Annotated in this window: 99 protein-coding genes, 1 tRNA gene and 5 pseudogenes (2 of these 105 cut by a window edge); 66 read left to right on the forward strand and 39 right to left on the reverse strand. The window is 74.6% G+C overall.

Translation table 11 applies throughout. The features are described from left to right. A protein-coding gene (locus tag POD19_RS05155; protein ID WP_236601300.1) for a mechanosensitive ion channel family protein crosses the window boundary here: on the forward strand, positions 1-938 show its 3' portion. It extends 640 nt beyond the left edge of the window; only the last 938 of its 1,578 coding nucleotides appear in the window; the start codon falls outside the window, past its left edge; its stop codon occupies positions 936-938. A 16-nt stretch (positions 939-954) separates the two neighbouring features. Here the strand turns inward: POD19_RS05155 and POD19_RS05160 are convergent, their stop codons facing one another. Beyond that, complete coding sequence (locus tag POD19_RS05160; RefSeq protein ID WP_020628186.1) at positions 955-1,491, reverse strand: universal stress protein; 537 nt, start codon at positions 1,489-1,491, stop codon at positions 955-957. A gap of 73 nt (positions 1,492-1,564) precedes the next feature. After that, positions 1,565-2,380 carry an MBL fold metallo-hydrolase gene (locus POD19_RS05165; protein WP_101967503.1) on the reverse strand — a complete coding sequence of 272 codons (816 nt, stop codon included), beginning with the start codon at positions 2,378-2,380 and terminating at the stop codon, positions 1,565-1,567. Positions 2,381-2,392: 12 nt separating this feature from the next. Here POD19_RS05165 and POD19_RS05170 point away from each other — a divergent pair, with 12 nt between their 5' ends. The 5 genes from POD19_RS05170 (at position 2,393) to POD19_RS05190 (ending at position 8,745) form a co-directional block, all read left to right on the forward strand. Continuing rightward, positions 2,393-3,544 carry a glutathione S-transferase family protein gene (locus tag POD19_RS05170; RefSeq protein WP_101967504.1) on the forward strand — a complete coding sequence of 384 codons (1,152 nt, stop codon included), beginning with the start codon at positions 2,393-2,395 and terminating at the stop codon, positions 3,542-3,544. A 200-nt stretch (positions 3,545-3,744) separates the two neighbouring features. After that, positions 3,745-4,512, forward strand: a complete 768-nt coding sequence (locus POD19_RS05175) for a LamB/YcsF family protein (protein ID WP_036338774.1) — start codon at positions 3,745-3,747, stop codon at positions 4,510-4,512. Then, the gene (locus POD19_RS05180; RefSeq protein WP_101967506.1) at positions 4,509-6,269 is read left to right on the forward strand and encodes a 5-oxoprolinase subunit B/C family protein; all 1,761 of its coding nucleotides are present in this window, start codon (positions 4,509-4,511) and stop codon (positions 6,267-6,269) included. Before POD19_RS05175 ends, POD19_RS05180 begins: the two co-directional genes overlap by 4 nt. Continuing rightward, a complete protein-coding gene (locus tag POD19_RS05185; RefSeq protein ID WP_101967507.1) occupies positions 6,266-8,041 on the forward strand; it encodes an acetyl/propionyl/methylcrotonyl-CoA carboxylase subunit alpha in 1,776 nt (591 codons plus the stop codon). The genes POD19_RS05180 and POD19_RS05185 overlap by 4 nt, the downstream gene beginning before the upstream one ends. A gap of 38 nt (positions 8,042-8,079) precedes the next feature. After that, on the forward strand, positions 8,080-8,745 hold the full coding sequence (locus POD19_RS05190) for a GntR family transcriptional regulator (RefSeq protein ID WP_233490686.1): 666 nt from the start codon (positions 8,080-8,082) through the stop codon (positions 8,743-8,745). 22 nt (positions 8,746-8,767) lie between these two features. Here the strand turns inward: POD19_RS05190 and POD19_RS05195 are convergent, their stop codons facing one another. Beyond that, entirely contained in the window at positions 8,768-9,580 is an 813-nt protein-coding gene (locus POD19_RS05195) for a putative hydro-lyase (protein WP_070709385.1), read from the reverse strand. Continuing rightward, positions 9,573-10,856 carry an NRAMP family divalent metal transporter gene (locus POD19_RS05200; RefSeq protein ID WP_070709387.1) on the reverse strand — a complete coding sequence of 428 codons (1,284 nt, stop codon included), beginning with the start codon at positions 10,854-10,856 and terminating at the stop codon, positions 9,573-9,575. The genes POD19_RS05195 and POD19_RS05200 overlap by 8 nt, the downstream gene beginning before the upstream one ends. Positions 10,857-11,025: 169 nt before the next feature. On the opposite strand from POD19_RS05200, the gene POD19_RS05205 reads away from it, so the two are divergent. The 15 genes from POD19_RS05205 (at position 11,026) to POD19_RS05275 (ending at position 24,868) form a co-directional block, all read left to right on the forward strand. Continuing rightward, the gene (locus tag POD19_RS05205; RefSeq protein ID WP_095353969.1) at positions 11,026-11,781 is read left to right on the forward strand and encodes a VIT1/CCC1 transporter family protein; all 756 of its coding nucleotides are present in this window, start codon (positions 11,026-11,028) and stop codon (positions 11,779-11,781) included. 465 nt (positions 11,782-12,246) lie between these two features. Further along, positions 12,247-12,483 (forward strand): 50S ribosomal protein L28, encoded by a 237-nt coding sequence (gene rpmB, locus POD19_RS05210; RefSeq protein ID WP_002858335.1) that lies wholly within the window; start codon positions 12,247-12,249, stop codon positions 12,481-12,483. A 1-nt stretch (position 12,484) separates the two neighbouring features. Beyond that, a complete protein-coding gene (gene rpmG / locus POD19_RS05215; protein WP_002858336.1) occupies positions 12,485-12,652 on the forward strand; it encodes a 50S ribosomal protein L33 in 168 nt (55 codons plus the stop codon). Position 12,653: 1 nt separating this feature from the next. Then, a complete protein-coding gene (gene rpsN, locus POD19_RS05220; RefSeq protein WP_002858338.1) occupies positions 12,654-12,959 on the forward strand; it encodes a 30S ribosomal protein S14 in 306 nt (101 codons plus the stop codon). Positions 12,960-13,188: 229 nt separating this feature from the next. Then, the gene (locus POD19_RS05225) at positions 13,189-13,470 is read left to right on the forward strand and encodes an HU family DNA-binding protein (protein WP_002858339.1); all 282 of its coding nucleotides are present in this window, start codon (positions 13,189-13,191) and stop codon (positions 13,468-13,470) included. A gap of 157 nt (positions 13,471-13,627) precedes the next feature. Then, positions 13,628-14,323, forward strand: a complete 696-nt coding sequence (locus tag POD19_RS05230; protein WP_036316817.1) for a hypothetical protein — start codon at positions 13,628-13,630, stop codon at positions 14,321-14,323. A gap of 110 nt (positions 14,324-14,433) precedes the next feature. Further along, the gene (locus POD19_RS05235; protein WP_020626118.1) at positions 14,434-15,117 is read left to right on the forward strand and encodes a copper resistance CopC family protein; all 684 of its coding nucleotides are present in this window, start codon (positions 14,434-14,436) and stop codon (positions 15,115-15,117) included. Positions 15,118-15,220: 103 nt separating this feature from the next. After that, positions 15,221-15,832 (forward strand): copper chaperone PCu(A)C, encoded by a 612-nt coding sequence (locus tag POD19_RS05240; protein WP_041104502.1) that lies wholly within the window; start codon positions 15,221-15,223, stop codon positions 15,830-15,832. After that, on the forward strand, positions 15,819-17,255 hold the full coding sequence (locus tag POD19_RS05245) for a Dyp-type peroxidase (protein ID WP_041104504.1): 1,437 nt from the start codon (positions 15,819-15,821) through the stop codon (positions 17,253-17,255). The genes POD19_RS05240 and POD19_RS05245 overlap by 14 nt, the downstream gene beginning before the upstream one ends. Before the next feature lie 73 nt (positions 17,256-17,328). Continuing rightward, on the forward strand, positions 17,329-19,587 hold the full coding sequence (locus POD19_RS05250) for a cytochrome c oxidase assembly protein (protein ID WP_041104506.1): 2,259 nt from the start codon (positions 17,329-17,331) through the stop codon (positions 19,585-19,587). After that, complete coding sequence (locus POD19_RS05255) at positions 19,577-20,431, forward strand: hypothetical protein (protein ID WP_205804840.1); 855 nt, start codon at positions 19,577-19,579, stop codon at positions 20,429-20,431. The genes POD19_RS05250 and POD19_RS05255 overlap by 11 nt, the downstream gene beginning before the upstream one ends. A gap of 95 nt (positions 20,432-20,526) precedes the next feature. Next, entirely contained in the window at positions 20,527-22,626 is a 2,100-nt protein-coding gene (locus tag POD19_RS05260) for an NHL domain-containing thioredoxin family protein (protein ID WP_041104508.1), read from the forward strand. Between the two features lie 40 nt (positions 22,627-22,666). Continuing rightward, positions 22,667-23,146 (forward strand): flavodoxin domain-containing protein, encoded by a 480-nt coding sequence (locus POD19_RS05265; protein ID WP_036316804.1) that lies wholly within the window; start codon positions 22,667-22,669, stop codon positions 23,144-23,146. 124 nt (positions 23,147-23,270) lie between these two features. Next, positions 23,271-23,864, forward strand: coding sequence for a hypothetical protein (locus POD19_RS05270; RefSeq protein ID WP_041104510.1), 594 nt, complete (start codon positions 23,271-23,273; stop codon positions 23,862-23,864). 44 nt (positions 23,865-23,908) lie between these two features. Then, the gene (locus POD19_RS05275) at positions 23,909-24,868 is read left to right on the forward strand and encodes a diaminopimelate dehydrogenase (RefSeq protein WP_020626110.1); all 960 of its coding nucleotides are present in this window, start codon (positions 23,909-23,911) and stop codon (positions 24,866-24,868) included. 55 nt (positions 24,869-24,923) lie between these two features. Here the strand turns inward: POD19_RS05275 and POD19_RS05280 are convergent, their stop codons facing one another. Next, the gene (locus POD19_RS05280) at positions 24,924-25,904 is read right to left on the reverse strand and encodes an AEC family transporter (RefSeq protein ID WP_020626109.1); all 981 of its coding nucleotides are present in this window, start codon (positions 25,902-25,904) and stop codon (positions 24,924-24,926) included. Between the two features lie 260 nt (positions 25,905-26,164). Between POD19_RS05280 and POD19_RS05285 the strand changes: the two genes are divergently transcribed. After that, positions 26,165-26,611, forward strand: coding sequence for a DUF2087 domain-containing protein (locus tag POD19_RS05285; RefSeq protein ID WP_020626108.1), 447 nt, complete (start codon positions 26,165-26,167; stop codon positions 26,609-26,611). Between the two features lie 167 nt (positions 26,612-26,778). Here the strand turns inward: POD19_RS05285 and POD19_RS05290 are convergent. Together POD19_RS05290 and POD19_RS05295 are read right to left on the reverse strand one after the other, a co-directional pair. Further along, positions 26,779-26,852: transfer RNA gene (locus POD19_RS05290), tRNA-Gly, on the reverse strand. Between the two features lie 99 nt (positions 26,853-26,951). Further along, positions 26,952-27,140, reverse strand: a pseudogene (locus POD19_RS05295) (cation:proton antiporter); the annotation flags it as partial. Between the two features lie 121 nt (positions 27,141-27,261). On the opposite strand from POD19_RS05295, the gene POD19_RS05300 reads away from it, so the two are divergent. The 9 genes and pseudogenes from POD19_RS05300 (at position 27,262) to mnhG (ending at position 37,433) form a co-directional block, all read left to right on the forward strand. Beyond that, complete coding sequence (locus tag POD19_RS05300) at positions 27,262-28,791, forward strand: hypothetical protein (RefSeq protein ID WP_101966058.1); 1,530 nt, start codon at positions 27,262-27,264, stop codon at positions 28,789-28,791. A 3-nt stretch (positions 28,792-28,794) separates the two neighbouring features. Further along, positions 28,795-29,376 (forward strand): dCTP deaminase, encoded by a 582-nt coding sequence (gene dcd / locus POD19_RS05305; RefSeq protein WP_101966059.1) that lies wholly within the window; start codon positions 28,795-28,797, stop codon positions 29,374-29,376. Beyond that, positions 29,322-30,695: pseudogene (locus POD19_RS05315) on the forward strand (MFS transporter); the annotation flags it as partial. The gene dcd and the pseudogene POD19_RS05315, both read left to right, overlap by 55 nt. 68 nt (positions 30,696-30,763) lie before the next feature. Continuing rightward, positions 30,764-33,861: pseudogene (locus POD19_RS05325) on the forward strand (Na+/H+ antiporter subunit A). Then, positions 33,858-34,418 carry an NADH-quinone oxidoreductase subunit K gene (locus POD19_RS05330; protein ID WP_002858374.1) on the forward strand — a complete coding sequence of 187 codons (561 nt, stop codon included), beginning with the start codon at positions 33,858-33,860 and terminating at the stop codon, positions 34,416-34,418. The pseudogene POD19_RS05325 and the gene POD19_RS05330 overlap by 4 nt, the downstream one beginning before the upstream one ends. Then, positions 34,415-36,046 carry a Na+/H+ antiporter subunit D gene (locus POD19_RS05335; RefSeq protein WP_340309359.1) on the forward strand — a complete coding sequence of 544 codons (1,632 nt, stop codon included), beginning with the start codon at positions 34,415-34,417 and terminating at the stop codon, positions 36,044-36,046. Before POD19_RS05330 ends, POD19_RS05335 begins: the two co-directional genes overlap by 4 nt. After that, a pseudogene (locus POD19_RS05340) lies at positions 36,033-36,572 on the forward strand (Na+/H+ antiporter subunit E); the annotation flags it as partial. The gene POD19_RS05335 and the pseudogene POD19_RS05340, both read left to right, overlap by 14 nt. Before the next feature lie 118 nt (positions 36,573-36,690). Beyond that, the gene (locus POD19_RS05345) at positions 36,691-37,029 is read left to right on the forward strand and encodes a monovalent cation/H+ antiporter complex subunit F (protein ID WP_002858379.1); all 339 of its coding nucleotides are present in this window, start codon (positions 36,691-36,693) and stop codon (positions 37,027-37,029) included. Continuing rightward, a complete protein-coding gene (gene mnhG, locus POD19_RS05350) occupies positions 37,026-37,433 on the forward strand; it encodes a monovalent cation/H(+) antiporter subunit G (protein ID WP_002858380.1) in 408 nt (135 codons plus the stop codon). Before POD19_RS05345 ends, mnhG begins: the two co-directional genes overlap by 4 nt. 81 nt (positions 37,434-37,514) lie before the next feature. Here mnhG and POD19_RS05355 read toward each other — a convergent pair whose 3' ends face one another. The 6 genes from POD19_RS05355 to POD19_RS05380 form a co-directional block, all read right to left on the reverse strand. After that, positions 37,515-37,793: a DUF4235 domain-containing protein gene (locus POD19_RS05355; RefSeq protein ID WP_002858382.1), complete on the reverse strand. Its 279-nt coding sequence runs from the start codon at positions 37,791-37,793 to the stop codon at positions 37,515-37,517. A gap of 77 nt (positions 37,794-37,870) precedes the next feature. Continuing rightward, positions 37,871-38,872, reverse strand: a complete 1,002-nt coding sequence (locus POD19_RS05360; RefSeq protein ID WP_002858384.1) for an aminotransferase class IV — start codon at positions 38,870-38,872, stop codon at positions 37,871-37,873. 63 nt (positions 38,873-38,935) lie between these two features. Further along, positions 38,936-41,893: an MMPL family transporter gene (locus POD19_RS05365; RefSeq protein WP_340309360.1), complete on the reverse strand. Its 2,958-nt coding sequence runs from the start codon at positions 41,891-41,893 to the stop codon at positions 38,936-38,938. 71 nt (positions 41,894-41,964) lie between these two features. Continuing rightward, positions 41,965-42,213, reverse strand: a complete 249-nt coding sequence (locus tag POD19_RS05370; RefSeq protein ID WP_340309361.1) for a hypothetical protein — start codon at positions 42,211-42,213, stop codon at positions 41,965-41,967. Positions 42,214-42,328: 115 nt separating this feature from the next. After that, on the reverse strand, positions 42,329-42,841 hold the full coding sequence (locus tag POD19_RS05375; protein WP_065572497.1) for a hypothetical protein: 513 nt from the start codon (positions 42,839-42,841) through the stop codon (positions 42,329-42,331). Next, complete coding sequence (locus tag POD19_RS05380) at positions 42,838-43,272, reverse strand: MarR family winged helix-turn-helix transcriptional regulator (RefSeq protein WP_340309362.1); 435 nt, start codon at positions 43,270-43,272, stop codon at positions 42,838-42,840. The genes POD19_RS05375 and POD19_RS05380 overlap by 4 nt, the downstream gene beginning before the upstream one ends. A 105-nt stretch (positions 43,273-43,377) precedes the next feature. Between POD19_RS05380 and POD19_RS05385 the strand changes: the two genes are divergently transcribed. Next, positions 43,378-45,672, forward strand: coding sequence for an MMPL family transporter (locus POD19_RS05385; protein WP_340309363.1), 2,295 nt, complete (start codon positions 43,378-43,380; stop codon positions 45,670-45,672). Between the two features lie 77 nt (positions 45,673-45,749). On the opposite strand, the gene POD19_RS05390 is transcribed toward POD19_RS05385, so the two are convergent. Further along, complete coding sequence (locus POD19_RS05390) at positions 45,750-46,400, reverse strand: Dps family protein (RefSeq protein WP_144818525.1); 651 nt, start codon at positions 46,398-46,400, stop codon at positions 45,750-45,752. Positions 46,401-46,725: 325 nt separating this feature from the next. Between POD19_RS05390 and dnaK the strand changes: the two genes are divergently transcribed. The 5 genes from dnaK (at position 46,726) to POD19_RS05415 (ending at position 52,053) form a co-directional block, all read left to right on the forward strand. Further along, positions 46,726-48,585: a molecular chaperone DnaK gene (gene dnaK / locus POD19_RS05395; RefSeq protein WP_065572494.1), complete on the forward strand. Its 1,860-nt coding sequence runs from the start codon at positions 46,726-46,728 to the stop codon at positions 48,583-48,585. Between the two features lie 162 nt (positions 48,586-48,747). Then, a complete protein-coding gene (locus POD19_RS05400; RefSeq protein WP_044658850.1) occupies positions 48,748-49,398 on the forward strand; it encodes a nucleotide exchange factor GrpE in 651 nt (216 codons plus the stop codon). 68 nt (positions 49,399-49,466) lie between these two features. Further along, complete coding sequence (locus tag POD19_RS05405; RefSeq protein WP_044658851.1) at positions 49,467-50,459, forward strand: DnaJ C-terminal domain-containing protein; 993 nt, start codon at positions 49,467-49,469, stop codon at positions 50,457-50,459. Continuing rightward, positions 50,456-51,007 carry a heat shock protein transcriptional repressor HspR gene (locus tag POD19_RS05410; RefSeq protein ID WP_049159924.1) on the forward strand — a complete coding sequence of 184 codons (552 nt, stop codon included), beginning with the start codon at positions 50,456-50,458 and terminating at the stop codon, positions 51,005-51,007. The genes POD19_RS05405 and POD19_RS05410 overlap by 4 nt, the downstream gene beginning before the upstream one ends. Next, positions 50,986-52,053 carry an alpha/beta hydrolase gene (locus tag POD19_RS05415; RefSeq protein ID WP_235281231.1) on the forward strand — a complete coding sequence of 356 codons (1,068 nt, stop codon included), beginning with the start codon at positions 50,986-50,988 and terminating at the stop codon, positions 52,051-52,053. Before POD19_RS05410 ends, POD19_RS05415 begins: the two co-directional genes overlap by 22 nt. A 22-nt stretch (positions 52,054-52,075) precedes the next feature. On the opposite strand, the pseudogene trmB reads toward POD19_RS05415, so the two are convergent. Next, positions 52,076-53,070: pseudogene (trmB, locus tag POD19_RS05420) on the reverse strand (tRNA (guanosine(46)-N7)-methyltransferase TrmB). A 1,408-nt stretch (positions 53,071-54,478) separates the two neighbouring features. Beyond that, positions 54,479-55,225, reverse strand: a complete 747-nt coding sequence (locus tag POD19_RS05425) for a DedA family protein (protein ID WP_049159928.1) — start codon at positions 55,223-55,225, stop codon at positions 54,479-54,481. A gap of 200 nt (positions 55,226-55,425) precedes the next feature. Here POD19_RS05425 and POD19_RS05430 point away from each other — a divergent pair, with 200 nt between their 5' ends. After that, positions 55,426-56,019, forward strand: coding sequence for a hypothetical protein (locus POD19_RS05430; protein WP_002853955.1), 594 nt, complete (start codon positions 55,426-55,428; stop codon positions 56,017-56,019). 89 nt (positions 56,020-56,108) lie between these two features. Here the strand turns inward: POD19_RS05430 and POD19_RS05435 are convergent, their stop codons facing one another. The 3 genes from POD19_RS05435 to POD19_RS05445 are packed head-to-tail and all read right to left on the reverse strand — an operon-like array spanning position 56,109 to position 58,562. After that, positions 56,109-56,912: an amino acid ABC transporter ATP-binding protein gene (locus POD19_RS05435; RefSeq protein ID WP_002853962.1), complete on the reverse strand. Its 804-nt coding sequence runs from the start codon at positions 56,910-56,912 to the stop codon at positions 56,109-56,111. A 1-nt stretch (position 56,913) separates the two neighbouring features. Beyond that, entirely contained in the window at positions 56,914-57,744 is an 831-nt protein-coding gene (locus POD19_RS05440) for an amino acid ABC transporter permease (RefSeq protein WP_002853968.1), read from the reverse strand. Next, positions 57,741-58,562, reverse strand: coding sequence for an ABC transporter substrate-binding protein (locus POD19_RS05445; RefSeq protein WP_010080238.1), 822 nt, complete (start codon positions 58,560-58,562; stop codon positions 57,741-57,743). Before POD19_RS05445 ends, POD19_RS05440 begins: the two co-directional genes overlap by 4 nt. A gap of 313 nt (positions 58,563-58,875) precedes the next feature. Between POD19_RS05445 and POD19_RS05450 the strand changes: the two genes are divergently transcribed. Next, positions 58,876-59,727, forward strand: a complete 852-nt coding sequence (locus POD19_RS05450) for a hypothetical protein (RefSeq protein WP_340309364.1) — start codon at positions 58,876-58,878, stop codon at positions 59,725-59,727. Positions 59,728-59,731: 4 nt separating this feature from the next. On the opposite strand, the gene POD19_RS05455 is transcribed toward POD19_RS05450, so the two are convergent. Next, on the reverse strand, positions 59,732-60,913 hold the full coding sequence (locus tag POD19_RS05455) for a YihY/virulence factor BrkB family protein (RefSeq protein ID WP_144818519.1): 1,182 nt from the start codon (positions 60,911-60,913) through the stop codon (positions 59,732-59,734). Positions 60,914-61,064: 151 nt separating this feature from the next. Between POD19_RS05455 and clpB the strand changes: the two genes are divergently transcribed. Further along, positions 61,065-63,659: an ATP-dependent chaperone ClpB gene (gene clpB, locus POD19_RS05460; RefSeq protein WP_144818517.1), complete on the forward strand. Its 2,595-nt coding sequence runs from the start codon at positions 61,065-61,067 to the stop codon at positions 63,657-63,659. A gap of 127 nt (positions 63,660-63,786) precedes the next feature. Here clpB and POD19_RS05465 read toward each other — a convergent pair whose 3' ends face one another. Further along, positions 63,787-65,205 carry a M20/M25/M40 family metallo-hydrolase gene (locus POD19_RS05465; RefSeq protein WP_240756370.1) on the reverse strand — a complete coding sequence of 473 codons (1,419 nt, stop codon included), beginning with the start codon at positions 65,203-65,205 and terminating at the stop codon, positions 63,787-63,789. A 294-nt stretch (positions 65,206-65,499) separates the two neighbouring features. On the opposite strand from POD19_RS05465, the gene POD19_RS05470 reads away from it, so the two are divergent. The 3 genes from POD19_RS05470 (at position 65,500) to POD19_RS05480 (ending at position 67,835) form a co-directional block, all read left to right on the forward strand. Further along, on the forward strand, positions 65,500-65,706 hold the full coding sequence (locus POD19_RS05470) for a DUF3073 domain-containing protein (RefSeq protein WP_036314242.1): 207 nt from the start codon (positions 65,500-65,502) through the stop codon (positions 65,704-65,706). Continuing rightward, positions 65,703-66,647 carry a Sir2 family NAD-dependent protein deacetylase gene (locus POD19_RS05475; protein ID WP_036314243.1) on the forward strand — a complete coding sequence of 315 codons (945 nt, stop codon included), beginning with the start codon at positions 65,703-65,705 and terminating at the stop codon, positions 66,645-66,647. Before POD19_RS05470 ends, POD19_RS05475 begins: the two co-directional genes overlap by 4 nt. Before the next feature lie 198 nt (positions 66,648-66,845). Continuing rightward, the gene (locus POD19_RS05480; protein ID WP_136939932.1) at positions 66,846-67,835 is read left to right on the forward strand and encodes a hypothetical protein; all 990 of its coding nucleotides are present in this window, start codon (positions 66,846-66,848) and stop codon (positions 67,833-67,835) included. A 67-nt stretch (positions 67,836-67,902) separates the two neighbouring features. On the opposite strand, the gene purM is transcribed toward POD19_RS05480, so the two are convergent. From purM to POD19_RS05515, 7 genes are all read right to left on the reverse strand, one after another. After that, entirely contained in the window at positions 67,903-69,060 is a 1,158-nt protein-coding gene (purM, locus tag POD19_RS05485; protein WP_136939931.1) for a phosphoribosylformylglycinamidine cyclo-ligase, read from the reverse strand. Continuing rightward, positions 69,057-70,670, reverse strand: coding sequence for an amidophosphoribosyltransferase (purF, locus tag POD19_RS05490; protein ID WP_340309365.1), 1,614 nt, complete (start codon positions 70,668-70,670; stop codon positions 69,057-69,059). Before purF ends, purM begins: the two co-directional genes overlap by 4 nt. Further along, positions 70,667-71,074: a hypothetical protein gene (locus tag POD19_RS05495; RefSeq protein WP_036314251.1), complete on the reverse strand. Its 408-nt coding sequence runs from the start codon at positions 71,072-71,074 to the stop codon at positions 70,667-70,669. Before POD19_RS05495 ends, purF begins: the two co-directional genes overlap by 4 nt. Before the next feature lie 283 nt (positions 71,075-71,357). Beyond that, entirely contained in the window at positions 71,358-71,759 is a 402-nt protein-coding gene (locus tag POD19_RS05500) for a sterol carrier family protein (RefSeq protein ID WP_036314253.1), read from the reverse strand. Then, on the reverse strand, positions 71,756-72,829 hold the full coding sequence (locus POD19_RS05505) for an asparaginase (RefSeq protein WP_036314255.1): 1,074 nt from the start codon (positions 72,827-72,829) through the stop codon (positions 71,756-71,758). Before POD19_RS05505 ends, POD19_RS05500 begins: the two co-directional genes overlap by 4 nt. A gap of 81 nt (positions 72,830-72,910) precedes the next feature. Beyond that, positions 72,911-73,708, reverse strand: a complete 798-nt coding sequence (locus POD19_RS05510) for an ABC transporter ATP-binding protein (protein WP_041103971.1) — start codon at positions 73,706-73,708, stop codon at positions 72,911-72,913. Between the two features lie 80 nt (positions 73,709-73,788). Continuing rightward, entirely contained in the window at positions 73,789-74,940 is a 1,152-nt protein-coding gene (locus POD19_RS05515; RefSeq protein ID WP_049146829.1) for an ABC transporter permease, read from the reverse strand. A gap of 202 nt (positions 74,941-75,142) precedes the next feature. Here POD19_RS05515 and POD19_RS05520 point away from each other — a divergent pair, with 202 nt between their 5' ends. Together POD19_RS05520 and POD19_RS05525 are read left to right on the forward strand one after the other, a co-directional pair. Next, positions 75,143-76,513: a sensor histidine kinase gene (locus POD19_RS05520; protein ID WP_336637441.1), complete on the forward strand. Its 1,371-nt coding sequence runs from the start codon at positions 75,143-75,145 to the stop codon at positions 76,511-76,513. Next, positions 76,510-77,139, forward strand: a complete 630-nt coding sequence (locus POD19_RS05525) for a response regulator (protein WP_060973807.1) — start codon at positions 76,510-76,512, stop codon at positions 77,137-77,139. Before POD19_RS05520 ends, POD19_RS05525 begins: the two co-directional genes overlap by 4 nt. Positions 77,140-77,181: 42 nt before the next feature. Here the strand turns inward: POD19_RS05525 and POD19_RS05530 are convergent, their stop codons facing one another. Then, positions 77,182-77,451 (reverse strand): hypothetical protein, encoded by a 270-nt coding sequence (locus POD19_RS05530; protein WP_020624424.1) that lies wholly within the window; start codon positions 77,449-77,451, stop codon positions 77,182-77,184. Positions 77,452-77,513: 62 nt separating this feature from the next. Here POD19_RS05530 and purD point away from each other — a divergent pair, with 62 nt between their 5' ends. Both purD and POD19_RS05540 read left to right on the forward strand, forming a co-directional pair. Further along, the gene (purD, locus tag POD19_RS05535; RefSeq protein ID WP_049146825.1) at positions 77,514-78,803 is read left to right on the forward strand and encodes a phosphoribosylamine--glycine ligase; all 1,290 of its coding nucleotides are present in this window, start codon (positions 77,514-77,516) and stop codon (positions 78,801-78,803) included. Continuing rightward, a complete protein-coding gene (locus POD19_RS05540) occupies positions 78,800-79,747 on the forward strand; it encodes a phosphoribosylaminoimidazolesuccinocarboxamide synthase (protein WP_044658867.1) in 948 nt (315 codons plus the stop codon). Before purD ends, POD19_RS05540 begins: the two co-directional genes overlap by 4 nt. 65 nt (positions 79,748-79,812) lie before the next feature. On the opposite strand, the gene POD19_RS05545 is transcribed toward POD19_RS05540, so the two are convergent. From POD19_RS05545 to POD19_RS05560, 4 genes are read right to left on the reverse strand one after another with little or no spacing between them, the layout of a single operon-like run. Next, entirely contained in the window at positions 79,813-81,678 is a 1,866-nt protein-coding gene (locus POD19_RS05545) for an ABC transporter ATP-binding protein (protein WP_101966071.1), read from the reverse strand. Then, a complete protein-coding gene (locus POD19_RS05550) occupies positions 81,675-83,513 on the reverse strand; it encodes an ABC transporter ATP-binding protein (protein WP_101966072.1) in 1,839 nt (612 codons plus the stop codon). Before POD19_RS05550 ends, POD19_RS05545 begins: the two co-directional genes overlap by 4 nt. 41 nt (positions 83,514-83,554) lie before the next feature. After that, entirely contained in the window at positions 83,555-84,523 is a 969-nt protein-coding gene (locus POD19_RS05555; RefSeq protein ID WP_036314271.1) for a metallophosphoesterase, read from the reverse strand. Positions 84,524-84,528: 5 nt separating this feature from the next. Further along, complete coding sequence (locus POD19_RS05560) at positions 84,529-86,712, reverse strand: transglycosylase domain-containing protein (RefSeq protein WP_336637442.1); 2,184 nt, start codon at positions 86,710-86,712, stop codon at positions 84,529-84,531. A gap of 68 nt (positions 86,713-86,780) precedes the next feature. On the opposite strand from POD19_RS05560, the gene POD19_RS05565 reads away from it, so the two are divergent. Both POD19_RS05565 and POD19_RS05570 read left to right on the forward strand, forming a co-directional pair. Next, positions 86,781-86,948: a DUF4177 domain-containing protein gene (locus POD19_RS05565; RefSeq protein ID WP_010080276.1), complete on the forward strand. Its 168-nt coding sequence runs from the start codon at positions 86,781-86,783 to the stop codon at positions 86,946-86,948. Continuing rightward, positions 86,945-87,445 carry a RidA family protein gene (locus POD19_RS05570; protein ID WP_020628330.1) on the forward strand — a complete coding sequence of 167 codons (501 nt, stop codon included), beginning with the start codon at positions 86,945-86,947 and terminating at the stop codon, positions 87,443-87,445. The genes POD19_RS05565 and POD19_RS05570 overlap by 4 nt, the downstream gene beginning before the upstream one ends. 925 nt (positions 87,446-88,370) lie before the next feature. On the opposite strand, the gene POD19_RS05575 is transcribed toward POD19_RS05570, so the two are convergent. Then, entirely contained in the window at positions 88,371-89,048 is a 678-nt protein-coding gene (locus tag POD19_RS05575) for a Crp/Fnr family transcriptional regulator (protein ID WP_002854021.1), read from the reverse strand. A 174-nt stretch (positions 89,049-89,222) separates the two neighbouring features. On the opposite strand from POD19_RS05575, the gene POD19_RS05580 reads away from it, so the two are divergent. From POD19_RS05580 to POD19_RS05595, 4 genes are all read left to right on the forward strand, one after another. Beyond that, entirely contained in the window at positions 89,223-90,578 is a 1,356-nt protein-coding gene (locus POD19_RS05580; protein WP_041103985.1) for a MarP family serine protease, read from the forward strand. A gap of 120 nt (positions 90,579-90,698) precedes the next feature. Continuing rightward, entirely contained in the window at positions 90,699-92,342 is a 1,644-nt protein-coding gene (locus POD19_RS05585) for a sodium-dependent transporter (protein WP_041103987.1), read from the forward strand. Positions 92,343-92,345: 3 nt separating this feature from the next. Then, positions 92,346-92,531 (forward strand): methionine/alanine import family NSS transporter small subunit, encoded by a 186-nt coding sequence (locus tag POD19_RS05590; protein ID WP_049144840.1) that lies wholly within the window; start codon positions 92,346-92,348, stop codon positions 92,529-92,531. Further along, positions 92,503-92,985, forward strand: a complete 483-nt coding sequence (locus POD19_RS05595) for a GntR family transcriptional regulator (protein ID WP_049144842.1) — start codon at positions 92,503-92,505, stop codon at positions 92,983-92,985. Before POD19_RS05590 ends, POD19_RS05595 begins: the two co-directional genes overlap by 29 nt. A gap of 75 nt (positions 92,986-93,060) precedes the next feature. Here POD19_RS05595 and acs read toward each other — a convergent pair whose 3' ends face one another. Beyond that, positions 93,061-95,001: an acetate--CoA ligase gene (gene acs / locus POD19_RS05600; protein WP_061867654.1), complete on the reverse strand. Its 1,941-nt coding sequence runs from the start codon at positions 94,999-95,001 to the stop codon at positions 93,061-93,063. A 234-nt stretch (positions 95,002-95,235) separates the two neighbouring features. Here acs and nth point away from each other — a divergent pair, with 234 nt between their 5' ends. Beyond that, complete coding sequence (nth, locus tag POD19_RS05605; RefSeq protein WP_070709151.1) at positions 95,236-96,042, forward strand: endonuclease III; 807 nt, start codon at positions 95,236-95,238, stop codon at positions 96,040-96,042. Positions 96,043-96,063: 21 nt separating this feature from the next. Here the strand turns inward: nth and POD19_RS05610 are convergent, their stop codons facing one another. Then, positions 96,064-97,269, reverse strand: a complete 1,206-nt coding sequence (locus tag POD19_RS05610) for an NAD(P)-binding domain-containing protein (protein ID WP_102708564.1) — start codon at positions 97,267-97,269, stop codon at positions 96,064-96,066. A gap of 36 nt (positions 97,270-97,305) precedes the next feature. Between POD19_RS05610 and POD19_RS05615 the strand changes: the two genes are divergently transcribed. From POD19_RS05615 to POD19_RS05640, 6 genes are all read left to right on the forward strand, one after another. Further along, a complete protein-coding gene (locus POD19_RS05615) occupies positions 97,306-98,115 on the forward strand; it encodes an NUDIX hydrolase (RefSeq protein ID WP_041103998.1) in 810 nt (269 codons plus the stop codon). Between the two features lie 161 nt (positions 98,116-98,276). Next, entirely contained in the window at positions 98,277-99,602 is a 1,326-nt protein-coding gene (locus POD19_RS05620) for a CpaF family protein (RefSeq protein ID WP_002856982.1), read from the forward strand. Then, positions 99,599-100,732: a type II secretion system F family protein gene (locus POD19_RS05625; RefSeq protein ID WP_102708565.1), complete on the forward strand. Its 1,134-nt coding sequence runs from the start codon at positions 99,599-99,601 to the stop codon at positions 100,730-100,732. The genes POD19_RS05620 and POD19_RS05625 overlap by 4 nt, the downstream gene beginning before the upstream one ends. 316 nt (positions 100,733-101,048) lie before the next feature. Beyond that, on the forward strand, positions 101,049-101,144 hold the full coding sequence (locus POD19_RS05630) for a DUF4244 domain-containing protein (protein WP_250161707.1): 96 nt from the start codon (positions 101,049-101,051) through the stop codon (positions 101,142-101,144). Beyond that, the gene (locus tag POD19_RS05635; protein ID WP_044658882.1) at positions 101,137-101,589 is read left to right on the forward strand and encodes a TadE family type IV pilus minor pilin; all 453 of its coding nucleotides are present in this window, start codon (positions 101,137-101,139) and stop codon (positions 101,587-101,589) included. Before POD19_RS05630 ends, POD19_RS05635 begins: the two co-directional genes overlap by 8 nt. Then, a complete protein-coding gene (locus tag POD19_RS05640; RefSeq protein ID WP_044658883.1) occupies positions 101,586-102,029 on the forward strand; it encodes an Rv3654c family TadE-like protein in 444 nt (147 codons plus the stop codon). The genes POD19_RS05635 and POD19_RS05640 overlap by 4 nt, the downstream gene beginning before the upstream one ends. On the opposite strand, the gene POD19_RS05645 is transcribed toward POD19_RS05640, so the two are convergent. Together POD19_RS05645 and POD19_RS05650 are read right to left on the reverse strand one after the other, a co-directional pair. Continuing rightward, the gene (locus POD19_RS05645; protein WP_144820117.1) at positions 101,945-104,545 is read right to left on the reverse strand and encodes a DEAD/DEAH box helicase; all 2,601 of its coding nucleotides are present in this window, start codon (positions 104,543-104,545) and stop codon (positions 101,945-101,947) included. The genes POD19_RS05640 and POD19_RS05645 overlap by 85 nt on opposite strands. Beyond that, the gene (locus tag POD19_RS05650; RefSeq protein WP_101967387.1) at positions 104,542-105,315 is read right to left on the reverse strand and encodes a GNAT family N-acetyltransferase; all 774 of its coding nucleotides are present in this window, start codon (positions 105,313-105,315) and stop codon (positions 104,542-104,544) included. Before POD19_RS05650 ends, POD19_RS05645 begins: the two co-directional genes overlap by 4 nt. A gap of 93 nt (positions 105,316-105,408) precedes the next feature. Between POD19_RS05650 and trhO the strand changes: the two genes are divergently transcribed. The 6 genes from trhO (at position 105,409) to proC (ending at position 113,732) form a co-directional block, all read left to right on the forward strand. Further along, positions 105,409-106,338 carry an oxygen-dependent tRNA uridine(34) hydroxylase TrhO gene (gene trhO / locus POD19_RS05655; protein WP_101967388.1) on the forward strand — a complete coding sequence of 310 codons (930 nt, stop codon included), beginning with the start codon at positions 105,409-105,411 and terminating at the stop codon, positions 106,336-106,338. Between the two features lie 55 nt (positions 106,339-106,393). Next, positions 106,394-108,010, forward strand: coding sequence for a DUF7059 domain-containing protein (locus POD19_RS05660; RefSeq protein ID WP_340309366.1), 1,617 nt, complete (start codon positions 106,394-106,396; stop codon positions 108,008-108,010). A 142-nt stretch (positions 108,011-108,152) separates the two neighbouring features. Next, the gene (gene topA, locus POD19_RS05665) at positions 108,153-110,987 is read left to right on the forward strand and encodes a type I DNA topoisomerase (protein WP_061867164.1); all 2,835 of its coding nucleotides are present in this window, start codon (positions 108,153-108,155) and stop codon (positions 110,985-110,987) included. A gap of 5 nt (positions 110,988-110,992) precedes the next feature. Then, positions 110,993-112,015 carry a Ppx/GppA phosphatase family protein gene (locus POD19_RS05670; RefSeq protein WP_036341216.1) on the forward strand — a complete coding sequence of 341 codons (1,023 nt, stop codon included), beginning with the start codon at positions 110,993-110,995 and terminating at the stop codon, positions 112,013-112,015. Between the two features lie 2 nt (positions 112,016-112,017). Continuing rightward, positions 112,018-112,905 (forward strand): sugar phosphate isomerase/epimerase family protein, encoded by an 888-nt coding sequence (locus POD19_RS05675; RefSeq protein WP_101967391.1) that lies wholly within the window; start codon positions 112,018-112,020, stop codon positions 112,903-112,905. Further along, positions 112,902-113,732 carry a pyrroline-5-carboxylate reductase gene (gene proC, locus POD19_RS05680; protein ID WP_073116732.1) on the forward strand — a complete coding sequence of 277 codons (831 nt, stop codon included), beginning with the start codon at positions 112,902-112,904 and terminating at the stop codon, positions 113,730-113,732. Before POD19_RS05675 ends, proC begins: the two co-directional genes overlap by 4 nt. A 15-nt stretch (positions 113,733-113,747) precedes the next feature. Here proC and POD19_RS05685 read toward each other — a convergent pair whose 3' ends face one another. Beyond that, on the reverse strand, positions 113,748-113,985 hold the 3' end of the coding sequence (locus POD19_RS05685) for a potassium channel family protein (protein WP_178329098.1). Its footprint extends 440 nt past the window's final position; the window shows 238 of its 678 coding nt (coding positions 441-678); its start codon lies off the right edge, out of view; the stop codon is at positions 113,748-113,750.

Below are 113,985 nucleotides of genomic sequence, written 5' to 3' on the forward strand. Positions count from 1 at the left end.
GCCTGGCCGTGCAGTCCACGCTGACCAACGTGTTCGCCGGCTTCCAGCTCGCCTTCACGGACGCGATCCGGGTGGGCGACGTGGTGGACATGGAGGGCGTGTTCGGCACCGTCGAGGAGATCACCCTGTCCAACGTGGTGCTCAAGCTCTGGGACGGCCGCCGCATGGTCTACCCGTCCTCGCACTTCACCACCCAGCCGTTCGAGAACTGGACGCGGGTGGGCGCCGAGGTCTCCGGCGTCGTGGAGCTGGACGTGGACTGGCGCGTGCCCATGGATGCGCTGCGCGCACGACTCACCCAGCTGCTCGAGTCCACGGACCTGTGGGACGGGCGCGAGCACGCGCTGCAGGTGACCGACGCGACCGGCGGCGTCGTGCGCATCCGCGCCGTGGTCTCCGCCCGCAACTCCGGCGACCTCTGGGACCTGCGCTGCCTCGTGCGCGAGGACCTCGTGGCCTTCCTGCGCCACGAGCACCCCGAGGGCATCGTGGTGCAGCGCATGGTGGACCGGCACCCCGCCCACGACGACGCGGCGCCCGCCTCCGAGGGCTCCGACGCGGCGGCCCGCGGTGGCGACCGGACGGGCGAGCCGGGCCCGGACGGCTCCGGGGTGGCGGCCCGCGAGCCGCGCCCGCGCACCGCGCCGCTGCCGCGCGTCGACGGCGCCGATCCGCGCCCGGACACCCTCACCACACCGCTGACCCGCGTGGGCGACCACTCCGGCCTGTACACCGGCTCGATGACGGCGGTGCAGCGCAACCGCGAACTCGCCGGCCCGGGCGAGGAGGCGTTCGCCGAGCGGCGCGCGCAGCAGGCCAAGCAGGCGGCGGAGGCCGCGGCGGCGGACGAGGCCGGGCGGCGCAGCGGCACCGGCTCCCAGGCGGCCGGCCCCCTCGACGACGCCGTCACGCGCCGCCGTCAGGACGACGAGGACTGAGGCCCGGCGGGAGCGCTCAGCGCTCGAGCGTCGGGTCCCCGGGATCGACGGGCGTGAGCCGACGCCGCTCGGCCATCGGCTCGGACGCGGGCAGGCCGTGGGTGCCCGGGTCCGTCTCGGCGACGTGGCTCACGGCCTCGGGCGTGTGGTCCCCGTACTGCCGGTACTCCTTCACGCACAGCACCGGCTGATCGATCTCCTGCAGCAGCTCGTCCGAGACCGATCCCATGACGAACCTGCCGAAGCCGCCGCGGCGGCGCACGCCGATGACCACGATGGACGGGTCCAGCTCCGCGGCCACGTCCTTCATCTCCTCCACCGTGGACCGGCCACGCGCGTACTGACGGAACTCGGCCGTCACGCCGGATGCGTCCAACCGGGCCTGCACGCCGCGCTGCTGCTCCTCCGTGACGAGGGACTTGGTGCGGTGCTCGCCGCCGGGGCCCGCATTGACCACCACCACGTGCTCGCCGGTGGAGCGGGCGATGTCCAGGGCAGTGTCCAGAGCGGCGTCCGCGGCCTTCGAGGGGGCGTAGCCGACGAGGATGGTCATGGGGTGCCTCCGCGGGGTCGAGGGGACGGGTCTGAGGTCAGCGTAGTGCGGACCGGGCCCGCGGCGGAGGGGCTCAGCCCTCGCGCAGGTGGCGCAGGTGCGCGGCCACCGTCTGGACGGCCACGCGGGCCACGGTGCCGGTGAGGCCGGGGTAGATGCGCGGGGCCAGGTCCTCGGGTGTGATCGTCGCCGCCTCGGTCTCGGGCAGCGCGGCCAGGGCGGCGCGGATCTGCTCCAGGCGGCCCTCGCGGTGGTGCCGGTAGTCGCGGGCGACGACGTCCAGCGGCTCCGGCACGGGCCCGTGCGCAGGCAGCACCGTGAGCGGGCCCGCCGCCTCGAGGCGGCGCAGGCTGGCCAGGTAGTCGGTGAGGGTGCCGTCCGGGTGGTCGAGCATGGTGGTGCCCGAGCCGAGGATGGTGTCGCCCGTGATGACCGCGCCGTGCGCGCCCGCGTCCGGGACGGCGAACGAGTAGGAGTCCGAGGTGTGGCCCGGGGTGTGCCACGCCAGCACCGGGGTGCCGGCGACGTCGATCCGTTCGTCCGGCGTCAGGACGGCGGCCCCGCCGCGGCACCAGTCCGGGTCCGCGGCGCGCACGGGGGCGCCCGTGGCCGCGTGGAACGCGTCCACCCCGCCGGTGTGGTCGGCGTGCCGGTGCGTCACCAGGATGAGCGCGATCCGGCGCCCCTCGGCCGCCGCACGGACGCGCTCGAGGTGGGCGGCGACGTCGTCCTCCGGGCCCGGGTCCACCACGACGGCCGCATCCGAGTCCGGTGCGGCGACCACGTACGTGTTGGTGCCCGCGAGGGTCATCGGGGAGGGGTTCTGGGCGGTCACGCAGCGCACCAGCGGGGCGGGCGTGGGGCCGGGTGTGGCGGTGGTCGTCGTCATAGGCTCGAGTGTATGGAGAACCAGCAGACCGGCCAGGCCGCGGACCGCGGCACCATCGACACGCGCGAGGGACTCACGGGCAACTACGTGCAGTCCGGGGCGGAGTTCACGCGGGACACGAACTACATCGCGGACCGGATCGTGGCGGACCCGGAGGCCGTGCGGGCCCTGCCCGTGGCCGAGCCGTCCACGGTCGGCCGCGTGGGCGGCGGGCTCACCGAGGGGGCCGAGGCGTGGCCCGTCGAGGCGGGCCGCTACCGGCTCGTGGCGGCGCGGGCGTGCCCGTGGGCGAACCGGACGATCATCGTGCGGCGCCTGCTCGGCCTGGAGGACGCGATCTCGCTGGGCACCCCGGGGCCGACCCACGACGAGCGCTCCTGGACCTTCGACCTCGACGAGGGCGGGAAGGACCCCGTGCTCGGCACCGAGCGGATCCAGGAGAACTACTTCACGCGGTTCCCCGACTACCCGCGGGGCATCACGGTGCCGGCGATCGTGGACGTGCCGACGGGCGGCGTCGTGACCAACGACTACCCGCAGATCACCCTCGACCTCTCGACGGAGTGGACCGCGTTCCACCGCGACGGCGCCCCGCAGCTGATCCCCGACGCCGGGCCGGAGCGGGACGAGATGTTCGAGGTGATCGAGCGCGTGTTCACCGAGGTGAACAACGGCGTGTACCGGTGTGGCTTCGCGGGCTCGCAGGAGGCGTACGACGCTGCGTACGAGCGGCTGTGGACCGCGATGGACTGGCTCGAGGAGCGCCTGACGACGCGCCGCTTCCTGATGGGGGAGCGGATCACCGAGGCCGACGTGCGGCTGTTCACCACGCTGGTGCGGTTCGACCCCGTGTACCACGGGCACTTCAAGTGCAACCGGAACAGGTTGACCGAGATGCCGGCGCTGTGGGGCTACGCGCGCGACCTGTTCCAGACCCCGGGCTTCGGCGACACGATCGACTTCGCGCAGATCAAGGAGCACTACTACGTGGTGCACGAGGACATCAACCCGACGGGCATCGTGTCCGCGGGCCCGGAGCTGGCGAGCTGGCTGAGCGAGCACGGGCGTGAGGCGTTCGGCGGGGACCCGTGGGGTGGCGGCACCGCGCCCGGGCCCGTGCGCGAGGGCGAGCGCGTGGACCCGGAGCACACGCCGCTGCGGTGAGGCCGCTCGGCCCGGTCCGCAACGCGGGTTGAGTTGTCGCGGGTCCCGGGCTGGGACACCCGCGACAACTCAACCCGCGTTGGCATGCGGTGCGGGTGGGCGCCAGGGAGGCGCGCCGGGGATTGTTGAACAATCATCCCTCATGCCTCAAGATTGTGTGACCGGCACCTCAGCCGGGCCCGATCCGAGAGGACTGCACTGTGTCTCACGCGCCGCAGATCGACCTGAACTCCGACGTCGGCGAGTCCTTCGGCTCGTGGACGATGGGGGACGACGCCGCCATCATGCCCTCCGTCTCCTCTGCCAACGTCGCGTGCGGCTTCCACGCGGGCGATCCCTCGGGGATCGCCCAGACCTGCCGTGACGCGGTCGCCGCCGGCGTCACGATCGGCGCGCACGTCGGCTACCGCGACCTCGCCGGATTCGGCCGCCGCTTCCTGGACTGCACGCCCACCGAGCTGGCCGATGACGTCCTCTACCAGATCGGCGCCCTCGACGCGCTCGCCCGCGCGGCCGGCGGCCAGGTCCGCTACGTGAAGCCGCACGGCGCCCTCTACAACACGATCGTCCGTCACGAGGCGCACGCCCAGGCCGTCGTCGACGGCGTCAAGGCGTTCGGCTCCGACCTCCCGTTGCTGCTCCTGCCCGGCTCCGTCGCCCTGGACAAGGCGGCCGCCGCGGGGTTGCGCGGCGTCGCCGAGGCCTTCGCGGACCGCGGCTACAACCCGGACGGCACGCTCGTCTCCCGCCGCGAGCCCGGCGCGGTCCTCCACGACGAGGACGACGTCGCCGCCCGCATGGTGCGCCTGGCAACCGAGGGCGTCGTCGCGGCGGTGGACGGCACGGACGTGCGCGTCGACGCCGAGAGCATCTGCCTGCACGGCGACACGCCCGGCGCCGTGGCCATGGCCGCGGCCGTGCGCCGCGCGCTCGAGGGCGCGGGCGTGGCCATCAAGGCCTTCGCATGAGCGCCCCACATCACCCCGCCGCCGAGCCGCCGGCCCGCCCGATCCGCTGGGTCGGCACCCAGGGCTTCCTCGTCGAGTGCGCCTCGCTCGAGGACGTCATGGCCGTCCACGCCCACCTCACGGCCCACCCGGAGCGCGGCCAGCGCCAGGTCATGGCCGCCGCCGCGACCGTCCTGGTGACCTTCACCTCGCAGGCCGCCGCCGAGCACGCCGCACCGCGGGTCAGCACTCTCACCCCCGACGCCGGTGAGCTGACGGGGGGCCGCGTCGTCGAGATCCCCGTGGTCTACGACGGTGAGGACCTCGCCGAGGTCGGCCGGCTCACCGGGCTCGGCGTCGACGGCGTCATCCGGGCCCATAGCGAGGCCGACTGGTTCGCCGCGTTCGGCGGCTTCGCGCCGGGGTTCATGTACTGCGCCTCCGAGGCGGCCCCGTTCGAGGCGCCCCGCCGCAGCTCGCCCCGCACGGCCGTCCCCGCGGGCGCCGTCGCCGTCGCCGGGGCCTTCTCTGCCGTCTACCCGCGCACCTCGCCCGGCGGCTGGCAGCTGCTGGGGCACACCACCGCGGCCCTGTGGGACCTCGGCCGCGAGCAGCCCGCCCTGCTGCAGCCCGGCGACCGTGTCCGCTACGTCCCCGTGCGCCCGACGGCGTCCGTCACCTCCGGCACGGACGCGGCGGTCGACGCCACCCCGCCCGCCGACGCCGCGGCCGGCCTCCCGTCCGTGGCCGGCCGCCGCGGCGTCACCGTCGTGGACCCGGGGCTCCTGACCCTGGTCCAGGACCTGGGCCGCCCGGGCCTGGGCGACCTCGGCGTCGTCGTGTCCGGCGCGGCCGATCGGGACGCGGCGCGCCAGGCGAACCGGCTCGTGGGCAACCGCTCACGCGAGGCGGTGCTGGAGACCGCCCTGGGCGGCCTCACCCTCACCGCGCACGGCCACCAGGTGATGGCCCTGGCCGGCGCCGAGGCCGGCGGGACGATCACCGCGGCCGACGGCGCCACGCGCCGGGTGCCCGCCCGCACGCCGTTCGTCGTGCTGGACGGCCAGACGCTGACGGTGGACGAGCCGGTCGGCGGCCTGCGCGTGTACGTGGGCCTCCGGGGCGGGATCGACGTGCCGCCCGTGCTCGGCAGCCGCTCGACCGACACCCTGTCCGGGCTCGGCCCCGCCCCGCTGACGGCGGGGGACCGCCTCGCCCGCCGCGTCGGCCCGGATGCGAGGGGCGCCGCCGGCGCCTCCGCCGCGAGCCCGACCGCCGCCGGCGCCCCCGCCTCGGCGGAGGCCGGCGTCGCGACGGTGGGGGACCCGGAGACCTCGCTGCGCCCCATGCCCGCGCCCGGCCAGGTGGCCGTGCTGCGCGTGGTCCCCGGCCCCCGCGACGACTGGTTCGGCGAGGCGGGCCTGGAGCGCCTGTTCACGCAGGACTGGGACGTGAGCCAGCAGACCGACCGGATCGGGGTGCGCCTCACGGCCCCCGACGACGGCGCGCCGCTCGAGCGCGTGCGGGAGGGCGAGCTGAAGTCCGAGGGCGCCGTGCGCGGCGCGCTGCAGGTGCCGCCCTCGGGTGAGCCCGTCCTGTTCCTCTCCGACCATCCGGTCACCGGCGGCTACCCGGTGATCGGCGTCGTGGCCCGCGCGGACCTCAGCCTGGCGGCCCAGCTGCCGCCGGGCGCCCGCGTCCGCTTCGTCCCCCATCCCCGCCCCGGCGCCGAGACCGTCGTCGACTCCGCATCGCCCTCCGAGGAGACCCCCGCATGACCACCACCCCCGCCGCCCGCCCCGTCACGCGGGTGCTCATCGCCAACCGCGGCGAGATCGCCGTGCGCGTGGCCCGCGCCGCCCGCGACCACGGCATCGCCTCGATCGCCGTCTACTCGGATCCGGACGCCGACGCCCTGCACGTGGCCGTCGCGGACGAGGCCTTCCACCTGCCGGGCGCGTCCTCGGCGGACACCTACCTGAAGATCGACGCGGTCCTCGACGTCGCCCGCCGCGCCGGCGCCGACGCCGTGCACCCGGGCTACGGCTTCCTCTCCGAGAACGCCGACTTCGCGCAGGCCGTGATCGACGCCGGGATGACCTGGATCGGCCCGTCGCCGGACGCCATCCGCGCCCTCGGCGACAAGATCACCGCCCGCTCCCTCGCCCAGCAGGCGGGCGCCCCGCTCGTGCCGGGTTCGGACGGCCCCGTGCCGGACGCCGCCGCCGCGCGCGCGTTCGCCGAGGAGCACGGCCTGCCGATCGCCATCAAGGCGGCCTTCGGCGGCGGCGGCCGCGGCATCCGCGTGGTGCGCGAGCTCGGCGACGTCGAGGACGCGTTCGAGGCGACCGTCCGCGAGGCCGTCGCCGCGTTCGGCCGCGGCGAGTGCTTCGTGGAGCGCTTCCTGGACCGCCCCCGCCACGTGGAGGCCCAGGTCCTCGCCGACGAGCACGGCCACGTGGCCGTGCTCGGCACCCGCGACTGCTCCCTGCAGCGCCGCAACCAGAAGCTCGTGGAGGAGGCCCCGGCGCCGTTCCTCACGGACGAGCAGCGCGAGCGCATCCACACCTCCGCCCGCGAGATCTGCCGCGCCGCCGGGTACACCGGGGCCGGCACGGTCGAGTACCTCGTGGCCCCGGACGGCCTCATCAGCTTCCTGGAGGTGAACACCCGCCTGCAGGTGGAGCATCCGGTCACCGAGGAGGTCTTCGGCGTGGACCTGGTGCGCGAGCAGTTCCGCGTCGCCGCCGGCGAGCCGCTGAGCATCCCCGAGGACCCGACGCCGCGCGGCCACGCCCTCGAGTTCCGCCTCAACGCTGAGGACCCGGCGTACGGCTTCCTGCCCGTGCCCGGCCCGATCGACGCGTTCGAGGCCCCCACCGGCCCCGGGGTCCGCATGGACTCGGGCGTCCGCACCGGCTCCGTGGTGCCGGGCGAGTACGACTCCCTGCTCGCCAAGCTCATCGTGTGGGGCGAGGACCGCGCCCAGGCCATCGCCCGCGCCCGCGACGCCCTGGCCGAGCTGCGCATCGACGGCGTGCCCACCGTGGTGCCGTTCCACCGCGCCGTGCTCGAGCAGGACGCCTTCACCTCGGGGGACCGCCTCGGCGTCTACACCACGTGGATCGAGTCCGAGTTCGCCGAGCCGCTGGCCGAGTCCCCCTACCTGGGCGCCGAGGTGCCTGCGGGCGGCCGGACTGCCGTCACCGTCGAGCTGGACGGCCGCGCCGTGCGACTGGGCCTGCCCGCCGATCTCTACGCGGCCCTCCTCGGAGGCGGCGGCGCGGGTGCCGCGGCCCCGGCCGGCGCTGCCGGCGCCGGGAAGCCCGACGACGACGGCACCGTGGCCTCGCCGGTCACCGGCACCCTGGCCTCGTGGAAGGTCGAGGACGGCGCCGAGGTGGCCGAGGGTGACACGGTCGCGATCGTCGAGGCGATGAAGATGGAGACGCCGATCCGTGCCCCGCGTGCGGGCCGGATCCAGCTCCTCGTGGCCGAGACCCCGGCCTCGGTGACGCGCGGCCAGGCGATCGCCCGGCTGGGGGCGTGAGGGTGCCGGCGCGCGGCGGTGTCACCGGGGAAGGCATCGTGCCCGGCGCCGGCGGCGGGGAGTCCGCCCCGGCCCCGGCTCCCGTGGCCGCGGCCGCGCAGCTGCGGCAGCGGATCGCGGCGGCCGGACTCGTGCCGGGGGAGCGGCTGGGAGAGGTGGCGCTGGCCGCCGAGCTCCAGGTCAGCCGCAACAGCCTGCGCGAGGCGTTCACCATGCTGGCCTCGGAGGGCCTCGTGGAGCGACGGCCGCACCGCGGGGTGTTCGTGGCGGCGCCGGGTCCGGAGGACGTGCGCGGGCTGTACCGCACGCGTCGGGTGATCCAGCTCGGCGCCCTCGAGCACGGAGAGCTCACCCCCGGCGCGGCGCGCCACCTGCGCTGTGCCCAGGACCTGCTCTCGGGCGGCCCGGACACCCCCGCGCGGGTCCTGGGCGACGCCAACCATCGCGTCCACGTCGGTATCGTGGACCTGGCAGGCGCCCCCGAGCTCACGCGGCTCATGGCGTCGGTGCAGGCCCGCGTGCGCCTGGCGTTCCACCCCATGGACGAGCAGACGCGCCTGCACGTGCAGTTCGCGGACCGCAACCGGTGGATCGTGGAGCGGCTGCTGGCCGGCGACCTCCCCGCGGTGCACGCCATGTTCGGCGACTACCTGGACGAGGCGGAGCAGTTCGTCCTGGCGCACCTCGCCGCCGTGGGGGACTGACCGCCTGCCCGGGCCCTGACGGTCACGGGACCTGGAACATCCGGTCCGGCAGGTCCGTGATGAGCATGTGCCCGGGCGCGTGCGTGATGGCCAGCGGCGGGCGGGACTCCATGATCGCCGCCTGCGGCGTCACCCCGCACGCCCAGAACACGGGCAGGTGGCCCTGCGGGACCTCGACGGCGTCGCCGAAGTCCGGTGCCGACAGGTCCGTGATCCCGAGGCCGGCCGGGTCGCCCACGTGCACGGGCGCGCCGTGCACCGCGGGGTAGCGGGAGGTGATGCGCACGGCGTCGGCCACACGGTCGGCGGGGATGGGGCGCATCGAGACCACGAGCGGGCCCGAGAGGCGGCCCGCCGAGGCGCAGCGCCGCGTGGTGCGGTACATCGGCACGTTCACACCGGCGTCCTGGTGGGCCATCCGGATGCCCTCGGCCACCAGGGCGGACTCGAAGGTGAACGAGCAGCCGATCACGAACGTCACGAGGTCGTCCCGCCACACGTCGAGCAGATCCGTGGGGCGGTCCGTCTCGACGCCGTCGCGGTACACCACGTACTGCGGCACGTCCGTGCGGACGTCGCCGTCCAGCGCGGGGCCGTTGACCTCGCCGGCCTCGAACACGCCGAGCAGCGGCAGGGCCTGGGGGTTGCGCTGGGCGAAGAGCAGGACGTCGTAGGCGTGGTCCTGCGGGATCGAGACGAGGTTCGCCTGCGCGTAGCCGTCGGCGATCCCCGAGGTCGGCCGCACGAGCCCCGCGCGGAACCGCTCGCGGGCCTGCGCGGGGGTCGTGGCGCCGTCCAGCGGCGGCAGCGGCGTCGTCGTGGTCATCTCAGGCACCGGTGATCATCTCGACCATGGGGATGAACCCGCGCACCGCGATGAACACGGAGACGATCCACGCGAGCGCGCCGATCACGAGCAGCCACCCGGGGTAGCGGTAGCCGTGCAGCAGGTCGCGGCGGCGCCAGGCCACGTACAGGAGGGCGGCGAAGCCGACCGGCAGGATCATGCCGTTGAACGCGCCGGCGAACACGAGCAGCGTCTGCGGGGCCTGGCGCAGCGCCAGGTAGAGGGCGGTGCAGACCACGATGAAGGCGACCGTCAGCAGGTTGCGGGTGCGGGCGCTGGTGGTGGAGCGGGTGACGAAGCTGATCGAGGTGTACGACGCGCCGATCACGGAGGTGACGGCGGCGGCCCACAGGACGATGCCGAACATGCGCAGGCCGATGTCGCCGGCGGCGGCCTGGAAGGCGGAGGCGGCCAGGTTGTCCTTGGACAGCACCGCCCCCGAGGCGACGACGCCGAGGATCGCCAGGAACAGGAGGGCGCGCATCAGGCCGGTCACGAGGATCGAGGCCACGGAGCTGCGGGTGATGTCCTGGACGTCGTCCACGCCCTTCACTCCGGAGTCGATCATGCGGTGGGCACCCGCGTAGGTGATGTAGCCGCCGATGGTGCCGCCCACGAGGGTGACGATCACGAAGAAGTCGACCTCCTCCGGCATCACGGACTGGCGCAGGGCCTCGCCCACGGGCGGGGCGGAGGTGATGGCCACGTACAGCATCAGCAGGATCATGACGGCGCCGAGCGCCACCACGATCCGGTCCAGGGCCACGCCGGCGCGCTTGGAGAGGAAGATCAGCAGCGCGATGAGCGCGGAGACGCCGCCACCGATCAGGGGGTCGACGCCGAGCATGGCGTTCGCGCCGAGGCCGGTGCCGGCGATGTTGCCGATGTTGAAGACCATGCCGCCGAGGAACACGAGCGCGGCGAGGACCCAGCCGAGGCCGGGCAGGACGCGGTTCGCCAGCTCCTGGGCGCGCATGCCGGAGACGCCGATGACGCGCCACACGTTCATCTGGACGGCGATGTCGATGAGGATCGAGACCAGGATGGCGAACGCGAACGCGGCGCCCATCCGGACGGTGAACGTGGCGGTCTGCGTGATGAAGCCGGGGCCGATGGCCGAGGTGGCCATGAGGAACATGGCGCCGAGCAGTGCGGTGCGCCGGGTGGCGCTCGCGGCACGGGAGTCCGTCTTCGGTGCGGTGCCCGAGGGGGTCGCGCCGTCCGGCCCGGCGTGGGGGATGTCTGCGTGGGACACGGTGGTCACCTTCGTCGAGGGCGCCGGGCGAGGTGACGGGCGTCACGAGGCGCTGGGGGAGACGGTAGCTGTTGTTGAACAATCCTGGCAACAGCGAGACCGGGTGTCGTGGCGTCCCCGTCCGAAGGAACGCCTCACCTGTCTGGCGCGCCCCGCCCGGCGCCGCGAGCATGGAGACATGTCGCACACGTCTGAACAGTCCTCGCCCCTGGCAGATCAGCTCCCGCCGGGCGGTCCCGACGAGCCGCACGCCACCGGCGGCGTGCATGCCCGCCTCAACTGGCTCCGCGCGGGCGTGCTCGGTGCCAACGACGGCATCGTGTCCGTCGCGGCCACCGTCGTCGGTGTCGCCGGTGCGACGACGGCGTTCACCCCGATCCTGCTGGCCGGCGCCGCGGCCGTGGTCGGCGGCGCCTTCTCCATGGCGCTGGGCGAGTACGTGTCCGTCTCCTCGTCCTCCGACTCGCAGAAGTCGCTGATCGCCAAGGAGCGCCGTGAGCTCGAGGAGGATCCCGAGGGTGAGCTGGAGGAGCTCGTGCAGCTCTACGAGGCGGACGGCCTGAGCCGGGCCACGGCCGAGGCCGCCGCGCGGGAGCTCACCGAGAAGGATGCGCTCGCCGCGCATCTGCGCATGGAGCTGGGCATGGCGGAGGAGGACGTCGTCAGCCCGTGGGCCGCCGCCGGGGCGTCCTTCCTTGCGTTCCTCGTGGGCGCGCTGCTGCCCTTCCTGACGGTCGTCCTGGCGCCGGTGGGCCTCCGCGTCCCGTTCACGTTCGCCGTCACCCTCGTGGCCCTCGCCGTCACCGGCTGGGTCGGGGCCCGGCTCGGCGACGCGCCCGCGCTGCGGGCGGCCGTGCGCGTCGTCCTCGGCGGCGCCCTGGCGCTCGGCCTGACCTTCGCGGTGGGCTCGCTGCTGGGGGCGTCGGTCGCCTGATCCACGCCGGAGGGGTGGGCCGGCCCAGCGCCCGTGGCCGCGCCGTGGCGCGCGCGGAGCGGCCCCGGGGGCCGAGGACCGTGCGCATACCACAGGCGCCCCCCGTCGAGTTGAAGCGACGCCCACGGTTCGCGTAAGGTGGGACGGCGCACGCCGCGTTGTTCTCGTCGTTCCATCGGTCAGGTGACCGGGCGGACGGCGGGTCGGAAAAGCAACGCGCTCCCGCAGACCGGATCCCGGGACGTCCTCAGGGCGGACCGGGGCTCACCGTCCACACCAGCGATCCCATAAGGAACTTCGGTTGGCTCTCACCCAGCCTGGTCCCCCTTTTCGAGAAGTCGCAGTAAGAGTGCGGTGTCCACACCCGGGGCGGGGCTCACAACAGGTGTCCGCGGACAGGTCCGCGGCTCGCCGCCATGCGGGTTCCGCCCGTCCTTTTACTACTACTTGCCACGAGGAGTGATCATGGCAGCTCACTGCCAGGTAACCGGGGCTGGGCCGGGATTCGGCCACAGCATCTCCCACTCGCACCGTCGCACCAAGCGCCGGTTCGACCCGAACATCCAGAAGAAGACCTACTGGGTCCCCTCCCTGCGCCGCAACGTCACGCTGACGCTGTCCGCCAAGGGCATCAAGACCATCGACGTGCGCGGGATCGACGCCGTCGTGGCGGACCTGATCGCGAAGGGAGTGAAGCTCTGACATGGCCAAGGACAAGGACGTTCGTCCGATCATCAAGCTGAAGTCCACCGCCGGGACCGGGTTCACCTACGTGACCCGCAAGAACCGCCGGAACAACCCGGACCGCATCACCCTGAAGAAGTACGACCCGGTGGTCCGCAAGCACGTCGACTTCCGAGAGGAGCGCTGAGATGGCCAAGAAGTCCAAGATCGCCAAGAACGAGCAGCGCAAGGCCATCGTCGCCCGCTACGCCGAGAAGCGTCTCGAGCTGCGCAAGACCCTCGTGGACCCGAACGCCTCGGACGAGGCCCGCGAGGCCGCTCGCCTGGGCCTGCAGAAGCTGCCCCGCGACGCCTCCCCGGTGCGCGTGCGCAACCGCGACGCCATCGACGGCCGTCCGCGCGGCACCTTCCAGCGCTTCGGCATCTCCCGCGTGCGCTTCCGCGACATGGCGCACCGTGGCGAGCTGCCCGGCGTGACCAAGTCCTCCTGGTGACCCGCGGCCCGGTCTCCGGGCGTTAGGCACCACCACGACGGCGGCGCCCCTCCTTGAGAGGGGCGCCGCCGTCGTCGTGCATCGGGGGCGAAGGCCGTCAGGGTCACAGGAAATCGCGGATTCTCGCCGTTCGGGGGGCGAATCGCCGGCCCGGAGGTGGTACGTTCACAACTGGCAGCCCGGTCCGAACGGTCCGGGAACCGTAACCGACGTCCCATAGGGAGGACCCATGGCCATGAACCGCAAGGAACTCGTCGCCGCCGTCGCAGAGCGCTCCGGCAACACCCAGGCCGCTGTCAGCGACGTGCTGGACGCCCTTTTCGAGGTGTTCACCGCTCAGGTCAAGAAGGGCGAGAAGGTCTCGATCCCGGGCTGGCTGGCCGTGGAACGCACCGAGCGCAAGGAGCGCACCGGTCGCAACCCGCGCACCGGTGAGGAGATCACCATCCCGGCCGGTCACTCCGTGAAGGTGACCGCCGGCTCCAAGCTCAAGGCCGCCGCCTCCGAGTGATCCCGGTCGCGACGCGGGTCCCCGGACCCGCGTCGGACACCGCAGGACGGGCGCCCCACCCTCGGGTGGGGCGCCCGTCGTCGTGTCCGGCCGCGTAGGATGGGCGGACGATCGTCCGGCCGACGTGGACCGGGGCCGTCAGGAGAGGAGTCGTGGCATGCGCAGCGCCGTCGCCGCCGCTCCGTGGGCCCCGTCCGGCCTCGAGGACGCCCCTCCGCGCGTCGTGCGTGGGCCGGCCCGTCTGGCCCGGGGCTGGGCCGGGGCCCTGGCGATGACCGCCCTGGCCGCGCTGTTCCACACCGCCGCCGAGCCCGGCCACGGGTTCCCCGAGGTCGGCGTGGTCGCCTTCGCGGCCGTCCTCGCCGCCCCGCTCTGCACCGCCCTGGCGGGCCGCGCCCTCTCGCTGTGGCGCACCGCCGCCGCCGTCGCGATCGCCCAGGGGCTGTTCCACGTGCTCTACGGGCTCGCCGCCGGCGGCCACGCCGTGGCGCCTGCCGCCGGCGTCGACCCCGCCCACCTCGGCCACGCCCGTCCCGGCGCCGGGGCCCTCCTGGCACCGGGGGAGGCCCTGTCCGGCGCCCCCGCCGGCCACCTGACCGACCTGCGCATGCTCGCGGCCCACGTGATCGCCGCGGTCCTCACCGTGCTGGTGCTGCGGCGCGGTGAGGCCCTCGTGCTCACCATCGCCGAACGCGTGGTGGCCGTCGTCTGCCCGCCGCCGGCAGCGCACGGCCCCCTGCCGACGCCGGCCCGCCTCCGTGTCCCCGTCCCGCCGGTGCTCCGGCCGGTGACGTCCCTCGCCCTCCTCAGCTCTCCGGGGCGGCGCGGCCCGCCGTTCGCCCTCGCGGCCTGAGGACGCCGGCTCCGTCCGCGTCTCGAGCCCCGACCGCGCCCGACGACCCTTCGGAACGGTCCGCCCGCGACTCCCGTCCGGGACCGCGGCAGACCCGTGAGGACACCACCATGCATCACCAGACCACCCCTGTCCGCCGCGCCGCTCGCGCCGCAGCCGGACTCACCCTGCTGCCCGCCCTCGTCGTCGCCGGAGCCGCCCCCGCGGCCGCGCACGACGAGCTCATCCGCACCGCCCCCGCGGTCGGCGAGACGGTCACGACGGCGCCGTCGGAGGTCTCACTGACCTTCAGCGGCGAGCTGATCGACGGCGAGGGCATCCAGAACCTCGTGCAGGTCCGCGACGCCGACGGCAACCAGTGGCAGTCCGCCGCCGGCACCGGGGACGGCCCCACCTTCTCCGCGCCGCTGTGCGAGGGCCTGCCCAACGGCGACTACGAGGTCGCCTACCGCGTCGTCTACTCGGACGGACACTCCGAGGAGCGCTCGTTCGACTTCGCGGTGGACGACCCGGCCGCACCGGCCGCCGGCACCGCGCCCCAGGGCTGCGGCACCGCCGTCGCCGGGGCCTCGACCGCCGCCTCCCCGGAGGCCACGGCAGGCCAGGGCGACGCCGCCTCGGCCGATGCGACCGCGCAGGCGGACGGCTCCGACGCCGCGCAGCCCGCGGACTCCGACGCGCTGCCCGCCTGGGTGTGGGTCGCCGGCATCGCCGGCCTGGCCGTGCTCGTGGTGGCCTTCCTCCTGATGGGCCGCCGCGCCCGCGCACTCGGCCACCTCGACGACGGCCGCTGACCTCTGATCCCCGGCCGGCCCCCTGAGGGGACCGGCCCCGCCCTCGCGCGCCCGCACGCCCCGCGCGTCGTCGCGCGCCCGCATGACAAGGAACCCCACAGACATGACCACCACCTCCCCCCGCGTCCCTCGCCGCCTCGGCGCCGCCGCCGTGCTCGCCGTCGCCGCCCTCGGCCTGACGGCCTGCGCCGGAGACGACGTCGGGTCCGCCCCGAGCGCGTCGGACGCCTCGAGCGTCGCGCCGGCCACGGACGCCTCGTCGGCCGCGTCCACCGCGGACGGCCAGGCCGCCGGCCTCACGATCACCGACCCGTGGACGAAGGCCACCGAGGAGGGCATGACCGGCTCCTTCGGCATGCTCGAGAACTCCTCGGACCAGGACCTGCACATCGTCGGCGTCCGCTCGGAGCTGGGCGAGACGGTCGGGCTCCACGAGATGGTCTCCGACGAGGACGGCCAAATGGTGATGCAGCAGTCCCCGGACGGCTTCACGGTGCCCGCCGGCGGGTCCTTCGAGCTGGCCCCCGGCGGCGCCCACGTGATGCTGATGGGCCTGACCGAGCCGATCGAGCCCGGCGAGGAGGTCGCCTACGAGCTCGAGCTGGAGGACGGCTCCACCATGGAGGTCGTCTCCGTGGCCCGCCCGTTCGGCGGCGCCAACGAGTCCTACCACGGCGGCGAGGCGGAGGAGTCGGACGAGCATGCCGACCACTGACCCCGCCGAGCACCCGGACGCCCCCCGCGGGGAGGACGCCCGCCAGGCGTCCCCCCGCGGGGAGGACGCCCGCCCGGCCCTCCCGGCCGGGCCCTCCCGCCGCGGCCTGCTCTTCGGGGCGGGCGCGGTGGGCGGCGGCCTGCTGGGCACCGCGCTCGGCTACGGCGCCGGCCACGCCTCGGCCACCCCGGACGCGCCCGCCGCGTCGGGGGCGGCCGGGGCGGGGGCCTCGCCCTCCGAGGTCATGGGCGACACCGGCATCGAGGGCGAGGTCGGCCGGGCCGGCTGGGCCGAGCCCGGCGGCCAGTCCGCCCGGGTGGCCGTCAGCTCGCCCGTGGGCACGGACACCGTGCCGTTCCACGGGCCGCGCCAGGCCGGCGTCGACACCCCGGCCCAGGCCCACGCGGTGTTCCTCGCCCTCGACCTGCTCCCGGACACGGACCGGCTGGGGATCGAGCGGATGCTGCGCCTGCTCACCGACGACGCCGCGCGCCTCACCCAGGGCCGGGCCACGATCGCGGACACCGAGCCGGAGCTCGCCGCCGCCCCCGCACGGCTCACCGTGACGTTCGGCTTCGGCCCGGAGCTCGTCCGCCGCGTGGCCCCGGACCGGGCCCCGGCCTGGCTGCGCCCGCTGCCGGCGTTCGAGCAGATCGACCGCCTGGACCCCGCGTTCAGCGACGGCGACCTGCTGCTGCAGATCTGCGGCGACGACCGGATGTCCGTGGCCCACGCCCGGCGCATGCTCCTCAAGGCGGCCCGGCCGTTCGCCACCGAGCGCTGGGTGCAGGAGGGCTTCCGCTCCGCCCGCGGCGCCCATCCCACCGGCACCACCATGCGCAACCTCTTCGGGCAGGTGGACGGCACCGGCAACCCGGCGGCGGACACCCCGCATCTCGACCGCGTGGTGTGGGGCGTGGGCGCCGAGCAGGTGGGCGTCACCCCGTGGATCGCGGACGGCACGTCCGTGGTGATCCGGCGCATCGAGATGCTCATGGACACGTGGGACGAGCTCGACCGCCCGGCCAAGGAGAAGGTCATCGGCCGTCGCCTCGGCACCGGGGCGCCGCTCACCGGCGAGCAGGAGCACGACGAGCCGGACTTCGCGGCGCTCGGCCCCGCCGGGTTCCCCGTGATCCCGGACATCTCCCACCTGCGGCGCGCCCGGATGGACGTGCCGGAGTACGGGATGCTGCGCCGCGGCTACAACTACGACGACCCGCGCGGGGCGCTGGAGGCGGGCTCCGGCCTGATCTTCGCCGCCTACCAGGCGGACGTGGACCGGCAGTTCGTCCCGGTGCAGGCCCGGCTCGCCGAGTCGGACCACCTGAACCTGTGGACCGTGCCCGTGGGCTCGGCGGTCTTCGCGATCCCGCCGGGCTGCGCCGAGGGCGGGTTCGTGGGCGACGCCCTGTTCGCCTGACCCAGGGGCCCGACGACGGCGGGGCCGCTCCCGCCGTCTTCGGGCGTCCGCATGCTTTGAGAGGATGGACCCCATGTCCGCCGCCACCGCCCCCGCCCGGGGCAGCCACCCCGCCGAGAACGACGACGCCGCCCGCCCCGGTCCGTCGGGGCCGGTCGGCGTGCCCCGGTGGCTCTGGGTGCTCGTGGCCGCCGCGGGAGCCGCCGGCCTCGCCGCCGCCGGCTGGCTGACCGGCGTCACCGCCGCGCGCCAGCTCTCCGACCCGGGGTGGATCACCCGCTGGGGCGTGCCCGTGGGGGAGCTCGTCTCCAACGTGGCGATGTCCCTGACCATCGCCGCGCTGATCTTCGCGGCCGGGGTCCTGCCGCCGCACGCGGCGGGCACGGAACGGTGGCACCGCTCCGCCCGGCAGCGGCGCGAGGACGCGGACGCCGCACCGCTGCCCGAGCACCCCGCGTTCACCCGCGTGATGCAGATCGCCGCCGTCAGCGCCGGCGTGTGGACGGTGGCCGCGCTGGCCGTCGGCGTGCTGTCCTACTCGGATCTCGCCGGCGTCCCCGTCACGGCGGGGCAGAGCTTCACGGACGGCCTGGCCGCCTACGTGGTCGGCATCTCGGTGGGCCAGGCGTGGTTCTGGGTCACCGTGATCGCCGCCGTCGTGACCACGTTGGCGATCGCCGTCCGCTCCCACAACGGCCTGTTCTGGACCGGCATCCTGGCGATGCTCGCCCTCGTGCCCCTGGCCCTGATCGGGCACGCGGCGGGCGGTGACGACCACAACGGCGCCGTGAACTCGATCGGCCTGCACCTGCTCGGCGTCGTCGTGTGGGTGGGCGGACTGCTCGTGCTCGTCGCGATCTCGGACACCCTCGTCGGGCCCAACGGGGCGCAGGGGCGGGGCCGCAGCCTGCGCCGGCAGGGTCCGGCGCCCCTGCTGCACACGGTCCTGACCCGGTACTCCGTGCTCGCCGGGCTGGGCCTGGTCACGGTGGCGCTGTCCGGTGTGGTCAACGCGTCGATCCGCATGGACGATCCGGCTCAGCTGCTGAGCCCCTACGGCATCCTCGTGTCGGCCAAGTTCCTGGCGGCCCTGGGCCTCGGCCTGATCGGCCTGCTGCACCGCCGGTGGGTGATCCCCCGCCTCGACGCCGGTCCGGACCGTCCCAGCCCCGCCCCCGCGCGTCGCCTGCTGTGGCAGCTCATCGCCGTGGAGGCCGTGATCATGGGCGCCGTCATGGGCGTCTCCTCCGTGCTCTCCCGGACGGCCCCGCCCGTGCCGGAGGAGATCGCGCCGGACGCCTCCCCGGCCCGCATCCTCACCGGCTACGAGCTGCCGCCGGCCCTCGAGGGCGCCCGGTGGATCACGATGTGGCGGTTCGACTGGCTGTGGGTCGCGATCATCGCGTTCCTGACCCTCTGGTACCTGCGCTCCGTGTGGCAGCTGCGCCGCCGCGGCGACCGCTGGCCCGTGCTGCGCACCGTCGCGTGGCTCGCGGGCCTGGCCGTGCTGCTGTGGGCGACCTCCGGGTCCCCGGCCGTGTACGGCCGCGTCCTGTTCAGCGCGCACATGGTGGGCCACATGACGCTGACGATGCTCAGCCCCGTCTTCCTCGTCCTGGGCGCGCCGATCACCCTGGCGCTGCGGGCCCTGCCGTCCCGCACGGACGGGACGCGCGGCCCGCGCGAGTGGATCCTGTGGATCGTGCACTCCCCGTGGGGTCGGTTCATCACGAACCCGATCGTGGCGGGGGTCAACTTCGCCGGCTCGATCCTGGTGTTCTACTACACGGACTTCTTCCGGTTCTCGCTGGAGACCCACGTGGGCCACGAGTTCATGAACGTCCACTTCCTGCTGACCGGGTTCCTGTTCGCCCTGGTCATGATCGGCTCGGATCCGCTGCCGCGCCGGCCCCCGTACGCCCTGCGGCTCGTGCTCCTGATGGCCACGATGATCTTCCACGCCTTCATCGGCGTGGCCATGACCACCTCCACCGGCCTGATGCAGGCGTCCTGGTTCGGCAACATGGGCCGCGACTGGGGTCCCACTGCCCTCGAGGACCAGCGGATCGGCGGCGCGGTGATGTGGGGCATCGGCGAGTTCCCCACCGTGATGATGGCGGTGATGGTGGCCGTGCTCTGGTATCGCAGCGACCGCAAGAACGCGGTCCGGCTGGACCGGCAGGCCGACCGCGACGGCGACGCGGAGCTGCGTCGCTGGAACGAGATGTACGCCCGCATGCACGGCACCCCGGTCACCGACGCCCCGAGCGGTGCCGAGCCCGCGGCCCGTGACTCCTCCACCGGCCCCGAGGAGGCCCGTGATGTCCGCTGACCTCCTCCCTCCCCTCGGCAGCCCGGCCGCGCCCCGGCGTGGTCGGCTGCGCCTCGTGGCCGCCGTCGCGGCCGGTCTGCTGGCCCTGACGGGCTGCGGGGCCGGGGACGGCGATCCGGCCGCCGCGTCCGCGCCCGCGGACGGAGTCCACGACGACGCCGGCACCGCGGCGCCCACGGAGTCGGCGGCCCCGGAGGGGCTCGGCCTGGGCGACCGTCAGGACGAGCGCATGGCGGAGGCCGCGGCCGAGCGTGCGGCCACATTCGGCTTCGTCCGGCAGCGGGCCGCCACGGCGGAGGAGATCGACGCGGCCCGCGAGGACTCCCGGGACCGGCGTGCGGACGCGGACCGGACCACCGTGCAGCCGGCGCAGTGCAAGGCGCCGCTGACCGCCCTGGACTTCTCTCCGATCATCCTCGACGCGGCCGAGGCCACGCGGGTGGACGTCGGCGCCGACACCTTCACGGGCACGGGCACCGTGGAGGTCGCCCGGCTCACGGGCCAGGGCCGCCAGGACGTCGAGCGGCACCTCCAGACCGTCAACGCCCTGCGCGCCGACTGCCGCGAGATGACCATGACCGTGCAGGAGGGGGACGCGACCGTCGACTACCGCCTCGAGGTCTCCGACGCGCCGCTGTCCGACGGCACCCCCGCGCAGTCCGCCCTCGTGTGGGAGCGGACCCTGGCCTCGGAGTCCGAGCCCCAGCTCACGGCCCAGGTGCTCACCGCCGTCACCTCCGACGCCGTGGTCATGGTCTCCTTCGTGGGCCGGCCCGAGGCCGGGCGCAAGGAGTTCACGCTCATCGCCGAGGAGATGCTGGCCGCCGCCCTGGCCGCCGACTGAGCCGGGCCCGCCCGGCGGCGTCGTCTTTCCCCCTGTGACGCCGCCGGCGTCCGCTCACGGCTGACGCGTCCGGGACGTGCGCCATGATGGTGGGCATGACCGCACCGCAGACCCCGAACCCCGCCCCGTCCGCTGACGCCCCCGCCGCCGTGCCGCGCGCGGCCACCCGGGTGCGCGCGTCCGAGCTCGTGGGCCGCGGCTGGCTGAACACCGGCGGCGAGCAGGTGGCCCTCGAGGACCTGCGCGGCAAGGTCGTCCTCCTCGACTTCTGGACGTTCTGCTGCATCAACTGCCTGCACGTCCTGGACGAGCTGCGCCCGCTCGAGGAGGAGTTCGCGGACGTGCTCGTCACGGTGGGCGTGCACTCGCCCAAGTTCGAGCACGAGGCGGACCCGGACGCGCTCGCGGCCGCCGTCGAGCGCTACGCCATCGAGCACCCCGTGCTGGACGACCCCGAGCTGACCACGTGGCAGGCGTACTCGGCGCGCGCGTGGCCCACCCTCGTGGTGGTGGACCCGGAGGGCTACATCGCCGCGCACCTGTCCGGCGAGGGGCACGTGGCCGGGCTCTACGGGCTCGTGCGCGAGCTCGTGGCCGAGCACGAGGCCAAGGGCACGCTGCACCGCGGCTCGGGCCCCTACGTCCCGCCCACGCCCGTGGCCCGGGACCTGTCGTTCCCCGGCAAGGCCGTGTCCCTCGGCGGCCGCGGCTCCCGCCCGGGCACGTTCCTCGTCTCGGACACCGGCCACCACCGCCTCCTGGAGGTCGCCGAGGACCTGACCACGGTGCTCCGCGCGTTCGGCGGCGGGGACCCCGCCGCGGCGGACGCGGGCCAGGCCGAGCTCGCATTCCCCACGCCCGGGGAGAAGGGCCACGCGGACGGCGGGCCGGACCAGGCGCTGTTCAACGAGCCCCAGGGCCTGGCGCTGCTGCCCGAGGACGTCGCGGGGCGCGTCGGCTACGACGTCGTCGTGGCGGACTCCGTCAACCACCGGCTGCGGGGCCTGCGCCTGTCGGACGGGCGCGTCAGCACCCTCGCCGGCAACGGCGTGCAGAAGCTCATCGACTCCGAGCGCGCCAAGGAGGCCGCCGCCGTCGACGACGAGGGCGACGTCGCCGTCGACCTCGCGGACCTGCCCGGGGAGCCGACCGCGATCTCGCTGTCCTCCCCGTGGGACGTCGTGTGGCACCCCGCCCTGGGGCGTGTGGTGATCGCGATGGCCGGCACGCACCAGCTCTTCGACTTCGACCCCGTCACGGGCGCGCTCGCGGTGCACGCGGGCACGGCGCTCGAGGGCCTGCTGGACGGCGAGGCCGGACGGGCCTGGTTCGCGCAGCCCTCGGGGCTGTCCGTGGGCGCGGACGGCACGCTGTGGGTCGCGGACTCGGAGACCTCCGCGGTGCGCTGGGTGCGGACCGGGGAGGACGGGGGCCGCGAGGTCGGGACCGCCGTCGGGGCGGGCCTGTTCGACTTCGGCCACGTGGACGGGGAGGCGGACCGCGCGCGCCTGCAGCACGCGCTGGGCGTCACGGCCCTGCCGGACGGCTCCGTGCTGATCGCGGACACGTACAACGGCGCGATCCGCCGGTACGCCCCGGCCGGCGAGGACGCCGCGGGCCGGGCGGTCCCGGCCACGGTGACCACGGTGGCGCGCGGGCTGCTCGAGCCCTCGGACGTGCTCGTGGAGCACGACGCGGACGGGAACGACACCGCGATCGTGGTGGTCGAGTCCAACGCCCACCGGCTCACGCGGCTGGCGGTGCCGGAGGAGTTCCTCACCGTGGACGAGGGCGCGCGGCAGACGCAGCGTCCCCGCACCCCGGTGGTGGCCGGTGACCTGGACCTGACGATCGGCTTCGCCGCGCCCACGGGGCAGAAGCTGGACGACCGCTGGGGCGATCCCACGCAGCTGAAGATCTCCTCCTCCCCGGAGGAGCTGCTGCTCGAGGGCGCCGGCACGTCCACGGGGCTGCACCGGACGCTGCGGCTGAACCCCGAGGTCGAGGAGGGCGTCCTGCACATCACCGCCCGGGCCGCCGCGTGCGACGGGGAGAAGGGGCAGCCCATCCCGGACCACGCCGCCTGCCACCTGTACCAGCAGGACTGGGGCATCCCGGTCACGGTGCACATCCCGGACCGGGCCCCGGAGGGCGCCGAGACCCGCCTGGACCTGGACCTGCGCGGGATACACTGAGCGCGTCGTCCGCCCCCGACCCCGAAGGCTGCGCCCCACCATGACCACGCTCATCGTCACCTCGTCCGCCCACGGATCCACGCGAGAGATCGCCGAGCGGGTCGCGGAGGTGCTGCGCACGTCGCAGGCCGTCCCGACCGTGGTGGAGGACGTCAAGGGCGCCGCTGCGTGGCTGGCCACGGCGGACGCGGTGATCGTCGCGGCCCCGGTCTACACGGGCTCGCTCGCCGCCGACGCCCGGGCGTTCCTCGACACCCGTCGGGCCGAGCTGGCGGACCTGCCGCTCGTGATCCTGGCCTCCGGCGGCGCGCCCGAGCTGGCCCGGCCGGTGCGGGAGAAGCTCGAGTCCTACGGCCCGCGCGAGGTGGCGTACTTCCGCGGGGCGCTCGTCGAGGAGCGCCTGGGCCGGATGGAGAAGCTCAAGCTCAAGCTCTCCCGCAACGAGCACTACGGCGACTTCCGCGACTGGGACGCCATCGAGGCCTGGGCCAAGACCCTCTCCGGCGCCGGCGTGCACTGACCGCACCCGCCGCGCTCGTCGACGAGACGGCGGGGGCGCAGGAGCCTCCACAGCCGCTTTCGTTGACGAAACGGCGCCGGAGGCTCTCGTGTCCGCAGCGGAGGCGAGCGGTTAGCCTGGCCGCATGTCCCCTTCCGCCCGTCGCCCCGCCGCGTCCTCCCGCCCCGCCCGGCCCCGCCCGACGACGGCGCCCCTCGCCCTGCCCGACCGGCCCGGGTGGGTGCGGCTCGCCGCGGGCGCGGTGGTCCCGGGCGTCATCGCCGCCGCCGCGGCGCTCGCGGCCCTGCAGGTGTTCGTCCTCAACCCGTTGGCCGCCGCGCCCGGCGACCGCAGCCTCGGGAGGATCTACGCGGACCTGAGCGCGGCGGGCCAGCTCGGCGTCCCCTTCGTCCTGTCGGCCGTGATCCTGGCGGCCGGGCTCGGTGTGGCCGCCGTCCTGTGGTTCCTCACGTGGCGTCGCGAGGAGGTCGACCCGCTGGCGGTCCTCGCCCTGGGCCTCGCCTCGCTCGTCGCCGCGTCCCCGGCCTACTTCATGGCCTCGTTCGGGCCGGGCATGGCGCTCGCGGACACCTACGGCATCGGCGGGGGCGACCACAGCCCGTGGTCCTGGCCGATCTACGTGGTCAGCATGCTGGCGTCGGCGGGGCTGGTCGCCGTCGTCGTGCTCCTGCTGCGCGGTCCGGCGGGCGGACTCGGCGCCCCGCGGCGCCGGGCCTAGGCTGGCGGGACCGACCTGACCACGACCCCACCAGGAGGACGCACATGACCATCCGCGCCGGCATCGTCGGATACGGGAACCTCGGCCGCAGTGTGGAGAAGCTCGTGAAGCTCCAGCCGGACATGGAGCTGGTGGGCATCTTCTCGCGCCGCACCGGCCTGGACACGGACACGCCCGTGCTCCCGGCGGAGCGGGCCGCCGAGCACGCCGGGGAGATCGACGTGCTGTTCCTCTGCCTCGGCAGCGCCACGGACATCCCCGAGCAGGCGGCCGGCTACGCGCGGCACTTCACCACCGTGGACACCTACGACAACCACCAGCTCATCCCGCGGCACCGCTCCGAGATGGACGCCGCGGCCCGGGAGGGCGGGCACGTGGCGATGATCTCCACCGGCTGGGACCCGGGCCTGTTCTCGGTGAACCGGGTGCTGGGCGCGGCGCTGTTCCCGCAGCCGCAGCAGAACACGTTCTGGGGCAAGGGCCTCTCGCAGGGCCATTCCGACGCCGTCCGGCGGGTCCCCGGCGTGCGGCGCGGCGTGCAGTACACGATCCCCAGCGAGGAGGCGATCGCCGAGGCCCGCGCCGGACGGGGCGCCGAGATCACCGGCGCCTCCGCGCACGTGCGTGAGTGCTACGTGGTGGCCGACGAGGCCGACCACGCGGCCATCACCGAGGCCATCACCACGATGCCCGACTACTTCGCCCCGTACGAGACCACCGTGCACTTCATCTCCGAGGAGGAGTTCGAGCGCGACCACCAGGGCATGCCGCACGGCGGCCACGTCGTCACCTCGGGCGACCTCGGCGGCTCGCGCAGCGCGGTCGAGTTCGTGCTGGAGCTGGAGTCCAACCCCGACTTCACCGCCGCCGCGCAGGTCGCCTACGGCCGTGCCGCCGCGCGGCTGAAGGCCCAGGGGGAGACGGGGGCGCGCACCGTGCTCGAGGTCGCCCCGTACCTGCTCTCGCCCACGGGGCTGGACGAGCTGATCCGCCGGGACGTCTGAGCCGCGGCGAGGCGTCCGGCGCGGGGCACCGGGCCGGGCGCCGCCGTCGTCGGCCTCAGGCCAGCAGCAGGGCGACGGCGATCATCGCGGGGATCGCGACGATCGTGGTGACCAGGATCGTGTCCTTCGAGACGCGCAGGCCCGTGTCGTAGCGGACGGCGGTGACGAACACGTTCTGTGCGGTCGGCAGGGAGGCCAGGACGACGGCGACGAACACGTGCCGCGCGTCCAGGCCGAACACGAACTGCGCGAGCAGCCAGGCCAGCAGCGGATGCACCACCAGCTTCACCGCCGAGGCGAGCAGCACGTCCGCGCGTCGCCCGCCGGCCCGCTCGAGCGGCCGCGAGCCGACCAGCGACATGCCGAACGCCAGGAGCATCGCCGGGATGGACAGCCCGCCGATGAGCTCCACGGACTCCATGAGGGGGCCCGGCAACGACCAGCCGGTGAGGGAGAAGACCAGGCCGGCCACCGAGCCCAGGATCAGGGGGTTGGTGACCGTGTGGCGGACCTGGTCGGCCACGGCGCGCCCGGGGGAGCGGCGCACCGCCCGGCGCCGGCCCGCCGTCGTGCGTCGCCGGACCTCGCGCGCGGTGGCGGCGTCCATCGCGGCCACGTAGAGCGGCGTGTAGATCGCCAGCTGGAAGATGAGCGCCGGGGCGGCCAGGGCGGCGTCGCCGAGGACGTAGGCCGCGATGGGGATGCCGAGGTTCGCCGAGTTCACGAGCGAGGCGCTGAGCGCGGACATGATCCGCTCCGAGGCCGACCTGCCCTTCAGCAGCGGGACCGTCACCGCGAGGTACAGTGCGGCCGCGGTGAACGCGGACAGCGTGGCCACCCACAGCTGGGGGCCCAGCACGGCGCCCACGTCCGCGCGGGAGAGCGTGACGAACAGCAGCGCCGGGTTGCCGATGAAGAACGCCGCGCGGGAGAGCACGGTGCGGCCGTGCTCGCCGAGCACCCCCGTGCGCCCCACCAGGACGCCCACGAGGATGATCACCCACACGACCGCGAAGCCGGAGAGCACCTGGGTCACGGACGGGCCTCCACGGGTCGGGGTGGGGCGGTCCGCGGAGGGGTCAGGGGCATGGCGCGATCCTACGCCGCGGGCGTGGGCTAGCCTGGATCACGACGGCGGCGCCCACCGCCGAGCGCGCCACGCGGCCCGGCCCCGCGCGGCAGGGCCCTGCGGCCCGGCGCGAAGGGGAGCGGATCCTCGGGCCCACCCGCACGCGACGGACGTCGTCCCCGACCCGCGGCGCGGCATGGCCGGGAGCGCGCCGGCGAGGATGCACCATGACCCGTCAGTCCGACCTCAAGACCCTGATCCGCGCCCGCATGGCCGTCACCGGTGAGCGGTACACCGCCGCGGCGGCGGCCCTCGCCGACGAGTGGCAGTCCGCCGAGCGCTACCACGCGACCGTGCTCACCCGCTTCTTCGACGGGGACCGGCTGCGCTCCATCCCTGCGCGTCGCAAGCCGCGGGTGGCCGTCCTTCTCGAGCTGCTGCGTCGCTTCAGAGCGGGCCGCGCCTACGCGGAGGCCGAGGTCAACGACCTGCTGCGCCCCGCCCACGAGGACGTGGCCACGCTGCGTCGCGAACTCGTGGACTACGGGTTCCTCGACCGCGCCGACGGCGTCTACCGGCTGGCGGACGCCGGGCCCGACCTCGACCCGCGCTTCGCCGCGGACCTGCCGGTCGACCTGGAACGCCGGCTGCGCGAGATCCGCGCGGGCCGTTGAGGGGAGCGGGACCCCGCACGTCGACCTGGAACGCCAGCGGTCGCCATGACGCCGGAATGTGGCCGCATTCCGACGTCTCGCGTTCCCGGTGCGGCCGTGGCGGGGCGACGTGGGCCGACACGGCCCCGGGTCCCTCGCGTGAGGGGCCCGGGGCCGTCGTCGTGGTGTGGAGCGGGCGACGGGAATCGAACCCGCGTATCTTGCTTGGGAAGCAAGCGCTCTACCATTGAGCTACGCCCGCGCAACCGCTCGGCTTCCGCCTGCGGCGCGGGCACCACCATACACCAGCCCGGCCGGTGCACCGGCCCCGCGTCGTCCTCGCGCCCCACGGCCCCGTACGTCAGTGCACCGGGTCCGCCACGGCGACCTCGCGCGCCTGCACCCGCCGCGTCGCCGCCCGGGCGCGCGAACGACCGAACGCGTCCGCGTACCGCGTGAGCACCGGCCCGGCGATCACGATGGAGAACTCCCCGCGGATGGTCAGGGCCGCACCCGCGCGCCAGCGGCCGGCCACGCCGTTTCCCGAACGAAAGCGCACCAGGGGCCGCCGTTTCCCGAACGAAAGCGCGCCGGGGGCCGCTGGTAGAGTCCGAACCGCGCCCGGCCGCGGCCGGACGCGTCCGGCAGCCCCTGTCCCGGAAGGACGTCCCATGCGCGACACCACGGCCGACGCGGCCCAGGTCCCCGCCCGCCCCGACGACGCGGCGGTGTACCGCTACCTCGCGTTCGGGGAGGCGGACCGCCCCTTCCTCGTCGGCGGTCCCCGGCCCGCGCCGCTGGCCCCCGCTGCGACGCCGTCCCCGGTCGCCGACCTCGAGTCGGTCCGCGCCGCGATCCGCGCCCACGGCGGCCCCTTGGCCTCGACCGCGCACGTGTGCGGCCGCCCCGTCCCGACGCCTCCGGCCGCCGACGCGTCCCGCGGCCTGCGCGGTGCCGCGCGCACCCTGACCGCGACCCGCCGCGACGTCGCCGCCCGCCTGGCCGACTCCCGCGAGCGCGCCGACGTGCCCGTCGAGGCGTTGCTGAACTCGGCCTTCGTCGACGCCCACGCGGACGAGCGCCCCGCCGATCGCGGCGTGCCGCGCGGGCGGCTCGCCGGCCTGGTGGATGCCGTCCTCCCGCCGGCCCGCCCCGCAGACGACGACGCCGCGGCCGGCCTGCTGCTCGCCCTGCGCGAGCCGGTCCGCGAGGTGTTCGCCTCCGACTCGTTTGCCGCCCGCCCGTACGCCGACGCGCCCACCGTCCGCGCGCTGTTCGAGGACTTCCTCGCCCACCCGCGCCGGCACGACCCCGAGCGCTTCTGGCGCCTGCTCAACCTCGAGCTCTGGCTGCGCGAGGCGGTGGACGCGGACGCCGCCCCGGCCGGCCCCGCCGCCGCGGTCGACGAGGCCGCGGGCGCCCCGGCGCCGGCCAAGCCGGACCACGAGCCGAACCCGGGCAAGGAGCTCGATCTGGTCTCCGCCGAGGACGGCCGCCGCTACCGCCGCTTCCCTGTGCAAACCGGCCTGGTGGACCGGGACACGGACCTGCAGGCCTACCTGCGCGGCGAGATCGAGGACTTCTTCCGCGACCTGCCCGCGGACGCGATGCCGCAGGACGCCCCGTGGCACTTCTCCGTGTCCGAGAAGATCGTGGCCATCACCCAGGGCCGCTCCTACTACACCTGGGAGGTCCGCCCCTCCGTGGCCGCCCGCGCCCTCTCCCGCCTGGTCACCCGCACGCCCGCGGGCATCGGCCTGGGCGACCCCACCACCATGCAGCTGGCCATCCAGGAGGCCGGCCTGCCGCGCATCGTGCTCTCCGCGGCCGCCGGCGCCGCCGGCAAGGTCGCCGGCAAGCGCGGTGTGTTCTACAACGTGGTGGGCGGCAACGTCCGCGCGATCGACGGGCCCACCACCTACTCCACGTTCCCGGCCAACGTCTCGGCCAAGCTGCCCCCGGCCGAGCCGGACCGGGTGGCCGCCGAGGTCTCGGCGATGATCCGGGCGGCGGACATCCCGGCCTGGGCGAAGGCCTCCTTCGCCGGCACCGTCGTGATGGACGCCAACGACATCGGCCGCAACGCGCTCGGCAAGGACACCGCCGCGTCGGCCGCCGTCCTCGAGGCCGCCTTCGCGGACAACCCGCTGGGCCAGGGCCGCGAGCGCACCCCGCTGGCCGTCGTCGTGCGGTTGGACTGAGCCGTGCTGCTCTCCGACCGCGACATCCGCGCCGAGCTCGACTCCGGCCGCGTGGGCCTGGACCCCCTCGACCCGGCGATGGTCCAGCCCGCGTCCGTGGACGTGCGCCTGGACCGGTTCTTCCGGCTCTTCGACAACCACCGGTACGCGCACATCGACCCGCGCCAGGAGCAGGACGAGCTGACCCGGCTGGTGGAGGTGGACCCGGACGAGTCGTTCATCCTGCACCCTGGGGAGTTCGTGCTCGGCTCCACCTATGAGCAGGTCACGCTGCCGGACGACCTCGCCGCTCGCCTCGAAGGCAAGTCCTCGTTGGGGCGGCTGGGCCTGCTGACGCACTCGACCGCCGGGTTCATCGACCCCGGGTTCTCCGGGCACGTCACGCTCGAGCTGTCCAACGTGGCCACGCTGCCCATCACGCTGTGGCCGGGGATGAAGATCGGCCAGCTGTGCTTCTTCCGGCTCTCCTCGTCGGCCCAGTCGCCGTACGGCACCGGGGCCAACCAGAACCGGTACCAGGGTCAGCGCGGGCCCACGGCCTCCCGGGCGCACCGCGACTTCCATCTCACCCGCATCGAGCGATGACCGACGTCGCGCTCCCGCCGGTCGCTTCCGCCGCCCCGCGCCGCCAGGTGGCCGCCTGGGCGCTGTGGGACTGGGGTTCGGCCGCGTTCAACGCGGTCATGGTCACCTTCGTGTTCGGCACCTACCTGGCCTCGGACGCGTTCGGGCCGGATGAGCGGGGCACGGCCTGGCTCTCGACGGCGATGGCGGTGGCCGGCGTCGTCATCGCGGCCACCGCGCCCGTGCTGGGGCGTCGGGCGGACGGCGCGGGACGGCGCCGGCGAGGGCTGGGGCTGACCACCGGCGCCGTGATCGCGTGCACCGCGGCCTGCTTCTGGGTCACCCCGGAGGAGTCCTCGCTGCTGCTGGGCGTCACCCTGATCGCCCTGGGCACGGTGTTCTTCGAGTTCGCGGAGGTGCAGGTCAACGCGATCCTCGTGCACATCTCGACGCCGGCCACGATCGGCCGGATCTCGGGCATCGGCTGGGGCGCGGGCTATCTCGGCGGCATCCTGCTGCTCCTGATCGTGTTCGTGGGCTTCGTCTCGGGGGATGCGCACTGGTTCGGCGTCACGGAGGACGCGGCGCTGAACATCCGGGTGGTCGCGCTCGTGGCCGCCGCGTGGTTCCTCGTGTTCGCGATCCCCGTGCTGGTGGCCGTGCCGGACCCGGCCCCCGCCCCGGCGGCGGACGGCGGGCCGCGCCGTGAGTCGCTGCTGGGCTCGTACCGCGAACTCGGGGCCACGCTGGCCCGGATGTGGCGCGAGGACCGGAACACGCTGTGGTTCCTCGTGGCCTCGGCGGTGTTCCGCGATGGCGTGGGCGCGGTGTTCGTCTACGGCGCCATCCTGGGCACCACGGTCTACGGGCTGGCGGCCTCGGACGTGATCCTGTTCGCGATCGCGGCCAACGTGGTGGCCGCCCTGGGCGCCTTCGTGGGCGGGCGGCTCGACGACGCGGTCGGTCCGCGCCGGGTGATCCTGGGCTCGCTGGCCGCCATGGTCCTCGTGGCCGGGGCGCTGTTCTTCGCCTCGGGCACCCTCGCGTTCTGGGTCGGCGGGCTGGCGCTGTGCCTGTTCGTGGGCCCGGTGCAGTCGGCCTCGCGCGCGTTCCTGGGTCGACTCACCACGCCGCGGACGGCCGGCGAGGTGTTCGGGCTGTACGCCACCACGGGCCGCGCGGTCGGGTTCATCACGCCCGCGCTCGTGACGCTCGCGCTCGCCCTGCACCCGGACAACCGGGTGGTCATCCCCGTGATCGTCGTCGTGCTCGTGGCCGGTGGGCTGCTGTTCGCCCGGGTCACGGAGCCGATCACGCGGAGCGCGGAATCGATTCGCTGACCCCGGGCGGGGCGCATCCCTCCGCTAGTCTGGACAGGACCCTCGCCCGTGCCTGACGAAGGGACCGCATGCTCGTCACCCTGACCGCGCTCTTCGTCGTCGCGCTCGCCGCCCCGGTGCTCTTCCGGTGGACGGGACGTCAGGGCTTCTACCTCCTCGCCGCGGTCCCCGCCGCCGGCTTCGTGTGGCTCCTGACCCAGCTGCCGCACGTGTTCGCCCTGCAGGAGGCGCTCGACGCGGGCCGGCCGATCCCGGCCTCCGCGGCCCACCTGGACCGCAGCGTGCCGTGGGTGCCGTACCTGGACATCGAGCTCGCCTTCCGCATGGACGTGCTGGCCGCGTTCATGTCCCTGATCGTGCTGGGCGTCGGCGCGCTGGTGCTGGCGTACTGCGCCCGCTACTTCCGCGAGCACGAGCCGCGCAACGCGGTGTTCGGCGGCCAGCTGCTGGCCTTCGCCGGCGCGATGTTCGGCCTGGTGACCACGGACGACCTCATGGTGCTCTACACCTTCTGGGAGATCACCTCGGTCCTGTCCTTCCTGCTGATCGGCTACTCGGGCCACCGCATCTTCGCCCGCCGCTCCGCCATCACCGCCCTGATCGTCACCACGTTCGGCGGCCTGGCCATGCTGGCGGGCCTGATCATGCTGGCCCACGCGGCCGGCTCCTGGCGGATCTCCGGCGTGCTGGCCGCGGCCCCCGCCTCCTCGCGGACGACGGCGGGCGCGTCCTGCTCGAGGTCGCCGTCGGGCTCGTGCTGATCGGTGCGCTGACCAAGTCCGCCCAGGCGCCGTTCCACTTCTGGCTGCCGGGCGCGATGGCCGCCCCGACCCCGGTCTCGGCCTACCTGCACGCGGCCGCGATGGTGAAGGCCGGCGTGTTCCTCGTGGCCCGCCTGGCCCCCGCCTTCCACGAGCTGGCCACGTGGCAGGTGCTCGTGCTCGGCCTGGGCCTGTGGACCCTCATGCTGGGCGGCTGGCGGGCCCTGCGGCAGACCGACGTCAAGCTCGTGCTCGCCTACGGCACGGTCTCCCAGCTCGGCTTCCTCATGGTGGCCAACGGGCTGGGCGTCCGCGACGCAGCGCTGGCCGGCCTCGCGATGCTCCTGGCGCACGCCCTGTTCAAGGCCCCGCTGTTCATGGTGGTCGGTATCATCGACCACGAGGCCGGCACCCGCGACCTGCGCGAGCTCTCCGGCATCGGCCGCCGCCACCCCGTCCTCGCCGCCGTCGCCGTCCTGGCCGCCGCCTCGATGGCCGGCCTGCCCCCGTTCTTCGGGTTCGTGGCCAAGGAGGCGGTCCTGCAGAGCCTGACGGACCACGGCGCGGCCCACGGCGGCCCGCTCGCGTGGGCGCCCCTCGTGCTGATGGCCGCGGGGTCCGTGCTCACCGTGGCCTACACGTGGCGCTTCCTCTGGGGTGCCTTCGCCACCAAGCGCACCCCCGAGGGTGCCCCCGTGCCCGCCACCCGCTTCCACACGCGCGTGACCTTCCTCGAGCTGGCCCCCGCCGGGCTGCTGGCGCTCACCGGTCTGGTGCTCGCGGTCCTGCCCGGGCCCCTCGAGCACCTGCTGGCCGCCCACACGGCCACGATCCCGGCCCTGGACCCGGCCGCCTCTCCGGCGCACCTGGCCCTGTGGCACGGCTGGACGCCCATCCTCGCCCTCTCCGCGGGGATCTGGGTGCTCGGCGCGCTGCTCGCCCTCGGCCGGCCGGGAGTCGAGGCGTTCCAGCGCCGCGTCGAGTTCCCGGTCGACGCCCTGCGCACGTACCGGAAGATCACCGGCGCCCTCGACGAGGTCGCCATCTGGGTCACGGGCCGCACCCAGACCGGCTCGCTGCGCCGCTACCTGGCCATCATCCTCACGACGGCGGCCGGCCTGCCCGTCGCCTTCCTCCTGTTCCCCGCCGGGCGGGAGGACCGCCTCCTGGCCACCGCGTTCCTCGACGGGGACATCATCTGGGCAGAGAGCCCGGCGCAGCTGGTCATCGTCCTCATGATCGCCGTGGCCACCGTGTTCGCCGTCCGCGCCCGCCGCCGCTTCAAGGCGATCATGCTGGTGTCCGTGACCGGCTACGGCGCCGCCGCCCTGTTCGCCCTGCGCGGCGCCCCGGACCTCGCCATCACCCAGGTGCTCGTGGAGACCATCATCCTGGTCACCCTCATCCTGGGCCTGCGCGTGCTGCCGCCGGACTGGTACGACCGCCGCACCGGCTCACGGCGGCTGGGCCGCCTGGCCGTGGCCGTCGGGTTCGCGCTGACCATGATGTGGATCGCCGCCACCGCGCTGGCCGCCCGCACCGCCGAGCGCATCTCGCTGCCCATGCCGGAGCTCGCCTACACGGACGGCTACGGCGCCAACGCCGTGAACGTCACCCTCGTGGACATCCGCGCGTGGGACACGTGGGGCGAGATCACCGTGCTGGCCGCCGCCGCCACCGGCGTGGCCTCCCTGATCTTCCTGCAGCACCGCGACGGGCGCACCCGCAGCATCGACGACGTCGCCCCCGGCTCCGTCGGCGACTTCGGCGCCGACTCCTCGCTCGGGGCCCGCGAGCTGTCCGTCGTGCGCAGCTTCGCTGTGGACGATCGCAAGGGCCAGTGGCTCGTGGCCGGCCACACGATGGCCCCCGAGCGGCGCTCGATCATCCTCGAGGTCGTCACCCGCTTCATGTTCCCGATCATGATGCTGCTCTCCGTCTACTTGCTGCTGGCCGGGCACAACACCCCCGGCGGCGGCTTCGCCGGCGGCCTGCTCGCAGGCCTGGCCCTCACGCTGCGCTTCCTCGCCGGCGGCCGGTACGAGCTGCAGGAGGCCTCCGTGATCCCGGCCGGGCCCATGATCGGCCTGGGCCTGGCGATCGCCACGCTCACCGGGATCGCCCCGCTCTTCTTCGGCGGGCAGATCCTGCAGTCCTATGTGGTGGAGTTCACCGACCTGCCGCTGTTCGGCGACGCCCTCAAGCTGGTCTCGGCCACGGCGTTCGACATCGGCGTGTACCTCGTGGTGGTCGGGCTCGTGATCGACGTGCTGCGCTCGCTCGGCGGTGAGGTGGACCGCCGGGGCGAGGAGGCCCGCCGCGCCCGCCTGCGCGCCGCGGCCCGCCGTCGTCATCCGCGCATGCCCACCCCGTCCACCCCCGACGCCCCGGAGGCCGCCCGATGATGACCGTCGACCTGGCCCTGCTCCTGGCGATGGGCGTGATGTTCGCCGGGGGGATCTACCTGGTGCTCGAGCGCAGCCTGACGCGCATCCTGCTCGGCATCGTGCTGATCAACAACGGCGCCATCATGCTGCTGTTCCTCTCCTCGGGCGGCACGGGCCTGGCCCCGCTGTTCGTGCGCGGACGGGACCCGCACGAGTACGCGGACACGCTGCCGCAGGCGCTGATCCTCACCGCGATCGTGATCGGCTTCGCCGTGGTCGCGTTCCTGACCGCCATGATCTACCGCTCGTGGCTGCTCGTCCGCGAGGACGAGGTCGAGGTGGACGCGGAGGACGTCAAGATCGCCCGGATGCCCGCCTGGGACGCGGAGGACGACGCGGAGCTCGTGGAGGAGTCCTCCGAGTTCCTGGACGACGCCGCGGACCCCAACGCCCACTACGAGCACGCGACGGAGGCACGGCCCCAGGTGCAGCACGCCACGCCCGCCCCCCAGGCGCCCACCGGATCCGGGGCAGCGTCCCGCGGCCGCCGTCCCGAGGGCGGGGAGCGCGCATGAGCATCGGTTCCGTCCCCCTGACCGACCTGGCCCCGCTGGCCGTCATGCTGCCCGTGCTGGGCGCGGCCGTGACCTTCATGCTCGTGCGCCGCCCCCGCGCGCAGATCACCGTCACGGTCTCCGCGCTCGTGCTCACCCTCGTGCTGGACGCGCTGCTGCTGGCCGCGGTCTGGGACACCGGGGTCGCGGCCGTCCACCTCGGCGGCTGGCCGGCCCCGCTGGGCATCAGCCTCGTGGTGGATCGGCTCTCGGCCCTCATGCTCGTGGTGTCGGCGCTGATCACCCCGGCGGTGTTGCTGTACGCCTCGGCGCAGGGGCTGATCAACCGGGACGAGGGTGGGCCGGTCTCGATCTTCCACCCCACGTTCCTGATCCTCGTGGCGGGCGTGTCCAACGCGTTCCTGGCCGGCGACCTGTTCAACCTCTACGTGGGCTTCGAGATCCTGCTCACCGCCTCGTACGTGCTGCTGACCATGGGCGGCACCGCCCAGCGCATCCGCGCCGGCATCACCTACGTGGTGGTCTCCGTGATCTCCTCCGTGGTGTTCCTGATCGCCATCGCCATGGTCTACGCGGCCACCGGCACCATGAACATGGCGGACCTGGCCGTGAAGCTCGGCGAGCTGCCCAGCGACGTGCAGATGGTGCTGCACGTGCTGCTGCTCGTGGGCTTCGGCATCAAGGCGGCGGTCTTCCCCCTGTCCTTCTGGCTGCCGGACTCGTACCCCACCGCGCCCGCCCCGGTGACCGCGGTGTTCGCGGGCCTGCTCACCAAGGTGGGCGTGTACGCGATGATCCGCACCGAGACGCTGCTCTTCCCGGGGGAGCACGTCAACGCGCTCCTGCTCGTGGTGGCCGCGCTGACCATGGTGGTGGGCATCCTCGGCGCGCTGGCCCAGACGGACATCAAGCGCATCCTGTCCTTCATCCTCGTCTCCCACATCGGCTACATGATCTTCGGCCTGGGCCTGGCCACGGAGGCGGGGCTGGCGGCCACCGTGTACTACGTGGCCCACCACATCACCGTGCAGACCGCGCTCTTCCTCGTCACGGGCCTGATCGAGAACCGCGCCGGCACCGCGAACATCGACCGCCTCGGGTCCCTGGCGAAGGTCTCCCCGTTCGTGGGCGTCCTGTTCCTCGTGCCCGCGCTCAACCTCGGCGGCATCCCGCCGTTCTCCGGCTTCCTCGGCAAGGTCGGCCTGCTGCGCGGCGGCGTCGAGCAGGCCACGCCCCTGGCCTACACTCTGGTGGGCGTGTCCCTGCTGGTGTCCCTGCTGACCCTGCTCGTGGTGGTGCGCGTGTGGACCCGCGCGTTCTGGCGCCGCGTCGAGGACGTGGAGCACCCGCCCGCCCAGCTCGTGGCCGCCTACGAGCGGGCCGTGGCCCGTGGCGAGCGCCCCCGCCCGCTCGAGCCGGGCCTCGTGCTGCCCACCACGGCGCTCGTGGGCCTGACGCTGGTGTTCACGGTGGCCGCCGGCCCGCTGTTCGCCCTGGCCGACGAGGCCGCCACGGACATGCTCGACCGCTCGCCCTACATCGCGGCGGTGCTCGACGACGCCGCCGCGGAGCGCGCCGCGCGGAACCTCAGCGTCGACCCGACGGAGGTGCACGATGCCCGGAAGTGACTCCGCCCGCCGCGGCGTGGTGCGCCGCAACCGGATCCGGGGCATCGTGGCCCAGTGGCCGCTGATCCTCGTGATGGTGGCCGTGTGGTGCGCCCTGTGGCAGGACTTCGCTCCGCACGTGGCCCTGACCGGCCTCGCCTTCGCGCTGCTGATCATCGGGCTCTTCCCGATGCCGGACATCCCGTTCAGCGGCCGTCTGAACCCCTGGTGGTCCCTCGTGTTCACGGTGCGGTTCCTCGTCGACGTCGTGCGCGCCTCGGTCAACGTGACCGGGGTGGTGATGCTGCGTGGCCGCCGCGCCCGCGGCTCGATCGTGGGCGTCCCGCTGCGCAGCCACGACGACCTCATCATCACGCTCGTCAGCCACGCCCTGGCCCTGGTGCCGGGCTCGATCGTGCTGGACGTGGACCGGGTCCGCTCCGTCCTGTACCTGCACGTGCTCGACGCGACCACGGACGAGGACGTGGAGGGCTTCCGCGCCAAGGCCCTCGACGTGGAGGCGGGCATCATCCGCGCCGTCGGCACGCGGGAGGACCTCGAGCTGGTCCGCCGCTTCCCGAGTTCGGCGCCCCCCGCCGCCCGGGCCGAGGACCGCCGCGGCCCCGCGGACCCGTCCGCCGCCCGCCCCCGAAGGAGGAGGCCTGATGGACCCGATGGACCTGGCCACGTGGGCCGGCGGGGCGCTGCTCGTGGTCGGCGCCCTCGGTGCGCTCTACCGGATCGTGCGCGGCCCCTCGCTGCTGGACCGGGCGATCGCCACGGACGTGCTGCTCGTGGTGTTCTCCGGGATGCTCGTCCTGGAGATGGCTGTGCACCGCCACACGCACCACGTGGTCCTCGTGGTGCTGGCCGCCGCCGTCGGCTTCGTCGGCTCGGTGACGGTGGCGCGCTTCGCGGAGGACCGGCGCCCGGACCACTCGCTCGAGGACCAGGCGCGCGTGCCCGGCACCACGGACGTGCCGGGCGGGGAGGAGGACCGATGACCGAGACCGCCACGCTCCTGGACTGGCTGGCCGCGTTCCTGCTCGTGAGCGGCGCCTTCTTCTCCCTGGTGGCCGGCGTGGGCCTGCTCGTGCTGCCGGACCTGCTGGCCCGCATGCACGCCGCCGCCAAGCCGCAGGTCCTCGGCCTGCTGCTCATGCTCGCCGGGCTGGCGATCGAGTGGCGGTCGTGGGTGTGGCTGCCCGTGCTGTTGCTGGCGTGGGTCACCCAGATGGTCACGGCCCCGGTGGCCTCCCACCTGGTGGGCCGCACGGGCTACCGCACCAAGCACGCCCGCCGTGAACTGTTGCACCGGGACGAGCTGGCCGCCGTCGTCCGTCGGGCCGAGCCCCCGGCGGACCCCGGGCCGCGCCGCGCCGGCGCCCGGCCGCGCGGCCGCGGCTGACACCACCCCGCACAGCACGACGGCCGCCGTCCGGATCCCTCCGGGCGGCGGCCGTCGTCGTGGTGGTGGCGGCGGGACGGCTCAGACCTCGTGGTCCACGCGGTGCGCGGTGGACTCGGACACCTTGCGGATCGCGGCGCCGGCGCCGCGCTGGCCGGCGACCTTCAGCAGCGCCGCGACGCCCGCGGAGATGAACGCGAAGGACAGGGCCTCGACGAGGGGCAGCGACTCGTCGGCCGCGTCGTCCGGGGCGCTGTGGCCGGTGACGAGCCGCCAGCCGCCCGCGACCACGCGGGAGCCGACGATGCCGCCGACCAGCGTGATGCCGGCGGACAGGGCCTTCTGGGCGAGCGTGTTCATGGTGCGCCTTCCGTGGTCGGGGATCTCACGTGCGGTTGTGGCCGCGGCCGACGACGCCGGACGGGCCGGTCCCCAGCCTAGCCCGCGGTGGGCACCGGGTCGCCGCTGACGTGTCGGCCGGGGTCGCCGTCGGCGTCCAGATGGGCCTGCAGCATGCCGGTGAGCGCGTGGTCCACGGGGATCTCGACGCCGTCGACGGCGCGCACCGGCAGGACGCCGCGCACCGAGGAGACGAGCCAGACGCCCTCGGCGCCCTTGAGGTCCGCCGGGACGAGCGGGCCGTAGCCGAGCTCCCAGCCCTCCGCGTGGGCGGCCGCGAAGATCACGGCCTGCGACGTGCCGGCGAGGATGCCCTTCTGGCGCAGCGGGGTGAGGAGGCGGCGGACGCCGTCCTCCCCGGTGCGCACGATCAGCACCGTGGAGGTGGGGCCCTCGAGCAGGTAGCCGTCCGCGCTGGTGAAGACGACGTCGTCGGCGCCGTGGGCGCGGGCGTGGCGCAGGGCGGCCATGTTCACGGCGTAGGAGAGGGTCTTCGCGCCGGTGAGCAGCCACGGGGAGCGCTCGGGAGCCTGCGAGTCGATGCCGCGGTCCAGCAGCAGCACCCGCAGCCCCCGCTGCCGTTCCTCGTCCTCGATCGCCGGGGCCGGGCTCAGCAGCGCCCACGCGGTGGACGCGGGCACCGCGCCGGGGGCCGCGTCCGGGCCGCGGGTGACGGTCAGGCGCACGGCGAGGCGGTCCCCGGGCGCGACGTCGTTGGCCTCGGTGAACGCCCGCAGGCCGAGCGCGACGGCGGCCTCCCACGCCGCCGCCTCGGGGGCGGCCAGCTGCAGGGCGGTGGCGGACGCGGCCAGCCGGCCGAGGTGGGCTCCGAGCTTGCGCATGCGCAGGGTCCCGAGGCCGTCGGCGACGGCGAGCGCCGTCTCGAAGATGCCGTCGCCGCGCGTGACCCCCTGGTCCGTGACGCTCAGGTGCGGGACGGCCGGGTCCGCCAGTCGCGGGGCGGGGGCGCCGTTCGCGTCCGTCTCGAGCAGGACGAGGACGGGCGAGCCGGCGGCGGGGGAGAAGGAGGTGGGACGCATCCGCCCAGGATAGACGCCCGCCCCCGGCCGATCGGGGCCGGGGGCGGGCGTCAGGAGGGACGGTCAGGCCCGGTGGGCGCCGCCGTCCGGGGCGGGGCCGGAGGGGTGCCCCGGGGTGTGGGCGCGCTCGAGCTGGGCGCCCTCCACGTCCACGTCCGGCATGATGCGGTCCAGCCACCGGGGCAGCCACCACGCCGCGTCCCCGAGCAGGTGCATCAGGGCCGGCATCAGCAGCAGCCGGACGACGAACGCGTCCAGCAGCACGCCGAAGGCCAGGCCGAAGCCGATCGGGCGGATCATCGCGTCCTCGGCGAAGATGAAGCCGCCGAACACGGAGATCATGATGATCGCCGCGGCCATCACCACCGCGCGGCCCGAGCGCAGGCCGGACAGCACCGCCTGGCGGGCCGGCAGGCCGTGTGCGTAGGCCTCGCGCATGCCGGAGGCGATGAACAGCTGGTAGTCCATGGCCAGGCCGAACAGCACGCCGACCATGATGGTCGGCAGGAAGCTGAGCACCGGCCCCGGGTTGTGGACGCCGAACAGGGCGCCCAGCCAGCCCCACTGGTAGATGGCCACCACCCCGCCCATCGCCGCGAACACCGAGAGCACGAAGCCGCCGGTGGCGATCAGGGGCACCAGGATCGAACGGAACACCAGGATCATGATCAGCAGGGACAGGCCCACCACCACGCCGAGGTAGAGCGGCAGGGCCTCCGCCAGGGTGTCCGAGACGTCGATGAAGCCGCTGGTCACCCCCGCCACGCCCGGGTTCGAGGCGTCGCCGGCCGGGTCCAGGGACCGCAGCTCGCGCACGAGATCCTCCGTGGAGACCGCGTTGGGCCCCTCCTCGGGCAGCACCTGGTACATCGCGACCGTGCGGTCCTCGTTGAAGCCCGCCGGCACCACGGCGTGCGCGTGGTCGAGGGCGGCCAGCTGCTCGCCGACGTCGAGCTGGGCGTCCGTGGCGCGCCCCTCGTCGAGGCCGGTGGGCAGGTCCACGGTGACCACGAGCGGGCCATTGTAGCCCTCGCCGAACTTCTCGGCCGTGAGCTCGTAGGCGAGCTGGGAGTCCGAGCCCTCAGGCTCGGAGCCGCCGTCCGGCAGGCCCAGGCGCATGGACCAGAACGGCACGGCCACGAGGACGAGCAGGGCCACGGAGGCGAGCGCCGTGGCGAGGGCGGTCGGCGTGGACAGCGTGGCGCGGCGGTGGGCGCGGCGCACGGCGTGGGCGCCCTCGCCGACGGCCGGGGAGGTGTCGGCGAGCCGGGCGCGCTCCCGGCGCGAGAGCACGCGCGGGCCGGCCAGGGCCAGCAGGGCCGGGGTCAGGGTGATCGCCACGAGCACGGCGACGGCCACGCAGACCGCGCCCACCGTGCCCATCAGGCCCAGGAAGCCGATGCCGGTGACGTTCAGGGCCGCGAGGGCGATCACCACGGTCACGCCGGCGAACACCACGGCGTTGCCGGAGGTGCCGGTGGCCAGCGCGATCGACTCGTGCAGGCCCGTGCCGCGCCGCAGCTCATGGCGGTGCCGGTTGACGATGAACAGCGCGTAGTCGATGCCCACGGCCAGGCCCAGCATCACCCCGAGCACCGGGGTCACGGAGATCATCTCCACGGCGGAGGAGAACGCGAGCGCCCCGGCGGCGCCCACGCCCACGCCCACCAGCGCGTTGACCAGCGGCAGGCCCGCGCCCACGAGGGTGCCGAGCATGACCACCAGCACGATCGCGGCGACCACGAGGCCCACGACCTCGCCCGGGCCGAGCAGGGAGGGCACGGTGGCGTTGAGCTCCTGGGACGGATGCACCGCCACGCCGTCGATGTCCGCGCCGGTGAGGGCGCCGGTGACCGCCTCCTTGTCCTCGGCGGTCACGTCCAGGGTCGGCGTCGTGAAGGTGACGATCCCGACGGCGGTGCTGCCGTCCTCGGACACGGTGCGGAAGTCCTCCGCGAGGGCCAGGGTGCGCTCGCCGCGTTCGGCCTCGACGCGGCCGTCGTCCAGCTCGGCGCGGCCGTCGGCGAGGTCGGCCTCGGCCTGGTCCAGGCGCTCCGCGCCGGCGGCCAGCTGGGCCCGGCCGTCCTCGAGCTCGGCGACGCCTTGCTCGTACTCGGCCCGGCCCTCGTCGATCTTCTGCTGCTGTGCGTCGAGCTCGGCCTCCGCCGCGTCCAGGGCCTGCTGGCGTCCCGCGGCCACCTGCTCGCGGCCGGCCTCGAGCTCGGCCTCGGACTCCTGCAGCTGCTGCCGGCCGGCGGCGAGGCGGGCGGCGCCGTCGTCGGCCTCGGCTTGGGCCGCCGCGAGCTGTTCGGCGCCCGCGTCGGCCTCGGCCTGGGCGGCCTCCAGCTGGGCGCGGGCGGCGTCTGCCTGGTCCTGACCGGCCGCCAGCTGTGCCTCGCCGGCGGCGAGCTGCGCCTCCTGGTCGGCGAACTGCGCGGCGACCTGCTCCGCCGGGATGCCGGTGGCCTCGGCTTCGGCCAGTGCGGCGTCCCGGGCCTGCTCGAGCTCGGCGCGGCCTGCGGCCAGCTGCTCGGCCTGGGCGTCGAGCTCGGCCTGCCCGGCCTCGAGTTCGGTCCACCGGTCGTCGAGCTCGGCCTGCCCGGCCTCGAGCTCCTGACGCTGTGCGTCGATCTCGGCCTGGCCGGCCTCGAGACGCTCCGCCTGCTCCTCGAGCTCGGCGCGGCCGGCGTCGAGCTGCTCCTGGCCGTCGGCCACCTGCTGCTCGGCCTCCCGGAGCGGGGCCAGGGCGTCGGCCGGCAGGGCCTCCAGGCCGCGCTCCTCGAGGTCGGCGCGCGCGGCGTCGAGCTTGGCCTGCCCCTCCTCCAGCTGGGCGGCGGCCTCGGCGAGGCGCTGCTCGCCCGCGTCGGCCTCGGCCGTGCGCCGCTCGAGCTCGGCCCGGCCGTCCTCGATCTCCTGGCGTCCGTCCGCGAGGCGCTGCTCGCCGTCGGCCAGCTCGGTGCGGCCCTCGTCGAGCCGGGTGCGGGCGTCGTCCTGCTGGGCCTGGGCCTCGAACGGGTCCACGACGCCCTCCACGGCCGACTGCTCGGCGACGTCGTCCAGCAGGGCGGTGATCTGCTCGCGCTGGGCGTCGGTCAGGGGGAGCCGTCCTGGGTGGTGAACACGACCTGGCCCCTGCCGCGGGAGGCCTCGGGGAACTCCTCCTTGAGGCGGTCCGTGACCTGGGCGGTGGGCGTCCCGGGGATGGTGACGGTGGAGGAGAGCGTGCCGCCGAAGGCGAGGAACCCGCCGACGGCGAGGGCCAGGGCGAGCACCCAGGCGAGGATCACGAGGAGGGGGCGGCGGGCGGCGCCGAGGCCGAGACGGTAGAGCAGTGTCGCCATGGGAAGGGGAGGTCTCCGTGCGCTGGGGTGGGACGCGGCCGGACGCGGCGCGCCGCCTCCGATGCTACACCTAAGCGGAGCGAACCGCTCCGGTCCCGGCGCGGGCCCGCCGCCGTCAGGCGGAGGGCAGGCGCAGGATCAGGTCCGCCGCGGCGCGCGGGGCGTGCCGGGCCAGGTAGTCCTCCTCCTGTGCGGCCCAGCGGTCCCAGTGCGGGGCGAAGGTCTCACCGTCCCGGGCCAGCGCCCGCGTGCGCCGCGCGGGGGCCTCGAGCTCGAGCCACACCGCCAGGTCGAGCAGCGGTCGGGCGGCGGTGCTGAGCGCGCCCACGCCCTCGCACACCACGACGTCGGCCGGCGCGGTCCCCCGCGGCGGGCCGGGTGCGGCGCGGTGCCAGTCCCACGTGGTCCAGGTCGCCGTGCCCCGCTCCCGCAGCGCGCGCACGACGGCCGGATAGGGGCCGTCGTCGCCCACCGCCGCGGCCAGCCCGTCCCAGCCCCGGTACATGGACTCGATCTCGATCACCTCGACCCGCGCGAACGGTGCGATTCGGGCCGCGAGCGCGGCGGCGAGGACGGTCTTGCCCGACCCCGAGCGGCCGTCCAGGCCGATGAGCGCCGGTCGGGTCACGGGTCCTCCGGGGCGGGGTCCGTCAGTGCGGCGGTGGCCGCCTCGAGCACCCGCACCGCGGCCCGCAGCTCCGCGGCGGAGAATCCCTCGAGGGCGGCGCTCAGCCGCTGGGACATCGGTTCGAACGCGCGCTGTCCGTCGCGGCGGGCCGTGTCCGTGTGCTCCACCAGCACGCGCCGCCGGTCGTCCTCGTCCCGGCGGCGGCGGACGTGGCCTGCGGCGGCCAGGCGGTCCACGAGGGCGGTGGCCGAGGCCCGGGTGAGGTGCAGGTGGGCGCCGAGGTCCGAGGCCGTGACGGGCTCACCGGCCTCCGCGCGGGCCATCAGGAGCGCGAGGGCTCTGAGGTCCGTGCGGTGCAGGCCGACGCCGCGGCCGGCCTCGTCGACGGCGTGCTCCGCGCTCTCGCTGAAGACGCGCAGCGCGTGGACCACGGCGAGGTGCTCCGCGGGGGCGGAGGGGGGTGCGTGGTCATGGCCGGGAGTCTAGCCAGCCCCCATGGTTGTTTGATCATCGAACCATCCCCTACCCTCGGTGGCATGCCCACCCCGCCTGACCTCTCCGCCTTCCGCACCCCCGCCGCGCCGGGGCGTCCCTCTCGGGGGCTGCGGCTGGGCCTGGCCGCGGCGCTCGCCGTGGTCTGGTTCGCCGTGCTCGGCCTGGGCGGCCCCGTGTTCGGCAGGATCGGTGACGTCTCCTCGAACGACCAGGCCACCTTCCTGCCGGCGTCGGCGGAGTCCACCCGCGCGGGGGAGGAGGCGGCGGCGTTTCAGGACGGCGAGGCCGTGCCCGCCGTCGTCGTGGGCTCGGCGAGCACCGCGGACCCCGCGGCCGCCTTCCCCGCGCTCGCGGACCTCGCGGGCCGGCTGGGCGAGGTGCCGGGCGTGGCCGACGTCGCCGGCCCGATCCCCTCCGACGACGGCGCGGCGGTGCAGTTCCTGGCCTTCGTCGACTCCTCGGCCGGGGCCGAGCGGCCCGTGGCCGACGTGGTGGCCGACCTGCGGGAGGTCGTGGCGGACCCGGCGGGCGCCGACCCCGCCCTCGCCGGCACCGTGGCCGCGGACACCGAGTGGCACGTGGGCGGTCCGGCGGGCCTGGTCGCGGAGCTGGGCGGCGCGTTCGCGGGGATCGACGGGCTGCTGCTGCTCGTGGCGCTCGTGGTGGTGTTCGTGATCCTCGTGGCGGTCTACCGCTCCGTGCTGCTGCCGGTCCTCGTGCTCCTGACGGCCGTGGCCGCGCTCTGCGGCGCGATCGTGGCCGTCTACGGGATGGCCCTGGCGGGCTGGATCCAGCTCAACGGCCAGGCCCAGGGCATCCTCTCGATCCTCGTGATCGGCGCGGCCACCGACTACTGCCTCCTGCTCGTGGCCCGGCACCGCGAGGAGCTGCTGGTCCGGGCGGACGTCGGGGAGGCGCTGCGGGCCGCCGTGCGCGGGTCCTTCGGCGCGATCACCGCGTCCGCCTCGACCGTGGCCCTCGCCCTGCTGATCCTGATGGCCTCGGACCTCAACTCGACGCGTTCCCTCGGCCCCGTGGCCGCCACGGGTGTGGCGTTCGCGTGGCTCGCCGCCCTGACCCTGCTGCCGGCGCTGCTGCGGCTGACCGGGCGTGCCGCCTTCTGGCCCACGATCCCGTCCCCCGAGCGCGCGCGCCGTCGCGCGGAGCGCCGTGCCGCCCGGGGCCGGGCCTTCACCCCGCCGCTCGACGGCGCGGGCCGACCCGTCGCCGGCCTCGAGGAGGACCACGGGGTGTGGACGCGGGTGGGCGCCGTCGTCGCGCGCCGGCCCCGTCTCGTCTGGGTCGCCACGACGGTCGTGCTCCTCGCCCTCTGCGGCGGTCTGCTGCAGCTGCGCGCAGGCGGCGTCGCCCAGGAGGACGTGCTGCTCGGCGACTCCGACGCCCGGCAGGCCCAGGCGCTGCTGAGCGAGCACTTCGACGCCGGCGCGGGCGCCCCCGCCCAGATCCTCGCCCCGGCCGGGGACGCCGAGGCGGTGCTCGCCGCCGTCGCGGAGGACCCCGGCGTGGCCGAGGCGGAGGTCACCGCGGACGCCCCCGGGACCGCCGCGGGCCCGCCCCCGGGCGCGCTCGAGGCGGAGGGCGGGACGGGCGCCGCGTCCGCGCCGGAGCCGCAGCCTCGCGTGGTGGACGGCCGCGTGCTGGTCTCGGCCACCCTGGCGGACCCGGGCGAGTCCCTCGCCGCGCAGCAGACCGTGGCCCGCCTGCGCGACCGGCTCGCGGATCTCCCCACCTCGGGCGAGATCCTCGTGGGCGGCCCGGCGGCCCAGGCGCTGGACACGAACGTCACCACGCAGCGCGACCTGCGGGTCGTCATCCCGCTGATCCTCGCGATGCTGCTGGCCATCCTCGCGGTGCTGCTGCGCTCGCTCCTGGCGCCCGTGCTGCTCGTGGCGGCCACCGTGGTCAGCTTCGGTGCGGCCCTGGGCGTCTCGGCCCTCGTGTTCCGGCACGTGTTCGGCTTCGAGGACGCCGACCCCACCGTGCCGCTGTACGGCTTCGTCTTCCTCGTGGCCCTCGGGATCGACTACACGATCTTCCTGATGACCCGGGCGCGGGAGGAGACGCCGCGGCACGGCACGCGGGCGGGCGTGCTGCGCGCCCTCACCGTCACGGGCGGGGTCATCACCTCGGCCGGCGTCGTGCTGGCGGCCACCTTCGCCGCGCTCGCGGTGATCCCGCTGATGTTCATGGTGCAGCTGGCGTTCATCGTGGCCTTCGGCGTGCTGCTGGACACACTGGTGGTGCGCACGCTGCTGATCCCGGCGCTCGTGCGGGACATCGGCCCGCGCGTCTGGTGGCCGGCGCGGGCCGCCTGAGCCCGGACGGCGACGGAGGGCCCGACCGGCGGTGCAGTCGGGCCCTCCGTGCATGCGGGCGCCTCAGGGGCGCGCGGTCACTTCTTCTTGGACTTCTTCGCGTTCGAGGCCGTGGCCTTCTTGGCATCCGACTTCTTCGAGCGCGCGCCCTGCGGGGCGGGCGCGGCCTGGTCGTCCTTCACCCGGCCCGCGGCGGCGGCCTCCGTGGCCGCGCCCGCGCTGCTCAGGCGGCCGTCGTCCGTGGTCAGGAAGGAGCGCATGAACCACTGGAACAGCTCGAGCTGGGCCACCTGGTCGATGAGGATGTCCTGGGTGACCGGGTCGAGGTCCTCGGTGGCGTCGATCGCGGCCCGGTGGTCCGTCACGACGCCGTCGTAGACGAGGTCCAGCGCGGCCAGGTGCTCCAGGGTCGTCGCGCGGCCCAGCGTGTAGTCGTCCCACGCACGGGCGGCCACGAGCGCGCCCGGGGTGCCGGCGGGGGAGACGCCCAGGGTGGCGATGCGCTCCGCGAGGACGTCCACCATCCCGCGGACCAGCTCGATCTGGGGGTCGAGCATCTCGTGCACGCCGATGAAGCCGGGGCCCACCACGTTCCAGTGGGCGTGCTTCAGGGTGAGCTGCAGGTCGTTGAGGGCGTGCAGGCGACCCTGGAGGATCTCGGCGGTGCGGCGGCCCGTGCTCAGGGACAGGCCCGGGACGGTGTACTCGGCGGCGTTCTGCTCGGCCATGGTGGTGCTCCTTCTCTGTCGGGACGGGCGCGCCGTCGGCGACGCCCCGTGATCTGCCATCCAACCGCGCGAGACCCCCGCGCTTCCAGGGCCGGGCGCCTGCACCGGGACGGATCAGGGATGGACCCGGGGCCCGGGAATGGATCGCGGACGGCCCGCGTTGACCCCCGCAGAAGCAGAAGTGAGTGAAGTCGACTCAGGTTCACTTGACAGTCCACCACCCCGGTGGCAACCTGAGTCATGAAGGCTCAAGTCCCTGCGGCGCCGGCGCCCCCGGCCCGCGGGTCCGGCCCCCGCTTCACCGTCAGACAGGAAGGACCCCACCATGTCCCGTGCAGTCGGCATCGACCTCGGCACCACCAACTCCGTCGTCGCCGTCCTCGAGGGTGGCGACCCGGTCGTCATCGCGAACGCCGAGGGCGCCCGCACCACCCCGTCCGTCGTCGCGTTCTCCAAGGGCGGGGACGTCCTGGTCGGCGAGGTCGCCAAGCGCCAGGCCGTCAACAACCCGGAGCGCACCTTCGCGTCCATCAAGCGCCACATGGGCACCGACTGGACCACCGAGGTGGACGGCAAGAAGTACACCCCGCAGGAGATCTCGGCCCGCACGCTGATGAAGCTCAAGCACGACGCCGAGGAGTACCTGGGCGAGAAGGTCACCGACGCGGTGATCACCGTGCCCGCCTACTTCAACGACGCCGAGCGCCAGGCCACCAAGGAGGCCGGCGAGATCGCGGGCCTGAACGTCAAGCGCATCATCAACGAGCCCACCGCGGCCGCCCTGGCCTACGGCCTGGAGAAGGGCAAGGAGGACGAGCTCATCCTGGTCTTCGACCTGGGCGGCGGCACCTTCGACGTGTCCCTGCTCGAGGTCGCCAAGGACGAGGACGACTTCGCCACCATCCAGGTGCGCGCCACCGCAGGCGACAACCGCCTTGGCGGCGACGACTGGGACCAGCGGATCGTGGACTGGCTGCTCCAGCAGGCCAAGTCCAAGGGCGCGGACCTGTCCAAGGACAAGATCGCCCTGCAGCGCCTGAAGGAGGCCGCGGAGCAGGCCAAGAAGGAGCTCTCCTCGGCCACCTCCACCAACATCTCGCTGCAGTACCTGTCCGTGACCCCCGAGGGCCCGGTGCACCTGGACGAGCACCTCTCCCGCGCCAAGTTCCAGGACCTCACCAAGGACCTGCTCGAGCGCACCCGCAAGCCGTTCGAGGACGTCATCAAGGAGGCCGGCGTCAAGGTCTCCGACATCGACCACGTGGTCCTCGTCGGCGGCTCGACCCGCATGCCCGCCGTCTCCGACCTGGTGAAGGAGCTGACCGGCGGCAAGGAGCCCAACAAGAGCGTGAACCCGGACGAGGTCGTCGCCATCGGCGCCGCGGTGCAGGCCGGCGTGCTCGCCGGCGAGCGCAAGGACGTGCTCCTGATCGACGTGACCCCGCTGTCGCTGGGCATCGAGACCAAGGGCGGCGTGATGGCCAAGCTCATCGAGCGCAACACGGCCATCCCGACCAAGCGCTCCGAGACGTTCACCACGGCCGAGGACAACCAGCCCTCCGTGTCCATCCAGGTCTTCCAGGGCGAGCGCGAGTTCACCCGGGACAACAAGGCGCTGGGCACCTTCGAGCTGACCGGCATCGCCCCGGCCCCGCGCGGCATGCCCCAGATCGAGGTCACCTTCGACATCGACGCGAACGGCATCGTGCACGTCTCCGCGAAGGACAAGGGCACCGGCACCGAGCAGTCGATGACCATCACGGGCGGCTCCTCGCTGTCCAAGGAGGACATCGACCGCATGGTCAAGGACGCCGAGGCTCACGCCGACGAGGACAGGAAGCGCCGTGAGGCCGCCGACCGCCGCAACCAGGCGGAGCAGTCCGCGTACTCCGTGGACAAGCTCCTGCAGGACAACGCGGACAAGCTGCCCGAGGACGTCAAGACCGAGGTGCAGGCCGACGTCGACGCTCTGAAGGCCGCCCTGGAGAAGCAGGACAACGACGACGAGGTCGCCGCCGCGTTCGAGAAGCTCCAGGCCTCCCAGGTCAAGATCGGCGAGGCCCTCTACGCCCAGCAGGGCGCGGAGTCGGCCGACGCCGGCGCCGAGTCCGCCGCCCCGCAGGGCGACGACGAGGACATCGTCGACGCCGAGGTGGTCGACGAGGACGACGAGAAGAAGGCCTGACACCCCGGTGCCGGGGCGGGCGTCCACGCCCGCCCCGCCCGGAGGCCCACGACGCCGGCGGGCCGGCCCGGCAGCGCCCCTGCCAGGCCGGCCCGCCGGCCTTCCCGCACCACCCCCCGCGCGGCGGACCCGCCGCGCCCACCCGCTTCGAAAGGACACACCATGAGCGCCGACCAGCAGCGTCCGCACGGCTCCTCCGACGCCGAGCGCGGCTCCGAGGAGGAGCCCATCGTGTTCAACGACCGTCGCCGCATCGACCCCGAGACCGGTGAGCCCCGCGTCTCCGCCGAGAGCGCGGCCGAGCAGGCCGAGGACGGCGACGCCCTCGCCCAGGCCGAGCGCATCCTCGACGAGGCCGGGGCCGAGGCGCCGCAGCCCGCGGCCTCGGACCGCGAGGCCGAGCTCGAGACCGACCTGCGCCGTCTGCAGGCCGAGTACGTGAACTACAAGCGCCGCGTGGACCGCGACCGCGACCTGGCCAGGGACGCCGGCGTGCTCAAGGCCGTCACCGCGCTGCTGCCGGTGCTCGACGACATCGACGCCGCCCGCGCCGCCGGCGACCTGACGGACGGTCCGTTCGCCGCCATCGCGACCAAGCTCGACACCGCCCTGGCCGGCCTCGGCCTCGAGCGTCACGACCAGGAGGCCCTGGCTGGCGTCGAGTTCGACCCGGCCGTGCACGAGGCCGTGATGCGCCAGCCGCACGCAGAGGTGCCCGCGGACCACGTGGTCCAGGTCTTCCGCAACGGCTACCTCCGGGACGGCCGCGTGCTGCGCGCCGCCCAGGTGATGGTCTCCGCCGGAGACGAGTGACCCCGTCGGCCGGCGGCCCACCCCGCCGCCGGCCGACCCCCTGACCGATACACACGAGAGGAGGCACCATGGCCTCGCAGGATTGGATGGACAAGGACTTCTACGCGACCCTGGGGGTGTCCAAGGACGCCTCCGATGCGGATGTGAAGAAGGCCTACCGCAAGCTCGCCCGCACCCACCACCCGGACCAGAACCCCGGGGATGAGGCGGCCGAGAAGAAGTTCAAGGAGATCTCGGAGGCGTACGCCGTCCTGAGCGACCCCCAGGAGCGCCAGGAGTACGACGCGATCCGCGCGATGGGCGGCGGCGCCCGGTTCTCCGCCCCGGGCGGTGCCGACGGCGGCGGCTTCGAGGACGTCTTCGGCGGCATGTTCGGCGGCGGGGGCGGCCCCCGCACCACGCAGTCCGGGCCCGACCTGTCGGACCTGTTCAGCGGGATGTTCGGCGGCGCCGCAGGCCAGACCGGCGGCTTCGGCCCCGGCGGCTTCGGCGACGCCGGCTACGCGCGGCCGCGCCCCACGAAGGGCGCGGACCGCACCGCCACCACCACGATCTCCTTCCGCGGCTCGATCCAGGGCACCACGGTGTCCCTGCGCGCCCCGGACGGCGAGACGATCGAGGTGAAGATCCCGAAGGGCATCCGTGACGGCCAGAAGGTCCGTGCCCGCGGCAAGGGCGCGCCCGGTGCGGCCGGCCGCGGCGACCTGCTGGTCACCGTGCGCGTGCGCGAGCACGAGTTCTTCCACCGGGACGGGGACGACCTGCGCATCACCGTGCCCGTCACCTTCCCCGAGGCCGCCCTCGGCGCCACGATCGAGGTGCCCACGCTGGAGCGCCCCGTGAAGGTGAAGGTGCCGGCGGGCTCCCAGTCCGGCCGCGTGCTGCGCCTGAAGGGCCGCGGTGTCGAGCGCGGGAACAGGACGGGTGACCTGCTCGTGGAGCTGCGCGTCACCGTGCCCACCGAGCTCAACGACGACGCCCGCGCCGCCGTCGAGGCCCTGCAGTCCGCCCTGGCCGGCGACGATCCGCGGCGGGAGCTGGCCCGGAAGGCCGCCTGGTGAGCGCCCGCGACGGCGCCGCCCGCGCGGACCGCGGCCGCGAGCGGGGTCCTGACCGGAACGCCCCCGTCTTCGTGATCTCCGTGGCCGCCGAGATGGCGGGCATGCACCCGCAGACCCTGCGCCAGTACGACCGGCTCGGCCTCGTGGTCCCCGCCCGCCAGGGCGGACGGCACCGCCGCTACTCCCTGGCCGACGTCGAGCGGCTCCAGACCGTGCAGGCCCTGAGCGGCGAGGGCATCTCGCTGGAGGGCATCCGCCGCGTGATCGCGCTGCAGCGCGAGGTCGAGCAGCTGCAGGACACCGTGGTCGAACTGTCGGCCCAGGTGGACCGCCTCCACCACGCCTCCCGCCTGGCCCGCGTCTTCACCGTGGGCTCCGGCGGCGACGTCTCGGCCCGGTACGCCGACCGGATGGCCGCCCGCCGCCAGGCCGCGGCACGGAGCGAGGCCGACGCCGCGGGCCAGGCCTCCCCGGGTGTCCTGCGGACGCTGCCCTCCGGCGTCGCGGTCCCCCGACGGGTGCTCACGTGGCAGCCCGAGCAGGACTGAGCCGGGCGTCGTTCGGGGCGGCCGCACGGTCCCGCGTCCGGGAGCGGCTGCGCGCCGACATGGCCCGGCGCGACGGCCTGGGCCGGCGGGCCCGCAGCGCCCTGGACGGGATCGTCCACGCCCTCAAGCCGGAGGGCATGGACCCGCAGCTGCCCGCCCGGCATCTGCTGGACTACGTCCTCGACGGACCGGACGGTCCGCGCGCCGTGGTCGCCGCGGGGGACCCCGCGACCGCCACCCACCTGACCTGGCTCGTCTCCGGCATGGGCATCCGCCCCCAGACGGCCATGTGGGGGACGGCCCGGGAGGCCGCCCACCTCGCCGCCGCCCAGCGTGCCGCCGGCGCACCCCGTCCCGTCGTCATCGCGTGGCTCGGCTACCCCGCGCCCTCGCCCTGGCGGGTGGTGCTCGACGGCCCCGGCCGGCGCGGCGGCGCGATGCTCGCCGCGGATGTGCGGGCCTGGTGGGAGTTCCTGCGCCACGGGCCGGGGGAGGACGACGACGCCGCCCCGGCCCTGCGCGCCCGCGGGACCGCCGTGCACGGGGCCGTGGAGGCCCACTCGTACGGCTCGCTCGTGGCCGCGCACGCCCTGCGCCTGCTCGCGGACCGGGGCCTGCAGCCCGACGACGCCGAGGCCCCGTGGCCGGCCGAGCGTCCCGTCGAGGCCCTCGTGGTCTCGGGCGCGGTCGGGCTGCCCGCCGCCCTGGCAGCCCGGGCCGCGCACCTCGGCCTGCGGTCCGGACGGGTGTTCCGCGCCCTGGCCCCGGGCGACCTCCTCGCCCGGGTCGGCCGTGCGGTGGGCCGTCGTCGGGACTGGACGGACGCCGCCGTGCTGCCGGTGGCCCCGCGGCCCGGCCTGGCGGGGGCCGCCGTCCGCGGCCACCACACGGCCCGCTGGTCGCCGACGGCCCCCGGGGACGCCCCGAGGGGCTACCGGGACGCCGGGTCTGTGACGCTCGCGGCGACCGCGCGGGTGACGGCCGGCCTGCCGCTGCCGCCCGTCCCGGACGGTGCCGACCCGGCCGGGCCGGTCGCCCCGGCCTGAGCCATCCCGTCGGGCCCCGTGCTCAGCGGCGGCGGTACGCCAGGTCGAACACGAGACGCCCGGCCCGCTGGGACTTCGCCTCGAAGCTCGTGATCGGTCGACCCTCGAACCGGGGCGCCCAGCCGCCCTCGTGGTCCACGGGGTCCGCGGCCGCCGCGCCGGCCCGCGCCTCACCCAGGCCGGCCCGCAGCGGCCGCTCCTCCTCGGCCGCGCGCTCCCAGCCCGCGGGCAGCGGCTGGGCACCCACCTCGGTCTCCCTGCCCTCGCGGCGCACCCGCGTGAGCGGGGAGTCCTCGCCCGCGGCGCGCCCGGGGAAGAGGTTCTCGAACTTCGGGTGCGCCTCGAGCACCTCGCGCATCTGCACGGCGTAGCCCGACCAGTCCGTCGCCAGCCGCAGCACCCCGCCGGGGGCGAGCACTCGCGCCACGCGGTCCGCGAAGGCGGGGGAGACCAGGCGGCGCTTGTGGTGCCGCTTCTTGTGCCACGGGTCCGGGAAGAACACCCACACCTCGGACACGGAGCCGGGCGTGAGCAGGGCGTCCAGCAGCTCGGGGGCGTTGGCCTCCACGGCGCGGACGTTCTCCAGGCCCTGCTGCTCCACGCGCGTCATGAGCGCGGCCAGGCCGGGCACGTAGACCTCGACGGCGAGCACGTTCCAGTCCGGCCGGTCGGCGGCGGCCTGCGCCGTGGACTCGCCCAGCCCCGAGCCGATGTCGACCAGCAGGGGGCCTCGCGGCCGAACACCCCCGCCCAGTCCAGTCGGGCCTGGGCGTCCACCGAGGTGGCGCCGCGGCCGCGGGGCACGTCCACGAGGACCCGCTCCGCCTGGCGGTCCCACACGGCCTGCCGCCCCGCGTTCAGGCGCGCACCGCGCCGGACGAAGGAGACCGGCTCCCGTCGGACGAGGGCGGGGTCCTTGTCCCGATTGTGGTCGTGCGCGTGGACGCGCTCGGCGGGCGGCGGGACGGCGTCGGGGCCGGGTGCGTCCGGGCGGGGGCGGGGGAGGTGCTCAGTCATCGCCCCGATCCTGCCACGGCCGTGCGTCGACGGCGCAGACCGCGGTCGACGACGGCGCCCGGCGCCGGGGTCAGGGGGTGCCGCTGGAGCGGTCTCCCGACGTGGACGACGCGGGCGCCGAGGCCGTCGTGGCGGTCGGCTCGGGCGCGGACTCGGTCGGGTCCGGCGCGGGGTCCGTGGCCGGCGCGCTCGTGGACGGACCGGACGGGCTCGGGGACGTGGGGGTCGGCGTCGCGGAGGTCGGCGTCGGGTCGGGGGTGCTCGGCGTCGGACTGCCGGATCCCGTGCCCGACGGCGAGGACGAGGTGGGGGAGACGTCGGGGAGGACGACGTGGGGGGAGACGTCGGGGAGGACGGCGTGGCCGAGCGGGTGGGCGCGGGGGTCGAGGAGGACGGGGCCGTGCTGCTCGGCACCGGAGTGGTCGCGCTGGGCGTCGGGGCCGCCGTGTCGGCGGGCGCGGACGGGGGCGGCACGGGTGCGCCGGTGGCCTCCTCCGTCCACGAGGACGTCTCGGGCTCCGGCTCGGGGGCGGGCTCCGGCTGCTGCTCCTCGGGGGTCGGGGTGGAGCGGTCCGGCAGACGCAGGTCGGCGGGGGCGGAGGCGGCGTCCGCGGCGACGTGGCCCAGGTCGGACAGCCAGGGGGCTGCCGTGTCCCGGGGGATCCGCACCGTCAGCACACCCGCGGCGGCCGGCGCCATGGACGCCTGGTCCGCCTCGAGCATCAGGCTGCCGTCCGGGAGGAAGACCACCGCGTCCCAGACGCGACGGTTCTCCACCTGCTCCGGCGCGTCGACCGCCGAGTCCAGGCGCGAGCCGATCACGTCCGGGTCGTTGGCCATGCGCTGGCGCACCTCGGCGCGGAACGCGTCCCAGCCGTCGGGGGTGAAGAGATCGGCGGTCTCGAGCACGCGGTCCTCGCGGGCCGAGTACCAGATCACGTGCGAGGTGGACACGGAGTCCGTGCCGCGCCGTTCCGTGGCGAGCAGGCGGGCCGCGGCGATGTCCTCGGCCACGACGGCGAGCTGCGGCTGGATCTCCAGGCGCGGGTCCGCGCTGGGGTCGGTGTCCCGGCGGTACTGGTCGATCTGGGCGCGCACGGCCCCGGCCATGGCCTCCGACCAGGCCGGCGCCCCGGGCACCTGCAGCCACGCCCCGTGGTGGTCCGGGTCCTCGCCCTCGAGCACGGCGACGCTCGCCTCCGGCACCCTCGCGAGGTCGTGCGAGGGGACCTCGACCGTGAACGGGGCCATGTCCATGGACGGCAGGGCGGAGGCCGCCGTCGTGTCGGGCGCAGGCTCGGGCTGCGGCTCGGTGCGAGCACAGGCGCTCAGCGCCACCAGGGCGACGGCGGCCAGGCCGAGGGTCGCGCGGCCACGGCGGGGGAAGGCAGGACGGGACGCATGCGATTCACTTCCGGTGGTCGGAGGACTCCAGGATGGCCTCGACGCGGGCGGCCATCTCATCCGCGGTCGGCGGGCGCCAGTCCGGGTCGTTCCGGCGGCGGGCGTCGCGGCGCAGGCGCAGGACCACCCAGGTCGCGAGGAAGGCCAGGATCAGGACCAGGACGATGTTGGAGAAGACGTCCGCGTACTCGGAGATGACGTGGAACCGCTCCCCGAGCGCGTAGCCGCCGTAGACGAAGATCGCGTTCCAGATGAGGGAGCCCAGCGCCGTGAACAGGGTGAACTTCGCGAGGTTCATCCGCTCGATGCCCGCGGGGATGGAGATCAGGGAACGGAACACGGGGACCATGCGGCCCAGGAACACGGTCCAGTAGCCGTAGCGGATGAACCAGCGCTCGGTCTTGGCCACGTCCTCCATGTCCACCAGCGGCATGCGGTCCGCGATGCGGTACATGCGGCGGCGGCCGAGCCACGCGCCGATGCCGTAGAGGGCCAGTGCGCCGACGATCGAGCCGACCGTCGCCCAGACCAGCGCGGCATGCGGGCTGAAGGCGCCGCCGGCCGCGGTGAAGCCGGCCAGGGGCAGGATCACCTCGGACGGGATGGGCGGGAAGATGTTCTCCGCGAAGACGGCCAGGCCGACGCCGATCGGGCCGACCGCCTCCATGATGTCCACGACGATGTTGCCGAGCCAGCCGTAGTCGGTGGGCGCGGCGGCGGCCACGGTCAGGGGTGTGACGAGGGGGAGCATGCGCCCCATTGTCCATCATCGACCGCCTCCGCGACGTGGTGGAGGCGCCGACGTCGTCCGCTCTGCGCGCACAGTCGCGCCTCCGGGCGGGCGGGAGCGGGCTGCCGTTGGTAGTGTCAGAGGTGCTGACCGCTCACCGACCGTTCGCGCCACACTCCACTCCACGTGCGTGCCGCGGGCCCTACTGGAAGGAAGACTCCATGAGCATCGTCCAGATTCCGCTGCGCCTGGCCTCCGGCGCGTTCATCCTGAACTCCGGCCTGAACAAGCGCGGCATCTCCGCGGAGCAGGCCCAGGGCCTGCGCGACATGGGCGCCCGCGGCCTGCCCGCGCTGGCCAACCTGTCGCCGGAGCAGTTCAAGAAGTTCCTCGTGGGCACCGAGATCGGCGTGGGCTCGGCCCTGCTGGCCCCGTTCGTCCCGGGCTGGCTCGCCGGCTCCGCCCTGACCGCGTTCTCCGGCGGCCTGTTCTCCATGTACCTGAACACCCCGGAGATGACCGAGGCGGACGGCGTGCGTCCGTCCCAGGAGGGCACCGGCGTCGCCAAGGACATCTTCCTGGTCGGCTCCGGCCTGGCCATCACCGCCGACTCCGTGGCCAACCGCCCCGGCAAGCGCCGCAAGGCCGCCAAGAAGCGCGCCGCCCGCATCGAGGGCGCCCGCGATGCCAAGGTGCAGGCCATCCGCGACGCCCAGGACGAGAAGGTCGCCGCGATCCACGCCGCCCGTGAGGAGCAGGTCGCCGCGCTGCGCGAGGCCCGTGACGAGCTGAAGAAGCTGCGCAAGAAGGCCTGACGCCTCCGCCGCACGCGTGAGGGGCCCCGCCCGGACCATGGTCCGGGCGGGGCCCCTCACGCATGTGCCCGCCCACCGGGCGGGCAGGCTCAGAGGTCGATCTCGGTGGGGTGCAGCACGCGGCGCAGGAAGTCCTGGGTGCGCGGCTGCTGGGGGTCGGAGATCACCGCGGCGGCCGGGCCGGCCTCCACCACGACGCCGCCGTCCATGAACACGACCCGGTCGGCCACCTCGCGGGCGAAGCCCATCTCGTGGGTGACCACGAGCATGGTCATGCCGTCGCGGGCCAGCTGGCGCATGATCGCCAGGACGTCGCCGACGGTCTCGGGGTCGAGGGCCGAGGTGGGCTCGTCGAAGAGCATCAGCTGCGGGTCCATGGCCAGCGCACGGGCGATCGCCACGCGCTGCTGCTGGCCGCCGGAGAGCTGGTCCGGGTAGCGGTCCTCGAGCTCGGCCAGGCCCACGCGGGCCAGCTGCCGACGGGCGATGTCCGCCGCCTCGGCCTTGCCCCGCTTGAGCACCTTGAGCTGGGCCACGGTGCAGTTCTCCAGCACGGACAGGTGCGGGAACAGGTTGAACTGCTGGAACACCATGCCCACGTGGCGGCGCAGCACGTCCAGGTCCACGTCCTCGTCCGTGACCGTGAACTCACCGACCGTGACGACGCCCGAGTCGGGCTTCTCCAGCAGGTTCACGCAGCGCAGGAGGGTGGACTTGCCCGAGCCGGACGGGCCGATCAGGCACACGACCTCGCCGGGGGCGACGTCGAGGTCGATGCCGCGCAGCACGTGGTTGGCGCCGAAGGACTTGTTGAGGCCGGCCACGTGCACGCCGGCGGCGTCCGCGGCGGCCACCGCGCCGAAGGATCCGGTGATGGGGTTCTGCTGGGCCATCTCAGTGCCCCTTCTTGGTCGAACGGGCCTCGAACCGGCGGGCCAGCAGGGACAGCGGCACGGTGATCACGAGGTAGAACAGGCCGGCCACGAGGATCGGCGTCATGCCGGCGTCGAGGGCGGAGATGCCGTCGCGGCCGAACTTGGTGAGCTCGTACTCGTGCGCGGCCAGGCCGAGCACGTAGACCAGCGAGGAGTCCTTGGTCAGGAGGATGACCTCGTTGGTGAGCGGCGGCAGCACGATGCGGAACGCCTGGGGGATCACGATGGTGACCATGGCCCGCCACGTCGGCATGCCGAGGGACCGGGCCGCCTCCATCTGGCCGCGGGGCACGGCCTGCAGGCCGGCACGCAGGGTCTCGGCAATGTACGCGGCCGAGACCATGCCCAGGGCCGCCATCACGACGACGGGGATCGGCCAGGACACCCCGAACGCGAAGGGCACCCCGTAGCCGAAGGCGAGGAACACCAGCAGCGCGGGGACGCCGCGGAAGAACTCGACGTAGGCGGTGGCCAGCCACCGGTACGGGCCGAACGAGCTCAGGCGCATGAGCGCGAGCACGATGCCGCCCAGCAGGCCGACGACGAACGAGGTGACCGTGTAGAACAGCGTGTTGCCCAGGCCCACGAGGATCACGTTGGGGAACATCGGGGCCACGGCGGGGAAGTTCAGGACGTTCTCGGCGAGCGTGCCCCAGTCGATGAGGACGGCCAGGACGACGAGGGCGAGGACGAAGACGGCCGCCTGGATGATCAGGGACAGCCGGCGACGGCGGCGCGCACGGCCGGGCTTCATGGCCGGTGCGGGCGAGACGGGGGCCTGCGTGCTCATCGGTAGTCCTCCTGTGCCTGACCGAACCAGCGCTCCTGGAGCTCGGCCACGGTGCCGTCGTTGCGCAGCTCCTGCAGCGCGCGGTTCACGGCGGAGCCGAGCTGCGCCTTCTGCGGGCCGACCGCCATGCCGAGCTGCTCGCCCGTGGGCAGCGACTCGACCACCTCGAAGCGATCGTCGTCCTTGAGCGAGTAGAGCAGCACGGACTGGTTGCCCAGGGCGGCGTCCACGGTGCCGGCCTGGAGGGCCTGGATCTGCATGCCGCCGTCCTCGAACTGCACGGGGCTCAGGCCGTTCTGCTGGGCGTACTCGTCGCCGGTGGTCGCGGCCTGCACGCCGATCCGGCGGCCCTTCGCGGACTCGACGTCGGTGATGCCGGAGCCCTTCTTCGCGACCAGGACGAGGTCGTCGTCGAGGTAGGGGAGGGTGAAGGCCATGACGCGCTGGCGGGCCTCGGTGATGGAGATCGACGAGGCGTTCACGTCGCAGCCGGTGAGCGAGGCACCCGACTCGATGGCCTCGAACGAGGAGTCGATCACGTTCACCCCGAGACCCAGCTTCTCCGCCACCGCCTCGACCAGCTGGATGTCGTAGCCGGTCAGCTCACCCTTCTCCTCGAACTCGAAGGGCGGGTAGGGGATGTCGGAGCAGACCGTCAGGACGCCGGGCTGGACGAGGCCGTACGAGGTGCTCAGGTCGTCGTCGGACACGATGCCGGCGGATCCGGCGTCGCCGCCGAGGACGGCGCAGCCGGTGAGCAGCGCCGCCGACGCGGTGAGCCCCACGGCGCCGAGGAGGCGGGAGTGGATGCGGGTCATGGAGTGCCTTCTGTGCCGCCGTCGGGAGGACGGGCGTGCGGGTCGGAGGGAGCCGGCAGAGTGACGTGTGCCGCCGTGATTGGTGGTCATCGTAGTGCGTCGGGCGCCGTCGCGGGCGCCGGGAGACGACTCGTCCCCGCGGACCGAGCCGATCGACCGGTGGCCCTGCCGCGGCCCGCCTCGGCAGAGGAAAACTGGCCTTGCGCTGTGGGGATTGTCAGACTGGTCACATCGTCGTCACCCGGTCTGAGAGGTCTGTCATGCTCCGCACCGCCGCCCCCGCTCGCACCGCCGCCCCCTGTCCCTGCTCGCCGTGGGCGCCCTCGCGCTCGTCGGCTGCGGTGGGGGAGGCGGCGAGGCCTCGTCCTCCTCTCCCTCCTCCGACGCGTCGTCGGCCTCCCCGGCGACCGTCAGCGCGACCGCGAGCCCCACGCAGGACGCGGCCACGTCGTCCTCCGCGGCTCCCTCGACGGCGGTGTCCACGGCCTCGTCCTCCGCCGCGTCCTCGGTGGCCGCGTCCGCGTCGGCCGACGCGTCGGAGTCCGCCTCGATGGGGGCCGGCTCGGACCTCACGGACGAGCAGGAGGAGCGCGTGGAGGCGCTCGAGGACGTCCTGCTCACGCCCCAGACCGCGCCCGACGGCGTGTTCACGGACATGGAGACCCAGGTCGGCGGCGGGGGTGAGCCGATCAGCACGAGTCTGAGCCTGACGGGCGTCACCCCCACGGGCGCCTGCGCGGACCTCATCGAGCAGATCAACACGCAGCAGGCGCCCGGGCTCGGCGGTGCGCTGGCCCAGTACGAGGTGGACCCGGCCGCGGTCACCGGCCTGGCCGGTTCCCAGGCCGGGGCGTTCGGCATGGTCGCGGTCACCGAGGACGGCACCGATCTGCTGGAGCCCTTCGGCGAGCTGGCCGACACGTGCGGCACGTTCGGCGACCCGGACGGCGTCGAGGCGGCCTTCACGACGGTGCCCGGCGTGCCGGACGCGGTCCACATCTCCCTGGGGAACTCGGGCATGGACACACCCGTGTTCACCATGACCGTCGGAGGCGTCACGGACGGGGATGAGCTCGTGTACCTCGGCATGGTGGGCCTCGACGAGGAGATCGCGGCCGAGACGCTGCGTGCCCAGGTCGAGGCGTTCGAGAAGCGGGAGCGCTGACCCGTCAGTCGTCGGGCTGGGGCGTCGGCTCGAGGCGGGCGCCGTCGTCGGACACCGGATCCGCGTGGAACGGGCTGCCCGAGCTGACGTCCTCCGGGCCCCGCTGCCCCGACTCGACCGCGAGGAGGCGCCCCTCCTCGGAGAGCAGGGGTGTGGCCTCGATCGTGAGGCTCTCGCCGGCGCGTACGGCGTCGGCCACGAGCCGGGCAAGGCGGCGGTTGCGGGCCTCGTACCGTTCGGAGTCCTCGAGCACCGCGGTGTGCCGCGTCGCCAGCTGGATCTCGACGGAGGCGTCGATGCCGACGGCCAGCTGGCGGGCACGCAGCACCTCCGCGTCGAAGGCGGCCCCGGCCAACAGCACGATGCACGCCACCCACGCGAGGGCGAGCACGCCGATCGCGGAGTTGATCCGCCCGACCACGGCGAACTGGCCGAACCGGTCCGTGATCCAGCCCAGGGCCACGGTGGCGCCGAAGAGCAGGACCACCACGGCCACGGCGCCGAGCGAGAGCGGGCGGTAACGGGGCTGCCGGACGTTGGGACCCAGGCGGTAGGCGAGGGTCACGATGAGGGCGATCACCACGAGGATGACCGGCCACTTCACCACGTTCCACGTCTGGACCGTCTCCTCCGGCAGGCCGACGGCCTGGCCGAGGCGCTGGGAGAGGTCCCCGCCGACGACCACCAGGATCGTGATCAGCACGGCGCCGAGCATGAGGGCGAGCGTCTCGACGAAGACCACGAGGCGGAAGTGGAGGAAGGGCCGGCCCTCGCGGGTGTCGTGGATGCGGTGCATGGCCCGGTGGAACGCGCCGACGGCGCCCGAGGCGGACACCACGGTGCCGACGGCCCCCAGGACGACGGCGCCGGTGCCGGGCCCGGCCGAGCCGAGGGTCAGGATCCACTCGCGGACGACGTCGGGCGTCAGCGACGGCCAGATCTCGGCGGCCAGGTGGGCCGCGGCGTCCACGGTCTCCTCCTCGACGCCCAGCAGCGAGACCACGGAGAGCAGGGCGATGACGGTGGGCAGCAGGGACAGCGCCCCGAAGAAGGTCATGGCGGCGGCCACGTCCCAGACCTGCAGCTCGAAGAGCCGGTGCAGGGTGCGGCGCAGGACGTACAGCAGGGACACCCGCGGTCGGGTGTACGTGCGGAGGCGCCGGGGCGCCGCTGTGGAGCCGGCCATGGCACCAACGTACCGGCGCGCGGGGGAATAGCCCTGGCACGAGGGGGGTTGAGCTACATAGACTCAACTTTGTCTCGGCGGTGGGAATGGCCCGCCGTCGACGGTTGTCCGACACCCCCGGGACACGGGGGAGAGAAGGAGCGAGGCGCACATGGATGCCAAGTTCACCACCAAGAGCCAGGAGGCGCTCTCGGCCGCGGCCATGAACGCCTCCACCGCCGGCAACCCCCAGATCGAGCCGGCCCACCTGCTGAAGGCCCTGATGGACCAGCGGGATTCCGTCGCCGTGGCCGTCCTCAAGGCCGCCGGGGCCGACCCCGACGCCGTCTCCACGGCGGCCTCCTCGGCCATCCGGCGCCTGCCCTCCACCCAGGGCAGCACGGTGGCCCAGGCGCAGCTCTCGCGCGCCGCCCTGCAGGTCGTGCAGAACGCGCGCACCCAGGCCGAGCAGCGCTCGGACCAGTTCGTCTCCACCGAGCACCTGCTGCTCGGCGTGGCCGCGGATCCGGGCGAGGCCGGTGAGGCACTGCGCTCGAACGGGGCGAGCCTCGAGGCGCTCGCCGCCGCCCTGACCCAGGTGCGCGGCGACTCGCGCGTCACCACCCAGGACCCGGAGAACACCTTCCAGTCCCTGGAGAAGTACGGCACGGACCTCACGGAGGTCGCCCGCTCCGGCAAGCTCGACCCGGTGATCGGCCGCGACGCCGAGATCCGCCGCGTGGTGCAGGTGCTCTCGCGCCGCACCAAGAACAACCCCGTGCTCATCGGCGAGCCCGGCGTCGGCAAGACCGCCGTCGTCGAGGGCCTGGCCCAGCGGATGGTGGCCGGGGACGTCCCCGAGTCCCTGCGCGGCAAGACGCTGATCAGCCTGGACCTGGGCGCCATGGTCGCCGGCGCCAAGTACCGCGGCGAGTTCGAGGAGCGCCTGAAGGCCGTCCTCGAGGAGATCAAGGCCGCCGAGGGGCAGGTCGTCACGTTCATCGACGAGATCCACACCGTCGTGGGCGCGGGCGCGTCCGAGGGCGCCATGGACGCCGGCAACATGCTCAAGCCCATGCTGGCCCGCGGCGAGCTGCGCCTGATCGGCGCGACCACCTTGGACGAGTACCGCGAGAACATCGAGAAGGACCCCGCCCTGGAGCGCCGCTTCCAGCAGGTCTTCGTGGGCGAGCCCAGCGTGGACGACACGATCGCCATCCTGCGCGGGCTCAAGGAGCGCTACGAGGCCCACCACAAGGTGGCCATCGCCGACTCCGCGCTCGTGGCCGCGGCCACGCTGTCCCACCGGTACATCACCGGCCGCCAGCTGCCGGACAAGGCCATCGACCTCGTGGACGAGGCCGCCTCACGCCTGCGCATGGAGATCGACTCCGCCCCGGAGGAGATCGACGTCCTGCGCCGCCAGGTGGACCGCCTGACCATGGAGGAGCTCGCCCTCGAAGGCGAGACGGACCCCGCGTCCATCGAGCGGCTCGACGCCCTGCGCGCGGAGAAGGCGGACCGCGAGGAGGAGCTCACCGCCCTCACCGCCCGCTGGGACGCGGAGAAGGCCACCCTCAACCAGGCCGGCGACCTGCGCGCCAAGGTGGACGAGCTGCGTTCGCTCGCCGAGAAGGCCCAACGCGACGGCGACCTCGCCGAGGCCTCCCGCCTGCTGTACGGCGAGATCCCCGCGCTGGAGAAGCAGCTCGAGGAGGCGGACCGCGCCGCCCGCGAGGCCGACCGCTCGGCCACCGAGCCGATGGTCTCCGAGGAGGTCACGGCGGACGACATCGCCGAGGTGGTCTCCGCCTGGACCGGCATCCCCGCCGGGCGCATGCTCACCGCCGAGTCCGAGAAGCTGCTCACCATGGAGGAGCACCTCGGCGAGCGGCTGATCGGGCAGCGGGACGCCGTCGTCGCCGTCGCGGACGCGGTGCGCCGCTCGCGGGCCGGCATCGCGGACCCGAACCGGCCCACGGGCTCGTTCCTGTTCCTGGGCCCCACGGGCGTGGGCAAGACCGAGCTGGCCAAGGCGCTCGCGGAGTTCCTCTTCGACGACGAGCGCGCCATGGTGCGGATCGACATGTCCGAGTACGCGGAGAAGCACTCCGTCTCCCGCCTGGTCGGCGCCCCTCCGGGCTACGTCGGCTACGACGAGGGCGGCCAGCTCACGGAGGCCGTGCGGCGTCGCCCGTACTCGGTGGTGCTGCTGGACGAGGTGGAGAAGGCCCACCCCGAGGTCTTCGACATCCTGCTCCAGGTGCTCGACGACGGCCGCCTCACCGACGGCCAGGGCCGCACCGTGGACTTCCGCAACGTGATCCTGATCCTCACCTCGAACCTGGGCTCGCAGTTCCTCGTGGACCCGACCCTGGACGAGGCCGCCAAGCGCGAGTCCGTGATGTCCGTGGTGCGCGGGGCGTTCAAGCCCGAGTTCCTCAACCGCCTGGACGAGATCGTGCAGTTCGACGCGCTCACCGTGGCCGAGCTGACGCGGATCGTGGACCTGCAGGTCGAGTCCCTGCAGGCGCGCCTGACGGACCGCCGCCTCACCCTCGAGGTGTCCGACGCCGCCAAGGCGTGGCTCGCCGCGACCGGGTTCGACCCGGCCTACGGCGCCCGGCCCCTGCGCCGCCTGGTGCAGCGCGAGATCGGCGACCGCCTGGCCCGCGGCATCCTCGCCGGGGAGATCGCGGACGGGGACACCGTGGTCGTGGACCGTGTCGAGGGCGAGAACGGCCTCACCGTGACCCGGAAGGGCTGACGCCGGGACCGACGGACCGTGTTCCTCCTCCCTCTGGCGCGTCGGGGGCGGTTTCGGGTGGTATCCGGCCTGGATACCACCCGAAACCGCCCCCGACGGCATCTGCGAGACGGGCGGACGCCTCGGGTCAGCGGGTGCCGAGGGCGTCGGCGTCCTGCTGGAGGGTGCCGATCAGGTTCGCCACCGCGCGGGCCGTGTGGGTCAGCGTGGTGATGGAGACGTTGTCGATGTCGTCCTGGGGCGTGTGGTAGTTGTCGTCGCGGATCGAGAGCAGGCCCGTCGAGGCGATGCCCGCGTCCACGAACGGCGCGTAGTCCGAGCGGCCGTTGCTGCCCTCGGGCTGGTGCCCGTGGCCGTCGCGGTCGAGCTGCGCGCCGAGCAGGGACTCAGCACCGATCGACCAGTCGGCCGTGAGCACGCCGAGCGTGTTCTGGTGGTCCAGCGGGGCCACCATGTCCAGGTTGGTGTAGAGGATGATGTCCTCGCGCTCCGCGGCGGTCAGGGTGTCCACGTAGTGGTGCGAGCCCAGCAGGCCGATCTCCTCGGCACCCCACAGGGCGAAGCGGACCTTGCTCTCGGCCTTGTTGGCCTTGGCGGCCTGGCGCGCGACCTCGAGGGTCGCCGCGACGCCCGAGGCGTTGTCGTGGATGCCCGGGCCCTCCGGCACGCCGTCCAGGTGGGCGCCGAGCATCACGACGTCGTCGTCGCTGCCCGTGCGCGTCTCCGCCAGCACGTTCCAGGTGGGCCGCTGCTCCACAAGCTGCTCGAGGTCCAGGGTGACGGTGGCGCCGCCGGCGCGGGTCTGGGCCAGCAGATCGGCGCCCAGCTCGCGGGTCACGCCCACGGTCCCGACGACGTCGCCCGGCGCGGCGCCCAGGGTGCCGTTCAGCGCGCCCTCGGCGTTGTTGTAGATGATGACGGCCTCGGCACCGGAGGCGGCCGCGACCTGGGACTTCTGGGCGAAGGTGCAGTCGCCCCGGGAGACCAGGGCGACGCTGCCGGTCAGGTCCGCGTCGGCCCAGTCCGCGTCGGCGCAGCCGGTGGCGGCGCCGGCGGGGGCGGCGAGCGGGGCGTCGGTGACCTGCGCTGACGGCGAGGACGTGAAGACGGTGTGCTCGAGGTCGCGCTGGACGGGTCCGGTTTGCTGAAGCCGGTCCCGCAGGGTCTCGGTGTAGGTGATCTCGAACTCCTGGAGCTCGACGTCGTAGCCGGCCTCCTCGAGCTCGCCCACGGCGTAGTCGAGCGAGGCCTGGAAGCCCGGCGTGCCCGCGGCGCGGTTGCCGTGCTCGTCCGCGATGGCCGCGAACGCCTCGATGTCCTGGCGGAGGTGGTCCGAGGAGATGGATCGGACCAGCTTCTCCGGTGAGTTCGGGTTGCCGCCGGCACGGTTCTGGCCGGGGCCCAGGCCCCGGTCGGCGGTCTGCGCGGTGGCTGCGGTGGCCTTCGCCGGGGCGGCCGGGGAGGACGGGGCGGCGATCGAGACGGGGGCGGCGGCGAGCGTGGCGGCCAGGGTGGCGGCGGCCAGCAGGGTGGGGGTGCGGCGCATGGGCATCCTCATCGTCGGGGCGGATGTGACGTACGCAACCTAGCCGCTCGTCCAGCGTCCGTACAGGGTGCGTGTCACGCCCGTCCAGCCGGATGCCGCGCGTGTCGCGGCCGCCCGCGCCGCACCCGGCGCCACTGCACGCCCCGCCGGACCGGGCCGGTCGTCGTCGTCCACAGGCCGTCCGGCGGGTCATGTATCCTTGTCCGCACGAACCATATTGACCAGTGAAGACCTCGGCGGGCCCCTGTGCGCCACAGATCCGAGGCGGCGAGAGATGCGAAGGGGGTCACGCTCATGGGGCGCGGCCGTCAGAAGGCGAAGGCCACGAAGCAGGCACGGGAGATGAAGTACTTCTCTCCCGGAACAGACCTCTCGGCACTGGAGCGAGAGCTCACGGGCGGACGCACGCGCGGCCCGGAGCAGGACCAGGAGCCCGAGTACGAGGATCCGTACGCGGACCTCTACGCGGAGGACGAGGACGACGACGCGCGGGCGCGATGACGCCCGCACGGCATCCGGCCCTGGACGGGCATCAGGCCGCCCTGCGGTCGATCGCCAGGGTGGTGGATGAGACAGCACCGCTGCAGGACCCCGAGACGGCGTCTCGAGGTCTGCTGCGTCTGATGGAGGAGTCCCGCCCGCTCGTGATCACCGGGGCCGGCGTGTCCACGGACTCCGGCATCCCGGACTACCGGGGGCCGAACGGGTCCCTGCACCGCCACCGGCCGATGACGTACCAGGAGTTCCGGGACGACCCGGCCGCCCGCCACCGCTACTGGGCGCGCTCGTTCGTGGGCTGGCGCCGCATGGACCAGGCCCGCCCGAACGAGGCGCACCGCATCCTCGCGCGCTGGGCGGCCGAGGGGCGGATCGCCGGCGTCCTGACCCAGAACGTGGACGGGCTGCACGCCGAGGCCGGACGCGCGGCGGGGATGCCGGAGGACCGGCTGATCGAGCTCCACGGGGACCTGGCGCGCGTGGCCTGCCTGAACTGCGGGGCCACCGAGTCCCGCCGTGACCTGGACCTGCGGCTCGAGGCCGCCAACCCGGGCTACCTCGAGCGCGTGGCGATCGACCCGGACGCCGTGAACCCCGACGGGGACGTCTCCCTCGACCAGCACTGGGTGGAGGAGTTCACGATGGTCGGCTGCCGGGTGTGCGGCTCCGTGAAGCTCAAGCCGGACGTCGTGTACTTCGGCGAGTCCGTGCCCCCGGCGCGGCGCGCGGCCGCGGAGGCGATGGCCGACGACGGCGGCACGGTGCTCGCCGTCGGCACCTCGCTGGCCGTGATGAGCGGCTACCGGTTCGTGCTGCGGGCCGAGCGGGCCGGGCATGAGACGGGGCTGATCAACCTCGGCCCCACCCGCGCCGACGCCAAGGCCCGCTGGCGCTGGCGCGCCCCGGTCGCCGACGCGCTGGCTTGGCTCGACGCCCGCCTCTGACCCCCACCCACGTTTTCGTTCGGGAAACGGCGGGCGCCGGGGTGTTTTCGTTCGGGAAACGGCGGGCGCCGGGGGTGTGGACACCGGGTGGCCCGGGGCCACGCACGACTCCTGCACAGGTGGCGCCGCCGGCGTCGTCGTCCACGGTGGGTGCTCCTGAGCGGGCGGGATAGGCCGGGTTGAGCCATCGTCACGGGCATGGCCACGTCTTCCCTGCCCCTGCCGGACATCGTCGAGACCGGCCGGCCGTTCACCCGTGGCGACCTGCGCGCGGCCGGGGTCTCGGAGCGACTGGTCCGCGGCGGTGACGTGCGGCGCGTGACGCATGGGGTCCATCGGCTCCGGTCTGACCACCTCGGCTCGTGGGCGGATCTCGGCTACGCCGAGGCGCCCGCTCCCTTCGCGCCGGAGGAGACGGCCGCGATCGTGGAGGCGAGCGGGGGAGTGGCCTCCCACCTCACAGCGCTGCTCCTGCACCGCGTGCCGCTGCCGCCGTTCCTGGCGGAGGACGGCACGGTGCACGTGTCACGGCCACACCCGCGCGGGGCGAGCATCCGCCCAGAGATCACCTCGCATGCCCGCCTCGTCCCAGCCGCGGACGTCACAGCCCTCCACGGGATCCGCCTGACGAGCCTGGAGCGATCCTGGGCGGATCTGGCCGCGCTGCTTCGTCCAGGCATGCTCGAGCCCGTCGTGGCGGCCGGGGACGCCCTCATCCATCGGCCGTGGTCGCCGGAGGGGCGTCGCTCACCACGGACCACGACGGCGGCCCTGCGGTCCGCGCTCCTGCGTGCCGGACGGTTCAAGGGAGTGCGCACCGCCCGTGCCGCACTCGAGCTGGTGCGGGTGGGCGCGGATTCCCCGCAGGAGACAGCCCTGCGGCTGGCCCTGGTCCACGCCGGCCTGCCCGAGCCGGAGCTCCAGCTGGTGCTGCACCCGGGCCGGGCCCGGTCGCCGGACGCGGATCTGGGGTGGCGGCAGTGGCGCGTGGTGGTCCACTACGACGGCGGTCACCACCTCGACCCGGCACAGGTCGCCGTGGACGCGTGGCGAGACGAGGGCTGGGCGCGCGCGGGCTGGACGCAGATCTGGGCCACGGTGGACGACGCACGGGACGACTTCCGGCGCGTCGTCGCCGAGGTGCAGACGCACCGGGCCCGGCTCGGCGGGCGGGTGTTCGCGTCGTGAACCGCCGTTTCCCGAACGAAAACGCCCCGGTGCCCGCCGTTTCCCGAACGAAAACGCCCCGTGGGGGTCAGGCGGCGTACTGGCCGCGCATCAGCACCGCGCCGCCGTCGACGCCCTTGGCGCCCTGCACGAAGTCCAGGCCCGCGGCCGCCGCGTCGTCGGTGAGGGCGCCGATGGTGCCCATCTCCCACGCGTCGATGCCGGCGTCCATGAGCACGGAGATCGACTTCGCGGCCACCTCCGGGTCCACCACGGCCACCATGCCCACGCCGAGGTTGAGGGTGCGCTCGAGGTCGGACTGCGGAACGCGGCCGAGCTCGCCCACCAGGCGGAACACGGGCGGCAGGGACCAGGTGTCGCGCTCGACGGTCGCCATGAGGCCCTGCGGGAGCACGCGCGCCAGGTTCGCGGCCAGGCCGCCGCCGGTCACGTGGCTGAACGCGCGCACCGGCAGGTCCGAGCCGCCGTCGTGGCCGTTGAGGCGCTGCACCAGGTCGAGGCAGGCGCGGGAGTAGATGCGGGTCGGCACGAGCAGCTCCTCGCCGAGGGTGCAGCCGAGCTCGGTGACCTCGCGGTCGAGGGACCAGCCCGCGGCGTTCACCACCCGGCGCACGAGCGAGTAGCCATTCGAGTGGATGCCGGAGGAGGCCATGCCGATCACGACGTCGCCGGACTGCACCCGCTCCGCGCCCAGGACCATGTCCGCCTCGACCACGCCGGTGGCCGCGCCCGCCACGTCGTACTCGTCCACGGCCAGCAGGCCCGGGTGCTCGGCGGTCTCGCCGCCCACGAGCGCGGTGTCGGCCAGGCGGCAGCCCTCGGCCACGCCGCGCACGATGTCCGCGATGCGCTCGGGCACGACCTTGCCGCACGCGATGTAGTCGGTCATGAACAAGGGCTGGGCGCCGACCACCACGATGTCGTCCACGACCATGCCCACGAGGTCCTGGCCGATGGTGTCGTGCTTGTCCATCGCCTGTGCGATCGCCACCTTGGTGCCGACGCCGTCCGTGGACGTGGTCAGCAGCGGCTTGCGGTACTGCAGCAGCGCGGAGGCGTCCCACATGCCGGCGAAGCCGCCGATGCCGCCCATGACCTCGGGGGTGTGGGTGGCCTTCACGGCGTCCTTCATCAGCTCGACGGCGCGGTCGCCGGCCTCCACGTCGACGCCGGCCGAGGCGTAGGTGATCGGGGCGGCGGAGGAGGGGGTCTGGTTCGGGGTCACAGCGGGGTCCTGTCCGTCTCGGTGAGCAGCTTCTCGTCGTCGGCGTCCGGGCCGGGCTCGCAGCCCGTGGCGGTCACGGTGGTGGTCTCGCCGCCCTCGTCCAGCACCACGGTGGACGCGGGCGACACGGCGACCGGCTCCAGCAGGCCCTTGCCGCGCTCGCCCTCGTCGGCCAGCGGGATCGGGTAGTCGCCGGTGAAGCAGGCGGTGCACAGGCGCTCGCGCGGCTGCCCGGTGGCCTCGATCATGCCGTCCTCGCTGATGTAGGCCAGCGAGTCGGCGCCGATGGACGCGGCGATCTGGTCCACCGCGGCGCCGTTGGCGATGAGCTCGGCGCGGGTGGCGAAGTCGATGCCGTAGAAGCAGGGCCACTTCACGGGCGGGGAGGAGATCTTCACGTGCACCTCGGCGGCGCCGGCCTCCTTGAGCATCCGCACGACGGCGCGCTGGGTGTTGCCCCGCACGATCGAGTCGTCCACCACCACGACGCGCTTGCCGGCCACCACGGTGGACTCGACGTTGAGCTTGAGGCGGATGCCGAGCTGGCGCAGCGTCTGGGACGGCTGGATGAAGGTGCGGCCCACGTACGCGTTCTTCACGAACCCCTGGCGGAACGGCAGGCCCGAGGCGTCCGCGTAGCCCATGGCGGCGGGCGTGCCGGACTCGGGCACGGGGATCACGACGTCGGCCTCGACCGGCTGCTCGAGCGCGAGGCGGCGGCCCATCTCCACGCGGGACTCGTACACGGAGCGCCCGGCGATCGTGGCGTCCGGCCGGGCGAGGTAGACGTACTCGAACACGCAGCCGGCCGGCTTGGACTCGGCGAAGCGGGTGGAGCGGATGCCCTCCTCGTCGATCGCGATCATCTCGCCGGGCTCGACCTCCCGAATGAAGGAGGCGCCGACGGTGGCGAGGGCCGACTGCTCGGAGGCCACCACCCAGCCCCGCTCGAGGCGGCCGAGCACGAGCGGGCGCACACCCTGCGGGTCGCGGGCGGCGTAGAGGGTGTGCTCGTCCATGAACACGAAGCAGTAGGCGCCGCGGATCTTCGGCAGCAGCTCGAGGGCGGTCTCCTCGAGGCGGTCCCCGGGGGCCCCGTGCAGCAGGGCCGTGACCAGAGCGGTGTCCGTGGTGTTGCCCTGCTTCATCTCACCGTGGGTGTGGCGGCCGTCCGCGGCGTGCACCATGCGCAGCAGCTCCGCGGAGTTCACGAGGTTGCCGTTGTGCGCCAGGGCGACCGTGCCGTCGTCGGCGGTGGCGCCCAGGGTGGGCTGGGCGTTGGCCCACTTGTTCACGCCGGTGGTGGAGTAGCGGCAGTGGCCGACGGCGATGTGGCCGCTCAGCGCGGTCAGGGTGGCCTCGTCGAACACCTGGGAGACCAGGCCGATGTCCTTGTAGACGGCGATGCGCCCGCCGTCCGAGACGGCGATGCCCGCGGACTCCTGGCCGCGGTGCTGGAGGGCGTACAGGCCGTAGTAGGCCAGCTTCGCGACCTCCTCTCCCGGCGCCCACACGCCGAACACGCCGCATTCGTCCTGCGGCCCCTGGTCCTGGGGGTCGAGGGCGGCGGTCAGGCGGCCGTCGCCTCGTCGGGTGCGCGGTGCGATCACTGCTCGGGGGTCCTTTCGGTGGGGGTGGCGCGGGCGGGCGGGGCACCCGCGTCCACGCGGTCCAGGCGGACGTCCGCCATGGCCGGGTCGTCGGTGCGCTCGAGGACCACGGTGCGCGCGGTCGACCGGGAGCGGCGGTCCAGCAGCAGCCACACGAGCAGTCCGAGCACGCTCGTGCCGAGCATGCTCAGCAGCGATGCGAAGCCGAACGTCTCCGAGAAGGAGAGCGGGATGCCGGAGTACGGGTCCGCGGGCGGGGTGGGGGAGGCATGGACCGCGGTGGTGATCACGAGGGCGATCAGCAGGCCGAGCGCGAGCGCCACCGCGAGCACCGCGGTCAGCCGCGGGGCGCGACGGACGGTGTAGGCGCGCTGATCGGGGGTCGGCTCGGGGGCGGAGGTCATGCGCGCCAGTCTATCGAGTCGGCCGCTGGGGCCAGTCCCGGGTGCCCGCGGCGGTGGAGGCAGTCCCGGAGCACGCTCTGGCCGGCGCGCTGCGTGACGGTGAGCTCGTCGACCGTGGCCTGGCATTCCTCCAGCGGGAGCACGACCTGCCCGCGGGTACGGTCGAGCTGTGCCGTCGCCGCGGTGTCCGGGGTGGGGCCGGCAGAGCTGCATCCTGCGACGAGGAACGGTGCCGACGTTCGAACGGTCGGTGTCGCCGAGAGGACTGCCGGACACCCCTCGCTCACGGCCGCACGAGCGGCAGGTGCGCGCCGAGGTCGGCCCGCACGCCCGAGGCGCGCACGCCGCCGGCCGCCGTCGCGTCCTCCCAGGTCGTCAGCCCCGTGGCCAGGGACAGCCATGTCACGGCGTCCATCTCCACGACGTTGGGCGGGGTGCCGCGTGTGTGCCGGGGCCCGGGGAGGCACTGGGCGACGCCGAAGGGCGGCACGCGCACCTCCACCGAGTTCCCGGGCACGCGGGTCGCCAGCTCCTCGAGCGCGAAGCGCACCGCCGTCGCCCGCGTGGGGCGCGGCAGCGCGGCGGCCGCCGCGGGGTCCTCCTCGTGGGCGCGTGCCCACGCCAGCAGCGCCGCGTGGCCCTCGACGACAGGCACCCGGCGGCGCGGGACGGAGCCGGTGGTCACGCCCGCGCCTCGAAGGCCGGCAGGACGTCCCCCACGAGGTCCCGCACCGGCGCGGCCAGGCGGATCTCGCCGACCGGCTCGCCCCGGCCGAGCACCGGGGGCACGACGGCGGCCAGCACGCCCGGCAGCGTCGCCCGGTCCACGTGGTCCGGGGCGAACCGGGCCAGCAGCGCGAGCGCGACCAGGTCGCCGGCCCGCGTGCCGCCGTCGAGCGCCTTGACGGCCACGGCCGTGCCGTCCGGCGCGGCCATGACGAGGACGCCGTCCGCGCCCACCTTGGCGAGCAGGCCGAGCTCGCGCATCACCACGGTGTTGGAGCTCGTCTCCCCGTGGACGGCCCACGGGTGCTCGAGCATCGCCGTGGCGACGGCGGCCGCGTGCGGATCCGCGTCGGCGCGGCCGGGCGCCGCGGCGACCCGCCCGATGCCGCGGGCCAGGCCCGCCAGCGAGATGACGGCGGCCGGGGCGCCACAGCCGTCCACACCGGTGTGGGCCACCGGCTCGCCGCAGTACTCGGCGATCACCGCGTCCACCTCGCGCTGCAGCGGGTGCGCCGGGTCGAGGTACGTGGCGACGTCGTGCCCGGACGCCGCGCAGGCCGCGAGGAAGCCGGCGTGCTTGCCGGAGCAGTTGAAGGCCAGCGGGGTGGCGGCGGCGGCCTCGCCGTCGCGGCGGACCTGGGCGACCACCTCGGAGGTGTCCGCGGGCCAGGCCGGCGGGCACTGCAGGGCGGACGCGTCGAGGCCGGCGTCCGCGAGCATGCGCTCGGCCAGCGCCTGGTGCCGGAGCGTGCCCCGGTGCGAGCCGCACGCGATGGACAGGGCCTCGCCCTCCAGCGCCGCCCCGTGGCGCAGCGACGCGATGGCCTGGAACGGCTTCAGCGTGGAGCGCGGGTAGATCAGCGCGTCTGCGGGGCCGAGGGCGGCCAGCACCCGCCCGTCGGGGCCGGTCACGACGGCGGCGCCCGCCGTGCGGGACTCGACGAAGCCGTTGCGGACGGTCTCCACGAGCTCGACGGCATCGGACAGGGCGAAGGTCTCGCCCGTGGGGGCGACGGTGGCGTGGGTCATGCGGTCCAGGGTAGCGAGGGCCCCGGACGCGCCGGGCGTCCGGGGCCGGTGGGCCGGGTCAGGTCCGGCGGCATCACCGGCTCACTCCGCGGAGAGCCGCCCGTCCACCATGGTCAGGGTGCGGTCCGTGGCGGAGAGGAACTCGTGGTCGTGCGTGACCATGAGCGTCGCCACCTGCTCCTCGCGGGTCAGCGTGCCCAGCAGGTCCACGACGGCGGCCGAGCGCTCGCGGTCCAGCGCGGAGGTGGGCTCGTCCACGAGCAGCAGCGTCGGCGAGGCCATCAGCGCGCGCACGATGTTCACGCGCTGCCGCTGACCGCCCGAGAGCTGGTGCGGGCGCTTGCCGGCCTGGTCGGCCAGGTCCACACGCTCGAGCAGCTCCAGGGCCCGCGCCTTGGCGGCCCTGCGGTCGGCGCGGGTGGCGTCACGGTCCAGGTGCACGGTCAGCTCCAGCTGCTCGGCCGCCGTGAGGGACGGGATGAGGTTGGGCTGCTGGAAGATCATGCCGATCTCCTGGCCGCGCAGCGCGGTGCGCTCCTTCCGGGACAGCCCGGCCATCTCGCGGCCGGCCACGGACACGCAGCCGGAGGTGGGCGTCACCAGGCCCGCGGCCACCGCCAGCAGGGAGGACTTGCCCGAGCCGGACGGGCCGACCATCGCGGTGAACGTGCCGGGGAGCAGGTCCAGGCTCACCTCGTCCAGGGCGCGCAGCACGCCGCGCTCGCCGTCCGGGTACTCCAGCACGAGGTCGCGCACGGACAGCGCGGGGGTGGCGTCGGCCGCGGCGGCGGGGCGCTCGCCGGCGACGCGGTGGGCGGCCGCGGCGGCCGGGGTGCGGAGGGCGTCGAGGTCGGCCTGCGGGGCGGTGAGGGTGGTCATGGGGAGGTCCTTTCTCCAGGCGGGGGCGAGGCGGAGCCGAGGGGGACGACGGCGCCGGGCGGCGCCGTCGTCGGAGGCGGTCAGTTGCCGCCGAGGGCGACCAGCGGGTCGATCCGGGTGACGCGGTAGACCGCGACGACGGCGGCGAGCATGCCGAGCACGAGGACCCCGGCGGCGGGCACCGCGGTGGTGGCCCACGAGAGCTCGAACGGGACGGCCCGCCCCGCGAACGCGCCGACCACGGCGGCCAGCCCGGTGCCCACGGCCACGCCCCCGACGAGCACGAACGCGGCCTGCGCGAGCGAGTCCTTCAGCACCCAGCCGTTCGAGCCGCCGAGGGCCTTGAGCACCGCGATGTCGCGGGTGCGCTGCACCGTCCAGATGGACAGGAACGCGATCACCACGAGCGCCGAGATGCCGTACAGGAAGCCCTGCATGGTCATCAGGGAGCCGTTCTCGGACCGGTAGCTGGGCAGGGCGGCGTAGGAGCCCTTCACGGTCTCGGCGACGGTGCCCGCGGCGTCGTCACCGGCGGCGGCCACGGCGTCGACGTCGGCGCCGGCGTCGAAGCGCACCAGGCCGGCGGTGCCGAGCACCGCGTCGTCGGCGGTGTGCGAGATGGCGTTCCAGTCCTCGAGCGCCAGCCACGTCACGGGGGAGTGGGAGTAGTACTCGGTCGGCACGACGTCGGCCACGGTGTAGACGAAGCCGGAGACCGCGACGGCGTCACCCTCCTGCGCGTGGAGGGAGTCGGCCACGTCCTGGCTGAGCACGATCTGCCCGGGCTCGACGCCGGCCGGCGCGTCGGAGCCGCCCGGGGTGAGACCGATGAACGCGGTGGTGGCCACGCCGGTGGTGGGCTCGCCGGACACGTCCGCGCGGCCCTGCGGGTCCGTGTCCACGGGGTGCTCGAGGCCGATGGCCCGGCCCTGGCTCACACCGAGCGGCTCGACGGAGGCCACGCCGTCCGTGGCCGCCCACGCGTCGCGCTGGGCCACGGTGAACTCGGACTGGGTGAACGACGCGGTGGGCTCCTGGCCCGCCGCGCCGCCGAAGACCAGACGCTGCACGCCCTGCTCGCCGAGGCGGTCGATCGCGGCGGTGTTCTGCCCGCCCAGGCCGGCCGTGAGGCCGGAGAGCATGACGAGCAGCAGGCTGATGAGGGCCACCACGGAGCCCATGAGGGCGAACCGTCCGGTGGCGAAGCGGAGGTCGCGGAGTGCGAGGAACACGGGGCGCGTCCTTTCCTGGAGAGGTCTGTCCTGAGGTTGCCTCCACGGTCTCGCGCGGGCAGGGGTCGCCACATCGCCCGCGGCGGCTGGACCCGGTCAACCGAATGGTTGATTCCGGCGACGGGGCGGCGCGGCCCCGGGGCGGCGCGGCCCCGGGGCCGCGGGCCGTCGTCGCGTCCGGGGTGCGCCCTAGGGTGGAGCCATGTCCGTCGCACCCCGCGCCGCCGCGCCCACCGAGACCGGCACCACTGCCGTGCTCGCCGGCCTGCGCGTGGCCCTGCACGTCACGTTCGCCGCGCTGCTCACCGTGGGGCTGGCGCGCGCGCTCGCGGACCGGTCCCCGGAGGCGTCCTCCGGTCCGTTCCCGGCCACCACCCTGGTGCTGCTGACCGCCGCGCTGGCGGGCGTCTACCTGGCCGGGACCGTGCTGGAGCGGCGCCGGTGGGCCCGGGGCGACAACGTCGGCCGCGGTCCGGCGGTCGCCTGGCTGGCCCTGGTGCTGCTGCTGTGGGGCCTGCTCGTGGCCCACCACGGCGACTTCGCGTGGGTCGCCTTCCCCCTCTTCTTCGTCGTCCTGCACGTGGTCGACCGGGTGGCCCGGCAGGCCTGGGTGCGCCACGTGGTCGGGCCCGCGCTGGTGGTGGCGATGGCCGTCGTCGTGGTGGCCGGGATGGCGGCGGGCGCCGGCGGCGTGCGGGTGCCGGCCGTCATTGGTCCGCTGGTGGGCGCCGCCGTGGCCGTGGTGCTCTCCGGGGCGTACCGCGCCCTGCACGCCGAGTCCGAGCGCCAGCGTGCCGTGGCCGAGCAGCTGCGCGCCGCGCAGGCCGAGCTCGCGCGCACCGAGCACCGGGCGGGGGTGAGCGCCGAGCGGGAGCGGCTCGCCCGCGAGATCCACGACACCCTCACCCAGGGGCTGGCCTCGATCGTGCTGGTCTCGCGCGCGGCCCAGGACGCGCTCGACGCCGCCGACCCCGCCCTCGCCCGGCAGCGCATGGAGACCGTGCGCGCCACGGCCGCCGAGAACCTCGCCGAGTCCCGCCGCTTCGTCCGCGACCTGCGCGGCACCGGGGCACCGTCCCTCATCGAGGCGCTCGAACGAGCGGTCACCGGGTTCGCCGACCGGCAGGCCGCCGCCGGGACACCCGTGGCCGCGGACGTCGAGGTCGTGGGCGAGCCGGTCGCGGTCGCCGAGGCCGTGGAGACCGCCGTGCTGCGAGCCGTGCAGGCCTCCCTGGCGAACGTCGGCGCCCACGCGGGCGCCCATCGCGCCCGCGTCACGCTGGGCTACCTCGGCGACGAGCTGACGGTGGACGTGGCCGACGACGGCGCGGGGTTCGACCCGGCCGTCGTCGCGGCCCGCGCCCGGGCCGGAGCCGCCGGTGCCGACCCGGGGGTGGGGACCGGCGTGGGACTGGCGAGCGTGCGCGAGCGCCTCGCGGCGGTGGGCGGCGAGGCCACCGTCGAGTCGGCCCCCGGCGAGGGCACCGTGGTGGCGCTGCGGGTGCCGCTGGTCGCCGCCGGGGCCGGCCGGAGCGCTGATCCCGAGCAGACCGAGAGCGAGGAGACCGCATGAGCGTGCGCGTGATGCTGGTGGACGACCACCCCGTGGTCCGGGCGGGGGTGCGGGCCGTCGTCGAGGCGCACCCGGACCTGACCGTGGTGGCCGAGGCCGCCGACGGGGCGGAGGCGATCGGCGTCCTGGAGGCGGGCGAGCCCGCGGTGGACGTCGTGCTGATGGACCTGCAGATGGGCGCGGGGATGGACGGCGTGACCGCCACCCGCGCGGTGCGGGAGCGGTGGCCGGGGGTGCAGGTGCTGATCCTGACGACCTTCGACACGGAGGCGGACATCCTCGCGGCCGTGAACGCGGGCGCTGCCGGCTACCTGCTCAAGGACGCCCCGAGCGAGGAGATCGCCTCGGCGGTGCGGCAGGCGGCGGCGGGGCGCAAGGCGCTGGCCCCGCAGGTCGCGGCCACGCTGATGGGGCGCATGTCCGGCGGCTCCGAGGTGCTGTCCGAGCGGGAGATCCAGCTGCTCGAGCTGATCGCGCGGGGCGCCACGAACAAGGTGGCCGCGAAGGAGCTGTTCATCTCCGAGGCCACCGTGAAGACGCACCTGGTGCACATCTTCCAGAAGCTCGGGGTGGACAACCGCACGCGCGCCGTCGACGAGGCCCGGCGACGGCGCATCATCCGCTGACGGACAGGCCGGGGCGGCCGGCCCTGGAGGGCCCAGCCCTGCTCAGCGGCGCCGCACGTACCGGGTGATCACCGCCGCGGCGACGGCGGCCAGCGCCAGCACGCCGAGCGCGGCGGGCAGGCTGAGGTCGCCGCGCTGGACGCCGAGCCCCCGCAGCGTCCAGAAGACGATCAGGGCGCACGTGAACATCACGCCGACGAACGTCCAGGCCGAGCGCAGCCCGGGTCCCAGCCCCGCGCCGGGCCGGTGGCGGGGGTCACGGGGGTCGCCGTCGTCGCCGGGCTGACCGTGGTGGAGGGGAGGCATCGTCATGCGCTCCACCGTAGGGGCCACGGGCCGGGCCGGGCCAGGGCCACCGCGTAGGCTTGAGGCTCGTGAAGACCCTTGTGCTCGGCAACGGCGGCCGCGAACACGCGCTGCTCACCGCCCTCTCCCGTGATCCGCAGGTCAGCGCCCTCCACGCGGCGCCCGGCAACGCCGGCATGGCCGACCTCGCCACCCTCCACGCCGTCGAGGCCACCAACCCGGCCGCCGTCGTGGAGCTCGCGCGCGAGCTGGGGGCCGACCTCGTCGTCGTCGGACCCGAGGCCCCGCTGGCCGCCGGCGTCTCCGACGCCCTGCGCGAGGCCGGGTTCGCCGTGTTCGGCCCCTCGCAGGCCGCCGCGCAGCTCGAGGCGTCCAAGGCCTTCGCCAAGGAGGTCATGGCCGCCGCGGGCGTGCCCACCGCCGGCTCCCGCGTGTGCACCACCGCCGCGGAGGCCGCCGCCGCCCTCGACGAGTTCGGCGCCCCGCACGTCGTCAAGGACGACGGTCTGGCCGCGGGCAAGGGCGTCGTGGTCACCTCCGACCGCGCCGAGGCCCTCGCCCACGCCGAGGCCTGCTTCGCCGCCGGCGGCACCGTGGTGATCGAGGACTTCCTGGACGGCCCCGAGGTCTCCCTCTTCGTGATCTGCGACGGCGAGGCCGCCGTCGCCCTCACCCCCGCCCAGGACTTCAAGCGCATCCACGACGGCGACGCCGGCCCCAACACCGGCGGCATGGGCGCGTACACGCCGCTGCCGTGGCTGCCCGAGGGCTTCACGGACGAGGTCATGGACCGCGTGGCCCGCCCCGTGCTCGCCGAGATGGCCCGCCGCGGCACCCCGTTCACGGGCGTGCTGTTCTGCGGCCTGGCCGTGACCGCCGAGGGCGTGGAGGTCATCGAGTTCAACGTGCGCTTCGGCGACCCCGAGACCCAGGCCGTGCTCGCCCGCCTCGAGACGCCCCTGGGCGGGCTGCTCGCCGACGCCGCGGCCGGCCGGCTCGGCGCGGACCGTCGACTCGAGTGGAGCGACGACGTCGCCGTGGACGTGGTCATGGCCTCGGCCGGCTACCCGGCCTCCTCCTCGACGGGCGACGTGATCACCGGGCTGGCCGACGCGGCCGGCCTCGAGGGCGTGCACGTGATCCACGCGGGCACCGCGGTGTCCGGTGAGGACGTGGTGACGGCGGGCGGCCGGGTGCTGGCCGTCGTCGGGCGCGGGGCGGACCTGGCCCAAGCGCGCGAGCGCGCCTACGCGGGCGTCGAGCGCATCCGGTTCGACGGCGCCCAGTGGCGCACGGACATCGGACTCAAGGCCGAGCGCGGCGAGATCACCGTGCCGGGGACGGAGGGAGCGAAGTGAGCGGGGAGCGCGTGGGGTTCACGGGGGCCGAGGCCCTCGAGCTGCCGGGCTGGCGGCACGTCTACTCGGGCAAGGTGCGGGACCTGTACGAGCCCGCTGACGCCGAGCCGGGGCGGTCCGCGACGCTGCTCGTGGTGGCCTCCGACCGGATCAGCGCCTACGACCACGTGCTGGAGCCGCCGATCCCGGACAAGGGCGCCATCCTCACCCGGTTGACCCTGTGGTGGTTCGAGAAGCTGGCCGAGGGCTACAACGGGGCCCACGCCGAGCCGGTCGAGCACCACGTGGTGAGCACGGACGTGCCCGCGGCCGTGGCCGGGCGGGCGATGATCGTCAAGCGCCTGGACATGTTCCCCGTGGAGTGCATCGCCCGCGGCTACCTGACCGGCTCCGGCCTGGCCGAGTACCGCGCGTCGGGCACGGTGGCCGGCCTGCCGCTGCCCGCCGGGCTCGTGGACGGCTCGCGGGTCGACCCGCCGATCTTCACGCCGTCCGCGAAGGCCGAGGTCGGCGAGCACGACGAGAACATCACGTTCGAGCAGATGGTCGAGCGCGTGGGCACCGAGGCCGCCGAGCGCCTGCGGTTCCTCACCCTGGACCTGTACGCCCGCGCCGAGGCGATCGCCCGCGAGGCCGGCATCATCCTGGCGGACACGAAGGTCGAGTTCGGTGTGGACCCTGCCACCGGCCAGGTGGTGCTGGGCGACGAGGTCCTCACCCCGGACTCCTCCCGGTTCTGGGACGCCGAGGACTACGAGCCCGGCCGCCCCCAGGCGAGCTTCGACAAGCAGTTCGTCCGCGACTGGCTCACGGGCCCCGACTCCGGTTGGGACAAGACCAGCGGGGAGGCCCCGCCGGCGCTGCCCGCCGACGTCGTGGCCAAGACCCGCGACCGCTACGTGGAGGCGTACGAGCGCCTGACGGGCCGCCCCTTCGACGCCTGACCCGGACTTTCGAACGTGGGGTAGGCCCTCTGCCACGTTCGAAAGCGCGTCGGGCGCGCCACCCGTCAGGCGAGCGAGTCCTCCCAGGCCCGGTGCAGCGCCGCGAACCGCCCGTCGGCCGCCACCAGCTCGGCGGGGCTGCCGTCCTCGACAATCCGGCCGTCGTGCATCACGAGCACCCGGTCGGCGGTCTCGACGGTGCTGAGCCGGTGGGCGATGATCAGTGCCGTCCGGTTCCCCAACAGCCGCTCCAGCCCGGCCTGCACGAGTCGCTCGCTCGGCAGGTCCAGCGACGACGTCGCCTCGTCCAGGATCAGCACGGCGGGGTCCGCGAGGAACGCCCGCGCGAACGACACGAGCTGCCGCTGTCCCGCGCTCAGCCGCCCGCCGCGCTTGGCGACGTCGGTCGCGTAGCCCTCGGGCAGCCCCAGGATGAAGTCGTGCGCCCCCACCGCCCGGGCGGCCGCCTGGATCTCGGCCTCGGTGGCGTCGGGCCGGCCGAGGGCGATGTTCTCCGCGATCGACCCGGAGAACAGGAACGCCTCCTGGGTCACCATCACCACGTTGCGCCGCAGATCCGCCTGGCTGAGCTCGCGCAGCTCCACCCCGTCCAGCGTCAGCGAGCCGGCAGAGACGTCGTAGAACCGGGCGATGAGCTTGGCCAGCGTCGACTTGCCCGCACCCGTCTGGCCCACCACGGCCACGGTCTGCCCGGCCGGGATCACGAGGTCGAACTCCGGCAGCACCACCCGGTCCGGTCCGTAGCTGAACACCGCGTCCCGGAACTCCACCCGCCCGGACGCCACGCCCGTCCCCGGAGCGTCGGCCCCGGGCAGCGGCGTGGGCTCGGCGGCCTCCACCACGGTGGGCTCCTCCTCGAGCAGGCCGGAGACCTTCTCGAGCGCCGCCGTCGCGGACTGCAGCGACGAGTAGAACATCGCCACCATCTCCATGGGCTGGAACACGCGCCGTCCGGCCAGCAGGAGCGCCACGAGCACCCCCACCTCGAGGTCGCCGTCGAGGACGCGCAGGCCCCCGGTCACGAGCAGCGCCGCCACCGTCAGGTTGCCCGTCGCCACGAGCACCGGCTGCAGGATGCCGAACAGGTTGAGCGTGGCCACCATGTCGTCCCGGTAGGCCGTGGCCAAGTCGCGGTACCGCGCGTCGTTGTCCCGTTCCCGCCGGAAGGCCTGGACCGCGCGGATGCCGGTCATGGTCTCCACGAAGTGCACGATCGACCGCGCCGAGGACACCCGTGACCGCCGGTACGCCTCCTCGGACCGCACCTGGTACCAGCGCGTCACGATCGCCACCGGCACGGCCGCGCCCAGCAGCACGAGGAACGACGGCGGGTCCAGCAGCAGGATGGACGCCGCGGTGAACGACATGAACATCAGCCCGGACACGAGCGAGGACACGCCCTGGTCCAGCAGCTCCCGCAGCGCCTCCAGGTCCGAGGTCTGCCGCGAGATCACCCGCCCGGACGTGTACCGCTCGTGGAAGCCGAGGCTCAGCCGCTGCGTGTGCCGGAACACGCGCAGCCGCAGGCTCAGCAGCATGGCCTGGCTCGCCCGCGCGGTGAGCCACGTGTACGCCCCCAGGAGGCCGCCGGAGATGAGGGCCGCCGCCACGTACGCCCCGCCCACGGGGACGAGGATGGGCCAGACGGATTCGCCGGCCCGCACGGCCTCGACGACGCGCGGCAGCTCCGCGTCGATCGCCCAGGCGATGATCAGCGGCCCGGCCGCCCGCGCCGCGTTGGACACGAGCACGAAGACCACGGTGAGCAGCAGCGTCCCCCGGACCGGCCGCGCGAGCTCGCCGAGCAGGCGGAAGGATCGGCGCCGGATGTGGCGGCGCTCCGCGCGGGTGTAGTCGAGGTCCTCTTCGGCCCCCACGCCGCGCACGCGGCTCACGTCGGCGGCGCTCATGCCTGCTCCTCCGGTCGGCTCGAGATGATGTGCCGGTACACGGCGCTGCGGGCCAGCAGTTCGGGGTGCGTCCCCACGTCCTCGATCCGCCCGTCCGCCAGCACCGCGACCCGGTCCGCGAGGGCCACGGTGGAGGGACGGTGCGCCATGATCAGGGTGGTCGTCCCGTCGAGGACCTCGCGCAGGCGCGCGGTCACGGCCTCCTCGGTGCGCACGTCGAGGGCGGAGAGGGGGTCGTCCAGCACGAGCACGTCCGGGCGTGCCGCGATCGCGCGGGCGAGGGCGATCCGCTGGCGCTGTCCGCCGGAGAGGCTGAGGCCCTCCTCGCCGATCTCGGTCTCGACGCCGTCCGCCAGGTCCGCCACGAAGCCCGCCTGCGCGGTCTCGAGCGCGAGGTCGAGCAGGGCGTCCGCCGCGGGGGAGTGGAGGCCGTCCGCGAGCACGTCCGCCGGGGCGCCGAGCAGCACGTTCTGCCGGATGGTCGCGGAGAACAGCGTGGCGTCCTCGAATGCCACGGACACCCGCCGGCGCAGCTCCTCGAGCGGCATCCGGCGCACGTCCATCCCGTCCACGCAGACGGAGCCCGCCGTGACGTCGAGCAGCCGGGGGACCAGCTGCAGCAGCGTCGACTTGCCGGCGCCGGTCGCGCCGACCAGGGCCATCGTCTCGCCGGGCACCAGCTCGAGGTCGACGCCGTCGAGCAGGTCGCGCTCCCCGCGCCCCGGGTCCGCGTCCGGCCAGCGGAAGCGCACCCCGCGGAACGCGAGCGCGCCGGTGGCCGGGGGCACGACGGCGGCCTCCCCGGTGGGCGAGGCGATGTCCACGGGCGTGGCGAGGACGTCCACGTGGCGGTCGATCGCCGTGCGGGCCGAGAGCGTCATGCCCATCAGCTGGCCCACCGACTCGACCGGCCCGGCCAGCACGGCCGCGGTGGCGAAGTAGGCGGCGAGCGCGCCCACCGTCAGCTCCCCGGTCGCCACGAGCCACAGGCCCAGGGCGAGGCCCAGGCCCAGCACCGTCTCCGGCAGGGCCACGATGAGCGCGATGAACCGGGCCAGCACCGAGGCCTTGTGCACCTCGGTGCCCTGCAGCGTGCGGGCGCGCCCGCGGAAGCCGTCGAGGGCGTGCGCGCCGCGGCCGAACGCCTTGAGGACGCGGATGCCGTGCACCGACTCCTCGACGGACGTGGCGAGGTCCCCGGCCTGGTCCTGGGAGAGCCGGGACGCGGCGCGGAAGTCGTTGCGGAACCCGAACGACGCCCACATGATCGGCACGGCCGCGGCGAGGTAGAGCAGGGCCAGCTGCCAGGACAGCAGGAACAGCAGGACGAGGCCGACGGCGATGGTCACCACGTCCACCACGAGCATGACCGAGCCGAACGCGATCCACCGCCGCAGCAGCGAGAGGTCGCCCTGGGCCCGGGAGAGCAGCTGCCCCGAGGGCCACGCGTCGTGGAACGCCACCGGCAGGCGCTGGAGCCGTTCGAACAGGGCGATGCGCGCCCGGTTCTCCACCCCGGCGGCCGGCGGGAGGATGAAGTACCGGCGCAGGCCGATGAACGCGGCCTCGGCGAGGCCGAGCACGGTGAGCAGGCCGGCGGCCCGCCACACGTCCGCGCGGGAGTCGGGGGAGGAGGGCCCGGCGAGCACAGTCTGCGTGAACACGGTGTCCACGAGCAGGTGGATGACCTGCGGGATGGCCAGGGCCACGAGGCCCGCCGCCGTGGCCGAGGCGAGCCCGAGCACCCAGCGCGCCCGCACGCCCTCGAGGTACGGTGCGATCCCGCCCAGGGCGTCACGCAGGGACGAGGCGGCGGGAGAGGTGGCGCGGGTCACGGGGCTCCACTGTACCCGCGGCCGCGGACGGGACAGGCGGCTCAGCCCCGCGGGACCAGGTCCAGCACCACGGCCTCGGGCCGGCACGCGAACCGCACGGGCGCGGACGGCGCGGTCCCCAGGCCGGCCGACACCTCGAGGGGGACGGTCCGCCCCGCGGCCGTCCACGTCGAGACCCCGGAGGCCTGTCGGCGGGGCAGGTCGCAGTTGGTGACGAGCGCGCCGAGGAACGGCACGCACACCTGCCCGCCGTGGGTGTGGCCGGCGAGCAGCAGGTCGGCGCCGTCGGCGGTCATGGCGTCCAGCACGCGGCGGTACGGGGCGTGGGTGACGCCCAGCCGGAACCGCCCGTCGTCGCCGGGCCGCCCGGCGCCGTCGTCGGGCGCGGAGCCGGGGAAGCCGGCCCAGGCGTCCAGACCGAGGTGCGGGTCGTCGGTGCCGGCGGCGAGGACCTCGAGCGTGGTCCCGGCGCGGGTCGGCACGGCCAGAGCGGCGCCCCGGTTCGTCAGGTCGGCCCAGCCGGCGGCGCGGAACGCGCCGAACAGGACGTCGGAGGGAAGCCGGGGCCGGTCCGCGTCCATGCGCGAGGGGCCCGCGAAGTACCGGAGGGGGTTGGCCGCCTTGGGCGCGTAGTAGTCGTTGGAGCCGGGCACGAACACGCCGGGCCGCGCCAGCAGCGGCCCGAGCGCGTCGAGCACGAGCGGCACCGACGCCGCGGCGGACACGTTGTCACCCGTGTTGACCACGAGGTCCGGCTCGAGTGCATCCAATCCGCGCAGCCACGCCCGCTTGGCCCGGTGCCGGGGCAGCAGGTGGATGTCCGAGAGGTGCAGCACCCGCAGCGGCGCCGACCCGGCCGGCAGCACGGCCAGTCGGTGCGTGCGCACCGTCCGGGCCTCGGCCTCGGCGAGGCCCCAGGCCAGGCCGAGGCCCGCCGTCGCGGCCAGCCCGGCGGCGGCAGGCGCTGCGGCGCGGAACATGCGCCGGGCGGGGGAGGCGGCGGGGCGCATCGCGGTCAGAAGCCCGGGACCGCCTGGGGCTGCGGCCCGCCCCGGTCCAGGTCGTCGATGGTGAACTGGCGTCCGTCCGGGTGCTCGCCGGCCTCGCCCGGGTCCTCCGACTGCGGGCCGTCCCACTCGGGCAGTTCACCCGGCGGGAACTTCTCCTTGGCCAACTGGTTGTACTCGAGCCAGGACGGGCCGTTGATGGAGGTCGAGTAGAACGGGTTTCGGACCTCGCCGTTGACGGTCTCGCCCGTCATGGACTTCAGGTTGTTGTAGCGGCCGGTCCACACGGCGGTGGCCAGCTTGCTGGTGAATCCGACGAACCACGTGGAGGACACGTTGTCGTTCGTGCCCGTCTTGCCGCCGAACTCGTAGCCGGCGCCCTCCTCGGCGATGTTGAAGCCGCCGATGTGGCGCAGGACCGGCATCAGCTCCCGGACGTGGTCCGGGTCGATGACCTGGTCGCACTGCGGGTCGGCGACGTCGTACTGGTTGCCGGCGGTGTCCGTGACCTCCAGGATAGCGCGCGGCTCGCAGTACAGGCCGTTCGCGGCGATGGCGGCGTACGCGCCGGCCAGGGAGAGCGGGGCCACCGAGTCCTTGCCGAGCAGGAAGGACGGGTCGTCCGGCTGCAGCGGGGAGCTGTCCAGGGCGCGGGTGATGCCCAGCTGGGTGGTGAGGCTCGTGATGTCGCACAGGTCCAGCTGGTACGCGGTGGCGACGGTCGGGGTGTTCACGGACCAGAAGAGGCCCTCGTCCACGCGCACCTGCCGCAGCATGTTCGGGATCACGTTCTTGAACTGCCAGGTGCCGCCGATCGTGGTGTAGCCGCCCGGGCGGCACGAGGCCGCGAAGCGCGTGCCCGTGGGGTAGACGTTCCGGGAGGCGTCCACGGAGTCGACCAGGCGGTTGCCGTTGCGCAGCCACGTCAGGGCCACGAAGGGCTTGAGCGTGGAGCCGGCCTGGAAGCCCTGGCCGCCGCCCCACTGCTTGTCCACGTTGAAGTTCAGCGAGGTGTGGCCGAGCTCGTCCTGGATGGCGTACTCGGTGTTCTGGGCCATGGTGCGGATGTTGCCGGTGCCGGCCTCCACCGAGGTGAGCGCGTGGCCGGCGCCCAGCGACTCGTTGTTGGGCACGGAGGCGCGCAGGTTCTTCTCGGTCTCCTTCTGGAGCGTCGAGTCGATCGTCGTGCGGATGGTGAGTCCGCCGCGGTCCAGCAGGGCCTGCCGGGACTGGACGTCCGGGCCGAACGTGGGGTCGGCAAGGATCTGCCGCTCCACGTAGTCGCAGAAGTAGGCGCCGAACTTGGCGTAGAGGCAGCCCGAGGGGCGGGACTCCATCACCACCTCCATCGGCTGGGCGACGGCGTGGTCGTACTCCTCCTGGGAGAGGTAGCCGTTGTCCTTCATCGCGTTCAGCACGAGGTTGCGCCGCTCCGTGGCCTCCTCCGGATTGCGGGCCGGGTTGAACCGGGTGGGGGACTGGACCATGCCGGCCAGCGTGGCGGCCTCCCAGCTCTCCAGGTCGGCGGCGGACTTGCCGAACACGTACTGCGAGGCGGCCTCGACCCCGTAGGCGCGGCCGGAGAACAGCACGATGTTGAGGTAGCCCTCGAGGATCTCGTCCTTCGACATCTGCTTCTCGACGGCGACGGCGAGCTTGATCTCCTTGACCTTGTCCGCGATGTTCTTGGAGCCGGAGAGGGTGAGGCGGGAGTCGCCGCGGATCTGCTGCACGTTCACCAGCATGTTGTTCACGAACTGCTGGGTGAGGGTGGAGGCGCCCTGCGTGGAGTCGGAGGTGGCGTTGTTCACGGCAGCGCGGATGAGGCCGCGCGCGTCCACGCCGTCGTGATCGTAGAAGCGCTCGTCCTCGATGGCCACGATCGCGTGCTGCATGTGCTCCGAGATCTCGTCCAGCGGGACCGGGGTGCGGTTCTCCTCGTAGAAGACGGCGATCTCCTCACCGTCCTCCGAGAGGATGCGCGACGGCACGGAGACCGGCTCCGTGGGCAGCTCGTCCGGCAGCTCGTCCAGCATCTCCCGGCCCGACGCGGCGGCGACACCGGCCAGGCCCGCGACGGGCAGCAGGAGGGCCGCCACGAGCAGGCCGGCCACCGCCGAGAGGCCCACGAAGGCGAGGAGGCGGCCGAGGGCGCTCGAGGGCGCGGGGAAGCGGGTCGTGCGGGAGGCCATGGGCGCGAGTGTAGCGCGGGCACCTGGGACCTCTTCCGGGGTCCGCGCCGGTGGCTAGGGTGGGTCCCATGACTCAGCAGACGCAGTGGGAGTACGCCACGATCCCCCTCCTCATCCACGCGACCAAGCAGATCCTCGACCAGTGGGGCGAGGACGGCTGGGAGCTCGTCACGGTGATCCCGGGCCCCGAGGGGAACAACCCCGTGGCCTACCTCAAGCGTCCGAAGGCGGCGTGAACGTGACGGAGCAGTCCTCGGCCCCCACCTGGGGCGACGGCGCCGTCGCGGCCCGCCTCGCGGAGCTCGGCATCGACCGACCCGCCGTCGCGGCGCCGGTCGGCTCCTACGTCCCGGCGCTGCGGGACGGCGACCTCGTGCTGACCTCCGGCCAGCTCCCCTTCGTGGCCGGCGCCCTGCCCGCCACCGGCAAGGTGGGCGCGGAGGTCACCCCCGAACGCGCCCAGGAGCTCGCGCGGGCATGCGCCGTGAACGCGGTGGCCGCGGTGCACGAGCTGGTGGGCGACCTGGACCGGGTCGCCCAGGTCGTCAAGGTCGTCGGCTTCGTGGCCTCCGACCCCGCGTTCACCGGTCAGCCCGGCGTGGTGAACGGCGCCTCGGACGTGCTGGCCGAGATCTTCGGCGAGGCCGGCCGCCACGCGCGCTCCGCCGTCGGCGTGGCCGTGCTGCCCATGGACGCTCCCGTCGAGGTGGAGATCACCGTCCGTGTCCGCTGACCCGGCCGGCCTGCTGCTGCCGGTCCCGGGGCAGGAGGAGGACCTCACCCGCCAGTGGCTGGACCGGCGCTTCCGCCAGGTCCGCCCCGCCCGGCCCGGGTCGTCCGTCGTGCTCGTGCGGGACGGCGACGACGGCCCGGAGGTCTTCCTCCGTCACCGCGCGGGACGCACCCCGCTCGGCCGCGTGGGTCTGCCCGGCGGCGCGCTCATCGAGTCCGACGCCGACTCCTGCCCGTGGTACGGGCCCGAGCCCTCCCAGTGGGCCCGCACGTTCGGGACCACGGACCGGCGGCGTGCGCGGCAGCACGTGGTGGCCGCCGTCCGTGAGCTCCACGACGAGGCCGGAGTGCTCCTCGCCGGTCGCTCCGACACGGACGTCGTGTCCACGGCGCGCATCGAGACCTGGGGCGGGGGCCGCAGCTCCCTCGAGGAGGGCTCGGAGAGTCTGCCCCATCTGCTGGCCGCGCGTGGCCTCGGGGTGCGCGCCGACCTGCTGCGCCCCGTCATGCGCTGGCGATCCGCGCCCCACGTCCACCGACGCTTCGACACGGCCGTGTTCGCCACGATGACCCCACCGCTGCAGTCCGCGCCGGCATCCGAGGAACCCGGTCCCGAACTTCAGGCGTGGGTGCCCGCGCGTCGCGCGCTCGCCGGCCCACTGCGGCTGCCCGGACCCGCCGGGGCGGAGGGCACGGCACCCTTCGACCAGGTGGCGACCCCGCTGACGCAGGTGATCGTGCGTCGGGTCGCGGCGCACCGGACGGCCGCCGCCTTCCTGCTCTCCGTCACGCCCTGTGTCCGGCGTGGTCCCGTGCCGGAATACCATCTGGTCACCGAGGCCGGCGACGACGGCACCCCCGGATGCGCGTGGAGCGGGCCACCCGGGACTGACCGGGGTGGCCCGCTCCACGGCAGGGCGGGGGCGTCAGCGCGAACGCTGACGCAGACGCTGCAGGTCCAGGATGACCACGGCGCGGTTCTCCAGGCGGATCCAGCCGCGCTGAACGAACTCGGCCAGGGCCTTGTTCACGGTCTCGCGGGACGCGCCCACCAGCTGGGCGAGCTCCTCCTGCGTGAGGTCGTGCGCCACCAGCAGGCCGTCCGCGGCCGGGCGGCCGAAGCGGTCCGCGAGGTCCAGGAGCGCCTTGGCCACGCGGCCCGGCACGTCCGAGAACACCAGGTCCGCCAGGGATTCGTTGGTCTTGGACAGGCGCTGGGCCAGGGCCTGGAGCAGCTGGACCGACACGTCCGGCGACGAGGCGATGGCGCGGCGCAGGTTCTCGTGGCGCAGACCGGCCAGGCGCGTGGCGGAGACCGCGGTGGCGGTGGCGTTGCGCGGGGCGGGGTTGAACAGGGCCATCTCGCCGAAGATCTCGCCGGGGCCGAGCACGGCCACGAGGTTCTCGCGGCCGTCCGAAGCGGTGCGGCCGAGCTTGATCTTGCCGGACATGATCACGTACAGCTGATCGCCCTGGTCGCCCTCGTGGAACGCGGACGCGCCGCGGGAGAGCTCCACCTCGGTCAGCTCCGAGGTGAGGATGGCGAACACCTCGTCGTCCAGGTTGGTGAACAGCGGAGCCTTCCGCAGAACCTCGAGATCCATGTGTGCGTGTCCTCTCTGTGGGCAGTTCCTCACACCGCGGCGGAGGAGCCGCCCGGTTCACTGGCGTCCATTGTGCCCCATACCCCCGTGCGGGCCGATACCCTGGATCCTCGACCGGGCGCGCGGGCGGTCCCCGTGCGTGGCCGGTGCCGTCGCATCCGAAGGAGGTCGCCCATGCCGCTGGGTCTGACGTGGCTGGACGTCCTGCTCATCGTCGCGCTCGCGATGCTCCTGGTCCAAGGTCACCGTCGTGGCCTGTGGGTGGTGCTGGGCAACCTCGTCGGCCTGGTCGGCGGTGCCGCGATCGCGTTCTACGCCCTGCCGGAGGTGGCGGAGTTCGTCACCGCGCCGCAGTGGCGGTGGGCCGCGCTGATCGCCACCCTCGTCCTGCTCGTGGCGGCGGGCCAGTACGTGGGCGCCGCCATCGGCGAGGCGATCCGGCTGCGCGTGAACCTGCCGGCCCTGCGACTCGTCGACCGCCTGCTCGGCGCGCTCGCCGCCGGTCTCGCGGGCGCCCTCGTCCTCTGGCTCGTGGCGTTCTCCATCGCGGCCTCCGGCTCCACCGCGGTCACCCGTGAGGTGAACCGCTCGCAGGTGATCACGGCGCTGGACACCGTGATGCCCGACTCGCTCCTGGCCTGGGCCGCCCGCTCGCGCTCCGCCGTCGCCGACCTGGACGTGCTGCCGGAGCTCGAGCTGCCCGCCCCCGTCCCGGAGTCCGACGACGGCGTCCGCGCCGCCCCGGCCCCGGCCGCGACGCCGGGTCTGCCCTCGGCCGCCTCCTCCCCGTCCGACACCGCGACGTCCGCCCCGTCCGCCTCGGCGACCCCCGAGGAGCCCGACGACGCCGCCGCGCCGTCGGCCACGACGACCGCCCCCGCCTCGTCGACGTCGACGGCCGCCCCCTCGACTCCCGCCGCCTCCTCGGCGTCGGCCGCCGTCGTCCGGCTGACCGGGACGGCCGCGCAGTGCAGCCAGGTGCAGAGCGGCTCGGGCGTGGCCGTGGCCCCGGACCGCGTGCTCACGAACGCGCACGTGGTCCTCGGCGTGGACGCCCCCACCGTGACGGACCGCGCCCGCGGCGTGCACGCGGCGCGGATCGTCCACCTGGACACGGCGCACGACCTCGCCGTCCTGGCGGTCGACGACGCGAACCTGCCCGTCATGCCGGTCGGCGCCGAGCTGACGGGCGGCGCGTCGGCCTCCGTCCTGGGCTATCCCGACGGCGGCCCGTTCGCCTCCACCCCCGCGACCGTGCAGGCCGTCGGCGAGGTGCCGCTCGGCGACGTCCTGACCGGTGCCGCGAGCATGGTGGACGTCTACACCCTCGCGGCGGACATCCGCCACGGCTACTCGGGCGGCCCGGTGGTGGACACGGCCGGGAACCTGGCCGGTCTGGTGTTCGCCCGGGCCCCGGGCTCGGACGCCGTCGGCTACGCCCTGACGGCGGACACCATCGCCCCCGTCGTCGCCGCGGCCCCGGAAATGACGGCCACGGTCCCTTCGGGGGACTGCGTCCCGGGCGGCTGAGCCGGCGCCGCGCCACGCGCCTGATGCCCGCATTCCGGACCGGACTGTCCGGCAACGGCCCGTGTCGACTATTGTGTCCTCCGTCACACTCGAGTTTTTCCCGACCCCCGGAGGTCCTGCATGTCCAGCACCGTCTCCGCGCCCGCGTCGGCGCCGAAGCGCACCCGGGAGGAGTTCACCGGCCGGTGGGCCTTCATCCTGGCGGCCATCGGCTCCGCCGTGGGCCTCGGCAACATCTGGCGCTTCCCCTACGTCGCCTATGAGAACGGCGGCGGCGCGTTCGTCATCCCCTACCTGATCGCGCTGCTCACCGCGGGCATCCCGCTGCTGTTCTTCGACTACGCGATCGGCCACCGCTTCCGCGGCTCCGCGCCGCTGGCGTTCCGGCGCCTGTCCCGGTGGACCGAGACCGTCGGCTGGTGGCAGGTGCTCATCTGCGTCGTCATCGGGATCTACTACGCCGCGATCATCGGCTGGGCGATCATGTACACCTGGTTCTCCGTGGACCAGCGGTGGGGCGACGACCCGGAGACCTTCCTCATGGGCGACTACCTGCAGGTCGCCGACGACCCGTCCCCGTCCTTCGACGTCGTCTCGGGCGTCTTCTGGCCCATGCTCGCCGTCTGGGTGATCACGCTGCTCATCATGGGCTTCGGCGTGCGCCGGGGCGTGGCCCTGGCCTCGATGGTCGGCATCCCGCTGCTCGTCGTGATGTTCCTGATCCTCGTCGGCATCGCCCTCACCCTGCCGGGCGCCGCCCAGGGCCTGGACGCGCTGTTCACGCCGAACTGGGCCGCGCTGGCGGACCCGGGCGTCTGGATCGCCGCCTACGGTCAGATCTTCTTCTCGCTGTCCGTCGGCTTCGGCATCATGATCACCTACGCTTCCTACCTCAACCGCCGCACGAACCTCACCGGCTCCGGCCTGGTGGTCGGCTTCTCCAACTCGGGCTTCGAGATCCTGGCCGGCATCGGCGTGTTCTCCGCCCTGGGCTTCATGGCGCAGGCCTCCGGCGTGTCCGTGGCCGAGGTGGCCGGCAGCGGCATCGGCCTGGCGTTCATCGCCTTCCCCACCCTGATCTCGCAGGCCCCGCTCGGCGCCCTGATCGGCGTGCTGTTCTTCGGCTCGCTCGTGGTCGCCGGCTTCACCTCGCTGATCTCGATCCTCGAGGTCGTCATCTCCGCCGTGAAGGACAAGCTCGGCTGGGGCCGCTGGACGGCCACGATCGTGGTGATCGGCCTGTCCGGGGTGGTCTCCCTCGCCCTGTTCTCCACCACCACGGGCCTGCAGATGCTGGACACCATGGACGCGTTCGCCAACAACTTCGGCATCGTGGGCGCGGCGCTCCTGTCGGTGCTCCTGGTCACCGGTGCGCTGGGCTCGGCCCGTCGCATCACGGCGCACCTCAACGCCGTCTCCTCCTTCAAGGTCGGCCGCGGGTACGTGCTGCTGATCGGCGTGCTCATGCCGATCGTGCTCGCCTACATCTGGCTCTCCTGGATCATGAAGGTGATCGCGGAGGGCTATGAGGGCTACCCGGGCGACTTCCTCGGCGTCTTCGGCTGGGGCATCGCGCTCGGCTCCGTCGCCCTGGCGATCCTGCTCTCCCTGATCCCGTGGTCCCGCAAGTCCAACCTCTACGCCGAGGACCTGGACAGCGAGATCCACGGCGACCTCATCCCGCACAACGCCGTGCCCGAGGGCACCGTCCCCACCGGCGCCCTGCCGGTGGTGCCCGCGGCCGCCACCCGGAAGGAGCTCTGACCGATGAGCACCGCAGCGATCGTCATGATGTCCCTGGCCATCCTCCTGGTGTGGGGCGGCCTCGCGGTCTCCGCCGTCCACCTGCTCCGCCACCCGGACGACTCCTCGGGCGACCTCGCCATCGAGGACGAACTGGCCCCCGCCGTGTGGGAGCGCGAGGATGGCCGTCTCGACGCGCAGCACCGGTGAGTCGATGAGGGCCCCCGGTCCGTCCGCAGCGGCCCCGTCCGCGGCCTCGGTCGCCGACGGGGCCGCGGGCGTGGTCTCCGCCTCCCTGCCGGTCGTGGCGGTGGACGGGAGCCTGCCGGCCCCGCCCTACCGGCAGATCGTGGACGCGGTCCTGGCCGGCGTCGCCTCCGGATCCCTCGCCCGCGGGGACCGACTGCCGCCCGTGCGTGCGCTCGCGGCCGAGCTCGGCGTGGCACCGGGCACCGTGGCCCGGGCCTACAAGGAGCTCGAGGCGCACGGCACCATCCGCACCCGGGGGCGCGCGGGCACGTTCGTGGCCGCCTCGGCGGACGCCCGCGCGGACGCCGCGCACCAGGCCGTGCGCCGCTGTCTCGACACCCTGCTCGAACGCCTCGGCTACACGCCCGACGAGGCCGTGGAGCTGGTCCGGCGGGACGCGGCCGCCCGCGCCTGAGCCGGGCCCGCCCACCGACGACGCCGCCCCGGACCGCACACAGCGTGCGGACCGGGGCGGCGTCGTCGTGCCGGCTCAGGCCTTCGGGGCGAGCGTCTCCACGATGCGCTGCATGACCGTGGGGTCGGCCAGCGTGGTGGAGTCGCCCGGGTCGCGGCCCTCGGCCACGTCCTTGAGCAGGCGGCGCATGATCTTGCCGGAGCGCGTCTTGGGCAGCTCGGGGACCACGAGCACGCGCTTGGGCTTGGCGATGGGGCCGATGTTCTTGCCCACGTGCTGCCGCAGCTCCTCCTCGACCTCGGCGACGTCGCGATCGGCCGCGGCGGCGTCCTCGGTGAGCAGGACGAACGCGACGACCGCCTCGCCCGTGGTCTCATCCTTCGCGCCGACCACCGCGGACTCGGCCACGGACGGGTGCGCCACGAGGGAGGACTCGATCTCGGTGGTGGACAGGCGGTGGCCGGAGACGTTCATGACGTCGTCCACGCGGCCCAGCAGCCAGATGTCGCCGTCCTCGTCGTAGCGGGCGCCGTCGCCGGCGAAGTACATGCCGGGGAAGCGGGACCAGTAGGTCTCCTTGAAGCGCTCCCGGTCGCCCCAGATGCCGCGCAGCATGGACGGCCACGGCTCGCGCACCACGAGGAAGCCCGCGCTCGTGTCCGTCATGGGCTCGCCGAGCTCGTCCACGACCTCCAGCACGACGCCGGGCACCGGCCTCTGGGCGGAACCGGGCTTGAGGGTGGTCACGCCGGGCAGCGGGGTGAGCATGTGGGCGCCTGTCTCGGTCTGCCACCAGGTGTCCACGATGGGGCAGCGGCCGGCGCCGATGACCTCGTGGTACCAGCGCCAGGCCTCCGGGTTGATGGCCTCGCCCACGGAGCCGAGCACGCGCAGGCTGGAGAGGTCGTACTCGTCCGGGATGTGCCGGCCCCACTTCATGAACGTGCGGATCGCCGTCGGCGCCGTGTAGAGGATGCTCACGCCGTACTTCTGCACGATCTCCCACCAGCGGCCCTGGTGCGGGGAGTCCGGGGTGCCCTCGTAGATCACCTGGGTGGCGCCGTTGACCAGCGGCGCATAGGCGACGTAGGAGTGCCCGGTGACCCAGCCGACGTCGGCGGTGCACCAGAAGACGTCCGACTCCGGGTGCAGGTCGAAGGTGTCGTGGTGGGTGGCCGCGGCCTGCACGAGGTAGCCGCCGGTGGTGTGCAGGATGCCCTTCGGCTTCCCGGTGGTACCGGAGGTGTAGAGGATGTAGAGCGGGTGCTCGGCGTCGTGCCACACGAGCTCGTGCTCGTCGGACTGGGCGTCCACGACGTCGTGCCACCACAGGTCGCGGCCCTCGGTCATCTCGACCTCGGCCTCGTTGCGGCGGACCACGAGCACGTGCTCGGCGGTGTGGCCGGGCGCGGAGAGGGCCTGGTCCACGGCGGGCTTGAGCATGGAGGGCTTGCCGCGGCGGAAGGAGCCGTCGGCCGTGACGACGAGCTTGGCCTCGGCGTCGTCCACGCGGGAGCGCAGGGCGTCGGAGGAGAAGCCGCCGAAGACCACGGAGTGGACCGCGCCGATGCGCGCGCACGCGAGCATCGTGATGACGGCCTCCGGGATCATCGGCAGGTAGACGGCCACGCGGTCTCCCTTGGTCACGCCGAGGGACTCGAACGCGTTGGCGGCGCGCCGGACCTCGGCGGCCAGGTCGGCGTAGGTGTAGGTCCGGGTGTCGCCGGGCTCGCCCTCGAAGTGGATGGCCACGCGGTCGCCGTGGCCGGCCTCGACGTGGCGGTCCAGGGCGTTGTACGCGGCGTTGGTGGTGCCGCCGACGAACCACTTCGCGAAGGGCGCGTCGGACCAGTCCAGGACGTCGGTGAAGTCCTGCTCCCAGTGCAGGATCTCGCGGGCGCGGCGGGCCCAGTAGGCCAGGCGGTCCTCGGCGGCCTCCTCGTAGAGGTCGGCTCCGGCCACCGCCTGGGCGGCGAACTCGGTCGGGGGCGGGAACGTGGGGATCTGCTCGTCCATCGACGGGGTCCTTTCGGGGTGGTGCGGTCGGTGCGCGGCACGGATGTGACGCGTCCCACACTAGTCTCCCGCCTCAGCATGCCGCGCGCGGCGTCGTCGCCACAAATCCTCGGGTCCTGTGTGTCGCATCGCACCCAGAAGCGGGGGCCGGACGCGGTGCGGACGTCGGCATGTGCCCCGCTCCCTAGGATGGTCGGACCTGAGCGGATCGCACGAAGGCGGGAGGACGCGCGGATGGAGACGGAGTCGACGGGCACGCCGACCGGGGAGACCCGGCTGGCCCTGGTGCGCCGGGCGCGGCGGATCGACCGGATCCTGGCCGAGACGTACCCGTACGCCGTCGCCGAGCTGGACTTCGAGACGCCGTTCGAGCTGCTCGTGGCCACGGTGCTGTCCGCCCAGACCACCGACGTGCGCGTCAACGCGGCCACGCCGGCGCTGTTCGCCCGCTTCCCGGATGCCCACGCGATGGCGGCGGCCACCGAGCCCGAGCTGCAGGAGCTCGTGCGCTCCACGGGGTTCTACCGGAACAAGGCCTCGGCGATCCTGCGGCTGTCCCAGGAGCTCGTGGCCCGGCACGACGGCGAGGTCCCCGCCCGTCTCGAGGACCTCGTGGCGCTGCCCGGGGTGGGGCGCAAGACCGCGTTCGTGGTGCTCGGCAGCGCCTTCGGCCAGCCCGGGATCACGGTGGACACGCACGTCGGCCGGCTGGCCCGACGCCTGGGGTTCACGGACGAGACCGACCCGGTGAAGGTGGAGCACGCCGTGGGCGCCCTGTTCCCGCGCCGTGACTGGACGATGCTCTCCCACCGGCTGATCTTCCACGGCCGCCGCGTGTGCCACGCGCGCCGCCCGGCGTGCGGGGCGTGCCCGATCGCCCGCTGGTGCCCGTCCTACGGCGAGGGGGAGACCGACCCCGAGCGGGCGCGCGCCCTGCTCGCCTACGAGCTCAAGCCCGGCCGGGAGGAGCTGCTCGAGCTCCTGCGCGCGGGGCGGACGCGCCGCGAGCTGCGCGCGCTCGGCCACGGACTGGAGGCCTGACCGCCCGGCTGGTCCACCCGCTCAGCCCGCGGTGAGGCCCGCGAGGATCGCGTCGACGGCCCGGCGCGCGTGCACCCCCACGCCCGCGAGCGTGGCCGAGGCGGCCCCGCACCAGTCGTCGTAGCCGAGCAGGTGCAGCCCCGGCACGTCCACCGAGGCGGTCGGCAGCGCACGCTCCGTCGCCGGCGCCCCGGAGGGGCGGCGGGTCAGCTCGAGGCTCCGCAGGTGGCGCAGGTCCGCCCGGAAGCCCGTGCACCAGACGACGTCGTCCACCGGGTGCTCGGTGCCGCGCACCCGGGCCGCGGCGCGGCTGGCGGCGGGCCAGCCGTGGCTCGCGCCGGCGTCGTGGTCCCAGCGGACGCCGTCCGGCGTGAGCGCGGTGGGCGCGGGGACCGCGTGGAGCCCGGCCTCGTCGCGGGCGCGGATCACCGAGGGCACCATGACGATGTCCCCGAGGTCGCCCACGCGCGCCTCGGAGCGGCCCAGCACGCGCGCCGAGGCCCGGTCGAAGAGCACCCGCCCGTCCACGTCGTCCGGCATGAACCGGGGCGGACGCCGGGTGGCCCACGTGGTGGCGACACCCGCCAGCAGCAGGTCAGCCGCGATCTGGGCGCCCGAGTTGCCGCCGCCCACCACGAGGACGCGCCGCCCGGCGAACGCGTCGGGGGAGCGGTACGCGGCGGAGTGCCGCTGCGTGCCGCCGAAGCGGTCGGCGCCCGGGAGAGCCGGCACGAACGGGCGGGTGAACGAGCCGGTCGCGGAGACCACCGCGCGGGCGCTCAGGGCCGTGCCGTCCTCGAGCCGCAGGGTGAACGGCGGGGACGCGGCGGCGTCGTGCGTCACCTCCGCGACACGCACGCCCCGGCGCACCGGCAGCCCGTAGCGGTCCTCGTAGTCGGCCAGGTAGGCGACGACGTGCCCGGCGTCCGGGGTGCCGGGACCGGGCGACGGCGGCATGGGTCGGCCCGGCAGGGAGGAGTGCTCGGCGGGGGAGAACAGGCGCAGGGAGTCCCAGTGGTGCGGCCACGCGCCGCCGGGCTGGGCGGACGCGTCGAGCAGGACGAACGACGGCGGCGGGCCCGGCCGGCGCCCGCGGTCGACGTCCCGCGCGGCCCGGGCCAGGAAGTAGCCGACCGCCAGTCCGGCCTGTCCGGCGCCGATCACCGCGACGTCCACCGGATCCGGGGACGCGGCGTCCGCCGGGGGCGAGGTCAGGGGAGCCGTCATGCCCCGAGGCTACGACCGGCGGCTAGCGTGGGGGCTATGCCTGAGACCCCCGCGAGCCCCCGCCCGACCTCCCGCGACGCCGCCGGGACGTCCGAGGCGTCGCTGACGGGTGCGCGGGACCAGCTGGCGGACCTCGTGGCCCGGTGGGGCACGGCCCCTGCGGACGCGCCCGGTCACCACGACCCGGCCTCGCTCACCACCATCCCGCCCGAGGCCGTGCCGATGTGGGGCTTCGAGTGGCCCCGGTCCGGCGATCCGCGCCCCTCCGCCGTGCTGATCCTGTTCGGCGCCCTCGACGACGTCCCCGCCCGTCACGACGCCGAGCGCGTGCACCCGCACGTGGACGTGCTGCTGACCCAGCGCGCCGCCACCCTGCGCCAGCACGCCGGGCAGATCGCGTTCCCCGGCGGTCGCGTCGACCCCGAGGACGCCGACGTCGTGGCCACGGCCCTGCGCGAGGCGCAGGAGGAGACCGGCTTGGACCCGGCCGGCGTGGAGGTCCTGGGCGTGCTGCCGGCGGTGCCGGTGGTGGTCTCCGGGCACGTGGTGCACCCGGTGCTCGGGTGGTGGCGGGACCCCAGTCGCGTGGCGGTGGTCGACCAGGCCGAGGCCGCGGCCGTGTTCCGGATGCCGGTCGCGGACCTGGTGGACCCCGCGAACCGGTGCCGCGTGGCCCGGCCCGGCGGCCGCCGCGGCGAGACGCCGGGCTTCCTCGTGGGCGAGCGCCTGGTGTGGGGGTTCACGGCGGCGCTGCTGGACCGTGTGCTGGCGCTGCTGGGCTGGGACGTGCCGTGGGACGACTCCCGCGTGCGCGACGCGCGGACCCACGAGATCCTGCGCGGTTGACGGCTGCGCGGCGCCGTCCGCTCCTGCACAGGCGCCGGGGGGTGGGCACGTGTCCCCAGCCGGACGACCGGGGCAGGCGGGCGCGCGGGCGAGGCGGTGGACTGGACGGGCCGGCGGCCGCGGACCGCGGCGGCCGCCCCCCATCCCGCAGGAGGTCCGCCATGCGCCCGTTCGTCCCCGCCGCCCCGGCCCGCCCGCCCCGGGGCCGACGGTCCCGCCTCGCCCCGCCCGAGGTCGGCCGACGGTTCCCGTGGCCCCGCACCGGTGCGGCCGAGCCGGAACGCACGCAGGTCGCCGCGCCGCCGCTCGCCGCACCCGCAGCAGGCCCCTGCGGGCTGGACGTCGCCGCCGTGCGCCGACGCGTGGCCGAGGCCCGCGCGTCGGCCGCGGACGGTGCGGAGCCGCCGCTGGCCCCGCTGATCGCCGAGGCCCTCGACGCGCCGATCGACGACCCGCGCGTGGCGGCGCTGGTCGATGAGCTCGACGGCTTCGGCCCGCTCGCACCCTGGGTGCGCACCCCGGGCGTGACTGACGTGCTCGTGGACGGCGCGGGCGCGGTGTGGACCGACGGGGACGAGGGCCTCGTCCGCCGCCCCGGTCGGCTCGACCCCGAGACCGCCGGGGCGCTCGCGGTGCGGCTGCTGCACCGGGCCGGCCGCCGCCTCGATGCGGCGGTGCCGCTGGCCGACGCCCGCGTGGGCGGCGTGCGCGTCCACGCGGTCCTGCCCCCGGTCAGTGGCGGCGGCACCCTGCTGAGCCTGCGGATCCCGGCCGCGACGACGCCGTCGCTGGCCGCGCTGGCCGACGGCTGGCCGGACGGCGCCCTCTGGGCCGACGCCCTCGAGGCGCTCGTGCGCGACCGCGCCACCGTCCTGGTCAGCGGCGCGACCGGGGCGGGCAAGACCACCCTGCTCTCCGCGGCCCTCGGCCGGGTGCCGGGGGACGAACGGATCGTCGTCGTGGAGGACACGGCCGAGGCCGCGCCCGATCACCCGCACGTGGTCGCCCTGCAGTGCCGCGCCGCCAACGCGGAGGGCGCCGGCGAGGTCGGACTGGCCGAGCTCGTCCGCCACGCGCTGCGGATGCGGCCGGACCGGCTCGTGGTCGGCGAGTGCCGCGGCGCCGAGGTGGCCGATGTCCTCACCGCCCTGAACACGGGCCACCAGGGCGCGTGGGGCACCCTGCACGCCAACGCCGCCGCCGAGGTGCCCGCCCGGCTGACGGCCATGGCCTCCCTGGCCGGCTGGCGGCCCGAGACGGTGGCCGCGCAGGCCCGCGCCGGCGTGGACGCCGTGCTGCACCTCGCCCGCGACGGCCACGGGCGGCACCCCGTCGAGCTCGCCGTCCCGGACCCGCGCGCCGACGGGTTCGCCCTGCTGCCCGCCCTCACGTGGCGACCCGGGACGGAGGCGGCGGGCGGGCGGACCATCGAGGGACCCGGCGTGCCCGCGCTCGCGGCCCGGCTCGCGGGGCGGAGCGGCCGGTGAGCACGACGACGGCGGCCGGGCAGGCACGACGGTCGCGCGCTGGGCGTGCCGCGGCGCTGCTGCCCTGGCGGGCGGGGCGGCCGACGCCGGAGGAGGAGACGGAGGTGCTCGTCGGCGTGCTGCGCCGCTGGGCCGCCCTCGTCTCGGCCGGCCTGACCGAGGAGCAGGCCTGGCGGGAGACCGCGTGCACCCTGCCCGCCTGCGGGCCGGGCCCGAGCGAGGCGGGCACCGCGTGCTGTGCCCATCACCGCGCCCGACGCCGGGCCGAGGCGCTGGCCTGGGATGTGCCGGCGTCGCATGCGCCGACCGGGGAGGCTGCGACCGGCCGTGGCGGCGGGACCCCGTCCTGGCGGACCGGCGCACGGGACCCGGGCTGGGCGCTGGTCGACGCGACGCTCGCGGCCGGGGCCCGGGCGGGCGCGGCCCCCGCAGCCGTGGCCCGGCGGCTGGCCCACAGCCTCGAGGCGGACGTGGACGCGGCCCGGGCCCGCCGCTCAGCCGCGGCGGGGCCGGGCGCGACGTCCCGACTGCTGCAGTGGCTGCCCCTGGGCGGCCTCGGCCTCGCGTGGCTGCTCGGCACCTCCCCGTGGGACCTGGTCCGCTCGCCCTTCGGCGCCGTGGTCGCCGGGGTGGGGCTGCTGTTCTGGCTGGCCGGGCGGTCCTGGACGCGCCTGCTGCTGCGTTCGGCCGCGCGCGAGCCGGCGGCCGTGGGCGCCGCCGTCGTGCTGGACGTGCTGGCGGCGCTGCTCAGCGCCGGCCGATCCCTGCCCGCCGCGCTGGACGACCTCGGCCGGACCCTGCCGGGCGCCCGCGACCTGCGCGCCACGGCGGCGCTGCTGCTCTGGGGCCGGGACTGGGACGAGGCGTGGGCGGGCCTCGACACGGACCCGGTGTGGACCGAGACCGCCGCCCGACTGCGACCGCTGCACCGGTCCGGGATGGCCGGCGCCCGCACGCTGGCCGAGACCGCCGCTGCCGTCCGTCAGCAGACCCGGCGGGCCGACGAACGGGCGGCCGAGGAGCTCGCCGTGCGCCTGGTGATGCCGCTGGGGCTGTGCCTGCTGCCCGCCTTCGTGTGCTGGGGCGTGGTGCCCGTCGTCATGGCCCTGCTCGGGGCGGGACCGGGCTGAGGCCGTGGCGACGCCAGGGCGTCCGGTCCTGCACAGGGCCCCGATCGCCCCGGCCCATCCCCGGATCCGCATCGCCCCCGGCGCGCGGGCCCCGGAGCGGGCCAGCCTGGGACCAGCGGCCCGGCCGGGCCGTCACCACCGCCCCCGCACCGCGGGGCCCACTCCAGGAGGACCACCATGACCCACCGCTCCCACACCGCCCAGCCCGCCGTCACCCGCCCCAGCGACCGCGACCGCCTCGCCCGCGTCGTCGACGCCGCGGGCGAGGAGACCGGCGCGATCACGGCCGAGTACGGCATCCTCACGCTCGCCGCCCGTGGGCTTCGCGGGCGTGCTGGCCGTCGTGCTCACCAGCCCGGACGTGCAGTCGCTGCTCGTGGACCTCGTCACCGGGGCGCTCCAGCGTGACTGAGCACCCGGCCTCCGCCCCGCCGTCCGCGCGCCGCCCGGGCGCCCGGACGGCGGGGCGGCCCCGGGCGCTCCGGGGCGGCGAGACCGGGGCCGTCACCGCCGAGTACGCGGTGCTGCTGCCCGTGATCGCATTCGTGCTCGTATCCGTCCTGCTGGCCGGCGCCGCCGCGGTGCAGCAGGTGCGGGGTCAGGACGCGGCGGCGTCGGCCGCCCGCATCCTCGCCCGGGGCGACGACGAGGCGGCGGCCCGGGACGCGGTGGCGCGCATGGCCGGCGACGATGCCTCGCTCTCGCACACCGTCGAGGGCGGGTGGGTGACCGTCGAGGTCGTCCAGCCCGGCCCCGGGCCGCTCGCCTGGGCCGAGGTGCTCACCCTCACCGCGCACGCCGCCGCCCCCGACCAGCGGCCCGGAACGCCCGCCGCTTCGCCGGAGGACCGGTCATGACCCGCGGGAGGGCGCCCGCGCGGGGCGAACGAGGCTCGGGCACCGTGTCCGTCCTGGGCACGGCCGCCCTGGGGGCGGGGCTGCTGCTGGCGGTCGCGGCGCTGGGGCAGGCCTCGGTCACCGGCGCCCGGGCGGCCGGGGCCGCCGACCTGGCGGCGCTCGCCGCCTCCGACGCCCGGCGCGGGCTCTCCGACCATGAGCCGTGCGCGCTGGCCGGGCGGACCGCCGCACGCAACGGGGCCGCCGTCGTGGCGTGCGAGGTGCGCGAGGACGGGACCGTGCGCGTCGCGGTCGAGCTCGCCCGCGCCCCGCTGCCGGCGGCCACGGCCGACGCCGTCGCGGGCCCGCCGCGGTCTCAGGCCCCGGGCGCCGCGTCCGTGGCCCCGCCGGAGGAGGCGCCGCCCGAGCCGTCGGTCGAGGCGTCCGCCGGGACGAGGTGATCGGCGTGGTCCATCAGGAACCGCAGGACGGTCAGCGCGCCGGCCTTGTCCAGTGGGCTGTTGCGGTTGCCGCACTTGGGGGACTGCACGCAGGACGGGCAGCCCTCCGCGCACTCGCAGGCCGCGATGGCCCCCGCCGTCGCCTCGACCCAGCGTCGCGCCTGCTCGAAGCCGCGTTCGGCGAAGCCCGCCCCGCCGGGCCGGCCGTCGTAGACGAACACGGCGGGGGAGCCGGTGTCCGGGTGCAGGACCATCGAGACGCCTCCGATGTCCCAGCGGTCGTTCGAGGCGACGAGCGGCATCATGCCGATCATCGCGTGCTCGGCCGCGTGCAGGGCGCCGGGAAGGCGATCCGTGGTCAGTCCCGCGGCGATGAGCTCGTCCGAGGCCGCCTGGAACCACACCGCCGAGGTGAACAGGTCCCGCGCCGGCAGGTCGAGGGGCTCCTCGCCGAGCACCTCCCCGGAGGCCAGGGCCTTGCGCTGGAAGGACACCACCTGGGTGCGGACCTGCACATCCCCGAGGCACCAGCGCAGGGTGCCCTCCCGCGCGTCCAGGCGGCGGTGCACCGCCACGATCTCGACCTCGGTGACGTCCCGGGCCTGCGTGGTGAAGTCCGGCCAGGCGCGCGTGACCACCACCGCGTGCGCGTCCTCGTCCAGCTCCTCCACGAGGTACGTGCGGTCCTGGTGCACGTACACCGCGCCGGGATGCGCCTGGTAATGGGTCTGGGGCGAGTCCATCGTGCCCAGCAGGGCGCCGGACTCGGCGTCGATGATGTCCATGGGGCCACCGCCGTCGTCCCGCAGGGAGACCATGCCGGCGGCGTGCTCGGGGTGCGTCCAGAACCAGCCGGCCGGCCGACGGCGCAGCAGCCCCTGATCGACCAGCACGTCCAGCAGGGCGCGCACGCGCTCCGGCTCCCCGAACCAGCCGAACGCCTCGGGCGTGATCGGCAGCTCCGCGGCGGCCGCGCACAGCTGGGGGCCGAGCAGGTGCGGGTTCTCCGGGTCCACCACGGTGTCCTCCACGCCCAGGTCGAACACGGCCTCCGGGTGGTCCACCACGAACGTGTCCAGGGGGTCGTCCGAGGCCACGAAGAACGCGAGCGCGTCCTGGCCGCCGCGCCCGGCGCGGCCGATCTGCTGGAAGAACGACGCGCGGGTGCCCGGCCAGCCGGCCACCACCACCGCGTCCAGCCCCGCGACGTCGATGCCCATCTCCAGCGCCGGCGTCGAGGCCATGCCCAGCAGCCGACCCGAGCGCAGGTCCGCCTCCAGCTCCCGCCGCTCCTCGGGCAGATAGCCCGAGCGGTAGGCCGCGATCCGCGTGCCGAGCCCCGGCTCGACCTCCTCGAGCTGCCGCTTGGCCGCGCTGGCGATGGCCTCGGCCCCGCGCCGCGAGCGGATGAACGCCAGCGTGCGCACCTGCTGCAGGGCCAGGTCCGTGACCAGGTCGGCGGCGGCGGCCATCGCCGAGCGGCGGACGGGCGCGCCGTTCTCGCCCCGACGGTCCGTCAGCTCCGGCTCCCAGAACGCCACCGTGACCGCCCCGTGCGGGGACGCGTCCTCGGTGACGGCCGTGGCCGGCGCCCCGATCAGTCGGGCGAAGTGCCCGGCCGGATCCGCCGACGTCGCCGACGCCCCGATGAACACGGTCTCCGGACGGTCCCCGCGGTAGTGGGCGGCGATGCGCCGCAGCCGGCGCAGCAGGATGCCCACCTGCGAGCCGAAGACGCCCCGGTAGGTGTGCGACTCGTCCACCACCACGAACGCGAGGTTCCGGAAGAACGCGGCCCACCGCTCGTGGTGCGGCAGGATCCCCACGTGGAGCATGTCCGGGTTGGTCATGAGCACGGTGGCGTGCTCGCGGGCCCAGATCCGGTCCTGCGGTGCGGTGTCGCCGTCGTAGGGGGCCGCGCGCAGCCCCGGGGCGCCGTCCCGCTCGAGGGCGCGCCAGGAGGTCAGCTGGTCCGCCGCGAGGGCCTTGGTGGGGGCGAGGTAGAGCGCGGTGGCCCGGGGGTCGGCGGCCAGCCGGGTGCCGACCGCCAGCTGGTAGCCCAGCGACTTGCCCGACGCCGTGCCCGTGGCGAGCACGGTGTGCGTCCCCGCGCCGGCCAGGGCCGCGGCGCGCACCTGGTGCAGCCACGGCCGCTCGACGCCGCGCGCCGCGAACGCCCCGACCAGGCCCTCCGGAGCGTCCGCGGGCCAGTCCGTGTGCCGGGCCTGCCGTGCGGGCAGCTCGGTGACGTGGCGGATCTGCTCGGGCAGCCCGGTCCGGCCCAGCGCCGCACGGAGTCCGGCCCCCGCCGGGATGTCCGGGCGCAGGTCGCCGGGTGCCGTGACGGACAGCCCGGCCACGACGTCGGCCACCATCTCACCGACGGGCTGCGGCTCCGGTCCGGAGGAGTCCGGGGCGGCGTCGTCGACGGGCGGCGCGGCGTCCGCCGTGCCGGGCGGCCCCCAGCCGCCCGCGGGATCCGCCCAGGGATCGTGCTCCGGGAGGTGGCCGGTCACGCCCCCATGGTGCCGGTGTGCTCGGCGGTGGGGTTGTCCTCGGCCAGGCCGCGACCCCAGATGGACACGGGGCCGAGGTCGGTCCAGGCCAGGTGGCGGTACAGCTTCTGCCCGTCCGGGGAGGCGACGAGCAGGCCGCGGCTGATCTCACCCTCGCTCATGACCTCGGAGGTGAGATAGCGCATCACGAGGGAGCCGAGGCCGCGACGACGGTGGTTCGGGGACGTCCAGATCCGGTCGTAGACGGCGGTGCCGTCCTCCTCGGTGACCCAGCCGAGGGCGGCGAGCTCCTCCTCGCCCTCCGGCGCGGTCGAGGCGCCGACGGCCAGGATGCGCAGGCGACGACTGCCCTCCATCGGCTGGTCCACGCGGGCCTCATAGCCCTCGGGCAGCAGCGGGGGCTCCACGTCCTGCAGCTCGGGGTCCATGTCCATGGTCATGAAGCGCTCCGGCTCGGCCTGGGCCTTCAGACCCATGGCCTTGGGGTCCTCGCCGGCGTCGCCGAACACGGTGAGCAGGATCTGCTCCTGGTCCCGCACCGCCTCGCGCAGGTCCTCCAGCTCCGCGCGGGAGGGGTTCACCACCACGTGCTCCCACGTGGCCGGCACATCCACCGTGGCGCGACCGGAGCCGCCGGGGATCATGTGGGCGGGGCGGGGGGTGCGCAGGGCCGCGCGTCGCCCCGCCTCCTGGCTGACGCGGTAGCCGCGCGATCGCGACCAGGCCGCGAACCAGATGTCGACCAGTGCCGGATCCAGATGCTCAGTCATGTCTGAAGGGTAAGGCGTGAGGCCGGTGCGGGCCAGGCCCCGCCCGTCCCTCACGGCCGTCACGTCCGGGGTCGCGCACTAGCCTGGACCTCGATGAGCACCGCCGCCCTCTCCCGCATCGCGCTGTACTACCGGTTCACCCCGCTCGCCGACCCCGAGGCGGTGCGGCTGTGGCAGCGCACGCTCGCCGCGTCCCTCGGCCTGACCGGCCGGATCATCGTGTCGCCGCAGGGGATCAACGGGACCGTCGGCGGGCCGGTCGACGCGGTCAAGCGCTACGTGCGCGGCACGCGGGAGCATCCGGCGTTCCGGGATCTCGAGGTGAAGTGGTCGGACGGCTCGGCGGCGGACTTCCCCCGCCTCTCCGTCAAGCTCAAGCCCGAGCTCGTCGCGTTCGGGGCCCCCGAGCGCGTCACCGTGGACGCGGGCGGCGTCGTCGGCACGGGGGAGCGGCTCACCCCCGCCCAGGTGGACGCGCTCGTCGCCGAGCGCGCCGGCACCGCCAACCCCGTGCGCTTCCTCGACGGCCGCAACACGGTCGAGGCGGCCATCGGCCGCTTCGACGGGGCCGTGGTCCCGGACGCGCACACCACCCGCGACCTGCTCGCCGCCGTCGACTCCGGGGCCCTGGACCACCTCAAGGACGCGCCGCTGATCACCTACTGCACGGGCGGCGTGCGCTGCGAGGTCCTCTCGGCCCTGCTCAAGGACCGCGGCTTCGCCGAGGTCTACCAGCTCGACGGCGGCATCGTCCGCTACGGCGAGGCCCGTGGCGACGCCGGACTGTGGCGGGGCGAGCTGGCCGTGTTCGACCGGCGCCTGTCCACCCGCTTCACCGCCGACGCCGAGACCATCGGCCGGTGCGTCGCGTGCGAGGCACCGACCTCGGCGCTGCGCAACTGCGCCGACCCGGCCTGCACCACGCTCGAGGTCCGCTGTGCGGCCTGCGCCGCCGACGACCCCGAGCACCGCTGTCCTGTCTGCGCCCACCGCCCCCACCCCGCTGAGAGGACCGAGGCATGAGTCCCGTCCCGACACCCCCGTCGCCCCCGCCCCGCGGCTGACCCCGGCCACGGCCGTGGCCCTCGCCGCGGATCTGGCGGCCCTGCCGTTCACCACCGCCGCCGTCGAGGGGCTGCTCGGACCCGTGGCCACGCTCGCCCTGGACCGCGAGCACGCCGAGGCCGCCCGCCGCGTCGTCGCCGGTCACCTGGCGGGCCCCGGCCGGCCCGACGACGCAGCCGGCCCCGGCGACCGGTATGGCACGCGGGGCCTCGCCGCCGCCGTCGGGGCCTGGCTGCTCGGCGACCCCGTCCCCGCCGCCGACCTCGACGCCGCGCTGCCCCGCCTCGGCCTGGCCGGGGCCGTGGCGGCCGGGCTCGTCGTCGAGGGGCCGGACGGGCGCGTGCGCGGCGCGGTGGACCTCTCGCCGTACGAGGCGGACGAGCCGGGCCGGATGTGGATCGCCTCGGACCTGACGGCCCTGCAGCGGCGCGGCCCGCTGCCTCCCGAGCACGTGCTCGGCGTCGGCCGGGCCTCCCTCACGCTCGCCGGCGCCACGCAGCGCCGTCCCGTGGCCCGCGCCCTCGACGTGGGGGTGGGCTGCGGGATCCAGACCCTGCACCTGCTCGCCCACGCCGACCATGTCACCGCCACGGACCTGTCCGAGCGGGCCCTGGCATTCACCCGGTTCAACCTGCTGCTCAACGCGGACGTGCTCGGCCTCGACCGGGACCGGCTCGAGGACCGGGTCCGGCTGGCGGCCGGCGATCTGCTGGCGCCGGTGACGGGGGAGCGGTTCGACCTCGTGGTCTCGAACCCGCCGTTCGTGATCACCCCGCGCACGGACCCGGACGCGCCCATGCTGACCTACCGCGACGGCGGCCGCGAAGGCGACCGGATCGTCGCGGAGCTGATCGCGGCCCTGCCGGACGTGCTCGCCGAGGGCGGCACCGCGCAGCTGCTCGCCAACTGGGAGATCCCGGCGGGGGACACCGCCGACGCCGACACCGCACCGTGGGACGCGCGCCCGCGCTCGTGGGTGGCGCCGGGGATGCAGGCCTGGTTCCTCCAGCGCGACCGGCAGGACCCCGCGGGCTACGCGGAGACATGGCTGCAGGACTCCTCGCTCGAGCTCGACCCGCCCGCCTATGAGGCCGCCTACCGCGGCTACCTGGACGACTTCGCCGCGCGCGGGGTCGCGGGCGTGGGCTTCGGCCACGTGTGGCTGCGTCGGCCCGCCGCGGACGGCTCCCAGGGCCGGGGGTGGGTGGTCGCCGAGGAGCTGACCCAGGCCGTGGACGAGGCCCTCGGCACCGCGTGGGCCGCCGCCGTCGCCCGCCGGGACCGGCTCACCGCCGGCGCCGGGGCGGGGGACGCCGTCGGGGACCCGGCCCTGGCCGCGCTGCGCGGCCTGCACCTGCGCGTGGCCGCGGACGTCACGGAGGAGCGCCACCAGCGGTTCGGGGCGGAGCACCCCGAGGTGATCCTGGCCCGGCAGGGCTCCGGGTTCCGGCGCGTGGCGCGCCTGGACACCGCGACGGCGGGCGTGCTGTCCGCCTCCGACGGTGAGCTGTCCGTGGGGCAGCTGGTGGGCGCGGTCGCCGCGCTGCTGGAGCTGGACGACGTCGGGCGGGCCGGCCTGCTGGCCGCGCTGCGGGAGCTGTACGAGGACGGGTTCCTGGTGGAGGGCTGACGATCGGGCGGTGGCGGGCGCGGGGACGCCGGGCGTTATCGTGGGCACCGCGCCCCCTACGATGTGGGGACGTCCGCCCGACGCCGGCGTGCACCGCGCACCGGCCCGGAACCACCGCCTTCCCCGTCCGAGGAGGACCCCCTTGTCCACGTCATCCGCTTCCGTGACCGCTCCCGTGCCCGAGGGCAAGAAGCTGGTCATCGTGGAGTCCCCGGCCAAGAGCAAGTCCATCGCGAAGTACCTCAACGCGGTGGGCTCCGGCTGGGTGGTGGACTCCTCCGTGGGGCACATCCGCGACCTGCCCAAGCCCTCGGACCTGCCGGCGGACATGAAGAAGGGCCCGTTCGGGAAGTTCGCCGTGGACACGGAGCACGGCTTCACCCCGTACTACGTGGTGCACCCGGACAAGAAGAAGAAGGTCGCGGAGCTCAAGCGCGAGCTCAAGGACGCCGAGGCCCTCTACCTCGCCACGGATGCGGACCGGGAGGGCGAGGCCATCGCCTGGCACCTGCTGGACACCCTCAAGCCCACGGTGCCGGTGTACCGGATGACCTTCGGGGAGATCACCCAGGAGGGCGTGCGCCGAGGCCTGGAGAACATCCGCGAGCTGGACACGGCCCTCGTGGACGCCCAGGAGACGCGCCGCATCCTCGACCGCCTGTTCGGCTACGAGCTCTCGCCGGTGCTGTGGCGCAAGGTCTCCCGCGGGCTCTCGGCGGGCCGCGTGCAGTCGGTGGCCACCCGCCTCGTCGTCGAGCGCGAGCGGGAGCGCATGGCCTTCGTCTCCGCCCACTACTGGGGCGTGGAGGGCACCTTCACGGTGGCCGAGGGCGCGCAGGCCGCGGACGCCGTGGGCAGCTCGTTCACGGCCCGCCTCAGCACGGTGGACGGCGAGCGCGTGGCCACGGGCCGCGACTTCGACGACGCCGGGCGGCTCAAGGCCTCCGCCGGCAAGAAGGTGACCCACCTGGACGAGGCCGGCGCCCGCTCGCTGGCCGAGGGTCTGCGCGGGGCGGACTTCACGGTCGACTCGGTGGAGGACAAGCCGTACACCCGCCGCCCGGCCGCCCCCTTCACCACCTCCACGCTGCAACAGGAGGCCGCCCGCAAGCTCCGCATGAGCTCCCGCGTCTCCATGCAGGTGGCCCAGCGCCTGTACGAGAACGGCTACATCACGTACATGCGCACGGACTCGGTGAACCTCTCGCAGGAAGCCGTGCAGGCCGCCCGGCGCCAGGCCACCGAGCTCTACGGGGCGGACGCCGTGCCGGCCCAGCCGCGCGTCTACGCCAAGCGCAACGAGACCGCGCAGGAGGCCCACGAGGCCATCCGGCCCGCGGGGGACTCCTTCCGGACCCCGGCCCAGGTCAAGGCCGAGCTGCGCCCGGACGAGTTCCGCCTGTACGAGCTGATCTGGAAGCGCACCGTGGCCTCGCAGATGGCCGATGCCAAGGGCTACACCGCCACGCTGCGGCTCTCGGCCACCGCGCAGGACGGCCGCCTCGCGCAGTTCAGCGCCTCGGGCACCGTCATCACGTTCAAGGGCTTCCTCGACGCGTACGAGGAGGGCCGGGACGCCGAGGTCGACGGCGAGAACGCGGAGGCCAAGGACCGCCGCCTGCCGCAGGTGGCCCAGGGCGAGCGCCTCACCGGTGACCCGATCGAGGCCACCGGGCACGAGACCTCCCCGCCGGCCCGCTACACCGAGGCGTCGATCGTCGCCGAGCTGGAGCGCCGCGAGATCGGGCGGCCCTCCACGTACGCCCCGACGATCTCCACGATCATGGACCGCGGTTACGTGTCCAAGCGCGGCACCGCGCTCGTCCCGTCGTGGACCGCGTTCGCGGTGATCGGACTGCTCGAGGACTACTTCGCGAAGTACGTGGACTACGACTTCACGGCCCGCATGGAGGACGACCTCGACCGGATCGCCGCGGGCGAGCTCGGCCGCGAGGCCTGGCTGCAGACCTTCTACTTCGGGGCCCCCGCCGCGGAGACGGAGAAGGGCGTCGAGGGCCTCAAGCACGTGGTGGACAACCTCGGCGAGATCGACGCGCGAGCCGTGAACTCGCTGCCGATCACCGAGGACATCACCCTGCGGGTGGGCCAGTACGGCCCGTACCTGGAGCGGTCGCTGCCGGCCGACGCGGAGGCGGGCGCCACCCCGCCGCGCGCCAACGTCCCCGAGGACCTGGCCCCGGACGAGCTCACCCCGGCCAAGGCCGAGGAGCTGTTCGCCACCGCCCAGCCCTCCGAGCGCGAGCTCGGCACGGACCCGGAGACGGGCCGGACCGTCGTCGCCAGGGACGGGCGCTACGGGCCCTACGTCACCGAGGTCATCCCGGAGATGACCGAGGAGGAGCTGCAGGCCTGGCTCGACGCCCAGCCCACCGAGTACTACAAGAACGGCAAGCCCAAGCCGAAGAAGAAGCCGGCCAAGGAGAAGCCCCGCACCGGCTCCCTCTTCACGAGCATGTCCGTGGACACCGTGACCCTCGAGCAGGCGCTGCAGCTGATGTCCCTGCCGCGCGTCGTGGGCGCGGACGCCGAGGGCGAGGTCATCACCGCCCAGAACGGCCGCTTCGGGCCCTACCTGAAGAAGGGCTCGGACTCGCGCTCGCTCGAGTCCGAGGACCAGATCTTCAGCATCACGCAGGAGCAGGCCCTCGAGATCTACGCCCAGCCGAAGCAGCGTGGCCGCGGGGCCGCCAAGCCGCCGCTGGCCGAGTTCGGCGAGGACCCGGTCTCCGGCAAGAAGGTCACCGTGAAGGAGGGCCGCTTCGGCCCGTACGTCACGGACGGGGTCACCAACATCACCGTCCCGCGCGGCCGTCAGCCCGAGGAGCTCACGGCGGAGGAGGCCTACCAGCTGCTCGCGGACAAGCGTGCCAAGGGCCCGGCCACCCGCGGCGGTGCCAAGAAGCCGGCGGCCCGCAAGGCCCCGGCCAAGAAGACCACCGCGCGGAAGAAGGCCTGAGCGCCATGCGCCTCGGCGTCCTGGACATCGGGTCCAACACCGTCCACCTGCTGCTCGTGGACGCCCACCCGGGGGCCCGCCCCGTCGCCTACGCGGAGCACAAGCGCTCCCTTCCGCTGATCCGCTACCAGGACGCCGACGGGGCGATCACGGAGGAGGGACAGCGGGAGCTCGTGGACTTCGTCCGTGAGGCCGCCGCGTTCGCGGAGGAGCATCGGGCGGAGGACATGATCTCGTTCTGCACCTCGGCGATCCGCGAGTCCGCGAACGGCGCCGCCGTGCTGGCCCGCGTGCAGGCCGAGACCGGTGTGCACCTCTCCGAGCTCACGGGGGACCAGGAGTCGGCCATGACGTACTTCGCCGTGCGCCGCTGGCAGGGCTGGGGCGCCGGCTCCATCCTGAACTTCGACATCGGCGGCGGCTCCTTCGAGATCGCCTACGGCCAGGACGAGCTGCCCTCGCACGCCCTGTCCCTGCCGCTGGGCGCCGGCCGCCTCACCCGCGACTGGGTGCTCGAGGACCCGCCCAGCCCCAAGGCGGTGAAGAAGCTCCGCAAGCACGTGGAGAAGCGACTCGAGGAGGCGTATACGGCCTTCCCGCGCATCGAGTCGCCCGTGGTGGTCACCGCCACCTCGAAGACGTTCCGCTCCCTCGCCCGGATCACCGGGGCGGCGCCGTCGGCGGCGGGCCCCTTCGTGAAGCGGCACCTGCGCGCGGACGACCTGCACCTGTGGGTGAACCGCCTCGCGGCGATGACCGTCGCGGAGCGGGCGGAGCTGCCCGGCGTCTCGGACGTGCGCGCGCACCAGGTGTTCGCGGGGGCGATCGTCGCGCTGACGGCCATGCGCACGTTCGGCATCGCCCAGCTCGAGATCTGCCCGTGGGCGCTGCGCGAGGGCCTGATCCTCAACCGCCTCGACGCGCTCATGCTCGAGGGCCACCTCACCCGGGACGGCCGGCCCGGCGTCGGCCACGTGAACCTCAACCCGGACACCCTCCTGCCGGGACTGAGCCTGGGGGTGCGCTGACCATGCCGGACTCCACCGCGCACCTGGCCCCCGCGGCGCGCTTCGGAGCGGACATCCCCGTGACCCTGTCCTCCTCGTCCGTGTTCCCCCTGGGCACCCAGGACGTGTTCGCCACCGCCGAGGACCTCGGCTACGACGGCGTGGAGGTCATGGTCACGCACAACGCGTGGAGCCAGGACGCGCGGCGGCTGACGCGGCTGTCCGAGCGGCACGGGATGCCCATCGACTCCATCCACGCGCCCACCCTGCTGTTCACGCAGCAGGTCTGGGGCTCCGCGTGGTCCAAGATCCGCCGCTCCGTGGAGCTGGCGCAGGCCGTGGGCGCGGCCACCGTGGTGGCCCATCCGCCCTTCCGCTGGCAGGGCACGTACGCGGTGCGCTTCGCCGAGGGCATCCACGAGCTCATGGCGGAGACCGGCGTCGTGATCGCCGTGGAGAACATGTACCCGTGGCGGGCCTACGGCCGCGAGGCCAAGATGTACCTGCCGCACTGGAACCCGCTGCCCGAGCCGTACGAGCACATCTGCTGGGACTTCTCCCACGCGGCCATCGCGCGGGCGGACTCCCTGGCGGCCGTCCGCGAGCTCGGCCCGCGGCTGCGGCACGTCCACCTCACCGACGGCAACGACTCCGGCAAGGACGACCACCTGGCCCCCGGCGAGGGCACGCAGCGCGTGGCCGAGACCCTGCGCCACCTGGCGACCGCGGGCCTGGCCGGCACGGTGTGCGTGGAGGTGGGCACCCGCGGCGTGGAGTACGCGGGCCAGCGCGAGGAGAAGCTCGCCGCCTCGCTCGCCTTCGCGCGCGAGCACCTGGCCGCCGGTGGCACCGACCACCACGACGACGACGGCGTTCCGCGCCCGACCACGAAGGAGACGGACCGACCATGAAGCTGACCATCCTGGGCCTGGGCACCATGACCGGGGCCATCCTGGCCGGGGCCCTCGACGCCGGCGCCGTGCGCGCCGAGGACGTCACCGCCACCACCCGCTCCACCGCCTCCGCCGAGCGGGCCGCCGCGCAGCACGGCGTCACCGTGACCTCCCGGGAGCGGGACGAACGCGCCAACCATGCCGCGGTCGCCGAGGCGGACATCGTCCTGGTGGGCGTGAAGCCGAAGGACATGGTCGCCACCCTCACGGACCTGGCGCCGTCGCTGCGCCCCGAGACCGTGGTGGTGTCCGTGGCAGCCGGCGTCACCTCCGCCACCATGGCCGCCGTGCTGCCGGCGGGGCAGCCGATCGTGCGGACCATGCCGAACACGCCCCTGACGGTGGGCTCCGGCGTCGTCGGCATGGCCCCCGGGCCGGGCGTCACCGAGGAGCAGACCACCGCCGTGCGCGCCCTCTTCGAGGGCTCCGGCCTGGTGGTGCCGGTGGCCGAGGAGCAGCTCTCCGCCGTGGTGGCCACCGCCGGCTCCGCCCCGGCCTACGTGTTCCTGCTGGCCGAGCTGATCGCCGCCCACGGTGCGGAGATGGGACTGGACGCCGCCGCCGCCGAGGCCATGGCCGCGGCCACCGTCAAGGGCGCCGGCATCATGCTCCAGCAGGAGGGGGCCAGGGCCGAGGCTCTGCGCAAGGCCGTGATGAGCCCGAACGGCACCACCGAGAAGGCCGTGGAGGCGTTCCTGGACGGGGGCATGGGCGACCTCGTGAACCGTGCCATGGACGCGGCCGCGCAGCGCGACAAGGAGATGGCCGAGGAGTTCGGGGCCTGACGGTTCCGGCGTGCCTCAGGGCCGGGCCGCGAACCGGTCGATGAGGTCCGTGTGACCCGAGACGATGAGGGTGTCGCGCGGGCCCACCCGGGTGTCCGGCTGGGCGTAGGTGAAGTCCTCGCCCGGAGTCTTCACGCCCACCACGGTCACGCCGTACTTGGAGCGCACGTGGGACTCGCCGAGCGTGAAGCCCACGCACTCGGCCGGCGGGTACATCTTCACGATCGCGAAGTCGTCGTCGAACTCGATGAAG

It is taken from the genome of Micrococcus sp. GPGPB33 (genome assembly GCF_037853785.1).
Taxonomy (GTDB): Bacteria; Actinomycetota; Actinomycetes; order Actinomycetales; family Micrococcaceae; genus Micrococcus; species Micrococcus luteus.

Bases quoted from the DNA above. Each gene is read 5' to 3' on its own strand.
- POD19_RS05235 (WP_020626118.1), top strand. From the start codon at position 14,434: ATGCATCACCAGACCACCCCTGTCCGCCGCGCCGCTCGCGCCGCAGCC.
- POD19_RS05615 (WP_041103998.1), top strand. From the start codon at position 97,306: ATGCCTGAGACCCCCGCGAGCCCCCGCCCGACCTCCCGCGACGCCGCC.
- POD19_RS05480 (WP_136939932.1), top strand. From the start codon at position 66,846: ATGGCCACGTCTTCCCTGCCCCTGCCGGACATCGTCGAGACCGGCCGG.
- mnhG (WP_002858380.1), top strand. From the start codon at position 37,026: ATGACCGAGACCGCCACGCTCCTGGACTGGCTGGCCGCGTTCCTGCTC.
- proC (WP_073116732.1), top strand. From the start codon at position 112,902: ATGAAGCTGACCATCCTGGGCCTGGGCACCATGACCGGGGCCATCCTG.
- POD19_RS05675 (WP_101967391.1), top strand. From the start codon at position 112,018: ATGCCGGACTCCACCGCGCACCTGGCCCCCGCGGCGCGCTTCGGAGCG.
- POD19_RS05505 (WP_036314255.1), bottom strand. From the start codon at position 72,829: ATGACCCACGCCACCGTCGCCCCCACGGGCGAGACCTTCGCCCTGTCC.
- POD19_RS05435 (WP_002853962.1), bottom strand. From the start codon at position 56,912: ATGGCCCAGCAGAACCCCATCACCGGATCCTTCGGCGCGGTGGCCGCC.
- POD19_RS05255 (WP_205804840.1), top strand. From the start codon at position 19,577: ATGTCCGCTGACCTCCTCCCTCCCCTCGGCAGCCCGGCCGCGCCCCGG.
- POD19_RS05530 (WP_020624424.1), bottom strand. From the start codon at position 77,451: ATGACGATGCCTCCCCTCCACCACGGTCAGCCCGGCGACGACGGCGAC.
- POD19_RS05495 (WP_036314251.1), bottom strand. From the start codon at position 71,074: ATGACCTCCGCCCCCGAGCCGACCCCCGATCAGCGCGCCTACACCGTC.
- POD19_RS05330 (WP_002858374.1), top strand. From the start codon at position 33,858: ATGATGACCGTCGACCTGGCCCTGCTCCTGGCGATGGGCGTGATGTTC.
- POD19_RS05575 (WP_002854021.1), bottom strand. From the start codon at position 89,048: ATGGATCTCGAGGTTCTGCGGAAGGCTCCGCTGTTCACCAACCTGGAC.
- POD19_RS05545 (WP_101966071.1), bottom strand. From the start codon at position 81,678: ATGAGCGCCGCCGACGTGAGCCGCGTGCGCGGCGTGGGGGCCGAAGAG.
- POD19_RS05455 (WP_144818519.1), bottom strand. From the start codon at position 60,913: ATGGCCGGCTCCACAGCGGCGCCCCGGCGCCTCCGCACGTACACCCGA.
- POD19_RS05165 (WP_101967503.1), bottom strand. From the start codon at position 2,380: ATGACGACGACCACCGCCACACCCGGCCCCACGCCCGCCCCGCTGGTG.
- POD19_RS05405 (WP_044658851.1), top strand. From the start codon at position 49,467: ATGGCCTCGCAGGATTGGATGGACAAGGACTTCTACGCGACCCTGGGG.
- POD19_RS05620 (WP_002856982.1), top strand. From the start codon at position 98,277: ATGCGCCCGTTCGTCCCCGCCGCCCCGGCCCGCCCGCCCCGGGGCCGA.
- POD19_RS05400 (WP_044658850.1), top strand. From the start codon at position 48,748: ATGAGCGCCGACCAGCAGCGTCCGCACGGCTCCTCCGACGCCGAGCGC.
- POD19_RS05180 (WP_101967506.1), top strand. From the start codon at position 4,509: ATGAGCGCCCCACATCACCCCGCCGCCGAGCCGCCGGCCCGCCCGATC.
- POD19_RS05585 (WP_041103987.1), top strand. From the start codon at position 90,699: ATGTCCAGCACCGTCTCCGCGCCCGCGTCGGCGCCGAAGCGCACCCGG.
- POD19_RS05525 (WP_060973807.1), top strand. From the start codon at position 76,510: ATGAGCGTGCGCGTGATGCTGGTGGACGACCACCCCGTGGTCCGGGCG.
- POD19_RS05590 (WP_049144840.1), top strand. From the start codon at position 92,346: ATGAGCACCGCAGCGATCGTCATGATGTCCCTGGCCATCCTCCTGGTG.
- acs (WP_061867654.1), bottom strand. From the start codon at position 95,001: ATGGACGAGCAGATCCCCACGTTCCCGCCCCCGACCGAGTTCGCCGCC.
- POD19_RS05560 (WP_336637442.1), bottom strand. From the start codon at position 86,712: ATGGCCTCCCGCACGACCCGCTTCCCCGCGCCCTCGAGCGCCCTCGGC.
- POD19_RS05640 (WP_044658883.1), top strand. From the start codon at position 101,586: ATGACCCGCGGGAGGGCGCCCGCGCGGGGCGAACGAGGCTCGGGCACC.
- rpmB (WP_002858335.1), top strand. From the start codon at position 12,247: ATGGCAGCTCACTGCCAGGTAACCGGGGCTGGGCCGGGATTCGGCCAC.
- nth (WP_070709151.1), top strand. From the start codon at position 95,236: ATGGAGACGGAGTCGACGGGCACGCCGACCGGGGAGACCCGGCTGGCC.
- POD19_RS05345 (WP_002858379.1), top strand. From the start codon at position 36,691: ATGGACCCGATGGACCTGGCCACGTGGGCCGGCGGGGCGCTGCTCGTG.
- POD19_RS05360 (WP_002858384.1), bottom strand. From the start codon at position 38,872: ATGCGTCCCACCTCCTTCTCCCCCGCCGCCGGCTCGCCCGTCCTCGTC.
- POD19_RS05390 (WP_144818525.1), bottom strand. From the start codon at position 46,400: ATGGCCGAGCAGAACGCCGCCGAGTACACCGTCCCGGGCCTGTCCCTG.
- POD19_RS05470 (WP_036314242.1), top strand. From the start codon at position 65,500: ATGGGGCGCGGCCGTCAGAAGGCGAAGGCCACGAAGCAGGCACGGGAG.
- POD19_RS05265 (WP_036316804.1), top strand. From the start codon at position 22,667: ATGACCACGCTCATCGTCACCTCGTCCGCCCACGGATCCACGCGAGAG.
- POD19_RS05580 (WP_041103985.1), top strand. From the start codon at position 89,223: ATGCCGCTGGGTCTGACGTGGCTGGACGTCCTGCTCATCGTCGCGCTC.
- POD19_RS05335 (WP_340309359.1), top strand. From the start codon at position 34,415: ATGAGCATCGGTTCCGTCCCCCTGACCGACCTGGCCCCGCTGGCCGTC.
- POD19_RS05185 (WP_101967507.1), top strand. From the start codon at position 6,266: ATGACCACCACCCCCGCCGCCCGCCCCGTCACGCGGGTGCTCATCGCC.
- POD19_RS05230 (WP_036316817.1), top strand. From the start codon at position 13,628: ATGCGCAGCGCCGTCGCCGCCGCTCCGTGGGCCCCGTCCGGCCTCGAG.
- POD19_RS05250 (WP_041104506.1), top strand. From the start codon at position 17,329: ATGTCCGCCGCCACCGCCCCCGCCCGGGGCAGCCACCCCGCCGAGAAC.
- POD19_RS05300 (WP_101966058.1), top strand. From the start codon at position 27,262: ATGCGCGACACCACGGCCGACGCGGCCCAGGTCCCCGCCCGCCCCGAC.
- POD19_RS05205 (WP_095353969.1), top strand. From the start codon at position 11,026: ATGTCGCACACGTCTGAACAGTCCTCGCCCCTGGCAGATCAGCTCCCG.
- POD19_RS05225 (WP_002858339.1), top strand. From the start codon at position 13,189: ATGGCCATGAACCGCAAGGAACTCGTCGCCGCCGTCGCAGAGCGCTCC.
- POD19_RS05465 (WP_240756370.1), bottom strand. From the start codon at position 65,205: ATGCGCCGCACCCCCACCCTGCTGGCCGCCGCCACCCTGGCCGCCACG.
- POD19_RS05275 (WP_020626110.1), top strand. From the start codon at position 23,909: ATGACCATCCGCGCCGGCATCGTCGGATACGGGAACCTCGGCCGCAGT.
- POD19_RS05385 (WP_340309363.1), top strand. From the start codon at position 43,378: ATGCCCACCCCGCCTGACCTCTCCGCCTTCCGCACCCCCGCCGCGCCG.
- POD19_RS05430 (WP_002853955.1), top strand. From the start codon at position 55,426: ATGAGCATCGTCCAGATTCCGCTGCGCCTGGCCTCCGGCGCGTTCATC.
- POD19_RS05270 (WP_041104510.1), top strand. From the start codon at position 23,271: ATGTCCCCTTCCGCCCGTCGCCCCGCCGCGTCCTCCCGCCCCGCCCGG.
- POD19_RS05565 (WP_010080276.1), top strand. From the start codon at position 86,781: ATGACTCAGCAGACGCAGTGGGAGTACGCCACGATCCCCCTCCTCATC.
- trhO (WP_101967388.1), top strand. From the start codon at position 105,409: ATGAGCACCGCCGCCCTCTCCCGCATCGCGCTGTACTACCGGTTCACC.
- POD19_RS05355 (WP_002858382.1), bottom strand. From the start codon at position 37,793: ATGAACACGCTCGCCCAGAAGGCCCTGTCCGCCGGCATCACGCTGGTC.
- POD19_RS05440 (WP_002853968.1), bottom strand. From the start codon at position 57,744: ATGAGCACGCAGGCCCCCGTCTCGCCCGCACCGGCCATGAAGCCCGGC.
- POD19_RS05425 (WP_049159928.1), bottom strand. From the start codon at position 55,225: ATGCTCCCCCTCGTCACACCCCTGACCGTGGCCGCCGCCGCGCCCACC.
- dnaK (WP_065572494.1), top strand. From the start codon at position 46,726: ATGTCCCGTGCAGTCGGCATCGACCTCGGCACCACCAACTCCGTCGTC.
- POD19_RS05240 (WP_041104502.1), top strand. From the start codon at position 15,221: ATGACCACCACCTCCCCCCGCGTCCCTCGCCGCCTCGGCGCCGCCGCC.
- POD19_RS05475 (WP_036314243.1), top strand. From the start codon at position 65,703: ATGACGCCCGCACGGCATCCGGCCCTGGACGGGCATCAGGCCGCCCTG.
- POD19_RS05595 (WP_049144842.1), top strand. From the start codon at position 92,503: ATGGCCGTCTCGACGCGCAGCACCGGTGAGTCGATGAGGGCCCCCGGT.
- POD19_RS05670 (WP_036341216.1), top strand. From the start codon at position 110,993: ATGCGCCTCGGCGTCCTGGACATCGGGTCCAACACCGTCCACCTGCTG.
- POD19_RS05650 (WP_101967387.1), bottom strand. From the start codon at position 105,315: ATGACTGAGCATCTGGATCCGGCACTGGTCGACATCTGGTTCGCGGCC.
- POD19_RS05245 (WP_041104504.1), top strand. From the start codon at position 15,819: ATGCCGACCACTGACCCCGCCGAGCACCCGGACGCCCCCCGCGGGGAG.
- POD19_RS05610 (WP_102708564.1), bottom strand. From the start codon at position 97,269: ATGACGGCTCCCCTGACCTCGCCCCCGGCGGACGCCGCGTCCCCGGAT.
- POD19_RS05555 (WP_036314271.1), bottom strand. From the start codon at position 84,523: ATGCGCCCCGCCGCCTCCCCCGCCCGGCGCATGTTCCGCGCCGCAGCG.
- POD19_RS05370 (WP_340309361.1), bottom strand. From the start codon at position 42,213: ATGGCGACACTGCTCTACCGTCTCGGCCTCGGCGCCGCCCGCCGCCCC.
- rpsN (WP_002858338.1), top strand. From the start codon at position 12,654: ATGGCCAAGAAGTCCAAGATCGCCAAGAACGAGCAGCGCAAGGCCATC.
- POD19_RS05160 (WP_020628186.1), bottom strand. From the start codon at position 1,491: ATGACCATCCTCGTCGGCTACGCCCCCTCGAAGGCCGCGGACGCCGCT.
- POD19_RS05445 (WP_010080238.1), bottom strand. From the start codon at position 58,562: ATGACCCGCATCCACTCCCGCCTCCTCGGCGCCGTGGGGCTCACCGCG.
- clpB (WP_144818517.1), top strand. From the start codon at position 61,065: ATGGATGCCAAGTTCACCACCAAGAGCCAGGAGGCGCTCTCGGCCGCG.
- POD19_RS05285 (WP_020626108.1), top strand. From the start codon at position 26,165: ATGACCCGTCAGTCCGACCTCAAGACCCTGATCCGCGCCCGCATGGCC.
- POD19_RS05260 (WP_041104508.1), top strand. From the start codon at position 20,527: ATGACCGCACCGCAGACCCCGAACCCCGCCCCGTCCGCTGACGCCCCC.
- POD19_RS05510 (WP_041103971.1), bottom strand. From the start codon at position 73,708: ATGACCACCCTCACCGCCCCGCAGGCCGACCTCGACGCCCTCCGCACC.
- POD19_RS05520 (WP_336637441.1), top strand. From the start codon at position 75,143: ATGTCCGTCGCACCCCGCGCCGCCGCGCCCACCGAGACCGGCACCACT.
- rpmG (WP_002858336.1), top strand. From the start codon at position 12,485: ATGGCCAAGGACAAGGACGTTCGTCCGATCATCAAGCTGAAGTCCACC.
- POD19_RS05170 (WP_101967504.1), top strand. From the start codon at position 2,393: ATGGAGAACCAGCAGACCGGCCAGGCCGCGGACCGCGGCACCATCGAC.